General features: G+C 69.0%; 115 protein-coding genes and 3 tRNA genes (2 of these 118 running past the window's edge). 87 read left to right on the top strand and 31 right to left on the bottom strand.

The window, feature by feature from the left end:
* From DEU36_RS02400 to serA, 7 genes are all read left to right on the top strand, one after another.
* Positions 1-1,038: the 3' portion of an acetolactate synthase large subunit gene (locus DEU36_RS02400; protein ID WP_120262763.1), read on the top strand. The gene continues 765 nt to the left of window position 1, outside the view; 1,038 of the gene's 1,803 nt are visible here — the last part of the coding sequence; its start codon lies off the left edge, out of view; it ends in the stop codon at positions 1,036-1,038.
* A 1-nt stretch (position 1,039) separates the two neighbouring features.
* On the top strand, positions 1,040-1,549 hold the full coding sequence (ilvN, locus tag DEU36_RS02395) for an acetolactate synthase small subunit (RefSeq protein WP_071918201.1): 510 nt from the start codon (positions 1,040-1,042) through the stop codon (positions 1,547-1,549).
* Between the two features lie 36 nt (positions 1,550-1,585).
* Positions 1,586-2,611 (top strand): ketol-acid reductoisomerase, encoded by a 1,026-nt coding sequence (gene ilvC / locus DEU36_RS02390; protein ID WP_023951072.1) that lies wholly within the window; start codon positions 1,586-1,588, stop codon positions 2,609-2,611.
* A 142-nt stretch (positions 2,612-2,753) separates the two neighbouring features.
* Positions 2,754-3,479, top strand: coding sequence for a hypothetical protein (locus DEU36_RS02385; protein WP_120262762.1), 726 nt, complete (start codon positions 2,754-2,756; stop codon positions 3,477-3,479).
* Positions 3,480-3,536: 57 nt separating this feature from the next.
* Entirely contained in the window at positions 3,537-4,004 is a 468-nt protein-coding gene (locus tag DEU36_RS02380; RefSeq protein WP_120262761.1) for a hypothetical protein, read from the top strand.
* Between the two features lie 2 nt (positions 4,005-4,006).
* Positions 4,007-4,333 carry a bacitracin resistance protein gene (locus DEU36_RS02375; protein WP_120262760.1) on the top strand — a complete coding sequence of 109 codons (327 nt, stop codon included), beginning with the start codon at positions 4,007-4,009 and terminating at the stop codon, positions 4,331-4,333.
* 130 nt (positions 4,334-4,463) lie between these two features.
* Complete coding sequence (serA, locus tag DEU36_RS02370; protein ID WP_120262759.1) at positions 4,464-6,068, top strand: phosphoglycerate dehydrogenase; 1,605 nt, start codon at positions 4,464-4,466, stop codon at positions 6,066-6,068.
* A gap of 6 nt (positions 6,069-6,074) precedes the next feature.
* Here serA and DEU36_RS02365 read toward each other — a convergent pair whose 3' ends face one another.
* Positions 6,075-6,620 (bottom strand): TetR/AcrR family transcriptional regulator, encoded by a 546-nt coding sequence (locus tag DEU36_RS02365; RefSeq protein ID WP_183045268.1) that lies wholly within the window; start codon positions 6,618-6,620, stop codon positions 6,075-6,077.
* Between the two features lie 63 nt (positions 6,621-6,683).
* Between DEU36_RS02365 and DEU36_RS02360 the strand changes: the two genes are divergently transcribed.
* The 6 genes from DEU36_RS02360 (at position 6,684) to DEU36_RS16080 (ending at position 12,756) form a co-directional block, all read left to right on the top strand.
* Positions 6,684-8,231 (top strand): MFS transporter, encoded by a 1,548-nt coding sequence (locus DEU36_RS02360; RefSeq protein WP_120262757.1) that lies wholly within the window; start codon positions 6,684-6,686, stop codon positions 8,229-8,231.
* A 38-nt stretch (positions 8,232-8,269) separates the two neighbouring features.
* On the top strand, positions 8,270-9,322 hold the full coding sequence (locus tag DEU36_RS02355) for a 3-isopropylmalate dehydrogenase (protein ID WP_120262756.1): 1,053 nt from the start codon (positions 8,270-8,272) through the stop codon (positions 9,320-9,322).
* A gap of 41 nt (positions 9,323-9,363) precedes the next feature.
* The gene (locus DEU36_RS02350; RefSeq protein WP_120262755.1) at positions 9,364-10,470 is read left to right on the top strand and encodes a branched-chain amino acid aminotransferase; all 1,107 of its coding nucleotides are present in this window, start codon (positions 9,364-9,366) and stop codon (positions 10,468-10,470) included.
* Between the two features lies 1 nt (position 10,471).
* On the top strand, positions 10,472-11,236 hold the full coding sequence (locus DEU36_RS02345; protein ID WP_120262754.1) for a fumarylacetoacetate hydrolase family protein: 765 nt from the start codon (positions 10,472-10,474) through the stop codon (positions 11,234-11,236).
* Positions 11,229-12,518: an MFS transporter gene (locus DEU36_RS02340; RefSeq protein ID WP_120262753.1), complete on the top strand. Its 1,290-nt coding sequence runs from the start codon at positions 11,229-11,231 to the stop codon at positions 12,516-12,518. Before DEU36_RS02345 ends, DEU36_RS02340 begins: the two co-directional genes overlap by 8 nt.
* A 61-nt stretch (positions 12,519-12,579) precedes the next feature.
* Positions 12,580-12,756: a hypothetical protein gene (locus tag DEU36_RS16080; RefSeq protein ID WP_183045267.1), complete on the top strand. Its 177-nt coding sequence runs from the start codon at positions 12,580-12,582 to the stop codon at positions 12,754-12,756.
* Positions 12,757-12,785: 29 nt separating this feature from the next.
* Here DEU36_RS16080 and DEU36_RS02335 read toward each other — a convergent pair whose 3' ends face one another.
* A complete protein-coding gene (locus DEU36_RS02335) occupies positions 12,786-13,835 on the bottom strand; it encodes an aminotransferase class V-fold PLP-dependent enzyme (RefSeq protein ID WP_120262752.1) in 1,050 nt (349 codons plus the stop codon).
* An 80-nt stretch (positions 13,836-13,915) separates the two neighbouring features.
* Here DEU36_RS02335 and DEU36_RS02330 point away from each other — a divergent pair, with 80 nt between their 5' ends.
* From DEU36_RS02330 to DEU36_RS02320, 3 genes are all read left to right on the top strand, one after another.
* Positions 13,916-14,872 (top strand): LysR family transcriptional regulator, encoded by a 957-nt coding sequence (locus DEU36_RS02330; RefSeq protein WP_183045266.1) that lies wholly within the window; start codon positions 13,916-13,918, stop codon positions 14,870-14,872.
* A 10-nt stretch (positions 14,873-14,882) separates the two neighbouring features.
* Positions 14,883-16,397 (top strand): glutamate--tRNA ligase, encoded by a 1,515-nt coding sequence (gltX, locus tag DEU36_RS02325; RefSeq protein ID WP_120262750.1) that lies wholly within the window; start codon positions 14,883-14,885, stop codon positions 16,395-16,397.
* Positions 16,398-16,480: 83 nt separating this feature from the next.
* A tRNA-Gln gene (locus tag DEU36_RS02320) sits at positions 16,481-16,552 on the top strand.
* A 57-nt stretch (positions 16,553-16,609) separates the two neighbouring features.
* Here the strand turns inward: DEU36_RS02320 and DEU36_RS02315 are convergent.
* Complete coding sequence (locus DEU36_RS02315; protein WP_120262749.1) at positions 16,610-17,944, bottom strand: MFS transporter; 1,335 nt, start codon at positions 17,942-17,944, stop codon at positions 16,610-16,612.
* 56 nt (positions 17,945-18,000) lie between these two features.
* Between DEU36_RS02315 and DEU36_RS02310 the strand changes: the two genes are divergently transcribed.
* Genes DEU36_RS02310 through DEU36_RS02300 form a run of 3 tightly spaced genes read left to right on the top strand, consistent with a single transcriptional unit; the run spans position 18,001 to position 19,902 of the window.
* Entirely contained in the window at positions 18,001-18,252 is a 252-nt protein-coding gene (locus DEU36_RS02310) for a hypothetical protein (protein WP_120262748.1), read from the top strand.
* Between the two features lie 23 nt (positions 18,253-18,275).
* Complete coding sequence (locus tag DEU36_RS02305) at positions 18,276-18,824, top strand: TetR/AcrR family transcriptional regulator (protein ID WP_120262747.1); 549 nt, start codon at positions 18,276-18,278, stop codon at positions 18,822-18,824.
* A gap of 25 nt (positions 18,825-18,849) precedes the next feature.
* On the top strand, positions 18,850-19,902 hold the full coding sequence (locus DEU36_RS02300; protein WP_120262746.1) for an alcohol dehydrogenase catalytic domain-containing protein: 1,053 nt from the start codon (positions 18,850-18,852) through the stop codon (positions 19,900-19,902).
* 118 nt (positions 19,903-20,020) lie between these two features.
* Here the strand turns inward: DEU36_RS02300 and DEU36_RS02295 are convergent, their stop codons facing one another.
* The 3 genes from DEU36_RS02295 to DEU36_RS02285 form a co-directional block, all read right to left on the bottom strand.
* Entirely contained in the window at positions 20,021-20,233 is a 213-nt protein-coding gene (locus DEU36_RS02295; protein ID WP_120262745.1) for a hypothetical protein, read from the bottom strand.
* Complete coding sequence (locus tag DEU36_RS02290) at positions 20,227-21,708, bottom strand: SDR family NAD(P)-dependent oxidoreductase (protein WP_259455182.1); 1,482 nt, start codon at positions 21,706-21,708, stop codon at positions 20,227-20,229. Before DEU36_RS02290 ends, DEU36_RS02295 begins: the two co-directional genes overlap by 7 nt.
* Before the next feature lie 303 nt (positions 21,709-22,011).
* Positions 22,012-24,024 carry a DUF262 domain-containing protein gene (locus tag DEU36_RS02285; protein WP_120262743.1) on the bottom strand — a complete coding sequence of 671 codons (2,013 nt, stop codon included), beginning with the start codon at positions 24,022-24,024 and terminating at the stop codon, positions 22,012-22,014.
* Between the two features lie 126 nt (positions 24,025-24,150).
* On the opposite strand from DEU36_RS02285, the gene DEU36_RS02280 reads away from it, so the two are divergent.
* From DEU36_RS02280 to DEU36_RS02260, 5 genes are all read left to right on the top strand, one after another.
* The gene (locus DEU36_RS02280; RefSeq protein ID WP_120262742.1) at positions 24,151-24,924 is read left to right on the top strand and encodes a hypothetical protein; all 774 of its coding nucleotides are present in this window, start codon (positions 24,151-24,153) and stop codon (positions 24,922-24,924) included.
* A gap of 145 nt (positions 24,925-25,069) precedes the next feature.
* Positions 25,070-25,846 (top strand): DeoR/GlpR family DNA-binding transcription regulator, encoded by a 777-nt coding sequence (locus DEU36_RS02275; RefSeq protein WP_120262741.1) that lies wholly within the window; start codon positions 25,070-25,072, stop codon positions 25,844-25,846.
* Complete coding sequence (locus DEU36_RS02270; RefSeq protein ID WP_120264315.1) at positions 25,843-26,793, top strand: 1-phosphofructokinase family hexose kinase; 951 nt, start codon at positions 25,843-25,845, stop codon at positions 26,791-26,793. Before DEU36_RS02275 ends, DEU36_RS02270 begins: the two co-directional genes overlap by 4 nt.
* A 37-nt stretch (positions 26,794-26,830) precedes the next feature.
* Positions 26,831-28,915 carry a fructose-specific PTS transporter subunit EIIC gene (locus DEU36_RS02265; RefSeq protein WP_120262740.1) on the top strand — a complete coding sequence of 695 codons (2,085 nt, stop codon included), beginning with the start codon at positions 26,831-26,833 and terminating at the stop codon, positions 28,913-28,915.
* A gap of 12 nt (positions 28,916-28,927) precedes the next feature.
* Complete coding sequence (locus DEU36_RS02260) at positions 28,928-29,197, top strand: HPr family phosphocarrier protein (RefSeq protein WP_023951028.1); 270 nt, start codon at positions 28,928-28,930, stop codon at positions 29,195-29,197.
* 61 nt (positions 29,198-29,258) lie between these two features.
* On the opposite strand, the gene DEU36_RS02255 is transcribed toward DEU36_RS02260, so the two are convergent.
* Positions 29,259-29,897 (bottom strand): MBL fold metallo-hydrolase, encoded by a 639-nt coding sequence (locus DEU36_RS02255; RefSeq protein ID WP_120262739.1) that lies wholly within the window; start codon positions 29,895-29,897, stop codon positions 29,259-29,261.
* A 121-nt stretch (positions 29,898-30,018) separates the two neighbouring features.
* Between DEU36_RS02255 and DEU36_RS02250 the strand changes: the two genes are divergently transcribed.
* A tRNA-Glu gene (locus DEU36_RS02250) sits at positions 30,019-30,094 on the top strand.
* 68 nt (positions 30,095-30,162) lie between these two features.
* Here the strand turns inward: DEU36_RS02250 and DEU36_RS02245 are convergent.
* Positions 30,163-31,281 carry a DUF4349 domain-containing protein gene (locus DEU36_RS02245; RefSeq protein ID WP_120262738.1) on the bottom strand — a complete coding sequence of 373 codons (1,119 nt, stop codon included), beginning with the start codon at positions 31,279-31,281 and terminating at the stop codon, positions 30,163-30,165.
* Positions 31,278-31,838 carry an RNA polymerase sigma factor gene (locus DEU36_RS02240; protein WP_120262737.1) on the bottom strand — a complete coding sequence of 187 codons (561 nt, stop codon included), beginning with the start codon at positions 31,836-31,838 and terminating at the stop codon, positions 31,278-31,280. Before DEU36_RS02240 ends, DEU36_RS02245 begins: the two co-directional genes overlap by 4 nt.
* A gap of 116 nt (positions 31,839-31,954) precedes the next feature.
* Between DEU36_RS02240 and DEU36_RS02235 the strand changes: the two genes are divergently transcribed.
* The 7 genes from DEU36_RS02235 to DEU36_RS02205 all read left to right on the top strand — a co-directional run bounded on the left by DEU36_RS02235 (position 31,955) and on the right by DEU36_RS02205 (position 39,561).
* Positions 31,955-33,028, top strand: coding sequence for a TerC family protein (locus DEU36_RS02235; protein ID WP_120262736.1), 1,074 nt, complete (start codon positions 31,955-31,957; stop codon positions 33,026-33,028).
* A gap of 151 nt (positions 33,029-33,179) precedes the next feature.
* The gene (gene leuC / locus DEU36_RS02230; protein ID WP_120262735.1) at positions 33,180-34,628 is read left to right on the top strand and encodes a 3-isopropylmalate dehydratase large subunit; all 1,449 of its coding nucleotides are present in this window, start codon (positions 33,180-33,182) and stop codon (positions 34,626-34,628) included.
* A 2-nt stretch (positions 34,629-34,630) separates the two neighbouring features.
* A complete protein-coding gene (leuD, locus tag DEU36_RS02225; protein ID WP_120262734.1) occupies positions 34,631-35,227 on the top strand; it encodes a 3-isopropylmalate dehydratase small subunit in 597 nt (198 codons plus the stop codon).
* A 72-nt stretch (positions 35,228-35,299) separates the two neighbouring features.
* The gene (gene murA / locus DEU36_RS02220; RefSeq protein WP_120262733.1) at positions 35,300-36,667 is read left to right on the top strand and encodes a UDP-N-acetylglucosamine 1-carboxyvinyltransferase; all 1,368 of its coding nucleotides are present in this window, start codon (positions 35,300-35,302) and stop codon (positions 36,665-36,667) included.
* Positions 36,668-36,670: 3 nt separating this feature from the next.
* The gene (locus DEU36_RS02215) at positions 36,671-37,435 is read left to right on the top strand and encodes a 1-acyl-sn-glycerol-3-phosphate acyltransferase (protein WP_120262732.1); all 765 of its coding nucleotides are present in this window, start codon (positions 36,671-36,673) and stop codon (positions 37,433-37,435) included.
* Positions 37,425-38,561 (top strand): NAD(P)H-dependent glycerol-3-phosphate dehydrogenase, encoded by a 1,137-nt coding sequence (locus DEU36_RS02210; protein ID WP_120262731.1) that lies wholly within the window; start codon positions 37,425-37,427, stop codon positions 38,559-38,561. Before DEU36_RS02215 ends, DEU36_RS02210 begins: the two co-directional genes overlap by 11 nt.
* A complete protein-coding gene (locus DEU36_RS02205; RefSeq protein ID WP_120262730.1) occupies positions 38,461-39,561 on the top strand; it encodes a D-alanine--D-alanine ligase family protein in 1,101 nt (366 codons plus the stop codon). Before DEU36_RS02210 ends, DEU36_RS02205 begins: the two co-directional genes overlap by 101 nt.
* A gap of 33 nt (positions 39,562-39,594) precedes the next feature.
* Here DEU36_RS02205 and DEU36_RS02200 read toward each other — a convergent pair whose 3' ends face one another.
* Positions 39,595-40,107, bottom strand: coding sequence for a DUF3515 domain-containing protein (locus tag DEU36_RS02200; protein ID WP_259455181.1), 513 nt, complete (start codon positions 40,105-40,107; stop codon positions 39,595-39,597).
* A gap of 54 nt (positions 40,108-40,161) precedes the next feature.
* On the opposite strand from DEU36_RS02200, the gene thiL reads away from it, so the two are divergent.
* A complete protein-coding gene (gene thiL / locus DEU36_RS02195; protein WP_120262728.1) occupies positions 40,162-41,160 on the top strand; it encodes a thiamine-phosphate kinase in 999 nt (332 codons plus the stop codon).
* Here the strand turns inward: thiL and rsmD are convergent.
* Together rsmD and DEU36_RS02185 are read right to left on the bottom strand one after the other, a co-directional pair.
* A complete protein-coding gene (gene rsmD / locus DEU36_RS02190) occupies positions 41,130-41,726 on the bottom strand; it encodes a 16S rRNA (guanine(966)-N(2))-methyltransferase RsmD (protein WP_120262727.1) in 597 nt (198 codons plus the stop codon). The two genes, thiL and rsmD, sit on opposite strands and share 31 nt — an antisense overlap.
* Complete coding sequence (locus tag DEU36_RS02185) at positions 41,723-42,337, bottom strand: 1-acyl-sn-glycerol-3-phosphate acyltransferase (protein ID WP_120262726.1); 615 nt, start codon at positions 42,335-42,337, stop codon at positions 41,723-41,725. Before DEU36_RS02185 ends, rsmD begins: the two co-directional genes overlap by 4 nt.
* A gap of 57 nt (positions 42,338-42,394) precedes the next feature.
* Between DEU36_RS02185 and DEU36_RS02180 the strand changes: the two genes are divergently transcribed.
* From DEU36_RS02180 to DEU36_RS02145, 8 genes are all read left to right on the top strand, one after another.
* On the top strand, positions 42,395-44,554 hold the full coding sequence (locus tag DEU36_RS02180) for an ATP-dependent DNA helicase RecG (protein WP_120262725.1): 2,160 nt from the start codon (positions 42,395-42,397) through the stop codon (positions 44,552-44,554).
* A 9-nt stretch (positions 44,555-44,563) separates the two neighbouring features.
* Positions 44,564-45,061: a pantetheine-phosphate adenylyltransferase gene (gene coaD / locus DEU36_RS02175; protein ID WP_120262724.1), complete on the top strand. Its 498-nt coding sequence runs from the start codon at positions 44,564-44,566 to the stop codon at positions 45,059-45,061.
* 105 nt (positions 45,062-45,166) lie between these two features.
* The gene (locus DEU36_RS02170) at positions 45,167-45,664 is read left to right on the top strand and encodes a DUF177 domain-containing protein (protein WP_120264314.1); all 498 of its coding nucleotides are present in this window, start codon (positions 45,167-45,169) and stop codon (positions 45,662-45,664) included.
* 2 nt (positions 45,665-45,666) lie between these two features.
* On the top strand, positions 45,667-45,876 hold the full coding sequence (gene rpmF / locus DEU36_RS02165) for a 50S ribosomal protein L32 (protein ID WP_013586329.1): 210 nt from the start codon (positions 45,667-45,669) through the stop codon (positions 45,874-45,876).
* 11 nt (positions 45,877-45,887) lie between these two features.
* Complete coding sequence (gene rnc, locus DEU36_RS02160; RefSeq protein WP_120262723.1) at positions 45,888-46,580, top strand: ribonuclease III; 693 nt, start codon at positions 45,888-45,890, stop codon at positions 46,578-46,580.
* Positions 46,573-47,466: a bifunctional DNA-formamidopyrimidine glycosylase/DNA-(apurinic or apyrimidinic site) lyase gene (mutM, locus tag DEU36_RS02155; protein WP_120262722.1), complete on the top strand. Its 894-nt coding sequence runs from the start codon at positions 46,573-46,575 to the stop codon at positions 47,464-47,466. The genes rnc and mutM overlap by 8 nt, the downstream gene beginning before the upstream one ends.
* A 130-nt stretch (positions 47,467-47,596) precedes the next feature.
* Entirely contained in the window at positions 47,597-48,310 is a 714-nt protein-coding gene (locus DEU36_RS02150) for a FadR/GntR family transcriptional regulator (RefSeq protein WP_120262721.1), read from the top strand.
* Positions 48,311-48,498: 188 nt separating this feature from the next.
* Complete coding sequence (locus DEU36_RS02145; protein WP_120262720.1) at positions 48,499-50,049, top strand: amino acid permease; 1,551 nt, start codon at positions 48,499-48,501, stop codon at positions 50,047-50,049.
* Between the two features lie 72 nt (positions 50,050-50,121).
* Here the strand turns inward: DEU36_RS02145 and DEU36_RS02140 are convergent, their stop codons facing one another.
* The 3 genes from DEU36_RS02140 to DEU36_RS02130 form a co-directional block, all read right to left on the bottom strand.
* On the bottom strand, positions 50,122-51,126 hold the full coding sequence (locus DEU36_RS02140) for an asparaginase (protein ID WP_259455179.1): 1,005 nt from the start codon (positions 51,124-51,126) through the stop codon (positions 50,122-50,124).
* A gap of 66 nt (positions 51,127-51,192) precedes the next feature.
* Positions 51,193-52,311, bottom strand: coding sequence for a GNAT family N-acetyltransferase (locus tag DEU36_RS02135; RefSeq protein WP_120262718.1), 1,119 nt, complete (start codon positions 52,309-52,311; stop codon positions 51,193-51,195).
* A 48-nt stretch (positions 52,312-52,359) separates the two neighbouring features.
* A complete protein-coding gene (locus DEU36_RS02130) occupies positions 52,360-52,611 on the bottom strand; it encodes a hypothetical protein (protein WP_120262717.1) in 252 nt (83 codons plus the stop codon).
* A 367-nt stretch (positions 52,612-52,978) separates the two neighbouring features.
* On the opposite strand from DEU36_RS02130, the gene smc reads away from it, so the two are divergent.
* Genes smc through DEU36_RS02110 form a run of 4 tightly spaced genes read left to right on the top strand, consistent with a single transcriptional unit; the run spans position 52,979 to position 58,369 of the window.
* The gene (smc, locus tag DEU36_RS02125; RefSeq protein WP_120262716.1) at positions 52,979-56,485 is read left to right on the top strand and encodes a chromosome segregation protein SMC; all 3,507 of its coding nucleotides are present in this window, start codon (positions 52,979-52,981) and stop codon (positions 56,483-56,485) included.
* A gap of 5 nt (positions 56,486-56,490) precedes the next feature.
* Complete coding sequence (gene ftsY, locus DEU36_RS02120; RefSeq protein WP_120262715.1) at positions 56,491-57,363, top strand: signal recognition particle-docking protein FtsY; 873 nt, start codon at positions 56,491-56,493, stop codon at positions 57,361-57,363.
* A gap of 60 nt (positions 57,364-57,423) precedes the next feature.
* A complete protein-coding gene (locus DEU36_RS02115) occupies positions 57,424-57,924 on the top strand; it encodes a DUF2004 domain-containing protein (protein WP_120262714.1) in 501 nt (166 codons plus the stop codon).
* Position 57,925: 1 nt separating this feature from the next.
* Positions 57,926-58,369 carry an MSMEG_6728 family protein gene (locus DEU36_RS02110; RefSeq protein ID WP_120262713.1) on the top strand — a complete coding sequence of 148 codons (444 nt, stop codon included), beginning with the start codon at positions 57,926-57,928 and terminating at the stop codon, positions 58,367-58,369.
* Between the two features lie 29 nt (positions 58,370-58,398).
* Here DEU36_RS02110 and lipA read toward each other — a convergent pair whose 3' ends face one another.
* Positions 58,399-59,406, bottom strand: a complete 1,008-nt coding sequence (gene lipA, locus DEU36_RS02105) for a lipoyl synthase (RefSeq protein WP_120264313.1) — start codon at positions 59,404-59,406, stop codon at positions 58,399-58,401.
* Positions 59,407-59,420: 14 nt separating this feature from the next.
* Positions 59,421-60,059 carry a lipoyl(octanoyl) transferase LipB gene (lipB, locus tag DEU36_RS02100; protein WP_120262712.1) on the bottom strand — a complete coding sequence of 213 codons (639 nt, stop codon included), beginning with the start codon at positions 60,057-60,059 and terminating at the stop codon, positions 59,421-59,423.
* 58 nt (positions 60,060-60,117) lie between these two features.
* Between lipB and DEU36_RS02095 the strand changes: the two genes are divergently transcribed.
* Both DEU36_RS02095 and ffh read left to right on the top strand, forming a co-directional pair.
* Entirely contained in the window at positions 60,118-60,684 is a 567-nt protein-coding gene (locus DEU36_RS02095) for a TetR/AcrR family transcriptional regulator (protein WP_183045265.1), read from the top strand.
* 61 nt (positions 60,685-60,745) lie between these two features.
* Positions 60,746-62,299, top strand: a complete 1,554-nt coding sequence (gene ffh / locus DEU36_RS02090; protein ID WP_120262710.1) for a signal recognition particle protein — start codon at positions 60,746-60,748, stop codon at positions 62,297-62,299.
* Between the two features lie 29 nt (positions 62,300-62,328).
* Here ffh and DEU36_RS02085 read toward each other — a convergent pair whose 3' ends face one another.
* The gene (locus tag DEU36_RS02085) at positions 62,329-63,498 is read right to left on the bottom strand and encodes a glutamate--cysteine ligase (protein WP_120262709.1); all 1,170 of its coding nucleotides are present in this window, start codon (positions 63,496-63,498) and stop codon (positions 62,329-62,331) included.
* 183 nt (positions 63,499-63,681) lie between these two features.
* Between DEU36_RS02085 and rpsP the strand changes: the two genes are divergently transcribed.
* Genes rpsP through trmD form a run of 4 tightly spaced genes read left to right on the top strand, consistent with a single transcriptional unit; the run spans position 63,682 to position 65,661 of the window.
* Positions 63,682-64,104 carry a 30S ribosomal protein S16 gene (gene rpsP / locus DEU36_RS02080; protein ID WP_120262708.1) on the top strand — a complete coding sequence of 141 codons (423 nt, stop codon included), beginning with the start codon at positions 63,682-63,684 and terminating at the stop codon, positions 64,102-64,104.
* A gap of 4 nt (positions 64,105-64,108) precedes the next feature.
* Entirely contained in the window at positions 64,109-64,339 is a 231-nt protein-coding gene (locus DEU36_RS02075; RefSeq protein WP_023950977.1) for an RNA-binding protein, read from the top strand.
* A 1-nt stretch (position 64,340) separates the two neighbouring features.
* Positions 64,341-64,958, top strand: a complete 618-nt coding sequence (rimM, locus tag DEU36_RS02070; RefSeq protein WP_120262707.1) for a ribosome maturation factor RimM — start codon at positions 64,341-64,343, stop codon at positions 64,956-64,958.
* A gap of 1 nt (position 64,959) precedes the next feature.
* Complete coding sequence (gene trmD, locus DEU36_RS02065; protein WP_120262706.1) at positions 64,960-65,661, top strand: tRNA (guanosine(37)-N1)-methyltransferase TrmD; 702 nt, start codon at positions 64,960-64,962, stop codon at positions 65,659-65,661.
* 36 nt (positions 65,662-65,697) lie between these two features.
* On the opposite strand, the gene map is transcribed toward trmD, so the two are convergent.
* Positions 65,698-66,480 carry a type I methionyl aminopeptidase gene (gene map / locus DEU36_RS02060; RefSeq protein WP_120262705.1) on the bottom strand — a complete coding sequence of 261 codons (783 nt, stop codon included), beginning with the start codon at positions 66,478-66,480 and terminating at the stop codon, positions 65,698-65,700.
* 52 nt (positions 66,481-66,532) lie between these two features.
* Here map and DEU36_RS02055 point away from each other — a divergent pair, with 52 nt between their 5' ends.
* The 10 genes from DEU36_RS02055 (at position 66,533) to DEU36_RS02010 (ending at position 74,250) form a co-directional block, all read left to right on the top strand.
* Complete coding sequence (locus tag DEU36_RS02055) at positions 66,533-67,027, top strand: MFS transporter permease (RefSeq protein ID WP_120262704.1); 495 nt, start codon at positions 66,533-66,535, stop codon at positions 67,025-67,027.
* Between the two features lie 155 nt (positions 67,028-67,182).
* A complete protein-coding gene (rplS, locus tag DEU36_RS02050) occupies positions 67,183-67,530 on the top strand; it encodes a 50S ribosomal protein L19 (RefSeq protein ID WP_023950969.1) in 348 nt (115 codons plus the stop codon).
* 141 nt (positions 67,531-67,671) lie between these two features.
* Positions 67,672-68,415, top strand: a complete 744-nt coding sequence (gene lepB / locus DEU36_RS02045; protein WP_120262703.1) for a signal peptidase I — start codon at positions 67,672-67,674, stop codon at positions 68,413-68,415.
* Positions 68,412-69,071, top strand: coding sequence for a ribonuclease HII (locus DEU36_RS02040; RefSeq protein WP_120262702.1), 660 nt, complete (start codon positions 68,412-68,414; stop codon positions 69,069-69,071). The genes lepB and DEU36_RS02040 overlap by 4 nt, the downstream gene beginning before the upstream one ends.
* A 66-nt stretch (positions 69,072-69,137) precedes the next feature.
* Positions 69,138-69,461, top strand: a complete 324-nt coding sequence (locus DEU36_RS02035) for a DUF2469 family protein (protein WP_023950963.1) — start codon at positions 69,138-69,140, stop codon at positions 69,459-69,461.
* Between the two features lie 89 nt (positions 69,462-69,550).
* Positions 69,551-69,913 carry a YraN family protein gene (locus DEU36_RS02030; RefSeq protein ID WP_120262701.1) on the top strand — a complete coding sequence of 121 codons (363 nt, stop codon included), beginning with the start codon at positions 69,551-69,553 and terminating at the stop codon, positions 69,911-69,913.
* Positions 69,910-71,457 carry a YifB family Mg chelatase-like AAA ATPase gene (locus DEU36_RS02025; protein ID WP_120262700.1) on the top strand — a complete coding sequence of 516 codons (1,548 nt, stop codon included), beginning with the start codon at positions 69,910-69,912 and terminating at the stop codon, positions 71,455-71,457. The genes DEU36_RS02030 and DEU36_RS02025 overlap by 4 nt, the downstream gene beginning before the upstream one ends.
* The gene (gene dprA, locus DEU36_RS02020) at positions 71,454-72,635 is read left to right on the top strand and encodes a DNA-processing protein DprA (RefSeq protein ID WP_259455177.1); all 1,182 of its coding nucleotides are present in this window, start codon (positions 71,454-71,456) and stop codon (positions 72,633-72,635) included. Before DEU36_RS02025 ends, dprA begins: the two co-directional genes overlap by 4 nt.
* A 58-nt stretch (positions 72,636-72,693) precedes the next feature.
* Positions 72,694-73,605, top strand: a complete 912-nt coding sequence (locus DEU36_RS02015) for a tyrosine recombinase (protein WP_120262698.1) — start codon at positions 72,694-72,696, stop codon at positions 73,603-73,605.
* Between the two features lie 66 nt (positions 73,606-73,671).
* Positions 73,672-74,250, top strand: a complete 579-nt coding sequence (locus DEU36_RS02010) for a DUF3060 domain-containing protein (protein ID WP_120262697.1) — start codon at positions 73,672-73,674, stop codon at positions 74,248-74,250.
* A gap of 3 nt (positions 74,251-74,253) precedes the next feature.
* On the opposite strand, the gene DEU36_RS02005 is transcribed toward DEU36_RS02010, so the two are convergent.
* The gene (locus tag DEU36_RS02005) at positions 74,254-74,757 is read right to left on the bottom strand and encodes a murein hydrolase activator EnvC (RefSeq protein WP_120262696.1); all 504 of its coding nucleotides are present in this window, start codon (positions 74,755-74,757) and stop codon (positions 74,254-74,256) included.
* A 276-nt stretch (positions 74,758-75,033) separates the two neighbouring features.
* On the opposite strand from DEU36_RS02005, the gene rpsB reads away from it, so the two are divergent.
* The 9 genes from rpsB (at position 75,034) to DEU36_RS01955 (ending at position 81,632) form a co-directional block, all read left to right on the top strand.
* The gene (rpsB, locus tag DEU36_RS01995) at positions 75,034-75,966 is read left to right on the top strand and encodes a 30S ribosomal protein S2 (protein WP_120262694.1); all 933 of its coding nucleotides are present in this window, start codon (positions 75,034-75,036) and stop codon (positions 75,964-75,966) included.
* A gap of 105 nt (positions 75,967-76,071) precedes the next feature.
* A complete protein-coding gene (gene tsf / locus DEU36_RS01990) occupies positions 76,072-76,899 on the top strand; it encodes a translation elongation factor Ts (protein WP_023950948.1) in 828 nt (275 codons plus the stop codon).
* 87 nt (positions 76,900-76,986) lie between these two features.
* Positions 76,987-77,706, top strand: coding sequence for a UMP kinase (gene pyrH / locus DEU36_RS01985; RefSeq protein WP_120262693.1), 720 nt, complete (start codon positions 76,987-76,989; stop codon positions 77,704-77,706).
* Positions 77,707-77,760: 54 nt separating this feature from the next.
* Positions 77,761-78,315, top strand: coding sequence for a ribosome recycling factor (gene frr / locus DEU36_RS01980; protein ID WP_120262692.1), 555 nt, complete (start codon positions 77,761-77,763; stop codon positions 78,313-78,315).
* Positions 78,316-78,320: 5 nt separating this feature from the next.
* On the top strand, positions 78,321-79,331 hold the full coding sequence (locus DEU36_RS01975; protein WP_120262691.1) for a phosphatidate cytidylyltransferase: 1,011 nt from the start codon (positions 78,321-78,323) through the stop codon (positions 79,329-79,331).
* Complete coding sequence (locus DEU36_RS01970; protein ID WP_120262690.1) at positions 79,328-79,897, top strand: DivIVA domain-containing protein; 570 nt, start codon at positions 79,328-79,330, stop codon at positions 79,895-79,897. Before DEU36_RS01975 ends, DEU36_RS01970 begins: the two co-directional genes overlap by 4 nt.
* Before the next feature lie 141 nt (positions 79,898-80,038).
* Positions 80,039-80,623 (top strand): lytic transglycosylase domain-containing protein, encoded by a 585-nt coding sequence (locus DEU36_RS01965; protein ID WP_259455176.1) that lies wholly within the window; start codon positions 80,039-80,041, stop codon positions 80,621-80,623.
* A gap of 11 nt (positions 80,624-80,634) precedes the next feature.
* Entirely contained in the window at positions 80,635-80,916 is a 282-nt protein-coding gene (locus tag DEU36_RS16260; protein ID WP_120264311.1) for a hypothetical protein, read from the top strand.
* Complete coding sequence (locus tag DEU36_RS01955; protein ID WP_120262689.1) at positions 80,913-81,632, top strand: alpha/beta hydrolase; 720 nt, start codon at positions 80,913-80,915, stop codon at positions 81,630-81,632. Before DEU36_RS16260 ends, DEU36_RS01955 begins: the two co-directional genes overlap by 4 nt.
* A gap of 3 nt (positions 81,633-81,635) precedes the next feature.
* Here DEU36_RS01955 and DEU36_RS01950 read toward each other — a convergent pair whose 3' ends face one another.
* Entirely contained in the window at positions 81,636-82,706 is a 1,071-nt protein-coding gene (locus tag DEU36_RS01950; RefSeq protein WP_120262688.1) for an AI-2E family transporter, read from the bottom strand.
* Positions 82,707-82,861: 155 nt separating this feature from the next.
* On the opposite strand from DEU36_RS01950, the gene DEU36_RS01945 reads away from it, so the two are divergent.
* Together DEU36_RS01945 and DEU36_RS01940 are read left to right on the top strand one after the other, a co-directional pair.
* Positions 82,862-84,646 carry a glycosyl transferase gene (locus DEU36_RS01945; RefSeq protein WP_183045264.1) on the top strand — a complete coding sequence of 595 codons (1,785 nt, stop codon included), beginning with the start codon at positions 82,862-82,864 and terminating at the stop codon, positions 84,644-84,646.
* The gene (locus tag DEU36_RS01940; protein WP_120262686.1) at positions 84,647-85,594 is read left to right on the top strand and encodes a tetratricopeptide repeat protein; all 948 of its coding nucleotides are present in this window, start codon (positions 84,647-84,649) and stop codon (positions 85,592-85,594) included.
* Positions 85,595-85,656: 62 nt separating this feature from the next.
* On the opposite strand, the gene glgB is transcribed toward DEU36_RS01940, so the two are convergent.
* From glgB to glgX, 3 genes are read right to left on the bottom strand one after another with little or no spacing between them, the layout of a single operon-like run.
* Complete coding sequence (gene glgB, locus DEU36_RS01935) at positions 85,657-87,813, bottom strand: 1,4-alpha-glucan branching protein GlgB (protein ID WP_120262685.1); 2,157 nt, start codon at positions 87,811-87,813, stop codon at positions 85,657-85,659.
* A complete protein-coding gene (locus DEU36_RS01930) occupies positions 87,810-89,894 on the bottom strand; it encodes an alpha-1,4-glucan--maltose-1-phosphate maltosyltransferase (RefSeq protein WP_120262684.1) in 2,085 nt (694 codons plus the stop codon). The genes glgB and DEU36_RS01930 overlap by 4 nt, the downstream gene beginning before the upstream one ends.
* A gap of 47 nt (positions 89,895-89,941) precedes the next feature.
* Complete coding sequence (glgX, locus tag DEU36_RS01925; RefSeq protein WP_120262683.1) at positions 89,942-92,011, bottom strand: glycogen debranching protein GlgX; 2,070 nt, start codon at positions 92,009-92,011, stop codon at positions 89,942-89,944.
* A gap of 44 nt (positions 92,012-92,055) precedes the next feature.
* On the opposite strand from glgX, the gene DEU36_RS01920 reads away from it, so the two are divergent.
* Together DEU36_RS01920 and mnmA are read left to right on the top strand one after the other, a co-directional pair.
* Positions 92,056-93,243, top strand: a complete 1,188-nt coding sequence (locus DEU36_RS01920) for a cysteine desulfurase family protein (RefSeq protein ID WP_120262682.1) — start codon at positions 92,056-92,058, stop codon at positions 93,241-93,243.
* Positions 93,244-93,252: 9 nt separating this feature from the next.
* On the top strand, positions 93,253-94,350 hold the full coding sequence (gene mnmA, locus DEU36_RS01915) for a tRNA 2-thiouridine(34) synthase MnmA (protein ID WP_120262681.1): 1,098 nt from the start codon (positions 93,253-93,255) through the stop codon (positions 94,348-94,350).
* Here the strand turns inward: mnmA and DEU36_RS01910 are convergent.
* Positions 94,307-95,323, bottom strand: coding sequence for an epimerase (locus DEU36_RS01910; protein ID WP_120262680.1), 1,017 nt, complete (start codon positions 95,321-95,323; stop codon positions 94,307-94,309). The two genes, mnmA and DEU36_RS01910, sit on opposite strands and share 44 nt — an antisense overlap.
* Positions 95,324-95,348: 25 nt before the next feature.
* On the opposite strand from DEU36_RS01910, the gene DEU36_RS01905 reads away from it, so the two are divergent.
* Both DEU36_RS01905 and ligA read left to right on the top strand, forming a co-directional pair.
* Positions 95,349-96,023 (top strand): DUF4166 domain-containing protein, encoded by a 675-nt coding sequence (locus DEU36_RS01905; protein WP_120262679.1) that lies wholly within the window; start codon positions 95,349-95,351, stop codon positions 96,021-96,023.
* A 9-nt stretch (positions 96,024-96,032) separates the two neighbouring features.
* Positions 96,033-98,345, top strand: a complete 2,313-nt coding sequence (gene ligA / locus DEU36_RS01900; protein WP_120262678.1) for an NAD-dependent DNA ligase LigA — start codon at positions 96,033-96,035, stop codon at positions 98,343-98,345.
* Between the two features lie 34 nt (positions 98,346-98,379).
* Here ligA and DEU36_RS01895 read toward each other — a convergent pair whose 3' ends face one another.
* Positions 98,380-100,077, bottom strand: coding sequence for a long-chain-fatty-acid--CoA ligase (locus DEU36_RS01895; protein WP_120262677.1), 1,698 nt, complete (start codon positions 100,075-100,077; stop codon positions 98,380-98,382).
* 52 nt (positions 100,078-100,129) lie between these two features.
* On the opposite strand from DEU36_RS01895, the gene gatC reads away from it, so the two are divergent.
* The 6 genes from gatC to DEU36_RS01865 all read left to right on the top strand — a co-directional run bounded on the left by gatC (position 100,130) and on the right by DEU36_RS01865 (position 105,747).
* Positions 100,130-100,429, top strand: a complete 300-nt coding sequence (gene gatC / locus DEU36_RS01890) for an Asp-tRNA(Asn)/Glu-tRNA(Gln) amidotransferase subunit GatC (RefSeq protein ID WP_120262676.1) — start codon at positions 100,130-100,132, stop codon at positions 100,427-100,429.
* Complete coding sequence (gene gatA, locus DEU36_RS01885; RefSeq protein ID WP_120262675.1) at positions 100,426-101,937, top strand: Asp-tRNA(Asn)/Glu-tRNA(Gln) amidotransferase subunit GatA; 1,512 nt, start codon at positions 100,426-100,428, stop codon at positions 101,935-101,937. The genes gatC and gatA overlap by 4 nt, the downstream gene beginning before the upstream one ends.
* Positions 101,937-103,454 (top strand): Asp-tRNA(Asn)/Glu-tRNA(Gln) amidotransferase subunit GatB, encoded by a 1,518-nt coding sequence (gene gatB, locus DEU36_RS01880; protein ID WP_120262674.1) that lies wholly within the window; start codon positions 101,937-101,939, stop codon positions 103,452-103,454. Before gatA ends, gatB begins: the two co-directional genes overlap by 1 nt.
* A gap of 116 nt (positions 103,455-103,570) precedes the next feature.
* The gene (gene dinB / locus DEU36_RS01875) at positions 103,571-104,830 is read left to right on the top strand and encodes a DNA polymerase IV (protein WP_120262673.1); all 1,260 of its coding nucleotides are present in this window, start codon (positions 103,571-103,573) and stop codon (positions 104,828-104,830) included.
* A 40-nt stretch (positions 104,831-104,870) separates the two neighbouring features.
* The gene (locus DEU36_RS01870) at positions 104,871-105,191 is read left to right on the top strand and encodes a hypothetical protein (protein WP_120262672.1); all 321 of its coding nucleotides are present in this window, start codon (positions 104,871-104,873) and stop codon (positions 105,189-105,191) included.
* Positions 105,192-105,231: 40 nt separating this feature from the next.
* Entirely contained in the window at positions 105,232-105,747 is a 516-nt protein-coding gene (locus tag DEU36_RS01865; protein WP_259455175.1) for an AAA family ATPase, read from the top strand.
* Here DEU36_RS01865 and DEU36_RS01860 read toward each other — a convergent pair whose 3' ends face one another.
* The 5 genes from DEU36_RS01860 to orn form a co-directional block, all read right to left on the bottom strand.
* Positions 105,748-106,221, bottom strand: coding sequence for a DUF2017 family protein (locus tag DEU36_RS01860; protein ID WP_120262671.1), 474 nt, complete (start codon positions 106,219-106,221; stop codon positions 105,748-105,750). It abuts the gene before it with no gap.
* Positions 106,218-106,517, bottom strand: coding sequence for an ATP-dependent Clp protease adapter ClpS (gene clpS / locus DEU36_RS01855; RefSeq protein ID WP_120262670.1), 300 nt, complete (start codon positions 106,515-106,517; stop codon positions 106,218-106,220). The genes DEU36_RS01860 and clpS overlap by 4 nt, the downstream gene beginning before the upstream one ends.
* The gene (locus DEU36_RS01850) at positions 106,508-106,858 is read right to left on the bottom strand and encodes a metallopeptidase family protein (RefSeq protein WP_120262669.1); all 351 of its coding nucleotides are present in this window, start codon (positions 106,856-106,858) and stop codon (positions 106,508-106,510) included. The genes clpS and DEU36_RS01850 overlap by 10 nt, the downstream gene beginning before the upstream one ends.
* A gap of 26 nt (positions 106,859-106,884) precedes the next feature.
* A tRNA-His gene (locus DEU36_RS01845) sits at positions 106,885-106,960 on the bottom strand.
* A gap of 38 nt (positions 106,961-106,998) precedes the next feature.
* Entirely contained in the window at positions 106,999-107,622 is a 624-nt protein-coding gene (orn, locus tag DEU36_RS01840) for an oligoribonuclease (protein ID WP_120262668.1), read from the bottom strand.
* A gap of 194 nt (positions 107,623-107,816) precedes the next feature.
* Here orn and DEU36_RS01835 point away from each other — a divergent pair, with 194 nt between their 5' ends.
* The 5 genes in view from DEU36_RS01835 to DEU36_RS01815 are tightly spaced (at most 42 nt apart) and all read left to right on the top strand, a layout consistent with a single transcriptional unit that may run on beyond the window.
* On the top strand, positions 107,817-108,947 hold the full coding sequence (locus DEU36_RS01835) for a Gfo/Idh/MocA family protein (protein ID WP_120262667.1): 1,131 nt from the start codon (positions 107,817-107,819) through the stop codon (positions 108,945-108,947).
* A complete protein-coding gene (locus DEU36_RS01830; protein WP_220700890.1) occupies positions 108,944-109,672 on the top strand; it encodes a cupin domain-containing protein in 729 nt (242 codons plus the stop codon). The genes DEU36_RS01835 and DEU36_RS01830 overlap by 4 nt, the downstream gene beginning before the upstream one ends.
* The gene (locus tag DEU36_RS01825; RefSeq protein WP_120262666.1) at positions 109,669-110,757 is read left to right on the top strand and encodes a Gfo/Idh/MocA family protein; all 1,089 of its coding nucleotides are present in this window, start codon (positions 109,669-109,671) and stop codon (positions 110,755-110,757) included. Before DEU36_RS01830 ends, DEU36_RS01825 begins: the two co-directional genes overlap by 4 nt.
* Before the next feature lie 42 nt (positions 110,758-110,799).
* Entirely contained in the window at positions 110,800-111,828 is a 1,029-nt protein-coding gene (locus DEU36_RS01820) for a sugar ABC transporter permease (RefSeq protein ID WP_120262665.1), read from the top strand.
* Positions 111,825-112,048, top strand: the beginning of a protein-coding gene (locus DEU36_RS01815) for a carbohydrate ABC transporter permease (protein ID WP_259455174.1). It continues 703 nt past the right edge of the window; only the first 224 of its 927 coding nucleotides appear in the window; the start codon lies at positions 111,825-111,827; its stop codon lies beyond the right edge, outside the window. Before DEU36_RS01820 ends, DEU36_RS01815 begins: the two co-directional genes overlap by 4 nt.

The following is a 112,048-nucleotide window of genomic DNA, read 5'->3' as shown; positions in this document are numbered from 1 at the left end:
ACGCTCATGGCCCGCGGCGCTTTCCCCGACTCCCACCCGCAGCATCTGGGAATGCCCGGCATGCACGGCACGGTCCCGGCCGTGCTCGCACTGCAGGAGTCCGATCTGATCGTCGCCCTCGGTGCCCGCTTCGACGACCGGGTGACCGGCAAGGCATCGCTCTTCGCCCCGAACGCGAAGGTCGTGCACGTCGACATCGATCCCGCCGAGATCTCGAAGATCCGCTTCGCAGACGTGCCCATCGTGGGAGACGTGCGCGACGTGCTCGTCGACCTCGAATCGGCGTTCCGCGGCGTGATCGGCGACGGAAAGCCCGACACGACCGAGTGGTGGGCCTACCTCGACGGCCTCCGCGAGGAGTTCCCGCTCGGCTACGCGCCGACGACCGACGGCCTGCTGTCTCCGCAGCACGTGATCCAGCGGATCGGCGAGCTCACCGGACCCGAGGGCGTGTACGCATCGGGGGTGGGCCAGCACCAGATGTGGGCCGCGCAGTTCATCAAGTACGAGCGTCCCAACTCGTGGCTCAACTCCGGCGGCGCCGGCACCATGGGCTACGCGGTCCCGGCGGCCATGGGCGCGAAGGTGGCCCAGCCCGACCGTGTGGTCTGGGCGATCGACGGCGACGGCTGCTTCCAGATGACCAATCAGGAGCTGGCGACCTGCGTCATCAACCAGATCCCGATCAAGGTCGCGATCATCAACAACTCGTCGCTCGGCATGGTGCGCCAGTGGCAGACGCTGTTCTTCGACGGCCGCCACTCGAACACCGACCTGAACACAGGGCACGGGACGGCGCGCATCCCCGACTTCGTCAAGCTCGGCGAGGCGTACGGTTGCCTCGCCATCCGGGTCGAGACCGAAGACCAGATCGATGACGCGATCAAGCTGGCGCTCGAGACGAACGATCGCCCCGTCGTGATCGACTTCGTGGTGAGCGCCGACGCCATGGTGTGGCCGATGGTCCCGCAGGGGGTCAGCAACAGCTACATCCAGTACGCCCGCGAGCACGCGCCCGCATTCGACGAGGAGGCCTGAGATGTCGCGCCACGTGCTGAGCCTCCTGGTGGAGGACAAGCCGGGTCTGCTGACCCGTGTCGCCGGGCTGTTCGCCCGACGCGGCTTCAACATCGAGTCGCTCGCCGTCGGTGTGACGGAGGTGCCGGGCCTCTCGCGCATCACCGTCGTCGTCGACGTCGAGGAACTGCCGCTCGAGCAGGTGACGAAGCAGCTGAACAAGCTCGTCAACGTCATCAAGATCGTCGAGCTCGACTTCTCGTCGTCGGTGCAGCGCGAACACATCCTCATCAAGGTGCGTGCTGACAACCAGACCCGCTCGAATGTCATCGAGGTCGCGAACCTGTTCCGCGCGGCGATCGTCGATTACGCCCCCGACGCCCTGGTGGTCGAGGTGACCGGAGACCGCGGCAAGATCGACGCGATCCTCCGCGCTTTCGAGCCCTTCGGCATCAAGGAACTCGCACAGTCGGGTCTGCTCGCCATCGGGCGCGGCGGTAAGAGCATCACCGAGCGCGTTCTGCGCGGCTGACCTTCCGAACCACGAATCAAGGAGAAACACACGAACATGGCCGAGATCTTCTACGACGACCACGCCGACCTGTCGATCATCCAGGGCAAGAAGGTGGCGATCGTCGGCTACGGCTCGCAGGGCCACGCTCACGCGCAGAACCTCCGCGACTCCGGCGTCGAGGTCGTCATCGCGCTCAAGGACGGCTCGAAGTCGGCCGCGAAGGCGCAGGACGAGGGCTTCGAGGTCAAGAACGTCGCGGATGCCGCGGAGTGGGCCGACCTCATCATGATCCTCGCGCCCGACCAGCACCAGCGCTCGATCTACGCCGACTCGATCAAGGACAAGCTCACGGCGGGCAAGACGCTCGCGTTCGCCCACGGCTTCAACATCCGCTTCGGCTACATCGACGCTCCCGAGGGCGTCGACGTCATCCTCGTCGCCCCGAAGGCTCCGGGTCACACGGTGCGCCGCGAGTTCGTCGCGGGTCGCGGCATCCCCGACATCATCGCCGTCGAGCGCGACGCGTCGGGTTCGGCCTGGGACACCGCGCTGTCGTACGCGAAGGCGATCGGCGGCACCCGCGCGGGCGTCATCAAGACCACCTTCACCGAGGAGACCGAGACCGACCTCTTCGGCGAGCAGGCGGTTCTCTGCGGTGGCATGAGCCACCTCGTGCAGTACGGCTTCGAGACGCTGATCGAGGCCGGCTACCAGCCGCAGATCGCCTACTTCGAGGTGCTCCACGAGCTCAAGCTGATCGTCGACCTCATGTGGGAGGGCGGCATCGCCAAGCAGCGCTGGTCGATCTCCGACACCGCTGAGTACGGCGACTACGTCTCCGGCCCCCGCGTGATCTCGCCCGAGGTCAAGGAGAACATGAAGGCCGTGCTCGCCGACATCCAGTCGGGTGCGTTCGCACAGCGCTTCATCGCCGACCAGGACAACGGCGCCACCGAGTTCCTCGGCCTTCGCGAGAAGGAGCAGGGTCACCCGATCGAGGCGACCGGCAAGGAGCTGCGCGGTCTCTTCGCTTGGAAGCAGCAGGACAGCGACTACATCGAGGGCAGCGCCGCGCGCTGACCCGTGACGAGCGGCACCGCCCGCTCCGCGACCCTCGGCGGCACCCCGTCGAGCCCGGCCTCGTGCCACGGAAGCCCGGTCCCCATCAGGGGCCGGGCTTTCGGCGTGCGCCGATACCACCGAGACCTTTTACGATGGAGGCATGCCCGTCCCGAAGAAGCAGTTCGCTCGCGCGCGCCTGGGGGCGGTGTGCGTCGCAGCTTCTGTGGTCGCGGGGGCGATCACCGCACCGGCGGCCTGGTCCGTCACGACGGAGGCCGTCGACCCCGTTCCGCATTCGGATGCTCCGGTCGCACCGGTGATTCCGGACGACACCTTCTCCGACGAGGACGACATGGCCCCGGCACCGGGCGAGACGGTGACGCCGTCGCCCGTGCCGACGGACTCGCCGTCGCCGACAGACGGCGTACCGACGCCGACGCCGACGCCGACGCCGACCAGCCCGGCACCCACCGAGCCGCCGGTCGAGCCGTCGCCGGCCGCTCCGACCGAGCCGGCGCCCGCGCCCGTGCCGCCGCGGATCGACGCAGAACCCGATGGTCGTGTGCCCACGGCCGTGCGGCTCGGGGCGTTGCTGGGATACGCCTACCGCAACCCCGGGGTCGCCTCGCCGACACCGGCGCCGAGCGACGCCGTCGATCTGGACGGGAGCCCCGACGTGGGTGGATCCGCCGAACTCGGCGCGTCCGTTCCCGCGCAGGACCCGACGGGTCGCACCGACGCGGTGCGCGTCGGATCGTTGCACGATGGCTCGGGCACAGAGCTCGCGAAGCCGGCGGTGTGGGCGCCTTGGGGTGGGGCTTTGATCTTGGCTGGTGCCGCCGTCGCCGTCTTCGTGCTCCGCGGGGGTCGGCAGATCGGTCGTTGACGCGCCCGGCTTGTTCGCGCAGCTCGGCTGCCGGCTGCCGGGCGCTACTCTGAACATGTGACGAGCCGCGATGACGATGCCCTGAGCTGGGCCGGAGACGACGACCCGACTCTCGTCTCGGCTCCTGCCACGGAGCCCGCACCCGCGCCGTCGCAACGGCCGAGGGATGAGCCGGTCGAAGTCGCCGCCGACGAAGCGGCCGATGCCGGCGCGGACGGTTCCGCCGCGGGACTGAGCAACACGGCCCTGATCGCGCTCGGGGTGCTCGGCGGCGTTTACCTCCTGTACTCGATCGGATGGTTCGTGGGAGGGATGCGCGTCCACAACCTGAGCGGTCTGCTCGGGATCGAGGCCGCGGTCTCGGTTCCCGTGCTCGTGCTCGCGGTCGCCGCGCCCGCGATCTGGTTCGTCGCGACATATGCGCTCACACGCAGCTCGCGCGCGTGGGTGAGGTTCGTCTGGCTCGTCGCGGGGGCGTTGCTCCTCGTGCCGTGGCCGTTCGCGACCCTCGGGGCGGGGAGCTGATGATGGCGAGCGAAGCACGAGGAGTCGCGCAGACGCCTCCGGTCTGGCGGGTGGCGGTCGTCGCGGGAGCGTTCGGCCTGTTCTACGCATACGCGGTCTGGGCTGCCGTCCCGTTGTTGTTGACCCCGTCACCGGCACGGACCGCGGTCGGATGGGTGGCCGTCGTCGCTGCCGTGGTGCTGCCGATCGTCATCTTCGCGGGGGCCTTCGCGCTCGGGTGGCGCCGACGCTCGGGATCTTTCGCCCTGATCCTCCTGGCGGGGCTCGGGCTCTCAGCGGTGTTCTTCCTGAACGTCCTCTCGTTCGCCCTCACCTCCGGCGCCGTCTGAGTCGGCGGAACGTCACACGGTCATGGGAGCGGCCGACGCCGCGCTAGGCTGAGACGACCCGCCGCACCGCCGTCGGCTGTCGTGGCGACCACCCGTTCCGCGCTTCTGCGCATGCTCCAGAGGATCGTCCGTGCCCCAGCCCGTCGTGCTCATCGCCGAAGAACTCTCGCCCGCAACGATCGATGCTCTCGGTCCTGACTTCGAGATCCGATCGGTCGACGGCGCCGACCGCGCCGCGCTGCTTCCTGCTCTCGCCGACGCGCACGCCGTCCTGATCCGCTCCGCGACCAAGATGGATGCCGAGGCAATCGCCGCCGCCCCGTCGCTGAAGGTCATCGCTCGCGCGGGCGTCGGACTCGACAACGTCGACATCAAGGCCGCGACAGCCGCCGGCGTCATGGTCGTCAACGCCCCGACGTCAAACATCATCTCGGCGGCCGAGCTGACGGTCGGCCACATCCTGAGCCTCGCGCGTCACATTCCGGCCGCTCATGCCTCGCTCGCCGCAGGCGCCTGGAAGCGCTCGTCCTTCACCGGCACCGAGCTCTTCGAGAAGACCGTGGGCATCATCGGCCTCGGTCGTATCGGCGCGCTCATCGCCGCGCGCGTGCAGGCATTCGGCGTGAACGTCGTGGCATACGACCCCTACGTCACACCCACTCGCGCGCAGCAGCTCGGCGTGACCCTGCTGAGCCTCGACGACCTCCTCACGCAGAGCGATTTCGTCACGATCCACATGCCGAAGACTCCGGAGACGACGGGCATGATCGGCGCGGAGCAGTTCGCACGCATGAAGAAGTCGGCCTACGTGGTCAACGTGGCGCGCGGTGGCCTGATCGACGAAGAGGCACTGTACACCGCTCTCACGACGGGTGAGATCGCCGGGGCGGGGCTCGACGTCTTCACGAGCGAGCCTCCGAAGGAAGACGGCACCGCGTTCCCGCTCCTCTCGCTGCCTAACGTCGTCGTCACGCCTCACCTCGGGGCCTCGACCGACGAGGCGCAGGAGAAGGCGGGCGTCTCGGTGGCGAAGTCGGTCAAGCTCGCGCTCGAAGGTGATCTGGTGCCCGACGCCGTGAACGTCGCCGGTGGTGTGATCGACCCATTCGTGCGTCCCGGTATCGCGCTGGTCGAGCAGCTCGGGCAGATCTTCACGGGTCTCGCGCCCAGCGCGCTGACGAGCCTCGACATCGAGGTCCGCGGCGAGCTGGCCGACTACGACGTCAGCGTCTACCGCCTCGCGGCGCTGAAAGGGATCTTCACCAACATCGTCAGCGAGAACGTCTCGTACGTGAACGCGCCGCTCTTCGCCGAGCAGCGCGGCATCGAGACGCGTCTCATCGTCGAGTCCGAGAGCCCGCTGTACCGCAACATCACGATCCTGCGGGGCACCCTCTCCGACGGCTCGGTCCTCACCGTCGAAGGCACCCTCGCCGGAACGCGCATGGTCCCGAAGGTCGTCGGCATCAACGGCTACGAGGTCGAGGTGCCCATCGAACGGCACCACGTGGTGATGCGCTATGCCGACCGCCCGGGGATCGTGGCGATCTACGGCCAGAAGCTGGGGGAGGCGGGAATCAACATCGCCGGCCTTCAGGTCGCGCGTCCCGACGCTTCCGGTCGCGCTCTTTCGGTGCTGACGGTCGACTCGCCGGTGCCGGACCACCTTCTCGACGAGATGCGCGAGGCCGTGGCCGCCGACCTGTTCCGCCAGATCGAGCTGACCGGCTTCTGAGATCGGTCAGCGCTTCGTGACGCCGAGGACGAGGCCGATCAGCGCGTCGAAATCTTCGCCCTGCGGGACGGGCCCGACGACCGCGCCCGCGCCGAGTGCGTTGTTGAAGTAGAGGCCGTCGCCCACCAGGAGGACGAGCTGAAGCGCGGTCTCGTCACGGGTGTGGCCGCGCAGCGCGTCCTCCCACAGGGTGCGGACATCACGAAGCGCGGCGCTGGCCGCGGGATGACCGCTCTGGGCGAGCCGAGAGCCGGCGAGGAGCGCGCGATCGAGGGCGCTGTCCTCCATGACGGAGGTGCGGAGGTAGGCCGCGACGATGCCCTCGGGATGCTGCGCCATGTCGTCGACATCGAGGCGGGCGAGCTCCATCATCCGCTCGAGCAGCGCCGTCTCAAGCGCCTCCTTCGAGCCGTAGTGGTAGAGCAGGCCGCCCTTGGAGACGCCGGCGGCCGCAGCCACGGCATCCATCGTCGCGCCGCGCGCGCCGTCGGAGATCAGAAGGTTCTCGTACGCGTCGAGCACGCTTTCGCGGGCACGTGGGGGACGACTCATGTCTCCAATCCTCTCGCGTCTGAGCGTTCGCTCCTGTTACTATACCGGCTGGACGGTGAACTTATGACTTTGACTGAAGAGATCGCAATCGCTGACGGCCAGGGCCGGCGGGTCGGCTGGCGCGGGTGGGCAGCCCTCGGCGTGCTCATGCTGCCCGTACTGCTCGTGTCGGTCGACAACACGGTGCTGAGCTTCGCGCTGCCCGAGATCGCCCGCGCGCTGAGCCCGACCAGCGCCCAGCAGCTCTGGATCATCGACGTGTACCCCCTCATCCTCGCGGGACTGCTCGTGACGATGGGCTCCCTCGGCGACCGGTTCGGACGACGTCGGATGCTGCTGATCGGTGCGACCGGCTTCGCGGCCGTCTCCGCGCTTGCGGCCTTCGCTCCGAGCGCCGAGCTGCTGATCGTGGCGCGGGCGGCGATGGGCGTGTTCGGGGCGATGCTGATGCCGTCGACCCTCTCGCTGTTGCGGAGCATCTTCACCGACCGTGATCAGCGGCGCCTCGCGATCGCGGTCTGGGCCTCGATGTTCTCCGCTGGCGCAGCCCTCGGGCCGATCGTCGGCGGTCTCCTGCTCGAGCACTTCAGCTGGGGCTCGGTGTTCCTCATGGCGGTGCCGGTCCTCGTGCCCCTGCTCGTACTCGCGCCCTTCCTCGTGCCCGAGAGCCGCGATCCGCGACCGGGCCGCATCGACCCGATCAGCATCGCTCTGTCGATGCTGACGATGGTGCCGATCGTGTACGCGATCAAGGACTTCGCGGTGAAGGGGTGGGGCATCACCCCGCCGGTGCTGTTCGCGCTCGGCCTGGTGTTCGGCTGGCTCTTCGTGCGTCGACAGCTTCGTGTGAGCGAGCCGATGCTCGACATGCGACTTTTCTCCCGCGGCACTTTCAGTGGTGCCTTGCTGGTCAACCTCCTGAGCGTCGTGGCCCTCGTCGGCTTCCTGTACTTCGTGACGCAGCATCTGCAGCTGATCGTCGGTCTCTCGCCGCTCCAGGCCGGGCTCGCCCTCGTGCCCGGTCTCGCCATGATGATCATCGCCGGGCTGGGAGTCGTCCCGATCTCGCGCCGGGTCTCGCCGCGGATCGTGGTGCCCGCAGCCCTGACGTTGTCGGCAGCCGGGTACGTCATGATCGCGCTCCTGACCGACGCGGAGAGCATGATCGAGCTCGTCCTCGCGTTCGCTCTCCTCGGCATGGGCATCGGCGCGGCAGAGACCGTGTCGAATGAGCTGGTGCTCGCAAGCGCTCCGCCCGCGAAGGCCGGGGCGGCCAGCGCGGTGTCCGAGACCGCGTATGAAGTGGGCGCGGTTCTCGGCACCGCCGTGCTCGGCGGCATCCTCACGGCGATGTACCGCGTCGGCATGGCCGTGCCCGAGGGCGTGCCTGCGGAGGCCGCCGATGCGGCCCGCGAGACCCTCGCGGGAGCCGTCAACGTCGCGCAGGACCTGCCCGAGCCGATCGGGCGTCAGCTGATGGACGCGGCCGCTCACGCGTTCGACTCCGGTGTCGGCGTGACCGCGGCCATCGGTGCCGTGCTCGTCGTCTGCGCGGGGATCATCGCGGCCACTACGCTGAAGGGATCCCACTCGCGGCGTGCCGAGCACTGAGCTCGCGACGCGCCGCGTCGCCGAGAACGAGGAGAGCGATGTCGCGTGTCGTGAAGCTGGCCGTGATTCCGGGCGACGGAATCGGTCCCGAGGTCGTCGCCGAGGCCGAGAAGGTCCTCGACGCGGCGGTGGCGGGAACGGATGTCGTCATCGACAAGACGCGGTTCTCGCTCGGTGCCGCCCGGTACCTCGAGACCGGCGACACGCTGACAGACGACGACCTCGCGGCCATCGCGGGGCACGACGCGATCCTCCTCGGCGCGGTGGGGGGAGTGCCCGGTGATCCGCGGCTGCGCGACGCGAACATCGAGCGGGGACTCCTGCTGAAACTGCGATTCGAACTCGACCACTACGTCAACCTGCGGCCGTCGAAGCTCTATCCGAGCGTTCCGGGTCCGCTCGCCGAGCCGGGGGAGATCGACTTCGTCGTGGTGCGGGAGGGGACCGAGGGCCCGTACGTCGGCAACGGCGGGAGCATCCGGCGAGGCACCCCCCACGAGGTCGCCAACGAGACGTCCGTGAACACCGCATTCGGGGTCGAGCGGGTCGTGCGCTACGCCTTCGATCTCGCTGAGCGGCGGCGCCGCAAGCTGACGCTCGTGCACAAGACCAACGTGCTCGTGCATGCCGGCGGCATCTGGAAGCGCATCGTGGACGAGGTGGCGGCGGAGCACCCCGACGTCGCCGTAGACTATCTGCACGTCGACGCGGCGACGATCTTCCTGGTCACGAACCCGGGCCGCTTCGATGTGATCGTCACCGACAACCTCTTCGGCGACATCCTGACCGACTTGGCCGGCGCCGTCACCGGAGGCATCGGCCTCGCCGCATCGGGGAACATCAATCCCGACGGCGCGTTCCCTTCGATGTTCGAACCCGTCCACGGATCGGCGCCCGACATCGCAGGTCAGCAGAAGGCCGATCCCACGGCCGCGATCCTCTCCGTTTCGTTGCTGCTCGATCACCTCGGGCTCACGGAGGCCGCTCGACGCGTCACCCACGCCGTCGAGGCCGACATCGCCGACCGTAGCTCGGACCCCCGTACGACGACGCAGATCGGCGACGCGATCGCGGCTCGGCTCCAGGCGTAGCCTGGAAATCGCCCGCCGCCCGACATCCGCTTGGAAGACAGATGACTCTCCTCGAAAACGACCCCGACGCCGGACTCGAACCCCTCGATTTCGCCGTCACCCGAAACCTCACCGCGGCCCCCGCCGCCCGTCGCGAGGAGATCCTCGCGAATCCCGGGTTCGGCACCCACTTCACCGACCACATGGTCGACATCTGTTGGTCGGTCCGCGGCGGCTGGCACCGTCCGCGCGTCCAGCCCTACGGTCCGATCACTCTCGACCCCGCCGCGGCGGTGCTGCACTACGGGCAGGAGATCTTCGAGGGCATCAAGGCGTACCGGCACGCGGACGGCTCGGTGCACACCTTCCGTCCCGACCAGAACGGCCGGCGACTTCAGCGGTCGGCTCGTCGCCTCGCGCTGCCGGAGCTTCCGGTGGAATGGTTCGTCCAGTCGCTTCGCGAGCTCATCGCGGTCGACGGCGACTGGGTGCCCTCCGGTGCCGACCAGTCGCTCTACCTGCGCCCGTTCATGTTCGCGAAGGAGGCTTTCCTCGGAGTGCGCCCCGCGAACAAGGTCGCGTACTACGTGATCGCCAGCCCCGCGGGCGCCTACTTCACCGGCGGCGTGAAGCCGGTGTCGATCTGGCTCAGCGAGGACTATGCCCGCGCAGGCAAGGGCGGCACGGGCGCGGCCAAGACCGGTGGCAACTACGCGTCGAGCCTGCTGCCGCAGGCGGAGGCGTACGAGAACGAGTGCGACCAGGTCGTGTTCCTCGATCAGGACCGCAACGTCGAGGAGCTCGGCGGCATGAACGTCGTGTTCGTCTACAAGGACGGCACGATCGTCACGCCGCAGTCCGACTCGATCCTCGAGGGCATCACCCGCGACTCGATCCTGCAGCTCGCGCGCGACCGCGGGCACAAGGTCGAGGGGCGCGCCGTCTCGCTCGACGAATGGCGCCGGGGTGTGGCATCCGGCGACATCGTCGAGGTCTTCGCCTGCGGCACCGCTGCCGTCGTCACCCCGATCGGCGTGCTCAAGGGTCGCGACTTCTTCGACGAGCAGCCCGTCGGTCAGCTCGCCCTTTCGCTGCGCGAAGAGCTCACCGACATCCAGTACGGACGACGCGAAGACAAGCACGGCTGGCTCGTGCGATTGGACGGCTGAGATGAAGATCGTACGTTTCTCGCACAACGAGACCATTCGTTACGGCATCCTCGACGGCACCGATCTGGTGACCCTCGCGGGTGATCCGATGTACGCCGGCTACGACACGACGGGCGATCGCGTGGCGCTGAGCGACGCTGTGCTCCTGGCACCCGTCATCCCGCGATCGAAGATCATCGCGGTCGGCCGCAACTACCGGGAGCACGCCGCCGAGTTCGGGAACGAGGTTCCCGCCGAACCGCTGCTGTTCTTCAAGCCGAACACCTCCGTCATCGGCCCGGGCGACGCGATCGTCCGCCCGACGCAGTCGCAGCAGGTGGACTTCGAGGGGGAGCTCGCCGTCGTCATCGGCAAGGTCACCCGCAATGTCTCGGTCGACGACGCGCTGAGCCATGTGTTCGGCTATTCGATCGCCAACGACGTCACAGCGCGCGATCTGCAGCGCAGCGACGGTCAGTGGACCCGGGCGAAGGGCTTCGACACGTTCTGCCCGCTCGGGCCGGCGATCGAGACCGACTTCGACCCGTCGCAGGCCCAGCTCGTGGCCCGCGTGAACGGGGAGGAGAAGCAGCGTGCACCGCTGACGGACATGGTGCACGGCATCGCCGACCTCATCGCCTACGCCTCGGCGGCGTTCACGCTGCTGCCGGGCGACGTCATCCTGACGGGAACACCTGCCGGGGTCGGCCCGCTCGTCGCGGGCGACGTCGTGGAGGTCGAGATCGATGGTCTCGGCATCCTGCGCAACATCGTCCGGGATGCCTGACACGGTCGACACCCCTGCTCCGAGCGCGGCGTCCGCCGGCGTCCCACGGGAGGTCGTGCGGCGCCGCGCGCTCGTCGTGCTCTCGCTGGGCCAGGTGCTCGGCGGCATCGGTTTCGGGTCGACCATCTCACTCGGAGCTGTCATCACCGAGCGACTCACGGGCGACGAGGCTCTGGCAGGTCTCCCGACCGCCGCGGTGACGCTCGGTGCCGCCCTGCTCGCGGTGCCGCTGGCCTCCCTCGCGTCGCGTTCGGGGAGGCGCCCGGCGCTTGCTCTCGGGATGCTTCTCGCGCTCGTCGGCGTGGCACTCGTCGTCGTGGGTACGGCGGCGGGGCTGTTTCCGGTCCTGCTCGTCGCCTTCGCCTTGATCGGCGCGGGCCAGGCCGCCAATCTGCAGTCGCGGTTCGCCGCCACCGACCTGGCAACCGATCGAACACGCGGGCGCGACCTGTCGATCGTTGTCTGGGCGACCACGATCGGTGCGGTGCTCGGTCCGAACCTGATCGGTGCCGGCGAAGCGCTCGGCGGCGCCGTGGGGATGCCCCCGCTGACAGGTCCGTATCTGTTCACGGCGGTCGCGCAGGTGCTGGCCATCGTCCTCTACCTGTTGGCTCTCCGGCCCGACCCGCTGCTCCTCGCGCGCGAGTCGAGCGCCGGGAGATCGGGCGCCTCGACCACGGCGCTGTCTCGACCTGACCGGCCTCGCGCGGCGCGCTACGCCATTCTCGCGATAGCCGGCTCTCACGGGGTCATGGTGTCGGTGATGGCGATGACGCCGCTTCATCTGGTCCATCACGGCGCCGAGCTGTCAGTCGTCGGGCTGACCATCAGCCTGCATATCGCCGGGATGTACGCGCTCTCGCCCGTCTTCGGCATCCTCGCCGACAGGCTCGGGCGCGTGCCCACGGTGCTGCTCGGGCAGGCTCTGCTCGCCGCGTCACTCGTCGTAGCCGCTTTGGGTGCGGAATCGTCCGCCGCCGTCACGGTCTCGCTCATTCTGCTCGGGCTCGGCTGGAGCGCGGCCACCGTGGCGGGATCGGCGCTGCTGACCGAGGCGTCGTCACCGGAGCGCCGGACGACCCGGCAAGGACGCAGCGACGCGGTCATGAACGTCGTGGGAGCAGCGGGCGCTGCCGCAGCCGGGGGCGTGCTCGGGCTGATCGGCTACGCGGGACTGGCGACGTGGGCTCTCGTCATCGTCGCGCTGGTCGCGATCGGTGGCGTCATCGTGGGGCGGTCGATGCGCTCCGCTGACGGCGCGAACGATTCGGCGGGCGTCTAGTCGTCGCGCCTGTCGACGGCAAGCATTTTGCTGCGGGCCGGAAGGCTGGCACCGTGGAGTCATGAGCCACCGCGCACAGTTGATCATCGCCCTCGTCGCGAGTGCGATCCTCTTCCTCTCCATCGCGCTGATGTTCGCGCTGGTGATCATCAGCTTCTTCACCGACGGCATCGAGTTCGCCGGTGATCCTCACATCGCCGACGCGATCGCCGTGACCGGCTGGGCGCGGACGGCGTGACGCTCGCGCGCGCCGTCGTCTCCGGCTGATCAGCCGAGGAGAGCGGCCACGGCGAGCTCGACGTCGCTCTCGTCATTGAAGACGTGGAACGCGAGGCGGGCATTGCCACGGCGACCGGATGCGGTGACCCCGGCGGCCGTCAGTCGCGCGAGGTCCGCGCCGGCGGGGTCGGGCCAGGTGACGATGGGCGTGGCTCGCAGGGGCTCGGGAAGTCCGAGTCGCTCGCGGAAGGCGGAAGCGAGGCCGGTCACTCGCGTGTGGAGGGCGGAGGCGTCGGCGCCGGCGAACATCGCCAGCGCGGGCTCTGCTCCCACCATCGCCTGCCAGGCCGGTGACACATCGAAGCGCCGCGCGGAGCGCGCGAGCGACGCGTCTACGCCGTAGCACGCGGCCCAGGGATCCTCGCCGGCGTACCAGCCGGCATGGAGCGGCGTGAGTGTCGCTGCGAAGTCATCGCCGACGACGAGGAACGCGACGCCGCGAGGCGCGCACAGCCACTTGTAGGTGTGGCAGACAAGGGCATCGAACATCTCTGCATCGACGGGGAGCCACCCCGCCGCCTGCGTGGCGTCGCACAGTGTACGAGCGTTGTTCCGCCGGGCCGCGTCGACGATCGCCGTCGCGTCGGCGACCTCTCCGGTGGCCGACTGCACGATCGAGAACGCGACGAGGTCGACATCCGCTGTGATCGCCCTGGCGAGATCTGCCAGGGGAACCGCGCGCACTCGGATGTCGCGACCGGCGTGCGCGAACGGGAGCACGAGCGACGAGAACTCGCCCTCGGGGCAGAGCACGGTCGCGCCATCGGGGAGGGACGCCGCGATCATGCCGACCATGACCGAGGTCTGCGATCCGATGGCGATGCGCTCGGGCGCGGTGTTCACCAGGCGTGCGAAATGACTGCGGCACCGCTCGGTGACGGCGGCGTAATGAACGAGGTCGGGACGGGCGTCGAGATCGGCGACGACCGCCGCTCGCGTCGCATGCGTCGGCAGGCCCGTGCTGCATGCGGCGAGGTAGCCACGTGCCCCCGAGAATGCGGCGTGAAGCTCCTCGGGTAGGAGGGTCGTCGTCTGCATGCATCCAGACTGCGCCCCGCTGATCTATTGGTCTACGGCAGGATTTGCATGTAAAGCATCATGGGGAGTTATCTTTGCGCATGAGCATCCCGGACTATCGTCTCGATGTCGCCGAGCTGCGCATCGTGCGGGCCATCGCCGACGGCGGGTCGATCACCGCGGCTGCGTCGGCCCTGGGCTACAGCCAGCCAGCCGTGAGCCAGCAGGTCAAGCGACTCGAACAGCGTCTCGGGGTGCCCGTCGTCGAGCGTGTCGGCCGGCGGATGCGGCTCACTGAAGCCGGTCGCGTGATCGCCCGGCACGCGGCGGCGGTGGCGACGGCCATCGAGGCCGCCTCCGGCGAGCTCGCCGAACTCGCCGGGTTGCGTTCGGGAACGGTGCGCATGGTCGGCTTTCCCTCTGCTTCGCCGACGGTGTTGCCGCGGCTCATGGATCGGCTGGCCCAGGCGGAGCCCGGGCTGACGCTGACGTACGTCGAGGCGGAGCCCCCCGAGGCGATCGCAGATGTCCGCGCCGACCGCGCCGACATCGCCCTCACCTTCGGCTATCCCGGCGATCGGAGCGACCCGCACGGCGAGAACGCACGCGGTCTCGACGCCGCGCTCATCGGCTACGACGATCTGCTGGCGGTGCTGCCGGCCGACCACCCTGCCGCTCACGGATCCGGCGCCATCGAGATCGCGCTGCTGGCGCACGAGGCGTGGATCGCCGGGTGCCCCCGCTGCCGAGGGCACCTGCTCGAGGTGTGCGGGCGAGCGGGGTTCGTCCCCGCGATCCGATTCGAGACCGACAACTTCGTCGCGGTCGAGCAGCTCGTCGCGCAGGGGATCGGTGTCGCGACCCTCCCGGGGCTCGCGGTCGCATCATTCCCGGTCCTTCCGGGTGTGGTCACACGTCCGCTGCCGGCGAGTGAACGCCGCGCCATCCACGCGGTGTCGGCGGGTGGCGCGGGCCGCGTGCCGGCGGTGGCCTCCGTGCTCGGCCACCTCCGGGCCGTCGTCGCGGAGCTCACCGACACGGATGCGCACGCGAACTAAGCTGGAGGGGATGTCCAACGCACCTCACCCCGCCACCACGACCGCTTCCGGAACCGACGTCCGCGTGCGGTTCTGCCCCTCGCCGACCGGCTTGCCGCACGTCGGCCTGATCCGCACGGCCCTGTTCAACTGGGCATACGCGCGCCACAACGGCGGCAAGATGGTCTTCCGCATCGAAGACACCGACGCGGCGCGCGATAGCGAGGAGAGCTACCAGCAGCTTCTCGAGGCCCTGCGGTGGCTCGAGATCGACTGGGACGAGGGTGTCGAGAAGGGCGGCCCGCATGCCCCGTACCGCCAGTCGCAGCGTCACGAGATCTATCGCGAGGTGCTCGACAAGCTCATCGCTGCCGGTGTCGTGTACGAGTCGTACTCGACGGCAGAGGAGATCGACGCCCGCAACGAGGCGAACGGACGCGCGAAGCAGCTCGGCTACGACAACTACGACCGCGGTCTCACCGACGAGCAGAAGGCGGCGTTCCGCGCCGAGGGGCGAGAGCCCGCGTGGCGTCTGCGGGTGCCGGACCACGACCTGACCTTCGTCGACCTCATCCGAGGCGAGGTCACGTTCCCCGCCGGATCGTTCCCCGACTTCGTGATCGTTCGGGCCGGCGGCATCCCGCTCTACACGTTCGTGAACCCCGTCGACGACGCGCTCATGGGCATCACGCACGTCCTCCGCGGCGAGGACCTCATGCCGTCGACGGCGCGTCAGCTCGCGCTGTACGCGGCGCTGATCGAGGCGGGCGTCACCGATTTCGTCCCGCGCTTCGGGCACATGCCCCTCGTCCTCGGCGACACCGGCAACAAGAAGCTGTCGAAGCGTGACCCGAAGGCCGACCTCTTCCTGCAGCGAGAGAGGGGCTTCATCCACGAGGGGCTCCTGAACTACCTGTCGCTCCTCGGCTGGTCGATCGCGCCCGACCGCGACGTCTTCACGCGTGACGAGCTCATCGCCGCGTTCGACATCGCCGATGTGAACCCGAACCCGGCCCGCTTCGATCAGAAGAAGGCCGAGTCGATCAACGGCGACCACGTGCGGATGCTCGCACCCGACGACTTCGCCGAGCGCCTCGTGCCCTACCTCGCCGGCGCCGGGCTGATCCAGAACCCGCCCACGGCGGGGGAGCGCGAGATCCTCGAAGCGGCGGCGCCGCTCGTGCAGGAGCGGATGCAGCTGCTGGGCGATGCGCCCGGCCTGCTCGGCTTCCTCTTCCGGTCCGAGGTCGCATACGAGGACGACGCGCTGTCGGGTCTTCCCGCCAACGCGGGCGAGGTGCTCGTCGCGTCTGTCGGCGCCCTCGAGCTGGTTCCCGAGCAGGGCTTCACCGCGGCGGCGGTGCAGGAGGCGCTCGCGCCCGCGCTGATCGAGGGACTGGGTCTCAAGCCGCGTGTCGCTTACGGCCCGCTTCGCGTCGCCCTCAGTGGACGTCGCGTGTCGCCGCCTTTGTTCGAGTCGATGGAGCTGCTCGGCAAGGCTGAGACCATCCGCCGGCTCGACGCGCTGGTGCAGCGCGTCGGCTGACGCGCCCGGGCGGCACTCGGTTTGGCCGCATCCTCTCCGTCAGGTAGAGTTATTCCTCGGTGCGACTGAGGTCAAACCGACCATGGGGTATGGTGTAATTGGCAACACGGCGGTTTCTGGTACCGTTGTTCTTGGTTCGAGTCCAGGTACCCCAGCTTTGAGAAAAGCCCCGCTTCGGCGGGGCTTTTCTGTTGGTTCCGCGGCGGCCGCGATCAGCGACGCGGGTTCGACTGTGCCAGCCGGGGCGCCACGATTGCGGCGGCGATCAGCGGGGTGGCCAGGAAGAGCCACGCCGTGACCGGAAGCCCCGGCATCGCGAGCAGGGCTCCGACGATGAGGTTGCCGATCAACACCGCGACGCCCCCACAGGTGGCGAGCAAACCGAAGAACGACCCTGTCGGGTGGTCGTCCGCGAAGCGGGGGACGAGTGAGAGTGCGGTCGGGTTGGTCGTCATGTGGCCGGCCACGACGAGGGACGCCGCCGCGACGACGATCGTGACGCGTACAGCATCCGCGGCGGGTGCCAGTGCTCCCAGCGCCACGACAGCGAAGCCGGCGGCAGACAGGACATAGCCGATGCGGAGGGCGACAGAAGCCCCGACGCGCGCCGACCAGCGCGCGACGGGGATCTGCAGCGTCAGCGTCAGGATCGATACCCACGCGAACATCCCGGCGGTCGCGGTCGCCGGGTGTTCCGTCGTCGCGAGCTGCAACGGCAGCGCGAGATAGAGCTGGTTGTAGGCGAGCAGGTCCGCGGCGTGCGCGGCCGAGAAGCCGACGAAGCGCCGATCGCGCAGCGACCACCAGTGGCCCGTGGGTGTCGTGGTGGCCTCCGACGTGGGTTCGCGTCGGACGACGGGCAGCGAGACGGCGAGGAACAACCCGATCAGGACGAAGAAGGCGGCCCCGAACAGGGCGACCGTCTCGAACCCCCAGCCGAGGAGGGCGGCGCCGACGACAGGACCCGTGACGGCGCCGAGCTCGCCGGTGATGCTGAGCCAGGCGAAGAGCGACGCGCGTGTGGCAGCGCCCGAGGCGGGGCGCCGACGCTCGGCATCCGCGAGGAGCACGTTGAGCCCCGGAGAGAAGAGAGCCCCGCCGAGGCCGGTGAGGACGGTCCCGGTGACGAAGAGCACGAGCTGGGGCGACTCCAGGGTCAGGGACGCCGCGAGCGTCGTGAACCCGGCGACCCGGACGCCGCAGCCGAGGAGGATGACTCGACGCGCGCCCATCCTGTCGGCGAGCACGCCGCCGACGAGGAACATCCCCTGCTGGGCGAACGTGCGGACCCCGAGGATGAGTCCGACGGTGGTGGCCGCGACACCGAAGTCTTCGGTGAGGACGAGGGCGAGGAATGGCACGACGGCGTAGAAGCCGGTGTTGAACAGGAACTGCGTCGCGAGCAGCACCGGGGTGCGCGCGGCGCGCGGCGAGGCGCCACCGGGGCGGGGGATCTGCACGTCGGGTTCTCTCGGGCTTCGGATGTCGTTGGGGGCGCCGCCGAGTTCGGCTGAGCGGCGGGCGGCGCGACGGGCCGGAACGATCATCGCAAGACGACGGCCGTGCGGCCGCGAGCGGCATGCGGTGGAGTGACAATGGGCGTATGGGACTCTTCATGCAGCGACCGGAGGAACCGAGCGAGTGGGCAGGTCTGCCGTCTGAGCCTGTACGCCGCACGTCGAACGCGGAGTTGCTGCCCGACGAGCCGCCACCCGCCGATCCCGCGGGCGATCTCCTCGGCGGGGGCGGCATCGCGTCGATCACGATTCCGCTTCCGGTCCCGTCGGAGCCGGCGGGCGAGGGGGCCGATGGCGACAGCGAGGCGGAGTCAGGTACGGAGCCGCCCGCTGTCTGACAGGTGTCGGATAAGCTGAGGTCATGGACCCGCGGTCGATGCGCAGCCGAGAGGCGCTGCGTCGCGCCGCGCTCGATCTGGCCGCTGTGCGCCCGCTCACCGACCTGTCGGTGTCGGAGATCTGCCGTACCGCAGGTGTCACCCGCGACACCTTCTACCGCCATGCCGACGCGCCCGTCTCGCTCGTCGCCGACGCGTTGAGTGTCGAGCTGGCGGACGTGCTCTCGGATGTCGGCGAGCTCGATTCGCTGTCGACCGCCGAAGGACTTCTGCTCCAGCACGTGAAGCAGCGCGCCGACGTCTATCGCGGGGCTCTGCATCCCTCGCTCGCTGCTCCGATCCGTGCCGTGCTCGAACGGGTCATCGCCGCAGGCCTCGAGGAATGGCTCGCACGGCATCCCGAAATCGAGCCGCCTGCGATCGATGATCTGCCGTCGCGAGAGATCGCTGTGGCGTACGCGGCGGGTGGGACGGTCGCGGCGATCGAGGCTTGGCTGCGCTCGGGTGCCGATGACGTGGCGTGGGCGACGAGGGCGATCCTCGCCGCATCGCCGGAATGGTGGCTGCGGTGACGCAGCCGAACGAGAGGAGATCACGATGAAGGCAGCAGTGTTCCACGCGAAGGAAGACCTCCGCGTGGAGAACGTCGAAGAACCGACCGTGGAGGCTGGGCAGGTGAAGCTCAAGAACGCCTTCGCGGGGATCTGCGGGTCGGACCTGCACGTGTACTACGCGCCTGAGGCCGCGGGCCTCACCCTGGACGAGCCGCACCCGGTGACGGGCGCTCAGCTTCCGCAGATCCTCGGACACGAGTTCGCGGGAACCGTCGTCGAGGTCGGTGAGGGCGTCGAGGGAGTCTCCGTCGGCGACCGCGCCGCCGTCTGGCCGGTCTACTACTGCGGCGAGTGCCCCGCGTGCGAGAAGGGCATGTTCAACGCCTGCCAGAAGATCGGCTTCCACGGGCTCAGCTCGCACGGCGGCGGGATGGCGGAGTACACGACGGTTCCGGCCTTGATGCTGCACAAGCTCCCCGAGAACGTCGACCTCCGCATGGGCGCGCTCGTCGAGCCGATGGCGGTCGCCTGGCATGCTGTCGAGCGATCGCATGTGACGTCCGGACAGACGGCGATCGTCGCGGGGGCCGGCCCGATCGGTATCGGTGTCTGGTTCGCTCTCAAGGCCCACGGTGTCGAGAAGGTCCTCGTTTCGGAGCCCAGCGCCGCGCGGCGTGAGACGATCGCCGCCCTCGGCGCGACCGTGGTCGACCCGGTCTCGGGTGACTTGGCCGCCGCGGTCGCCGAGCTCACCGGCGGTCGCGGAGCCGACGTCGCGTTCGACGCCGCGGGAGCGGGACCCGCCATCACGTCGGGCCTGGCGAGCCTGGTACCCGGCGGACGCTTGGTCGTCGTCGCCATTCACGAGCGCGCCATGGAGTTCTCGCCGACGCAGCTCGTGATGGCCGAGACTGAGATCGCCGGTGCGCTGGCCTACCTTCCGGCTGACTTCGATGCCGTCATCGACGCGATGTCGCGCGGCGTGTACGACACGACCGGTTGGGTCGAGGAGGTGCCGATCGACGGCGTCGTGGGAGCCATCGAGAAGCTCCGCGGCGGTGCCGGCGCAAAGATCCTGGTGCGGTCTGACGCCTGACGCCTGACGCCTGACGCCTGACGTCTGACGCCCGACGCGAAAGCCCGCGATTCCGAATGTCGGATCGCGGGCTTTCGCACGCTCGCTGTGCTGCCGAGCGCGTCAGCCGCGACGAACGTCAGGTGCGGCGCGGCCTCGGCGCCGGAGGCGGGGGAACGGGCTTCGCCGCGATGATGTCCGAGCGACGGATACGTTCGACCCCGCGTTTGCCGTCGACGACGACAAGCTCGTCGTCCGCGCTCAGCAGCTCGCCGAGCGCATCCGTGGCTTGTCCCGTGGGCAGCAGGTAGCGGACGACCACTCGGTTGCCCGGCACGGGAAGTCTCACCATGCGCCGGGGGAGTAGTCCTTGAGGAAGACGCCGAAGAGGTCTTCGCCGGCCTCGCCGCGGACGATGGGGTCGTAGACGCGCGCGGCGCCGTCGACGAGGTCGAGCGGGGCGTGGAAGCCCTCTTCCGCGAGCCGCACCTTGGTCGGGTGCGGGCGCTCGTCGGTGATCCAGCCGGTGTCGACGCTGGTCATGAGGATGCCGTCGGTCTCGAACATCTCGCGCGCGCTCGTGCGCGTGAGCATGTTCACGGCGGCTTTGGCCATGTTCGTGTGCGGGTGTCCCGGTCCCTTGTAGCCGCGGTTGAACACGCCCTCCATCGCGCTCACGTTCACGACGTAGGTGCGGCGGGCCGGGCTGGCCGCGAGCGACGCGCGCAGTTTCGACACGAGCAGGAAGGGTGCCGTCGTGTTGGCGAGCTGCACCTCGAGCATCTCGAGCGGGTCGACGTCGCCGACGCGCTGCGTCCACGAGTTGACGCTGTCGAGGTCGGGGATGAGGCCCCCGGCGTCGATCGCCGTGCCCGCGGCGAGCCGGTCGAGCGAGCTCGATCCCGCGGCCATCGCCTGCTCGGTCAGCTCGTCGGCACGGGAGGCCGCGGCGGCGAGGATCGGGTGCGCGTTGACCGACCGCTCGAGCGCCTGCGGATGCATGTCGTTGGTGTGTCCGAAAGTGATGAGCTCGGGCAACGGCCCGTCCGGCAGGGGCGAGAGCTCGGCGTCGACGAGGGGCTGGTAGGCACCGGGCGAGCGCCGCACCGTCTGGGTCGCGTTGTTGATCAGGATGTCGAGCGGGCCGGCCGCGGCGACGTCATCCGCGAGTCCGACGACCTGGGCGGGGTCGCGCAGGTCGATCCCGACGACCTTGAGCCGGTGGATCCAGTCCGACGAGTCGGGCAGGCTCGTGAACCGGCGCACCGCGTCGCGCGGAAAGCGGGTCGTGATGGTCGTGTGCGCGCCGTCGCGCAGCAGTCTCAGCGCGATGTACATCCCGATCTTCGCGCGGCCGCCCGTGAGCAGCGCTCGGCGCCCGGTGAGATCGGTGCGAGCATCGCGCTTCGCGTGGCTGAGGGCCGCGCAGTCCGGGCAGAGCTGGTGGTAGAAGGCGTCCACGAGCGTGTACGGCTGCTTGCAGATGTAGCAGGCGCGCGCCTTGATGAGCGTGCCCGCGACCGGAGCGGTCGTCGACGACGAGATCGGGATGCCGCGGGTCTCGTCGTCGATGCGGTCGGGAGCACCCGTCGCGGTGGCGTGCACCACGGCGCGGTCGGCGGAGGCGACGGCATCCCGGATCTCGCGGCGCCGCACCTTCTTCGCCGCCTTGAACATCGCGGCGGTCGCGCGGCGCACCGTGACGTAATCCGGGTGGGCATGATCGATGTCGGCGAGCTGCTCCAGGACGCGGAGCGTCGCGGCGAGGTCGGCCGGGTCGATGCCGCTGGGCGCGACGGAAGCGGGGGAGATCGTGTCGGGAAGCACACGGAATTCTACGACACCGGGCCTGAGCGACTCCGGTGGAGGTTGTGGCGCACCTTCGTCCGTCGGGCGCAGCTTGAACAGCAGCGGATGCCGCGAAGTGCGCGCCATCCGCTGCCGATGCCTCGGTGAAAAGGGGACGACCCCGCCGGAGATGAAATCTCACGGCGGGGCCGTCAGTGAGCCCTGGGAGAAAGTGACCCGAACACCGTCTCTACCGAACCGCTCACGTACAAGAGTGAAGCTACGCGGTCGGAGGCCGCCTGTCGGGGTTGTTGACGTCGCACCTCGGGCTCTGGTAGGCGATCAGCGCATCGCGTCGCCGATATAGGAGTACTTCAGGAAGACCTCCGACGCCCAGCCGGCCTCCTCGAGGACACCCTGGACCGCGGTGAGCATGTAGCGCGAGTCCCATCCCATGTAGAGGTAGCTGCCTTCGCCGAGCTCGTCCCACTGGCCGTTCCAGGCCATCGCCGGGTACACGGGGCCGCCCCGGCGGGCGCTGAAGTCGATCACGCTCTGCCGGGAATCCACCCACAGGCGCTTGAAGACGCGGTTGAACAGGTAGCGGACGTCGGGGACCTCCCAGTGCTCGCCGCGGAACTCGACGTAGTCGAACTCTCGCTGCCAGCCGCGCGGCCAGCCCCGGCGCAGCTTCGCGTCGAGGATCGGCGTGAGGTTGTCGTCGTCGATTCCCGTCACCGGCGGGCGTCGCCAGAGGTCGACGAAGCGCGCAGCGAGCTCTTCCGTGCGTGCTCCGATCGCCGCGGTGTCCCAGCGCGGGTGCTCGGCGATCTCGCGCGACATCTCCACCGCGCTACCCGCCAGGACCGGGCGCAGCTGCGGGAAGGTGGCGTCGAGCGCGCGCTCGGACCGATCCTGCTCGAGCAGCGTCAGATTGCCGATGGTGTGAGCCAGCGCGCGGTGGCTGTTCTGCTCGTCCTCGCTGTAGTCGGTGAAGCGCCGCGTGCCATCTCCCGACCAGTCGTCACCGGCGCCGGCAGGGAAGACGGGCGACACGTCGAGGAGGTCGGCGGGATCGACGCCGGCGAGCCGGCCCAGCACGTAACGCGGGTGGGGGAGGTCGCTGTACTTGAGGCCCACGCGCACGCGCTCGTCTGAGGGGGTGATGCGCGCGATCGCTCGGGTGAGGGCATCAGGGCCCTCGGCGTAGGCGCGGCAGAGGCGTGCGACGAGCCGCTCGGTCGCGATGCCGACGACGACACGGCGCAGCAGGAGCGACTGGATGTCTTCGAGGCGGGCGATCAGCTCGTCGCGGGGCAGGATGCCGGCGCGCTGGTCGTGGACGAGCCGCATCGCGAGGGGGAACATCTGGCGGCCGAGAACCGCGAGGTAGCCGAGCTGACGGCCGACGTCCGGGTCGTCGCTCGTGGCCGGGTCGAGGAGCTCGCGATAGATCTCCGAGAAGGTGCGCCAGCTCGTCGCGTGCTCGCGCAGGCTGTCGATGTCGAGCCGCGGGAACTGCTGACGGAACACGTCGTAGACGCCGCGTCCGCCGGTGATGAGCACCTCGCGACCGGTGAGCATGACCAGGTAGTGATTCCAGAACGACCCGATCGCGTCGCCGGTGTTCCGCTCGATCGGAAGCCAGTACTCCTGCTCGATCTCGTTCTGCTCGGTGTGGGTGAGTCCCATGAGCACGTAGTTGTGGATCAGCTCGTGGTCGCGCAGCGGCTCACCGGTGGAGTTCAGGCTCTCGAAGATCTGCTGCGCGTTGGCCTGCGCGCCCAGGGTGATCGAGACGTGTTCGAGCTTCTGCAGGCCACGCCACAGCGTGGCGGCCTCGCCTGGGCGGATCTGGCTGCGGAAGAACGCGTAGTTGTCGTCGAAACGCGAGGCGCGCTGCTCGTCCTCGGGCCCGCGCCGATCGAGGACGACACTCTCGAAGACGTCGGCCCACGCACGGTGGGGTCGGAGCTTGGTGCGCGACGGGTCGTCCGCTCGCACGAGCACGGCCTCCAGCTCTCGCGCGAGGCCGGGATCGTCGTCGCGCAGCGTGTGATGCAGGGCTGCCACCAGCAGCATCAGCGTCGTGATCCGCTGCTGCCCGTCGATGAGCACGAGCTGGGCATCGTCGTCGGTCGAGGTGCTCGCGGTGGAGAGGATCGATCCGATGAAGTGGGTGTGAGCGTCATCCGAGGCCGAGACCGATCGGATGTCGCCGAGCAGCTGCTCGCAACCGCCGATGTCCCAGCGGTACTGACGCTGATAGACCGGCACGACGATGGTGGTCTCGGATGCCGAGAGCCAGCCGATCGTGTTGACGGCGGTCGCTTCGACATTCGTGGCAGTGCTCATGTTCTCCGAAATCGCTCCTCGAAAACCCCGGACGAGTCTACCGGCGCGCTCAGGAGCCCTAGGTAGGCTGACCTAAGTCGGGCCTGTAAAAACTTCGCTTGTCCGACAGAAAGGTCATGATCCGTCATGGGTTACATCAAGTCCGCTGCCCTCGAGGAGACCGGCTACGTCGTCCTCGACCGCTACAACAAGGAGATCGATCCGAAGGAATGGCTCGACGTCGAGTACGTCGACTGGAAGTCCTCCGGAGACACCCGCTTCGCCCCGCTGGCCTCGGCCAAGGGTGAGATCGAGTGCAACGGTTTCTGGAACCACAAGCCGCCGCGCACCGACAAGGACGGTGTCTGGATCGATTCGCAGACCGCGATCGCGCCGACGCTGACCGCGCGTGCGCAGGAGCCCGGCGCGAACGTCGGCCGCTGCCGCATCATCGAGCTGCAGCCGAACACGTATGCCGACTGCCTCTACAACCTGCACCAGGACGACAACAACCGCCTCAACCCCGATGGCACGGGTTGGGTCGTCCGCGGCTTCTTCAACCTGACGGACGACAAGACGAGCTACTTCGTGCTGCGTGAGAACCGCACCGACCCCAGCGAGGAGACGCGCATCGCTCTCCCCGCCGGCGCACAGCTCATCGTCGACACCCAGCGCCTGTGGCACGCCGCCGCTCACTACGGTGACGAGCCGCGCTACTGCCTCATCACGTCGTGGGAGTCCGGCCCCGAGCTCGACGCCTACATCGCCAAGTACAACGGCGTGAACAAGGTGGAGAGCTACCCGGTCGACCAGGAGATCCTCGATGCCGGTCAGATCGAGCAGGAGCGCCGTATCGCCGCTCGCGCCGCCGCCCTCGCGGCACGCGGTCAGCAGGAGGTCATCGCGATGAGCGAGGCCTGAGTCTCGGGCTCGCGGTAGGGGAGGCGTCGGCTACGGCCGGCGCCTCCCTTTTCATCGGTACAGATGCGGGACCAAAGACCGTGTTGCTTTTTGTTGCTTTGGGTTTGATTGCGTTGTAACGTGTGGGCATCCGAAGGAGGATGTCGTGTACGCAATGGAGCGCCAACAGCTCATCGAACGAATGCTCGTCGCGAACGGTCGCGTGGCCGTGGTCGACCTCGCATCGCGCTTCGACGTCACGACCGAGACCGTTCGCCGAGACCTCGCGGCCCTCGAAGAAGCGGGGGTTCTGCGTCGCGTGCACGGAGGCGCGGTCTCCGCTGAGCGCGTCAGCACCGCCGAGCCCTCGGTCGCCGAACGCTCGCAGCGCCATTCGGCTGCGAAAGAACGAATCGCCCGCCGCGCTCTGTCAGCGCTTCCGGCCGGGGCCGGGTCGATCTACATCGATGCCGGCACCACCACGGCGTCGTTCGCCGCGGCACTGGTCGACGGCAGCGCACCGAGGGGGCTCGAGGTCGTCACCCATTCGATGACGATCGCGCATTCGCTCGCCGGCGCGAGCGGCATCGGCCTCACCGCGATCGGCGGGCGTGTCCGGGGCCTCACCGCGGCCGCCGTCGGGTCGGACGCTGTCTCCGCGATCACGCGGCTGCGCCCCGACGTGGCCCTGATCGGCACCAACGGCATCGCCCGAGGTGCGGGGCTGACGACGCCCGACCCCGACGAAGCCGCCGTGAAGCGAGCGATCGTGGCGGGTGCGCGCCGCGTGATCGTGCTCGCCGACGCCGACAAGTTCGACGCCGAGCTGCTCGTGTCGTTCGCCGACCTGTCGGAGCTCGACGTCATCGTGACCGACCGTGAGCCCGAGGACGATCTCGCTCTCGCCCTGCGCGAGGCCGACGTGGAGGTATGGACCGCATGATCGTGACCCTGACGGTGCATCCGTCGCTCGACCGGACGATCTCGATCGACGCTGCGCTCCGCGTCGGAGAGGTGCAGACCGCGTCGGCCGTGCGCGAAGACGCCGGTGGCAAGGGCATCAACGTGGCCCGTGTCCTCCGGGCATCGGGAGCCGAAAGTCTGGCGGTGCTGCCGCTCGACCCGGCCGACCCGTTCGCCGCCGCGCTCGCGGCCGCCGATGTCGATGTCCGCACCGTGCCCGTGCGGGGACGCACCCGCGCGAACATCGCGGTCACGGATCCCACCGGCGAGACGACGAAGATCAACCTTCCCGGTGTGGCCTTGAGCGAGGGCGATCTCGATCACGTGATCGAGGTGGTCGCCGAGTCCGCGCGAGGCGCGCAATGGCTCGTCCTCGCCGGCTCTCTCGCGCCGGGGCTGCCTGACGACACCTATGTTCGGGTCATCCGCGCGGTGCGGGACCGGCTCGGCGAGCACGCACCCCGGGTGGCGGTGGACACCTCGGGTGCCGCGCTGCGCGCGGTCGTCGCGGACGGGCGTCCCGATCTCATCAAGCCCAACGACGAGGAGCTCGCCGACCTGCTCGGTGCGGCACTGCCAGCCGCCGAGCACCTCGCCGATGCCGTCCACATCGCATCGCGCGAGCTCGTGCCCGCGACGGTGGGGGCGGCCCTCATCACGCTCGGCGGCGACGGAGCTGTCTTCGTCTCCGAGCACGGCGCGTGGGCGGCCTCGCCGCCTCCCACTCGTGTGCGCAGCACGGTCGGAGCCGGCGACAGCTCGCTCGCGGGCTTCCTTCTCGCCGACTCGCGTGGCGCCGATGCCGCCGCGGCTCTCGTGTCCGGCATCCGTTACGGCTCCGCTGCCGCGGCGCTCGACGGCACGCAGGCGCCGACTCCCGCCGATCTCCCCACCGCGGACATCCCCGTCCGCGTGCTCCATCACTGATCCGAACGACCCGCACCACTCGAACCAGGAGGACACCGTGTCCGACACCATCACCCCGGAGCTCGTCAGCCTCGACGCGCCCCTCGGGACCGACAAGAAGGACGTGATCCGCGCTCTCGCTCGCCTCGTCGCAGCGCAGGGCCGCGCCACGGACGCCGACGCCCTCGCGAACGATGCGATCGCTCGCGAGGATAAGGACGAGACCGGGCTCCCCGGCGGCATCGCGATCCCGCACGCCAAGAGCGCCGCCGTCACGCAGGCCTCGCTCGCGTTCGCCCGCCTGAAGCCCGGCGTCGCTTTCGGGGCGCCTGACGGTCCCGCTGATCTCGTGTTCCTCATCGCGGCGCCCGCGGATGCCGCCGAGGAGCACCTCGCGGTGCTGTCGCGCCTCGCACGCAGCCTGATGCAGGACGCGTTCACGAGCGATCTTCGTGCGGCAGCGACCGCGGACGACGTCGTGCGCACGGTCCGCGCCGCGATCGGCGAAGGCGACGCTCCCGCGTCGGCTGCCACGGCGACGGCGTCGTCTGCGGCGTCGACTCCGGCCGCCGCGCCCGGCGCGCCCGCAGACGACCTCACGATCGACGGTCGCCCCGCGCGCATCGTCGCGGTCACGTCCTGCGCCACGGGCATCGCGCACACGTTCATGGCCGCCGACGCCCTCACGGCGGCGGGCAAGGAGGCCGGGGTCGACCTCGTCGTCGAGCCGCAGGGATCGAGCGGGTACCAGGCACTGCCAGCCTCGGTCATCGACAACGCCGACGCGGTGATCTTCGCCACCGACGTCGACGTCCGCGAGATCTCGCGGTTCGCCGGCAAGCCGGTCATCCGCTCGGGCGTGAAGCGCGGCATCGAGCAGCCCGCCCAGATGATCCGCGAGGCCGTCGCCGCGGCATCGAACCCGAACGCCGCCCGCGTCAGCGGGGCCGCAGCGGATGCCGGCTCCGGCACGAGCGCGGCTGCGACGCAGAACCTGTCGTGGGGCGCGAAGATCCAGCGCATCCTGCTCACGGGCGTCAGCTACATGATCCCCTTCGTCGCCGGCGGCGGCCTGCTGATCGCCCTCGGGTTCGCGCTCGGCGGCTACGAGGTCACGGCAAACGCGTCGAAGGTCATCATCGACAACGCGCTGTGGAACCTGCCCACGACCGACATCACCTCGCCGTTCGGCCCGCTCGGCCAATACCTCGGGTCGGTGGCGTTCATGATCGGCTCGACATCCATGGGCTTCCTGGTGGCCGCACTGGCGGGTTACATCGCCTACGCGATCGCCGACCGCCCGGGCATCGCTCCCGGGTTCGTCGCGGGTGCGATCGCCGTCACGATGAACGCCGGCTTCATCGGCGGCATCATCGGCGGTTTCCTGGCGGGCTTCGTGGCCTGGTGGCTGGGACGTCTCCCCGCGCCGCGCTGGCTGCGGGGTCTCATGCCCGTGGTCATCATCCCGCTGCTCGGTTCGATCGTCGCCTCGGGGCTGATGGTCCTGTTCCTCGGTCGTCCCATCGCGGCTCTGATGGCGCTGCTCACCGACGGTCTCACCTCGCTCACGCAGAGCGGTGCGGGCCTCATCGTCGTGGGCGTGATCCTCGGACTGATGATGTGCTTCGACCTCGGCGGTCCGATCAACAAGGTCGCGTACGTCTTCGCGACGACCGGTCTCGCGGCCGCGTCCACGGAGAACACCGCGCCGTACCTCATCATGGCCGCCGTCATGACGGCCGGCATGGTGCCGCCGCTGGCTCTGGCGCTCGCGTCGACCGTGCTCGCCCGTCCGCTCTTCACCCCGGTGGAGCGCGAGAACGGCAAGGCGGCGTGGCTGCTGGGCGCCTCTTTCATCAGTGAGGGTGCGATTCCCTTCGCGGCGGCCGACCCGCTGCGTGTCATCCCGGCCTCCCTCGTCGGCGGCGCGATCACCGGCGCGCTCAGCATGTGGTTCGGCGTCCAGAGCTTCGCGCCGCACGGCGGCGTGTTCGTGCTGTTCGCGATCTCCCCGGTGTGGGGTTTCTTCGTCGCGCTTCTGGCGGGTACCGTCGTTTCTGCGCTGTTGCTCGTCGTACTCAAGAAGTACGTCCGCAAGAGCTCCACCGCCCCGGCCCCGGCCGTGGCGACCGCGACAGTCTGAGGAGACACCACCATGGCAGAACGCACCGCCACCATCGCGAGCAGCTCCGGACTGCACGCCCGCCCCGCGAAGCTCTTCGTGCAGGAGGTGCAGTCGAAGGGCGTCCCCGTCACGATCGCCGTCGAGGGCGGCCCCGACCTGAACGCGGGCAGCATCCTGAGCATCATGGGTCTGGGCGCCTCGCAGGGCTCGGTCGTGACGCTCAAGGCCGAGGGTGAGGGTGCCGAGAAGGCGCTCGACGAGCTCGTCGCCTTCCTCGAGATCGACCACGACGCGGCCTGATCCGCTCAGAACACACGGATGCCGTGGACCTTCTGGTCCACGGCATCCGTCGTCTCACCGGTCAGATGTCGATGGAGTCGCCCGGGTCGAGCGCGACGAACTCGCCGCCGTCCTGCTGTGCCGCCCACGTCAGCCGCTCGCGGCCCATCGACAGGCCCGCCGGCGACAGCGTCATGTCGTGGGTTGCGAACACCCGCCGGGGCTTGACCTCGAGCACGAAGTCCATCGCATCGCCGATCTTCAGCCACGGGGCGCCGACGGGTGCCGCCAGGAGCTTCACCTTCGCCCCCTTGGGCACGGCGTACGAATCGCCCGGATAGTAGAACTCGTCGTCGACGAGGACGCCGACGTTGTCGATCACGGGGATCGACTCGTGGATCACCGCGTGGTGCCCGCCGAAGAACTCGAGACTGAACGGACCCGCCTCGAGCTTGTCGCCGGGGGAGACCTCGCGGATGTCGAATCCGGCCGCAGCCCGCACGACGCCCTCCGGGCCGTAGACCGGGATGTTCGGGAACTGCTCGAGGATGCTCGACAGGTGCTGCGACGTCCAGTGGTCGGGGTGCTCGTGCGTGATGACGACGGCCACGACATCATTCAGACCGTCGAGGGGTGACGTGAAGGTGCCGGGGTCGATGATCAGGGTCTTGCCGTCACGCTCGAGGCGCAGGCAGGCGTGTTCGTGCTTGGTGACATGCATGCTCTCAGTCAACGCCCGACACGCCCGAGAGGGCAATGGGGGCCCCGATTTTGCCGGATGCGCGGGGCCGTGGCATACTTTAACGGTTGCCTCCGGAGCCCCGGAGAAGACGAAAAAGTACGGCCCCATCGTATAGCGGCCTAGTACGCCGCCCTCTCACGGCGGTAACGCGGGTTCGAATCCCGCTGGGGTCACCAACACGAAACGCCCGTCCACTCGGATGGGCGTTTCGCATTTTCGGGAAGTAGCGCCCGGGCCCGCGAGGTCAGTCGGCGGTCGAGTTACGTCGCGCGCGGCGCCGACGCGTGGTCGAGACGACGAGCCAGATCAGCGCGGCGGTGAGTCCGATCACGACGAGCCACGGCAGCAGGAATCCGAGCGCCACGATGATTCCGTTGAACGTCGCGATGAGGCCGTTCCACCCCGTCGCAAGCCCGTCGCCGAAGCCCGCGGGATCGGCATCCACCTTCTCGGCGGGCGCCTGCAGCTGAACGGTGAGCGACGAGAGGGCGACCTGCGACTCGAGCGCGGTGAGCTGCTGCTGCAGCGAATCGAGATCGGCCTGTCGCTCCGCGAGTGCGGACTCCGCCGCGATGAGGTCGGCGACCGATCCGGCTTCGCCCATCAGCTCCGTCAGCCTCTCGACCGACGCCTGCCCCGCAGCCACTCGAGCACGCAGGTCGGTGGTCTGGGTCGTGACGTCATCGCGTGAGACCTGAGAGGTCTCGACCTCACCCACGTCCGAGAGTCCGGCGACGGCGTCTTCGAGGCTCGCGGCGGGCACACGCACCGACACCCAGGCCGACCCGGAGGCAGCCGGCCACACCGCGCGGTCATCCGCGTACGGCAACGCCCCCGTCGGCGTGCCGCCGAGGCTCATGGACTCGACGTAGCCGCCCGTCGCGACGGCGGCCGCGCCGATCGACTCCGCCGCGGCGCGGGGGTCGGCGACGACCACGGTCGCGGATGCGGTGGCGACGACGTCGCGCCCGGCGGGGGAGTCCGACACCGTTCCGGAGGTCACGCCTTCGTCGGCCGGCCCGTCCAGCGCGAAGGGTTCCGCCTGCGGCGCCGAACCGCCGGCGTCTCGCGACATGTCACCGTTCTCCGGTGCGCCGAACATCGTGTCGGGCGCGGTGGCCGGAGCGACGGAGGACGCCCCGCCGCTGCTGCTCGTCAGCTGCGGAGCGATCGCGGCGGCTACGACGATGACGGCCGCTGCCGCTCCTGACGCTCCCCACCAGGTGCGGCGGCGACGCCGACGCCGGGCCGCGGACACGTCGTCGCGGGCGCGCCCCTCGGCACGTTCGCGAGCGATGTCCGCGAACAGGGCTGCCTCGATCTCATCGATACGGCGGTCGTCGAGGGCGGGAAGATCGTTCATGACTGCTCCGGTTCAACGCTCGAGCGGACGAATGTGCGAATGCGGGAGAGGCGGTTCCGGACCGTCCCGTGGCTGACGCCGAGCTGGTCGGCGGCCGCTTGATAGGCGAATCCCTCTGCGGCGCAGAGCCGGAAGATGTCCTGATCGAGCGGGCTGAGAGATCCGACGGCGGTGAGGATGCGTTCGACCAGATCGCTCTGCGCGACCTGTCGCTCGACGTCGACCGTGTCCGCGACGTCAGCGGCATCCGTGTCGGTCGTGTGGCGGCGTTCACGTTGCCGTCGACGGATGCGGTTCGCGCTCTGGAATCGGCAGATGGTGACGAGCCACGGCAGAAGGGACTCGCCCGCCAGCTCGAGATCGGGAAGCTTCCGCCAGGCCACGAGGAACGTCTCTTGAGTCGCGTCCTCCGCCTCCGCGGGATCGCCGAGCAGGCCGTGTGCGAGCCAGTACACCGGCCGCACGTAGGCGCGGTAGAGCGTCCGGAAGGCGTGCTCGCTTCCGGATGCCGCCGCCTCGACGAGTTCGGCATCACCGCGTGTGATCGTGTCGACCATGCGTCCGAGTCCCTTCCCTCACCCCATCAGTGTCACGTCGTCGCAGACCGTCTCACACCCGGGCCACGGGGGAGCCGGGGTGTAGTCTCGGGAGGCTTCCTCCCCGAAAGGCTCGCATGGACCTCCCCGTGCCGTTCCAGATCATCGCGCTCGTCATTCTGGTTCTCGTGCTCGTCGCCGACCTGCTCATCATCGTCAAGCGGCCCCACATCCCGTCGCCGAAGGAATCGACGCTGTGGGTGCTGTTCTACGTCGCCCTCGCGCTGGTGTTCGCCGGCATCCTCTGGGCGGTCGCCGACGTCGAGCATGCCGGACAGTTCGTCGCAGGATGGCTGACGGAGTACAGCCTGTCGATCGACAACCTGTTCGTCTTCGTGCTGATCATGAGCCAGTTCTCGGTTCCGCGGCGGTACCAGCAAAAGGTGCTGATGGTGGGCATCATCATCGCTCTGGTGCTGCGGGGGCTCTTCATCCTCGCGGGCGCGGCGATCATCGAGCAGTTCAGCTGGGTGTTCTACATCTTCGGCGCCTTCCTCATCTACACCGCGATCAAGCAGGCGCTGCCCGAGGGCGATCACGACGACGACGTGAAGAAGGAGAGCTTCCTCGTCCGCATCATCCGGCGCACGGTCGACATCTCCGACGAGTACGACGGGCCCAAGGTCCGCACGGTCGTCAACGGCAAGCGGATGTTCACCCCGATGATCATCGTGTTCGTGGCCATCGGCGTCACCGACCTGCTGTTCGCCCTCGACTCGATCCCCGCGATCTTCGGCATCACGCAGGATCCGTTCCTCGTGTTCACGGCGAACATCTTCGCGCTCATGGGCTTGCGCCAGCTCTACTTCCTGCTCGGCGATCTGCTCGACCGGCTCAAGTATCTGCACTACGGCATCGCGTTCATCCTCGCCTTCATCGGCGTGAAGCTCATCCTCCACGCCATGCACGAGAACGAGCTCGCGTTCATCAACGGCGGCGAGGGGATCGCCTGGGCGCCGGAGATCTCGACCTGGGTGTCGCTCGGGGTCATCGTCGGCGCCATGCTCGTCGCAACCGTCGCGAGCCTCATCGCCGCCCGTCGCGATGCCCGCGCCGCCGGCCCCACCGAAGCAGCTGCCGCGGTGGCCGGCGAGCAGGGCACGCCCCCGACGGTCGAGCAGCCCGATGCGCGCGAGGACGAGCGCCCGTGACCGGACGTCGCCGCCGCACCCGGTGGTATTCTGACCGCATGCGGATCGCTCGCCTTCTCCTTAGCGGCCGCGGCGAGGTCTCGTTCTGAGCCCCTCCTCGCCGCGGAGTCCGTCGTGGGCTTGATCCCGGTTCGCAAGGAGAACGAAACCCATGAGCATTCCCACCCCTCCCGAGCGCCCGCGCACCCTGGCCGAGAAGGTCTGGGACGACCACCTCGTCGTCAAGGGTGAAGACGGTCAGCCCGACCTGATCTACATCGACCTGCACCTCGTGCACGAGGTCACCAGCCCGCAGGCCTTCGACGGCCTGCGTGCGGAAGGGCGTCCGCTGCGGCGGCTCGATCTCACGATCGCCACCGAGGACCACAACACCCCGACCCTCGACATCGACACGCCGATCGCCGACCTCACGAGCCGGACGCAGATCGAGACCTTGCGCCGCAACGCCGAGGAGTTCGGCGTGCGCCTGCACTCGCTCGGCGACGCCGAGCAGGGGATCGTGCACGTCGTCGGCCCCCAGCTCGGGCTCACGATGCCCGGCATCACGGTGGTGTGCGGCGACAGCCACACGTCGACCCACGGCGCATTCGGCGCGATGGCCTTCGGCATCGGCACCAGCGAGGTCGAACACGTCATGGCGACGCAGACCCTGCCGCTGAAGCCGTTCAAGACCATGGCCATCACGGTCGAGGGCGAGCTGAAGGAAGGCGTGACGGCGAAGGACATCATCCTCGCCGTCATCGCGAAGATCGGCACCAACGGCGGGCAGGGCTACGTGCTCGAGTACCGCGGCAGCGCCATTCGCGCGCTCTCGATGGAGGGCCGCATGACGATGTGCAACATGTCGATCGAGGCGGGTGCCCGCGCGGGGATGGTGGCGCCCGACGACATCACCTTCGAGTACGTCAAGGGCCGGCCGCACGCACCCACCGGACAGGACTGGGACGACGCCGTGGCCTACTGGCGCACGCTCCCGAGCGATGAAGGCGCCGTCTACGACGCCGAGATCTTCATCGACGCGGCCGAGCTCGAGCCGTTCGTCACGTGGGGCACGAACCCCGGCCAGGGGGTCTCGCTCAGTGCGACGGTGCCGTCGCCGGACGATTTCAGCGACCCGAACGAGAAAGCCGCCGCTGAGCGTGCGCTCGAGTACATGGACCTGCGCCCGGGGACTCCGCTCAAGGAGATCCCGGTCGACGCGGTCTTCATGGGGTCGTGCACCAACAGTCGGATCGAGGATCTGCGCGCATTCGCGTCGATCATCGAGGGCCGGACGAAGGCGGAGGGCGTCCGCGTCATGGTCGTTCCGGGCTCGGCCCGCGTCCGGCTCGAGGCCGAGGCGGAAGGTCTCGACCGGGTCTTCACCGAGTTCGGTGCCGAATGGCGCTTCGCCGGCTGCTCGATGTGTCTGGGCATGAACCCCGATCAGCTCGCCCCGGGAGAGCGCTGCGCGTCGACCAGCAACCGCAACTTCGAAGGACGCCAGGGCAAGGGCGGTCGCACCCACCTGGTGTCGCCGCTCGTGGCGGCCGCCACCGCCGTGCTCGGGCGCCTCGCGTCACCGAGTGATCTGCCCGCACGCGAGAAGGTCGAGGCCTGAACATGGAGAAGTTCGAGACCCACACCGGTGTCGTCGCGCCCCTCAAGCGTTCCGCGGTCGACACCGACCAGATCATCCCCGCCGTATACCTGAAGCGTGTCACGAAGACCGGTTTCGAGGACGCGCTCTTCGCCAACTGGCGGCAGGACCCCGAGTTCGTGCTGAACCAGCCGGTCTTCTCCGGCGCCTCGATCCTCGTGGCCGGACCCGACTTCGGCACCGGATCGAGCCGCGAGCACGCCGTGTGGGCGTTGCGCGACTACGGCTTCCGCGTCGTGCTCGCACCGAAGTTCGCCGACATCTTCCGCGGCAATGCGGGCAAGCAGGGGCTCCTCGCGGGCGTCATCTCCGAGAGCGACCGCGAGGCGATCTGGGCTGCCGTCGACGCGCAGCCCGGCGTGCAGATGACCGTCGACCTCGAGGCGCGCATCGCCTCTCTCGGCGACCTCCGAGTCGCCTTCGAGATCGACGATTACACTCGTTGGAGGCTCCTCGAGGGACTCGATGACATCGGGCTCACGCTGCGCAATGAAGAGGCGATCGCGCAGTTCGAGGCGCGCCGCGAGGCGTGGCGACCTCGCACACTCCCCGTCGCGTAGCCCCGGATCACGCCCCTGAACCGTGGGGCGAGAATCCGCCCCGCCCTCGATCACCAAGTGAGGAAGTCCTGCATGAGCACTCCGTCGAGTGAGCCGAACGCATCGGAGAACGGCAGCCGCCGCGAAGACGGCGAGATCCTCGAGATCCGGGGCGGACGGCCCCTCGTCGGACGTGTCGACGTCAAGGGTGCGAAGAACTTCGCGACGAAGGCGATGGTGGCCTCGCTGCTCGGTGGGACCGAGAGCGTGTTGCGGGACGTGCCCGATATCAGCGATGTCGCCGTCGTGCGCTCGCTGCTCGAGGTGCATGGTGTGACGGTGGCCGACGACGGCGAAGGCACGTACCGGCTCGACCCGAGCGGAGCGGAGTCGGCGGGCTTCGAGGAGATCGATGCGCACGCGGGTGCCTCGCGCATCCCGATCCTGTTCTGCGGGCCGCTCCTGCACCTGCTCGGTCAGGCCTTCATCCCCGACCTCGGTGGATGCCGCATCGGCGACCGACCGATCGACTTCCACCTCGACGCGCTGCGCAAGTTCGGAGCGATCGTCGACAAGCAGCCCAGCGGCATCCGCCTCTCGGCACCCGACGGCCTCCACGGGGCCGACATCGAGCTGCCCTACCCGAGCGTCGGCGCGACGGAGCAGGTTCTGCTGACCGCGGTGCGTGCCAAGGGCACGACCGAGCTTCGCAACGCCGCCATCGAGCCCGAGATCATGGACCTCATCGCCGTCCTGCAGAAGATGGGCGCGATCATCTCCTATGAGCCGAACCGCGTCATCTTCATCGAAGGTGTCGACAAGCTCCGCGGCTACGACCACCGATCGATCTTCGACCGCAACGAAGCGGCGTCGTGGGCGTGCGCCGCTCTGGCGACCGACGGCGACATCTTCGTCGGCGGTGCGAAGCAGCAGGAGATGCTGACGTTCCTCAACGTCTTCCGCAAGGCCGGAGGCGACTTCGACATCCGGGAGGACGGCATCCGCTTCCGTCGTGACGGCGCGCTGCGCCCCGTCTCGGTCGAGACCGACGTCCACCCCGGGTTCATGACCGACTGGCAGCAGCCGCTCATCGTCGCCCTGACGCAGGCCGAAGGCGTCTCGACCGTCCACGAGACGGTGTACGAGAACCGACTCGGGTTCACTCAGGCGCTGAACAAGATGGGCGCGCAGATCGTCGTGCACCCCGAGGGCATCGCGAGCCCGGAGCGTCGTGTCCCGCGCCGGGCCCTCGAGCAGGCGGCCGTGATCACCGGCCCCACGCCGTTGCACGGCGCGGACGTGGTCGTGCCCGACCTCCGCGGCGGCTACAGCTACGTCATCGCGGCTCTCGCAGCCGAGGGGACGTCGGTCGTTCGCAACGTCGGGATCATCCGCCGGGGCTACGAGAAGTTCTTCGACAAGCTCGAGGCGCTCGGCGCCGACTTCGACATCATCGGCTGACGCATGTCCCACAACCGCCGTCGCGCGTCCCCCGAGAAGACGAAGCCGACTCCGTTCTGGTTGGCGGCAGCCGTCGTCCTGCCTGCGGTCGGTCTGCTCGCCAAGATCGAGATCGAGGGTGGGGAGCATCTGCCTGAAGAGGGTCCGTACGTCCTCGCGCCGAACCACTACAGCGAGTTCGATCCGATCGTGATCGCCGTCGCGACCTGGCGGCTCGGACGGGCGCCGCGATTCATGGCGAAGGAGAGCCTCTTCCGGGTTCCGGTCGTCGGCGCGGTGCTCAAGGGCCTCGGCATGATCCCCGTCTCGCGGACGACGTCGGCATCCGCTGCGGGGCAGGCGATCGCCCAGGCCGCCGAGCTGGTGGCCGACGGTCGTGGCGTGATCGTCTACCCGGAAGGGTCCCTCACGCGGGAGCCCGATCTGTGGCCGATGCGCGGCAAGTCCGGCGCGGTTCGCGTCGCGGTGGCGGGCGACATCCCGATCATCCCCGTCGCGACGTGGGGAGTGCAGGCAATCATGCCGCGCTACGGCAAGTTCAGCGTGTGGCCGCTCCGCAAGCGCATCCGGGTGCGGTTCGGCCCGCGCGTCGAGCTGCCCCTCGAGTCCGGCGTCACACCGTCGCCCAGTCAGCTCGTCGCGGCGACGGATGCGGTGATGGGACGCATCGCGGGTCTGCTCGGAGAGCTACGCGGCGAAGAGCCGCCCGCCCAGCGCTGGAACCCGGGGCAGCACGGTCAGAAGGAGACGGGTCGCCTTGAGCCGTAAGACCGAGACCATTGGCCCCCGCGTCACCGTCATCGGCTCGGGAAGCTGGGGTACGACGTTCGGGAAGGTCCTCGCGGACGGCGGCGCGCAGGTCACGATGTGGGCGAGGCGCGCGGAACTCGCGCATGAGATCCGCGAGGGCAAGCGCAACAGCCGGTATCTCCCCGGCATCAATCTTCCGCGTTCGATGACGGCCACCCATCATCTCTCGGAGGCGCTGGAGGGGGCCGAACAGGTCTACCTCGCCGTCTCGAGCCAGGCGCTGCGCGAGAACCTCACGGCCATCCGTCCACTGATCGCCGGCGGCTCCATGCCGGTGGTCTCCCTCATGAAGGGGGTGGAGAAGCGCACGGGACTGCGGATGAGTCAGGTGATCGAGCAGGGTCTCGACTGCGACCCGAATCGCATCGCCGTGGCCTCCGGCCCGAACCTGGCGCTCGAGATCGCGCGGGAGCAGCCGACGGCTGCGGTCATCGCCTCGACCAGCCAGGAGACCGCCGAAGCCGTCGCGCTGCGGTCTCGCAACACCTACTTCCGCTCGTTCGTGAACACCGACGTGGTCGGCACCGAGTTCGGCGGTGTGCTCAAGAATCTCATCGCCGTCGCGATCGGCATCGTCGACGGTGTCGGGTACGGCGAGAACACGAAGGCCTCGATCATCACGCGCGGTCTCGTCGAGATGACGGACTTCGCGGTGGCACAGGGCGCGCAACCCGAGACGCTCCAGGGTCTCGCCGGGCTCGGCGACCTGATCGCGACGTGCCAATCGCCCCTCAGTCGCAACAACACCGCCGGACGCCTGCTCGGACAGGGGTTCTCGTTCCAGGACGTCGTGAAGCAGATGGACCAGACCGCCGAGGGACTCGCTTCGGTGGCGCCCGTTCTGACGCTGGCGCGCGCGGCGGGGGTGCAGATGCCCATCGTCGAGCAGGTCAAGATGGTCTTGGACGGCACGATGAACCCGCGCGACATCGCGCCCCACCTGACCACCGACGACGACAAGCCGACCGGCGAGAGGACCCCCCATGGCGACGACAACAGTAGCGGTGCTCTTCGGCGGGCGTTCCAGCGAGCATTCGATCAGTTCCGCCACGGCGGCCGGGGTGCTGCGCGCGATCGATCGTGAGCGCTATCGCGTGATCCCGGTCGGGATCACGCGGGAAGGCGCGTTCGTCCTCGAGGACGACGACGCCGACAAGTTCGCCCTGAACCCGGAACGGATGCCCGAGGTCGCCGACAACGGCACACGGGTGCTGTGGCCGGAGCCCGGCGGCCGTCGCGAGCTGCGCGTGCGCCGCGCCGACGGAACGGTCGACGCGCTCGGCGAAGTCGATGTCGTGCTGCCGATCCTGCACGGTCCCCACGGCGAGGACGGCACGATTCAGGGCTTCTTCGACACGCTGCAGCTGCCCTACGCCGGAGGCGGGGTCTTCGATTCCGCGCTGTGCATGGACAAGCACTTCATGAAGATCGTGCTGCAGGCAGCCGGCATCCCGGTCGCTCCGTGGGTGACCGTGGACGAGGCGCGATGGCGTCGTGATCCCGAGGGCGTTCGAGCGGATGCCGCAGCCCTCGGCATCCCGAGCTTCGTCAAGCCGGCGCGCGCCGGATCGAGCGTCGGCGTCTCGAAGGTCCACGAGGCTGCTGAACTCGACGCCGCTCTCGAGCTGGCGTTCGCGGAAGACGGCAAGGTGCTCATCGAGCCTGCGATCGTCGGCCGCGAGGTCGAGGTGGCGGTCCTGGAAGGTCGCGGCGGTGAGCCGGCCCGCGCGTCGTTGCCGGGCGAGATCGTGCTGACGACCCGCGAGTTCTACGACTTCGAAGGCAAGTACCTCGGTGGTGACGGCGCGGAGGTCGTCTGCCCCGCCGACGTCACGGCCGACGAGATCGATGCGCTCCAGCGCATGGCGGTCGCCGCTTTCACCGCCGTCGACGGTCGCGGTCTGGCGCGCGTCGACTTCTTCCAGACGGCGGACGGCCTGTACGTCAACGAGCTGAACACGATGCCGGGGTTCACGCCGATCTCGATGTTCCCCAAGTGCTGGATCGCCTCGGGCCTCAGCTACGGCGATCTCATCTCCGAACTGATCGAGGTCGCGCTCTCGCGAGTGTCCGAGCGCGTCTGAGCGCACGCGGACGACGCGGCCTGTGGCACTGCCTCAGGGGCTGACCGGCATCGGCACCGGCGTCGCCTCCGCGCGGTCGACGCATTCGCCGCCGTCGCGGGGGAGGCGGGAGACGACCCGCGAGAGCTCGTCGAGCACCTGGCGGCTCGAGACGCCTTGCACGTCGTCGGAGGTCTCGGTGTCGAAGTAGAGCTCGACGGCGGGGGTGCGGCCGAATGTGACGACCCGGAACCTGGGTGCTTCGGACTCGTCGATCACCCAGTCGACGCCCGCCACCGACTCGCACCGCAGCGTCGTCGGACCGGGCGACGCGACGCCGCACGAGAAGATGACGGTCGTGGGGTCGCCCCATGCCGCGGTGGCCTGACTGTCGGTCCAGCGTCGCTCCGCACCGGCAACGGTCTGGGGAAGGCGGACCATGACGTCCGCGCACTCGGGGGAGTTCGCCTGCGGCGCCGATGGAACGTTGACGGTACCGGCGCAGCCGGCGAGGACGAGGGCCACCGAGGCCAGGACGAGAGTGGGGATCATTCGGCGGCGGGACACCTCTCCAGGGTACTGCGCGGCGAGCAGAGCCGACCGCGGCGGTAGCGTGGACGCATGCCCGAGCCCGCATCCGCCACCCCCGTCGGCTCGCTCTCGGAAGAGGCGGTGCTCGCGCACATTCTCGAATGCCTCGGTCCCTCGGATGCCCTCGTCGGGCCGGGCGACGATGCGGCGGTCCTCCGTCTCAGCGACGCGCGCGTCGTCGTGACCACAGACACGCTCATCCACGGTCCCGACTTCCGTCTCGCGTGGTCGTCGGGTCGAGACCTCGGCGCGAAGGCAGCGGCGGTCAACCTCGCCGACGTCGCCGCGATGGGTGCACGCCCCGTCGCGCTGTTCGTCGCGCTGGCGATGCCTCCCGAGACGACCATCGGGTTCGTGGGCGAGCTCGCGGCCGGCCTCCGTGAGGCCTGCGAGGAGCTCGCACCGGGATGCCGGGTCGCCGGGGGCGATCTCACCAGTTCTGACACGCTCACGGTCGCCGTCACCGCGATCGGCGAGCTGGAACCCGGTCGCGCTCCGGTGCTGCGCTCGGGTGCGCGTCCCGGCGACGTCGTGGCGATCTGCGGAGATGTCGGGCTCGCGGCGGCGGGTCTCGACATCCTGTTCGAACGGTTCCGCGATGAGCGAGGCGCCGCCATCACTGTCGACGCCGGGTCGCTGTCCGACTCAGAGCGCGCGGCGGTGGCGGGCCAGCTCCGCCCGCGCCCGCCGATCGCCTCTGGGGTGGTCGCGGCGCGCTCTGGGGCCACCGCGATGATGGACGTCTCCGACGGACTCGTGCGGGATGCCCGTCGGCTCGCCCGGTCGTCCGGCGTGACGGTCGACCTCGAACGGAGTGCGCTCGGCGCGGACAGCGATCGTGCTCTCCGCGGCGGGGAGGATCACGCCCTCCTCGCGACCTTCCCCGAGGGGACGGTCCTGCCGGCGGGCTTCCGTGCGATCGGTTCGGTGGGTGAGGCCGGGTCCGTCCCGCTCACCGTCGACGGTCGGGCCGAGCGGTCAGCAGGCGGATGGGATCCCTATCGCGACTGGGATGGTGCCGGCGGCTGATCGCCGTCGATCGCGCGTTCGAACCACCACAGCGCAGTGTCGCCGTAGCGCTTGCTGCGCAGCGGTTCGAGCAGCGCCGGAACACGGGGCTCGGGGGAGCGGCTGGCGCGTTCGACGATGACGATCGCACCCGGCGCGGCGACCTCGCCCAGCAGCGCGAGAGTGACCGCGAGGGCTTCGTCGTCGAGGTCGTATGGCGGGTCGACGAAGACGAGGTCGAAGGGCCCGGATGCCGACTGGAGGAATGCGTCGGCGCTGCTGCGATGGACTCGGACGGCCGATGAGCCGACGGCACGGGCGACAGTGCGCGCATTCCGCTCGGTCACCGCTGCTGCCGCGGTCGACTTCTCGACGAGGTCGACGGACGCCGCTCCACGGCTGACAGCCTCGAGTCCGAGGGCGCCCGAGCCGGCATAGAGGTCGAGCACGCGGGCGCCGTCGAGGATGCCCGACGCGTCGAGCCCGCCGAAGAGCGATTCGCGCACCCGGTCGCTCGTCGGGCGGGTGCCCCGGTCGGGCACCCGCAGGACGAGCGATCCCGCGGAGCCGGCGATGATCCGTGTCATGACGGCCCCGCAGCGCGCGTGACAGTGTCGTCACCGGCGCTGCCGCGTTCCTCGTCGCGCAGGCGCGGCTCGCTGCGCAGCTCGGGACGGAACCCGGCCTTATCGGCGTAGAACTCGCGGATGACGTCCATGTCGGCGGCGACGTCGCCCGTGAGCTCGATCGTCGGGCCGAGGCCGGTGGTCATGGTGGTGCGATCGACGTACCCGAGGGTCACGGGCAGGCCCGAGGCGCGGGCGATGCGATAGAAGCCCGACTTCCACCCGTTACGGGAGGTGCGCGTCCCATCAGGGGTGATGACGAGACCGAACACCTCGCCCGCGGCGATCTGCGCGAGCACATCGTCGACGACGCGCGAGGGGTCGTCGCGATCGACGGGGATGCCGCCCAGACGACGCATCGGGCCGCGCCGCCAGCCGCGGAATAGGCTCTTCTTGCCGAGCCAACGGATGGGTATCTGCAGGCGCCACGCGATCGCGAGCATCAGCACGAAGTCCCAGTTGGAGGTGTGCGGCGCCCCGATGAGGATGGTCGGCCCTGTGGGGGCGGGGGTGCTGACGAGGCGCCAGCGGCTGAACGTCCAGAAGAGGCGGGCGATCGCGCGTCGGAGCATGCTCTTACCGTAGAGCCTGGCGGCAGCGTGTCCGACCTCCTGCCTAGACTCGACTCCATGCCGCAGGTCGACCTGGATACCCCGCTGGTGCAGGCCGTGGGTGAGAAGGTCGCCGCGACTCTGTCGCGCGCGTTCTCGATGTCGACGGTCGGCGACCTGCTCGCGCACTACCCGCGTCGCTACGCCCGTCGGGGTGAGCTGACCCCCATCTCGTCCCTTCCCGTGGGCGAGATGGCGACGATCGTCGCCGAGGTGAAATCGGTGTCCGAGCGTCCCATGCGTCAGCGTCGCGGGTCGCTGATCGAGGTCGTCATCAGCGACGGTGTCGGCGAGGCGACACTGACCTTCTTCGGACAGAAATGGCGGCTGCAAGAGCTCCGTGTCGGGCGGCAGGGCATCTTCTCCGGCAAGGTCGGCGTGTTCAAGGGGAAGCAGCAGTTCGCCCACCCCGACTACGAGCTCTTCGACGACGAGGTCGAGGCGCGCGTGACGGCCGTGGCACGAAGCCTCGAACCGATCCCCATCTACTCCGCCACGAGCACCATCACGAGCTGGCAGCTGCGCAAGATCATCGCCGACGTGATCGGCCGGCTCGGCGACGTGCCCGATCCGCTGCCCGACGAACTGCGCGAACGCCGTCAGCTCCTCGATGCACGGACGGCGCTCGTCCAGGTGCACACACCGACTGTCCCCGAGCAGGTGCGTCCGGGGTTCGAGACGCTCCGCATGCACGAGGCCTTCGTCCTCCAGGCGGCGCTGCTGCAACATCGCATCCAGGTGCGGCAGCTCGCCGCCACCGCGCGGCCCGCGGGCGACCTGCTCGAGCAGTTCGACGCCGCCCTCCCGTTCGAGCGCACGCCCGATCAGATCGCTGTCGGCGACGCGATCGCCGACGATCTCGTCAACGAATGGCCGATGAACAGATTGGTGCAGGGCGAGGTCGGATCGGGCAAGACGCTCGTGGCCCTGCGGGCGATGCTGCAGGTCGCGCAGTCCGGAGGCCAGGCGGCGCTCATCGCGCCGACCGAGGTTCTCGCCGCGCAGCACGTGCGATCGATTGCGAAGATGCTCGGCCCGCGACTGGCGCCCGAGCTCATGCCCACGCTGCTCACCGGGGCGCAGCCCGCGGCCGAACGGCGAAAGGCCGCCCTGCGCGCGGCATCCGGGCAAGCGCGGATCGTCGTGGGCACCCACGCGCTGCTGAGCGCCTCGACGACATTCGCCGATCTCGGTCTGGTCGTCGTCGACGAGCAGCACCGGTTCGGCGTCGAGCAGCGCGAGGCGCTTCGCGCGAAAGGCACCTCCCCGCACGTGCTCGTCCTGACCGCGACGCCGATTCCGCGGACGGTGGCGATGACGGTCTTCGGAGACCTCGACGTCTCCACGATCCGCACGATGCCGACCGGGCGCGCGGGCATCTCCACGTTCGTCGCGCCCCTCGCCGAGAAGCCGGGATGGTTCGGCCGTGTGTGGGAGCGCGTGGCGGAAGAGGTCGCGGCCGGCAGGCAGGCCTTCGTCGTGTGTGCGGCGATCGACGCCGAGAAGGCCGTCGTCGACGACACCGACGACGCGGGCATGCTCGAAGACGGAACGCGAACGCGCACACGCTGGGGAGTCGTGCAGGCCACCGCGATGCTCGCACAGCATCCGTCGTTCGCAGACCTCACCGTGGCGACGTTGCACGGCAAGATGCCAGCCGACGAGAAGGATGCCGTCATGCAGGCCTTCGCCCGCGGTGAAATCGACGTACTCGTGGCCACGACCGTGGTGGAGGTCGGCGTCGACGTGCCCAACGCCTCGACGATGGTGATCCTCGAGGCCGAGCGCTTCGGTGTGTCGCAGCTGCACCAGCTCCGCGGACGCGTCGGCCGAGGGAGCGTGCCCGGGCTGTGTCTCCTCGTCACCGAGGCCGACCCCGACACGGCTGCGCGGTCGCGCGTAGAGGCAGTAGCGGCCACGACCGACGGCTTCTCCCTCGCCGAGGTCGACCTCGAGCTCCGAGGCGAGGGAGACGTCCTGGGCGACGCTCAGTCGGGCGCGCGGTCATCGCTGCGTCTCCTGCGCGTCGTCGCTGATGCCGATCTGATCGCGCAGGCGCGCGACGAGGCCGCGTCGGTGCTGCAGCACGACCCCGATCTGTCGGGGCATCCCGGGCTCGCCGCCGCCATCGCGCGGCGCCTGGGCGAAGAGGAGCGCGGCGCGCTCCACAGGAACTAGGCTCAGACCATGAGCAACCGGATCGCGGTCGTGCCCGGCTCCTTCGATCCGCCGACCCTCGGCCATCTCGATGTGATCCGTCGGGCTGCGGCTCTGTACGACCAGCTCCACGTCCTGGTGGTCCACAACCCCGGCAAAGAGGCGATGCTCCCCATCGCGCAGCGGCAGGCGCTTCTCGAGCAGTCGATCGACGAGGCCGGCATCGAGGGCGAGATCGTGGTTGCGGCGTGGAGCATGGGTCTGCTCGTCGACTATGCCACCGACGTCGGCGCCGGCATCCTCGTCAAGGGCATCCGCTCGCAGGTCGACGTGGCCTACGAGACGCCGATGGCGATCGTGAACCGACACCTCGCCCGGATCGAGACCGTGTTCCTGCTTCCCGACCCGGCGCACGCGCTCGTGTCGAGCTCGCTCGTGCGACAGGTCGCCTCGCTCGGCGGAGACGTCGCGCCGTTCGTACCGGGGCCCGTCGCCCGCTTCCTCGACACGGGATCGCGCGGCATCTGAGTCCGGACGCCCTCGCGGCGACTACCATGGTCGATCGTGGGTAGAAAGCACGTCACCGGACCATTCGTCATCCCCGTGCACGACATCGTGCGCCAGCCGGGGGAGATGCGGGAGTTCGCGTTCAGCGTGCCCGCGCCCGACAAGTGGGGCGAGGGTCTCGTCTCCGTCGCTGCGGGCCAGCCGATCGATCTCGAAGTACGCCTCGAGTCGGTGCACGAGGGCATCCTGGCGACCGCTGAGGCCGACACCGTCTACGACGGTGTGTGCGGTCGGTGCCTCACGGAGCTGACACGCCCCCTCCGAATCGAGTTTCAGGAGCTCTTCGGGTATTCTGGGGACGAAGCGTCCGACTTCGAGGTTCAAGACGACCACGTGGATCTTGAAACTCCGGTCAGGGACTCGATCGTCCTGGCGCTTCCGTTCCAGCCGGTGTGTCAGCCGGATTGCCCCGGGCTCGACCCGGTCACGGGTGAGAAGCTGACGCCGGGAACGGAACCTGCCGAGCAGGTGCAGATCGACCCGCGCTGGGCCGCGCTGACGGCCTACACCCCAGACCACGACGACGCAGACCACCGCGTCGCGCCCGACACAGAGAAGAGCTAGCCATGGCAGGTAACCCCCCGAAGCGGAAGGTCTCCCGCTCCAACACGCGTTCGCGTCGCGCGCAGTGGAAGGCCGAGGCTCCCGCCCTCGTCAAGACCATCGAGAACGGCAAGGTCGTCTACAGCCGCCCCCACCAGGCGAAGGTCGTCACCGACTCGCAGGGCACCGAGCTGTTCCTCGAGTACAAGGGTCGCAAGGTCGCTGACGTCTGACGACGAGCGGCGTGACTGAGAACATCACCGAGCGCTCGGCGCTCACCGACAAGCTCGGGGTCGACATCGACCCCGAGCTTCTGTCGCTCGCCCTCACTCATCGGTCGTATGCCTATGAGAACGGCGGGACGCCCCACAACGAGCGCCTGGAATTCCTCGGCGACTCGATCCTGGGCCAAGCCGTCACCGTGCACCTCTTCCGCACCCATCCCGACCTCGATGAGGGGGCGTTGGCCAAGCGGCGTGCGAGTGTCGTCTCGACGGTCGCTCTCGCCGAGGTCGCTCGGACGATCGGGCTCGGCGACCACATCATGCTCGGCCGCGGCGAGACGCAAACCGGCGGGCGCGACAAGGACTCGATCCTCGCCGACGCGATGGAGGCCGTGATCGGCGCGGCGTTCCTGTCGGCGGGGGCCGAGAAGGCGCAAGACCTCGTGCTGCGATTGGTCGCCCCCCTGCTAGCGGATCCGGCGCGGTACGGCGCTGCCATGGACCCGAAGACTTCGCTGCAGGAGCTGGCGGCCCATCTGGGGGTCGCGCCGCCCGTATACGCTATCGAGGCGTCGGGACCGGACCACAACCGCGTGTTCACCGCGACCGTCACGGTTGGCGACGTGTCACGCCAAGGCGTGGGGAGCAGCAAGAAACAGGCGGAGATGGCTGCGGCCCTGTCTGTGTGGCACGAGCTGTCAGCCCGTGCCTGAACTGCCCGAGGTCGAGGTCGTTCGTGCCGGGCTCGAGCCTGCCGTCGTCGGTGCGCGTATCGAGGCGTGCACGGTCCTGGACCCTCGCGCGCTCACCCGACACGTCGGGACGCCGGAGTCGTTCGAGCGCGAGCTGACCGGCCGCTCGTTGAAGGCGGTAGCGCGCCGCGGCAAGTTCCTGTGGTTCCCGGTGCAGGGCACGGGTCGCGCTGTGATCGCGCACCTCGGGATGAGCGGGCAGATGCTGCTCCGCGAGCCGGGTGCGCCCACCGAGCGTCACGAACGCATTCGCTGGGACATCGTTCATCCCGAGCACGGCGAGCTCGCCGTGCTCTTCGTCGACCAGCGGACCTTCGGCTCCCTCGCAGTGGACGATCTCGAGGCCACCGCCGACGGAGCCGCAGGCGGGCGGGGAACCGATGCTGCACTGGTTCCGGGTCAGGTGCGACACATCGCCCGCGACCCCCTCGACCCGGCCTTCGACGCGCCGCGCTTTCATCGGGAGCTGGCCCGCCGCTCGTCGGGCATCAAGCGCGTCCTGCTCGACCAGGGTGTGGTCAGCGGCATCGGCAACATCTACGCCGACGAGGCGCTGTGGGCTGCCTGCATTCACCCGGAGACCGCGGCATCCCTCCTCTCGCGGCCTGCGCGCGAACGCCTCCTCGAGGCCGTCGTCGCGGTCATGACGAAGGCTCTTGCAGAGGGCGGTACGAGTTTCGACGCCCAGTACGTCAACGTCAACGGGCAGGCCGGCTACTTCGCTCACTCGCTCGAGGCCTACGGGCGCACCGGAGCGGAATGTTCGCGGTGCGGGTCCGCGATCATCCGGGTCGCGTTCACGAATCGCTCATCGCACTACTGCCCGCGCTGCCAGCGGCGGAGGTGACGGGGCAGGCGGGCTCCGCGCCCGCCGTACGTGGCACGAGCGGGGCGCAACCCTTGCGCGTGGGCGAGTCGCCGTGCTTTCATAAGCTGTCAGGCAGCTAATCATGTTGCCGCTCCGGGAGGTTGAGTCGATGGCTGAAGACGCGAAACCGGGCGTGCTCGCACCCATCCGCCGGGTACCAGCAGCCGAAGCCGTGCTTCGAGCGCTCCGCAAGGCGATCCGTGACGGGACCTTCCCCGTCGGTTCGAAGCTGCCGTCCGAGGCCAAGCTCGCCGCCGAATTCGGTGTCAGCCGGCCGGTCGTTCGCGAAGCGCTCCTCGGGTGCGCGACCCTGGGCCTGACCGTCACCCGGACGGGGAGTGGGACTCGCGTCGTCTCGCAGACCGAGGACGAGGGCCTGAAGCTCGGCCGCTACTCGGCTCGCGAACTGTCCGAGGCTCGACCCCATATCGAGATGCCCGCTGTCGCCCTCGCCGCTGCACATCGGAGCGACGACGACGTCGCGACGTTGAGGCAGCTGATCGACGAAATGGAAGCCATCACGCGCGGCGAGCTCGACGGCGGCATCATCCGGTGGGTCGAGCTCGACGCCCGATTCCACACGACCATTGCGCGACTGAGCCGCAACGGCATCTTCGAGCGCATGGTCGGAGAGATACGGGAGGCCATGGTTCGGCAATCCGGATTCCTGACCCTCGTCGCAGCCCGCGCGGAAGAATCCGACGTCGAGCACCGCCGCATCCTCGAAGCCATCGCGGCTGGAGCGCCGGGCGAGGCTTCGGCTGCCATGAGCCACCATCTGCGCGCCGTGGATGCGGCCGTGGATCGTATCGACAGGCTGTGATCTGAAACGCCGACGCCGATGATCCTCGGCTTCTGACGCAGGGCGGCCCTCCGGCGGCCGCCCCCGAGTCCATTGTCAGGCGGTGTTCCCGAGGGCACCGCGTTGTTTCCCCATCCGCAGCATGCCGTCTATCGGCGTGCCCGGAACACGTCCGTTCAGCAACCGGCTGAACCTTCTGAGAGGAAGAGATGTCCAGCAGTGAAGCCCCTCGCAACGAGGCGAGGGAAGGCGCGGCGGCTACCGTGCTCGTGAACGAGGAGAAGGGCTACAGCAAGAACCTGTCTGCCCGTCAGATCAACATGATCGCGATCGGCGGTTCGATCGGGACCGGGCTCTTCCTCGGCGCCGGTGGCCGGCTCGAGACCGCGGGGCCGTCTCTCGTGCTGTCCTACGCCCTCTGCGGTCTTTTCGCGTTCTTCATCCTCCGTGCACTCGGGGAGCTGGTGCTCCACCGGCCGTCGTCGGGCTCGTTCGTGTCTTACGCCCGAGAGTTCTTCGGAGAGAAAGCCGCCTTCGTGTCCGGATGGTTCTACTGGGTGTCGTGGGCGACGACGGCGATCGTCGACATCACCGCCGCTGCCCTGTACATGAACTTCTTCGGAAAGTACGTCCCGTGGATCGGTGCGGTGCCCCAATGGGTCTGGGCTCTGACTGCTCTCGTCCTGGTGCTCACCCTCAACCTGCTCTCCGTCAAGGTGTTCGGTGAGCTCGAGTTCTGGTTCGCATTCATCAAAGTCGGTGCCCTCGTCAGCTTCCTCGCGGTCGGTGCGTACTTCGTGTTCTTCGGTACGCCGAGCGACGGTCGGGACGTCGGCTTCGCGCTGCTCACGGACAACGGCGGCTTCTTCCCCAACGGGCTGCTGCCCATGATCCTGGTGATGCAGGGCGTCATCTTCGCATACGCGTCGATCGAGTTGATCGGGACCGCCGCCGGTGAGACCAAGAGCCCTGAGAAGGTGATGCCGCGCGCCATCAACGCCGTGATCGTCCGCATCGTGGTGTTCTACGTCGGTTCCGTGCTGTTGCTCGCCCTCCTTCTGCCGTACACCGCGTACACAGCGGGGGAGAGCCCGTTCGTCACCTTCTTCGCGTCCATCGGCGTGCAGGGAGTGGACACGCTGATGAACTTCGTGGTCCTCACGGCGGCGCTGTCCTCGCTGAACGCCGGCCTCTACTCCACCGGCCGCATCCTCCGTTCCATGTCGTCAGCAGGGTCGGCGCCGAGATTCGCGAACCGGATGAGCCGTGCGGGTGTGCCGTACGGCGGTATCCTGCTCACCGCTGTGGTCGCGCTCGTCGGGGTCTTCCTGAACTACATCGCGCCGTCGGAGGCGTTCGAGACGGTGCTCAATGTGTCTGCCGTGTGCATCGTCGTCACCTGGGCGACCATCATCGTCTGTCAGCTGCGCTTGAAGCACATGAGCGACCGGGGAGCGATGATGCGCCCGTCCTTCCGCATGATCGGCGCCCCGTACACGGGGTACCTGACGCTGCTCTTCCTGCTGTTCGTGCTCGTCATGACCTTCGTGTCGTCGCCGCAGACGATGGTCGTGACGGCCGTCATGTCAGCGTGCATGGTGGCGGGATGGTTCGCGTGTCGTCGGCGCATCGCTCAGATCGCGGCCGCACGGCAGGGGTACACCGGGGTCTACCCGGTCGTGCCGAGTCCATTCGGTGAGGATGAGGCACCGTCGACGCGGCCGGTAGCGAGTAACGAGGAAGGGACGCGCGGGCGCTAGTTTCTCCTGACGCGGTTGCCCGACGGAACGCCGCACCCGAACACCGGGTACGTCGCACTCCGCGGGCACGCACTAGGGGTTCAGGCGGGGAACGACGCCGGCGACCGTGCGCAGCTCGCCGACCGGCTCACCGCCGCCGAGGACGGGCGCGCTCCGGAGCCGAGTGAGCGCGTCCCGATCGACTCCAAGCGCTTCGAGGATGCCGGCGGTGATGGTCGATCGTGCGCGATCGCCGCCGTCCGAGACCTTGACGGCGATGCCGACCGCGGGAGACGCGAGCCCGCCCAGCTGCACGCCCTCCGCACCGTCCTTGGCGACGAAGCCCGGCACGACGCGCATCATCGTCGTGACGTCGCGTTCTTCCCCGGCCACCATCTGCGGGAACGCGCGCATCGCGGCCGCGACGCGCGCCTCTGCCGTCCCGTCGGACGCGGTGGCGATCCGGGCATAAGCGCGTGCCATCCCCCGGAGCGAGTGCGCGAACAACGGGGTTCCGCATCCATCGACGGTGACCGCGGCCGCGCGTTCGCCGGTGAGCTCCGCGACCGTCGCCTCGACGAGTCGTTGCAACGGGTGCTCCGCCCCCAGGTAGTCGTCTGTCGACCACCCGTTGACCAGGCACGTGGCGACCATGGCCGCGTGCTTGCCCGAGCAGTTCTGGGCAAGCCGTGAGGGTTCGCCGCCGTCACCGACGAAGACGAGGCGCTCCTCGGTGCCGTATGGCAGGTCGCGCACGTTGCGCAGCGCGTCGGCATCCGTGCCGTGCATCTCGAGGATCTCCTGCGCTCCGACACGGTGCATCGGGGCGCCAGAGTGGCTGGCGGCGCTCAAAGCGAGCAGGTGATCGGGTAGGTCGAGACCGGCGCGGACCATCGCCACGGCCTGCAGCGGCTTCAACGCGGAGCGCGGGTACATCGGCGCTGCGCCGTCTCCGCCCTCGGCGAGCACACTCCCGTCGGGGGAGACGACGGCGAACGAGCCGTAGTGAACCCCCTCGACGAGCGGGCCACGAGTGACCTCGACCAGCGGGACATGGTGGGCGGGGCGGACGGCTGCGGGTGTGGTGGTCATCGTCATGGGCCCCATTTTCTGTCTCGACGTCAGGCAGCTATGCCGGGGAAACCAGCATAGCTGCCTGACAGATCAAGATACGGTGGGGTGAACGCCACCGCCTGCGTCATCGGGGAGCCGCTTCTTCCATGCCCCTTCGTACGACACCGGTCGAAAGCCGAGGGCTTCGTTGATATCGAGCATCGGACGGTTCTCCTCGGCGTTGTAGGTGATGACCCGGGGCGACGCCGGCGCGATGTCGCGCCACGCGACGAGCCCTGCGCATTTCACGAGCATCCCGAGGCGGTGCCCGCGGTGACCGGACGCCACGAGAGTGTCGTGCTGGTGCGTGGCCCCGGTGCGGTCGGAGCTGATCATGAGCTCGTTGAAGGCAGCGAGCTCGCCCGTCTCGATGTGCTGCGCAGCGGTCACCAGCAGCGTCTGGTCAGCGTCGATGTAGCGGGCGTCATGGCGCTCGACGCGTGCGGCGTCCCACATCTCCTCATCGACGTCGAGTCCGGCCGCAGGAGCATCCGTCGACATGCGCGACTTCAGCCAGGCGTATCCCTCGACGAACTCCGGCGGGGTCGGCGCCGTCCACCTCACGACCCGATAGCCGACGGCCGCAGCCGTTGCGCGAGTGAGGTGCTCGTCGACGACGGCGGCGGACTCCGTCACCTCGAGCACGCTCTTCCGGTTGATCTGCTCCAACGTGTAGCCGTGCCGTAGCAGGAAGCGCGCCGCGTGGTCGCGCGGGATGTCGCCGTAACCGGTCGGTGCCGCGAGCCGGTCGCCCGGCGCATCGGGATGCTCGGCGTACGTCTGCAGGACGTGGCGTCCGTGCTCGCGGGCAGTCCGCTCGATGAGCGCGTGGGCTTGCGAACCGATGCCGAGCCCATGGACCTCCCGTAGGAGTTCGATGAGCCAATACGCGGCGTCGGAGCCGGTCTCGTGGGGGATGTCGAGCCCGACGCGGCCGACGATGCGGCCCTCCCAGACCGCGACCCAGCTGTACCTCGTCTCGTCCGGGCTCGGACGATAGTGGGGGAGGAGTTCGCCCGGACGCGCAGCGTCGTCGTCGCCGCCGGTGATCTCTCGGTACACGAGATTGCGCACGCGCACCATCTCGCAGAAGTCCGCGGCGTCCGGTGCGTCGATGCGCTCGGGGATGCGGAGGGGGCGCAGCTCGAGCCGCGCAGTGATGTCGTTCATGATTCTCTTTCGACGGCGTGGGGTCTCGTCGCCGAGACCCCACGCGATTCAACGGTAGGCAGTGAGCAGGTACGCGCGCTCCCAGTGGCGCTCGCGCGCCTCGCGGGCTGCGAGCTGTTCCCGGCGATATGCGATCTCGGGCGCGGAACTGGCGCCGCGGTTCGCGCTCCACACGATGAGACGCAGCGCGATCCGCAGCGCGAGACGCTGGGCGAGGGTCGGACGGCCGAGAGCCGTCTGCTCGGGGATGGTGGGCCGCGCAGGCGCGACCTCGGGACGTCGTTGTACGACGGTGTTCATGGTGTCCTCGTTCGAAGAGGGCGGACGTGCGATGGCGACGATGTGTGTCGCAGGTGCAGCCGTCGGCTGCGGCCGACGCGAACGATCGCGCGGGCAGAGAGGCAGAACGGGGCGAGGGACTCGCAGACTCAGACGTTCAGCGGAGCACCCGTGACGGCGGCTCCACCGATCGCGCAGGAGAAACGGTCGCGGTGCTCGGAACGAACAGCAACAGCGTTAAACGCGGTGACAGAAATCAACATCGGGGAACCTCCTTTCGTCAGGGATGCGGGAAGTGACGCTAGCGGTCCTTGCGGTGCGGCGTCAAGTCGAGCCCGCCATCCTCCGGTAGCGTGTGGTCGTTCACCGAGCGCCGGGAGGGCCCGACATGCACCTGAAGAGCGTGACGCTCAAGGGCTTCAAGTCGTTCGCCCAGCCGACGACGTTCGTGCTCGAACCGGGCGTCACCTGCATCGTCGGCCCCAACGGTTCGGGCAAGTCGAACGTCGTCGACGCACTCGCCTGGGTCATGGGTGAGCAGGGCGCCAAGACCCTCCGCGGCGGAAAGATGGACGATGTCATCTTCGCCGGCACCGCGACGCGCGGCCCGCTCGGGCGCGCCGAGGTGCAGCTGACGATCGACAACCACGACGGCGTGCTCCCGATCGAGTACAGCGAGGTGACCATCAGCCGCACCCTGTTCCGCAACGGCTCGAGCGAGTATGCGATCAACGGCGAGACATGCCGGCTGCTCGACGTTCAGGAACTGTTGAGCGACTCCGGTCTCGGCCGCGAGATGCACGTGATCGTCGGGCAGGGACGGCTGGACACGGTACTGCAGGCGAGCGCCGAGGACCGGCGCGGTTTCATCGAGGAGGCGGCGGGCATCCTCAAGCACCGCCGTCGCAAAGAGAAGACGGTCCGCAAGCTCGAGGCGATGGAGGCGAACCTCACGCGGCTGAGCGATCTGGCCGGCGAGCTGCGGAGGCAGCTGAAGCCCCTGGGCAAACAGGCGGAGATCGCACGCGAAGCAGCGACGATCGCCGCTGTCGTCCGAGATGCGAAGGCACGCCTGTTCGCCGACGACCTCGTCGCGCTTCGCGCGCAGCTCGCCGATCATGCCCGCGACGAACACGAGCGCCACTCCGAAAGGCTCGTGCTGCAGGACCGGCTCGACGGTGTGAAACGACGCATCGACGAGCTCGAGGCCGAGCAGCGGTCCGAGGCGGTCGACCGGGCACGAGCCACCGCGTTCGCGCTCGAGCAGGTGCAGGAACGGGTGCGGGGATTGCACACGCTCGCAGCGCAGCGTCGCGCGCTCCTCGAAGACGACGGCCAGCTCTCCACCGAGGTCGTCACGGTCGGGCAGTCCGCCATCGACGAGGCGCGGCAGGAGGTCGACGACATCGCGTCGGGCGTCGGCGATGCGCAGGATGCGGCTGCTGCGGCATCGCGCGATGTCATCCGGGCGCGCGCTGAACTCGATGCGCTCGACGCCGACATCGCGGCGCAGAGCGCTCTCGTCTCGGAGCACGACATGCGCCTCACCAAGCTCCGCGGGCGCGCCGAGGCCGCAGCGTCCCGGCTGGATGCCCTTCGTGCGGCGGCGGAGCGGCAGCAGCGGGGTCTCGATGCCGCTCGGGCGCGCCGCGCCGAGGCAGAGGCAGCCCTCGAACAGGTCCAGGCCGACGCGGCTCCCGAGGTCAGCTCCGCCGAGCACGCCGCCGCCTACGAGCGGGCTCAGCGCGACGCGACGGACGCCGAGACCGCGCTGGCCGGGATCCGCGAGAGACTGCACGCGGCCGAGCGCGAGGTCGAGTCGCTGACGGCGCAGACGGCCGCACTCGGGCGTGCGCTCGAGGTCCGAAACGCCGCTGCCGACCTCCTGTCGCGCGGCGACGACGGGCTCCGGTCGCTCGTCGCCGACGCCCTGAGGGTCGAGCCGGGCTACGAGGCGCCCGTGGCTGCGGCTCTGGGGGCGCTCGCTGAAGGCGTGCTCGCGGTCGATGTGGCGGCAGCGCTGCGTGCTGCGGCCACCGCTTCCACGGAAGACCTGGGCGTGGTCGACATCGTCCTAGCGGACGCTGCGCGGGGAGCGGCTGTCGCCGCCCCACCGGGTGCTGTTCGCGCGACCGACGTCGTCAGTGGTCCCGACGGCGTCGTCGGGCAACTGGAGAACGTACTCATCGCGGACGACCTCGACGCCGCTGTGCGCATCCGCGATGGTTGGAGCGCGAACGATCGCGGGCGTGCCGTAGCCGTGACCAAGCAGGGCGAGCTCGTGTCGTGGCGCACGGTGCGGGCCGGCTCGGGCGAAGGTCGCTCGCGCCTCGAGCTCGCCGCGGAGCGAGACGCGGCGGCAGATCGATTGAGCGAGATGAGCGTCGTCGCTGACGCGCTTCGCGAGTCGTTGACCGACGCCCAGGCGGCATGGACCGACGCTCGTGCCCGTACCGGAACCGCCCTCGAGACTCTCCGTGCCCACGATGCTGCGCTCGCGGCGGACGCCGAGAAGCTCAACAGGGTCACCGTGCGCTACGAGGCGGCGGTGGCGGAATGCGATCGGCTCGAGGCGGGCATCGCGCCGGCGGTCCATGCGGCGGCGGAAGCCGAGTCGGCAGCCCGGGAAGCGGAAGAGGCTCTGGCGGCAGCGGCCGCCGCTCCGCGCCCGATCCTCGATGCATCGGCGCGCGACGGGCTTCTCGACGCCCTCGAGCAGGCCCGGGAACGCGAGATGCGCGCGCGCCTCGACATCGAGACCTTGCGTGAGCGGGTGCGGGCCGGCGAGGCACGGGTCGTCCAGCTCGAGCGGCAGCGCGAGCGGGAGCGGGCGGCGGCGGCAGAAGCGGCCCGGCGCGCCGTCATCCGCCGGCAGCAGCGCGCGATCGCGGATGCCGTCGCCGCCCAGTTGCCGCCTCTGATCGCGTCCATCGATCGGTCAGTGGCCGCGGCCCGTGTCGAGCTCGGACGTGCCGAACAGGCACGGAGCGAGATCACCGCCGAACTCGCCGAGCTCCGGAAGCAGGACCAGGCGGCCCGCAGCCGGCTCGCGGCCCTGACGGAGTCCGTGCACGGACTCGAGATGCAGATGCACGAGAAGAAGCTCCACGTGACGAGCCTGCTCGAACGCGTCGGCTCCGAGCTGGGCTTCGACGAAGACATTCTCGTTTCGGAATATGGCCCGGACCAGCCCGTCCTCGACGATGGCGGTGAGGCGGTGCCATTCGACCGGGCGTCTCAGCGCCGCCGTCTGACGGACGCGGAGCGGAAGCTCGGGCAGCTCGGCCGCGTGAATCCGCTGGCGCTGGAGGAGTACGCGGCGCTCGAGCAGCGACACGCGTTCCTCACCGAGCAGCTCGCCGATCTCACGCAGACGCGCGCGGATCTCCTGACGATCATCGGTGAGCTCGACGAGCGCATGCAGACGATCTTCCTGGCTGCATTCGAAGACACGAAGGTCGCGTTCGGTGAGGTGTTCCCGATCCTGTTCCCGGGCGGCACGGGCAGCATCTCGCTCACCGACCCCGACAATCCGCTGACGACCGGCATCGAGGTCTCGGTGCGACCGGTGGGAAAGAAGATCGAGCGGCTGTCGCTGCTCTCGGGAGGCGAGCGCTCGCTCGCGGCGGTGGCTCTGCTGACGGCGATCTTCAAGGCGCGCCCGAGCCCGTTCTACATCCTCGACGAGGTCGAGGCGGCGCTCGATGATGCGAACCTCGGGCGGCTGCTCGGCGTCTTCGAGCAGCTCCGAGAGTCGAGTCAGCTCATCGTGATCACGCATCAAAAGCGCACGATGGAGATCGCGGATGCCCTCTACGGCGTGTCCATGCGTCAGGACGGTGTGTCGGCGGTCGTGGGCCAGCGCGTACGTGAGCGTGCAGGCGCCGTAGGCTGAGGGGTATGGCCGAGAATCCCTGGTCGCTCTCGCGCGCGTTGCGCGGGCTCTTCGTCAAGCCGACCATCGACGAGAACACGTGGGACGACCTCGAGACGGCGCTCCTGACCGCCGACTTCGGGCCCGACATCACCGAGCGCCTGGTGGACGACCTGCGCGGCAAGGTCGAGCGCTACCGCACGACCGACCCTCGCGACCTCCAGCGGATGCTGAAGGAGACGCTCGAGGAGCGGTTCGCCGCCTTCGACTCGACTCTGCGCTTGACCGAACGTCCCGCGGTGGTCCTGGTCGTCGGGGTCAACGGCGTGGGCAAGACCACGACGATCGGCAAGTTCGCCAAGTTCCTGCAGCGCTACGGCCGCTCGGTCGTCGTCGGCGCTGCCGACACCTTCCGCGCCGCTGCCGTCGATCAGCTCGCGACGTGGGCCGAGCGCGGCGGTGCTCAGATCGTCCGCCCGCAACAGGAAGGGCAGGATCCGGCTTCGGTCGCTTTCCAGACGATCGACTACGCCAAGCAGACGGGCACCGAGATCGTGCTCGTCGACACGGCCGGCCGCCTTCACACCAAGGGCGGGCTCATGGACGAACTCACCAAGATCCGCCGCGTCATCGAGAAGCAAGCACCCATCAGCGAGGTGCTGCTGGTTCTCGACGCGACGACCGGTCAGAACGGCGTCATGCAGGCCGAGGCGTTCCTCGAGCACGCGGGAGTGACCGGCCTGGTGCTCACGAAACTCGACGGTTCCGCCCGCGGCGGATTCGTCCTCGCGGTGCAGGAGCGCACCGGCATCCCCGTCAAGCTGCTCGGTCAAGGAGAGGGCATCAACGACCTCACCGGCTTCACCCCGCACGTCTTCGCGTCGGCGCTCGTCGATTGACTCCCGCGCCGCGCCGCATCAGGACTTCCCCCGCACCCTCACGGCTGGTTTCATAAACACATGGCGATCGAGCACGACTACTTCGGACTCCTCGAGTCGGGGCCGGACGGATCGATCTTCTGGTCGGATCACGTCGAGATCGGTGACCAGACGGTCACCGTCGACCTGACGGCTCCGGATCAGGATGACGTGTCCGCCGCCGCCCTCGATGTCGCTGCCGCGATGATCTCGGCGATCGAATCGATCGACCTGTCTGCCCGCAATGCCATGGTCTCCGAGCTGAACGATCGCACGAGCGAGGTGATCGAGTTCATCCTCCAGCAGCAGGAGGAGCTCGGCGAAGACATCGAGTCGTACCTGGTCGACATCTCAGGCGACGTTCATATGGACGTCATCCGATCGCTTCAGCTGATCAGCATGACGATCCTGGCCGACGAGCATGGGGGATCCGACCCGTTCGCCGTGCTCGAATATGCCCTCGACCCCGACTCGACCGAAGAGGTCCTTCTGGTCAATCTCACCAGCGACGGCAGCATCCAGTCGGTCACCAGCGCGGACTGACGTGCAGACCTTCCTGCCGTACCCCTCGTTTTCAGAATCGGCGGCAGTACTCGACATGGCGAGGCTCGGCAAGCAGCGGGTCGAGACGTTGCAACTCCTGCGCGCCAATACTGTGGCGGGCTATGGCTGGCGGAACCACCCGGCCGCAAAGATGTGGCGAGGCTATCTGCCGGCGCTGACGGCGTACGGCCTTGCGATGACCGACGCGTGGATCGCGGCCGGTCGCGCCGACACGGTCCGGCCGCAACTGCGGGAGTTCGCGCCCGATGTCGACGGAATCTCTGAGAGTGATCTCGAGATGCCACCGTGGCTCGGCGACGAGGCGTTCCATCTGTCTCACCGCTCGAACCTCTTGCGCAAGGATGCCGCCTACTACCGGCCGCGCTTCGGTGACGTCCCCGACGACCTTCCCTATGTCTGGCCGCCGGACCCGACCGCGACCTGAGCGGGGCGTGGCCAGGCCCCCCGGGGTCGTCAGACGGCCTGCGCGAATCCTGACTGCGCCGAGTCGGCGAGATGTGCCAGGTGCGGCGGGATGTCGCGGCCCTTCGCGGCCATCGACTGCGCCCACAAGCGTCCGGCGCGGTAAGAGGATCTCACGAGCGGGCCGGCAAGCACCCCCAGGAAGCCGATGCGCTCGGCCTCCTCTCGGAAACCGACGAACTCCTCGGGCTTCACCCACCGGTCCACGGGCAGGTGGCGCGGTGTGGGGCGGAGGTACTGCGTGATCGTGATGATGTCGGTCCCGGCGTCGTGGAGATCCTGCAGAGCCTGGACGACCTCGTCGGGTGTCTCGCCCATGCCGAGGATGAGGTTCGACTTCGTGATGAGCCCGGCGTCACGGGCACGTGTGATCACTCCGAGCGAGCGCTCGTAGCGGAACGCTGGTCGGATCCGCTTGAAGATACGGGGGACCGTCTCGACGTTGTGGGCGAAGACCTCTGGCCGCGACGCGAACACCTCGTCGAGCTGTGCGGCATCCCCGTTGAAGTCCGTCGCGAGGATCTCGACGCCCGTACCCGGGTTGTCGGCGTGGATACGACGGACCGTCTCTGCGTGCAGCCACGCCCCGCCGTCGGCGAGGTCATCGCGTGCCACGCCCGTCACCGTCGCGTAGCGCAGTTGCATCCGGTGGACGCTCTCGGCGACGCGACGCGGCTCGTCGGTGTCGTACTCGGCGGGCTTCCCCGTGTCGATCTGACAGAAGTCGCAGCGCCGTGTGCACTGCGACCCGCCGATGAGGAAGGTCGCTTCTCGGTCTTCCCAGCATTCGTAGATGTTCGGGCATCCTGCTTCCTGGCAGACCGTGTGCAGGCCCTCATCCCGGACCAGGTCGTGAAGCGCGCGGTACTCCTCGCCCATCCGGGCCTTCGTCTTGATCCACTCGGGCTTGCGCTCGATCGGGGTCTGGGCATTGCGCACCTCGAGGCGCAGGAGCTTGCGTCCCTCCGGCCCGCCCGCTGCCGGGGCGCCGGCGGGCACGGCGCAGCCGCCGCTCACGCTGCGACCGCCGTGTCGAACTCGGCGCGGAAGTGGCGGGTGACGGTGTCGAGCGCCGATGCGGGCGAGATGTCATCGCCCAACACCGTCGACAGCGTGGCCACCCCGGCATCGGTGATGCCGCAGGGGATGATCTGGTCGAAGGGCGCGAGGTCGTTGTCGCAATTGAGGGCGAAGCCGTGCATCGTCACGCCGCGCTGGACGCGGACGCCGATCGCCGCGATCTTCGCGTCGTGGCCGCCGTCACGTACCCACACCCCGCTACGACCCGTCACCTGACGGGCCGAGATGCCGAGCTCGGCGACAGCGTCGATGAGGACACGTTCGAGTCTCCGCACGTGCGAGACGACGTCGACCGGCTCGGGGAGGCGGAGGATCGGATAGCCCACCAGCTGCCCGGGCCCGTGCCAGGTGATCTTGCCGCCGCGGTCGACATCGACCACGGCGGTCCCGTCGGTCGGTCGTTCGCCGGGGGAGGTGCGTGCTCCCGCGGTGAACACCGCCTCGTGCTCCAGCAGAAGGAGTGTGTCCGGACCGCCGGCGACCACAGCGTCGTGAACACGACGCTGCAGCTCCCAGCCTTGTGCATATGGGACGACGGCGGGGGCGAGCCCCACGACGCGGATGTCGAGCACGGATCCTCCTCGAGATACTGGACTGCGTCCAAGAATACGACACGCCTAGGCTGTCATGGTGACGTCCCGATCCCGCGCCGGCCGGCCCCGCGTGTCGTCCCGCGAGACGCTGGCCGAGGCTGCGTGCGAGTTGTTCCTCGAGCAGGGCTACGACGCGACGACCGTCGCTGACATCACACGGCGCGCCGGCGTCAGTCGATCGAGCTTCTTCAATTACTTCTCGTCGAAGTCCGCCGTCCTGTGGTCGGGGCTCGACGAGCGGCTCGACGCAATCGAGCGCGCTCTGCGCTCCGCCTCCGACGTCGAGGACGTCGCGGCGGCCGCGGCCGACCTCGCCCAGGGCTTCGCTCCCGATGCGCTGGCGCTGGCGATCGTCAACGATGCAGCGATGGGGTTGTCGGACGAGCTCGCACGCGACGCGGCTCTGCGCTCCGCTCGGGTCGCTGCCGCCGTGGCGGAGACGCTCCATCGCGCGGGGACGGGCCGGCTCGAATCCGACATCCTCGGTGGCGCGTGGGGCGGTGCGGTGCTGGGTGCCGTCCGGTCGTGGGCGCGTGGGGGAGCGGGCCGTAGCGACCTGGCGCAGGAGATGGCCCGGGCGATCGCTCTCGTCCGCCGGCGCTGAGCGGCCGAAGCCGCGGTCGGTGCCCGCGGGCGGCCACCCGCTCGCATAGAATCGAGGGATCATGGCAACTTTCGGCACGCTCTCCGACCGTCTCACCGAGACCTTCCGGAACCTCCGCACCAAAGGAAAGCTCTCGGCGGCTGACGTCGACCAGACCGTCCGTGAGATCCGCCGTGCGCTGCTCGACGCCGACGTCGCCCTCGTGGTCGTCAAGGAGTTCACCGCCAAGGTGCGCGAGCGCGCGCTCGGCGACGAGGTCAACCGCGCGCTGAACCCGGCGCAGCAGGTCGTCCAGATCGTCAACGAGGAGCTCGTGGGCATCCTCGGCGGCGAACAGCGGCGGCTGCAGTTCGCTAAGAACCCGCCGACCGTCATCATGCTCGCGGGTCTGCAGGGTTCGGGTAAGACCACGTTCGCAGGCAAGCTCGCCAAGCAGCTCGAGAAGGACGGCCACACGCCGCTCCTCGTCGCGTGCGACCTCCAGCGCCCGAACGCCGTGAACCAGCTCCAGGTCGTCGCCGAGCGCGCCGGGGCGGCCATCTACGCGCCCGAGCCGGGCAACGGGGTCGGCGACCCCGTGCGGGTTGCGCGCGACGGCGTCGAGCACGCCCGCCGTCACCAGCACGACGTGGTCATCATCGACACGGCGGGACGCCTCGGCGTCGACGCCGAGCTGATGAAGCAGGCGGCGTCGATCCGGAAGGCGACCGATCCCGACGAGGTGCTGTTCGTCATCGACGCGATGATCGGTCAGGACGCGGTCAACACCGCGAAGGCGTTCCAGGAGGGTGTCGACTTCACCGGCGTCGTCCTCTCGAAGCTCGACGGAGACGCCCGCGGTGGCGCCGCGCTGTCGGTCGCCTCCGTCACGCAGCGGCCCATCATCTTCGCGTCCACGGGTGAGGGCCTCGACGACCTCGAACCCTTCCACCCCGACCGGATGGCCAGCCGCATCCTCGACCTGGGTGACATCCTCACCCTGATCGAACAGGCTCAGCAGGCGTTCGATGAGCAGGAGGCCCTCGCGGTCGCCGAGAAGCTCGCCAAGGAGCAGTTCACGCTCGAGGACTTCCTCGACCAGCTTCAGCAGATGAAGAAGATGGGCTCGATGAAGAAGATGCTCGGCATGCTGCCGGGCATGGGGCAGATGAAACAGCAGCTCGAGCAGTTCGACGAGCGCGAGATCGACCGCACCGAGGCGATCATCCGGTCGATGACGCCGTCTGAGCGACGCAACCCCAAGGTGCTCAACGGCTCGCGCCGCCTGCGCATCGCCCGCGGCTCGGGCATGACGGTGACCGACGTCAACCAGCTCGTGCAGCGCTTCGAGCAGGCCGCGAAGATGATGAAGACGGTGGCCCGAGGCGGCGTGCCCAACATCCCTGGTATGGGACCCATGGGTGGGAAGCCCGGCGCGTCGAGCAAGCGCGGCAAGCAGGCCAAGAGCAAGAGCGGTTCGCGTTCGGGAAACCCGGCCAAGCGCGCCGCCGAGAATGCGGGCCTCGCGACTGCCACAGCGCCGACCGGCTCGGGCTTCGGCCTCGGAACCGGCGGTCAGGCTCAGCCGAGCGAGGCCGACCTCGCCGAAATCCAGAAGCTTTTCGGCAAGGGCTGAGTCAGCGGGGCCGGCTCAGCGGCCCTGACTCAGCGGCCGACGTCCGGCTGCGCCAGGTGCTGGCGCAGCGTCGGGCCGTCGCGGAACTCGCGGATGAGGTGCTGCACGACCTCGCGGAGGTCGCCGTCGGCCGCATCCGCGACACGCGTCTGCCGGAGATAGCTGGCCCCTTGATCGAGGATCGTGTTCAGCCCTCGGAACTCGCGGGCGCAGTGCAGCTCCTCGGCGATCGGCTCGAGCTCCGCCATCGTGTCGCGGAGGTGGTCTGCGACGTGCCGCTGAGTGCCGTCCGCATCGACGATGAGACGTGCGTCGAGTCCGTACCGCGCTGCGCGCCACTTGTTCTCCCGGACGAACCACGGCGGGATCGTGGGAAGTTCACGCCCCTCGTCGAGCTGGCGGGAGAGGTGCTCGGTGAGCACCTGAACGAGGGATGCCACGGCGGCGAGCTCGGGAAGGGTCGACATCCCGTCGCACGCCCGGATCTCGAGCGTTCCCCACTTCGGCGCCGGGCGGATGTCCCAGCGCACCTCGGATGCGTCCTCCATGACACCCGTGCGCACCATGCCGTCGAGGTAGTTCTCGAAGTCGCTCCACTTCGTGAAGCTCCAGGGCAGGCCGGCGGTGGGCAGCTGCTGGAAGACGAGGGCGCGGTTGGATGCATAGCCGGTGCGGTCGCCCGCCCAGAACGGGCTCGACGCCGAGAGCGCCTGGAGATGGGGGAGGTAGACCGAGAGGGCGTTGATCAGCGGGAACACCTTGTTGACGTCCTCGACGCCGACGTGGATGTGGATTCCCCAGATCATCATGTTGCGGCCCCACCACTGCGTCCGCTCGATGAGCTTGTGGTAGCGGGTCTTGTCCGTGATCTCCTGCTCGTACCACCGTGCGAAGGGGTGGCTGCCGGCGCACAGCATCTCGAGAGCGCGCGGTGCGGCGAACTCTCGCACCCGCTGGATGGCGTCATCGATGTCATCGACCGCGGCTGCGACGGTGTCGCCGACTCCGCTGGTGACCTCGATGGTGTTCGTCAGCAGCTCGCCGGTGATGGTGTAGCGCTCGAGCGCCGAAGATTCCTCCACTTCGGCGAGCACTTCGGGCGCTCGGGGCGCGAGATCTCCGGTGTCGCGGTCGGCGAGCATCAACTCCCACTCGATGCCCACGGAGGAGCGGGCAGACGTGGCGAAGGGGACCGTCATGCGCTCAGTCTGACACGCGCTACGGCGCGGTTCGCGACGACCGTCATCATCTGGCAAAATAGACGGTTGGACCGCTCGCTCGACCCTCTATCCGGCGAGAAGGTCCACCCTCAGAGCTCCCGCCGGGTGTGCACCCCACGCTCCAGGCGACGTTCACTTCACATCACACCACTCAGGAGAATTGTGGCTGTCAAGATTCGTCTCAAGCGCCTCGGCAAGATCCGCGCACCCTACTACCGCATCGTCGTCGCCGACTCGCGCACCAAGCGCGACGGCCGAGTGATCGAGGAGATCGGTCAGTACCACCCGACCGAAGAGCCCTCGGTCATCAAGGTCGACTCCGAGCGTGCCCAGTACTGGCTCTCGGTCGGCGCGCAGCCGACGGAGCAGGTCACCGCGCTGCTCAAGCTCACGGGCGACTGGGGCAAGTTCAAGGGCGACAAGAACGCCGTCTCGACCGTTCGCACGGCCGAGGCCAAGGGCGACTTCGTCGCCGACGCGTCGAAGAAGTCGGTCATCAAGCCGCAGGCCGCGAAGAAGGCTGAGGAGCCCGCCGCCGAGGCTCCCGCCGACGAGGCCGCCGCCGACGCGACCGACGCGGAGTAATCCGTTGCTGTCCGCCGCGCTCGAGCACGTCGTCAAGGGGATCGTCGATCACCCCGACGACGTCGTCATCCGTTCCTCCTCGTCGCCCCGCGGCGAAGTACTCGAGGTGCGCGTGCACCCCGACGACCGGGGACGGGTGATCGGGCGCGGCGGGCGCACCGCCAAGGCGCTGCGAGCATTGATTTCCGCGCTGGCCGACGGCACGCGCGTTCGCGTCGACGTCGCGGACGACTGAGATGGCCGCCGAACCCGCTCGCACTCAGCTGCGCGTCGGGCGCCTCGTCAAGGCGCACGGGCTCAAGGGCGCGCTCAAGCTCGAGCTCTACACCGACGATCCCGACGGTCGCTTCGTGACGGGCGCAACGTTCACGTTGCAAGTCCCCGAAGCATCACCGTGGCACGGCAAGACCGTGACCGTCCGCGAGTTCCGGTGGATGAACTCGCACCCCGTCCTGTTCCTCGAGGACGTCAACGACCGCGACGCCGCCGAGAGCCTCGTGAAGGCCATCCTGTGGGTCGACCAGGACGGCGACGCCACTGCTGAGGACGACGCATGGTTCGACCACCAGCTCGTCGGCCTCGACGTCGTCCGCGACGGGCAGAAGGTCGGACGCATCGCACGCGTCGACCACTTCCCCGCGCAGGACCTTCTGATCGTCCAGCGCGACGGTGATGACACCGAGGTCCTCGTCCCGTTCGTCAAGGCGATCGTGCCCGAAGTGGATGTCGCGGCGGGCCGCGTGATCGTCACGCCGCCGGCCGGACTGTTCGAAGAGTTGCCAGCCGAACAGTCGGATGACGCGGTGGAAGCCGCTTCCGACCCTGAGGGCGGCGACGCCCCCACCGAGGGCTGACGTGCGCGTCGACGTCGTCACGATCTTCCCCGCGTTCTTCGACGTCCTCGAGGTTTCGCTCCTCGGCAAGGCCCGCGGTGCGGGTCTCCTCGACGTCCGCGTTCACGACCTGCGCGACTACGCCACCGATCGTCATCGGACCGTCGACGACACCCCCTACGGCGGCGGCGCCGGCATGGTGATGAAGCCCGAGCCCTGGGGGCTCGCGCTCGATGCGATCGTGGCGGATGCGGCCGACCGGCCGACGTTCATCTTCCCCTCGCCCGCCGGGGAGCGGTTCTCGCAGGCGTCGGCGCGTGAGCTCAGCGGAGCCTCGCACCTGGTGTTCGGCTGCGGACGCTACGAGGGCATCGACGAGCGCGTGTTCACCTACGCGGCGACCCTCGGCGATGTCCGCCTCATGAGCCTCGGCGACTACGTCCTCAACGGGGGAGAGGTCGCCTCGATGGCGATGATCGAAGCGATCGGTCGCCTCATCCCCGGTGTCGTCGGCAACCCCGAGAGCCTCGTCGAGGAGTCTCACGAGGACGGGCTGCTCGAGTACCCCTCGTACACCAAGCCGGCATCGTGGCGTGGCCACGATGTCCCGGACGTCCTGCTCAGCGGACATCATGGCCGCGTCGCGGAGTGGCGGCACGCCCAGCGGGTCGAGCGGACGCGCGAGCGCCGTCCCGACCTGCTCCCCGGCGGCCTCGGGGACTGAGCGCTCGTCGGGATCGGACGAGCCCGCCGCGGCCCCTCAGTCGACGCCGAGGAAAGAGCGGTCGGTGAGGATCGCGGGGCCCTCGGCCGTGATCGCGACGGTGTGCTCCGAATGTGCCCCACGCGATCCGTCGGCGCTGCGCAACGTCCATCCGTCCGCGTCGGTGATGAGCTTGTCCGTGGTCTGCAGGAACCACGGCTCGAGCGCCACGACGAGGCCGGCGCGAAGCGGATAGCCCCGGCCGGGCTTGCCGTCGTTGGGGACATGGGGATCGCCGTGCATCTCGCGGCCGACGCCGTGTCCGCCGAAGTCGGTGTTGATCGACAGTCCGTCGGCACGGGCGACCGTCGCGACGGCGTGCGAGATGTCGCCGATCTTGTTGCCCACGACGGCGGCGCTGATCGCCGCGTCAAGCGCGCGCTCGGTCGTGTCGATGAGCGCGAGGTCTTCGTCACGAGCGGTGCCGACCACGAACGACACCGCCGAGTCGGCGACCCAGCCGTCGACGGAGACGGCGAAGTCGAGCGTGACGAGGTCGCCGTCGCGCAGCGCATAGTCGTGGGGGAGGCCGTGGAGGACCGCATCGTTGATCGAGGTGCAGATGACCTTGCCGAACGGACTCGCCCCGAAGGACGGGTGGTAGTCGATGTAGCACGACTCAGCGCCGGCACGTCGGATGAGCTCGTGCGCGCGCCGGTCGATCGCCAGGAGGTTCGTCCCGACCTTCGTCTCGTCGCGAAGGGTCGCCAGCGTCTCGGCGACGAAGCGTCCAGCCGGACGCATCGCTTCGATCTCGGCAGGTGTGCGCAGCTCGATCATCGTGATCCTCTCTTCAGGTTCTATCCTGCCGGACCGGCGTAGCATCAGGAGCATGTGGCTGCGACGCGCACTCTTCTCCTGGCTCCTCCCGGCAGCTGTCGTGCTGCCGCTCTGGCTCGTCGTCGGCTGGGCGATCTCGGGAGCGGGTGGCTGGGTCTTCCTGTGGGTGCTGTTCATCGCAGTGCCTGCCGTGTTGATCGGCCAGCTGGTGACCACGTTGCTCGTGCGGGCTCGGGGCACCGTCCGGCACTCCCGGATGCTGTCGTGGTGGGACGTCCTGGTCTTCGCCGTGTGGCACGGGCTCATCGTCGCGATCGGGTTCTACCCCGCTGGCGCCTTCTGGCCGCTGCTGTTCGCAGCGGTCGCCGCATTCCTCGCCGTCTTCTGGGTTTCGCTGTGGCAACTCTTCCGCGAAGCGCGCCCCGTCTCGCTGTTCTCGGTGGCGACCGATCCGAGCTACCTCCGTGAGGCGATGCGGCCGAGTTCCGAGCGTCTCCCCGACGAGAAGGTCGTGATCATCGAAGAGGTCCGGCGCCGCGACAGCTGACGTTTTGGTGCGCGGGGCGCGGCGTGGCAGAATGGACGCTTGTGCCCTGACAGTTCTCTGCCTCAGGGGAGCGGCGCCCGGCGGGCGCCCGGGGCACCGCATCCTTATTCAACTTTTTCGTGGTCGACCTGAGGCGGTCGCAGGAAGAACAGATCATGCAGATCCTCGACTCCGTCGACGCAGCATCGCTGCGTAGCGACATCCCCGCATTCGCCCCCGGAGACACCGTCAAGGTGCACGTCAACATCACCGAGGGCAACCGCTCGCGTATCCAGGTCTTCCAGGGCGTCGTCATCGGCCGCTCGGGCGACGGCGTGCGCGAGACCTTCACCGTCCGGAAGATCAGCTTCCAGGTCGGCGTCGAGCGCACCTTCCCCGTCCACAGCCCCGTGATCGACCACATCGAGGTCGTCACGCGCGGTGACGTCCGTCGCGCGAAGCTGTACTACCTGCGCAACCTGCGCGGCAAGAAGGCGAAGATCAAGGAGAAGCGCGACCGCTGATAGCAGCGACGCATTCTCTGGATGCCCCGGGCTCAGGCTCGGGGCGTCCGTCGTCTCCGCTGCGCGGTGACCGGCGTTGGCCGCGGAATGTGCGACCCTGGGTAGGGCTCCCCGGCGGGTGAGTCGGATGAGAGGCGATGAATGACCACCGATGACCTTGCCGCGCAGGCGCCGAAGCCCGCGCGTTCACGATCACGTCGCCTCGGCCTGCTGCTCCGCGACATCCTGGTGATCGTCGCCATCGCTCTCGCGGTGTCGTTCCTGGTCAAGACGTTCCTCGTCCGGTCGTTCTACATCCCCTCCGGGTCGATGGAACGGACGCTGCTGAAGGACGACCGGATCCTCGTAGACCAGCTCACGCCTCGGTTCGGAGGCTACTCGCGCGGCGACGTCGTCGTCTTCCGCGATCCGGGCGGTTGGCTGCCGGCGACGGTCGAGCCGGCGCGGCCCCCGCTCGTGGAGGGGATGGACTGGGTGCTTTCGGTCGTCGGACTTTCCGCACCCGACAGCAAGGATCACCTCATCAAGCGGATCATCGGGATGCCGGGCGACCACGTCGTCTGCTGCAACGCCGTCGGGCAGATCACCGTGAACGACGTACCCATCGACGAGTCGTCGTACGTGTCGCTCGCCGAGGGCCAGTCGGCACCGCAGGAGGTGCCGTTCGACGTGACGGTGCCGGAGAACTCGCTATGGGTGCTCGGCGACAACCGCGATCACTCGCGGGACTCGCGCTACAACCGCGACCAGCCGTCGCAAGGCTTCGTTCCGCTCGACAACGTCGTCGGCCGAGCCTTCCTCATCACGTGGCCGCTCGACCGCTTCGGACTCATCGACTTCCACCACGACTCCTTCGCGGGTGTTCCCGCGCCCGTGACGCCATGACGGTCGTCGCGCCCCGGCTGACCGTCGAACGGCGGCTGCTGCGCGAGTACGGTCTCGTCGTCGCTCTGGACGAGGTGGGACGCGGTGCGCTCGCGGGTCCGGTCTCGGTGGGCGCCGCCGTCCTCGACGCGCGCTGCGCACGTCGGCGCATCCCCGAGGGCCTGCGCGATTCCAAGCTCGTGACGGAGCTCCGCCGGCCCGAGCTGGCGGTCAGGGCCGCCGACTGGGTCGTGACCTCGGCAGTCGGGTCTGCGACCCCGGGCGAGATCGACGAGATGGGGATCATGCGGGCGCTGGGACTCGCCGCCGTCCGTGCGATCCAGGGTCTCGACGGCGTCGACCCCTTCGCCGCGGAGACCGTCGTGATCCTGGACGGCAATCACGACTACGTCAGCCCGATGGCCGGGCCGGGCATGACCGTTCAGACGATCATCAAGGCCGACCGTGACTGCGCCAGTGCCGCGGCGGCCTCGGTCATCGCGAAGGTGGCGCGCGATGCGCACATGACCGAGCTGCACGATGAGACGCCGATGTACGAGTGGGCACGCAATAAGGGATACGCCAGCGCGCTCCACCGCGCTGCCATCCGCGAGCACGGGCTGTCGCGTCATCATCGGGCGTCGTGGGCGATCGCCGACGCGCCGACGCTGTTCTGAACCGGTTCTGCCGGCGGTGGCCGGGGACGATCACGTCATGCTGCCGCCGCCTAGGATGGAAGCACCATGGATGACGAAGTCTTCGAAGACTATGACCGCGAGCTGGAGCTGGCGCTCTACAAGGAGTACCGCGACGTCGTGTCGCAGTTCCAGTACGTGATCGAGACCGAGCGTCGCTTCTACCTCGCGAACGACGTCAACGTCGTTCGCCGCGACACCGAGCACGACTTCTACTTCGAGCTCACGATGAACGACGTGTGGGTCTGGGACATCTACCGGGCCGACCGTTTCGTGAAGTCCGTGCGCGTGCTCACCTTCAAGGACGTCAACGTCGAAGAGCTCCAGCGTCGCGACTTCGAGCTTCCCGACGAGCTCTCACTCGACAGCTGAGCTCCTCCCCAAGACCGGCGCCCCGTCGCTTATGCACCGTCTGGGAGCCCTGACTCCTGGGCAGCACGTCGCCAGGCGAGAGTTCTCGTATGGCAGCGAAAGACGACCGGGGCCGAGCCGGTGAAGAGCGGGCCGCGCGGTATCTGATCCGCCGCGGGTACGAGATCCTCGACCGTAACTGGCGTGACCGTCAGGGCGAGATCGACATCGTCGCGGTGTCGCGCGACGAACTCGTCGTCGTCGAGGTGAAGACCCGTCGCAGCGCAGCGTACGGGCACCCGTTCGAGGCGGTGGACGAGCGCAAGAAGGATCGGCTGTGGCGCCTCGCGTGCGCCTGGATCGCGGCGCATCCTGGCGCGGTGCGAGGTAGGCGGATCCGCCTCGACGTCATCGGGATCACGGGTGACGACGTCGACTCGGCGGTGATAGAGCATGTCGAGGATCTGCGGTGAGCCTCGGTCGCACGTGGGCGGTTTCGCTCACGGGACTCGCGGGCGACCTCGTGGAGGTCGAGGCCGACCTGTCGAACCAGACGCCGGCGTTCCGCATCGTCGGCCTCGCGGATCGGGCCCTCGCCGAGGCGCAGCAGCGTGTGCACAACGCCTGTCAGAACAGCGGGCTGCCGCTGTCGCGGCGCAGGGTCACGGTGAACCTCTCGCCCGCGAGCTTGCCGAAGCAGGGATCGGGTTTCGATGTCGCCATCGCCGTCGCGGCGCTCGCGACGGAACTGCCGATGGATCCGGCGTCACTGGTCGACACCGTCCACATCGGCGAGCTGGGGCTCGACGGGCGGCTTCGTCCCGTGCCGGGCGTCCTGCCCGCCGTCATCGCCGCTGCCCGGGCGGGACGCCGTGCGGTCATCGTGCCCGAGGCGTGTCGTGCGGAGGCCGCTCTCGTCGACGGGATCCGCGTCGTCGGGTGCCGCACCCTCGCCGGTGTGGCGCGTTGGCATGGGCTCGACGTCGACGGCGACGATGAGGCGGTGCCCGAAGTCGCGCTTCCCGTCAACGAGGGCAGACACGGGGACGGTGAGTCGCCCGTCGACGACCTGTCGGACATCCGTGGACAGGAGGAGGCGATCGACGCGCTCGTCGTCGCGGCAGCCGGCGGCCATCATCTGCTTATGAGTGGTCCGCCCGGCGCCGGAAAGACGATGCTCGCGCGCCGCCTACCGGGAATCCTGCCACCGCTCGACGACGAGACGGCCCTGCAGGTGGCGTCGATCCGATCCCTCTCGGGCGCGGTCGTCGAGAATCTGAGCAGGATCCCTCCGTTCGAGGCGCCGCATCACAGCGTCAGCGTCGCAGCGCTCGTGGGCGGCGGCAGCAGGTCGCTCCGCCCGGGGGCGATCGCTCGGGCGAGCGGGGGAGTGCTGTTCCTCGATGAGGCCGGGGAGTACAGCGCTCACGCGCTGGACTCGCTGCGTCAGCCGCTCGAGGCGGGGTCGATCGACATCCACCGGGCGGGATTCCGGGCGACTCTGCCGGCGAGGTTCCAGCTGGTGCTTGCCACGAACCCCTGCCCGTGCGGACAGTACGGCGTCCGTGGCGGCAGTTGCTCGTGCCCGTCCCTCGCGATCCGCCGCTATCTGGGGCGGCTCTCGGGCCCGCTGCTGGACCGCATCGACATCGAGCTCTCGCTTTCGCGGGTCTCGCTCGCCGACCTGGCGTCACGAGGTCCCGCGCAGACCACGACCGATGCCGCCAGGCAGCGCGTGGCGGCTGCACGCTCGCGTGCCGCCGAGCGGTTGGGGGCGACACCGTGGCGGAGCAACGCCGCCGTGTCCGGAGCATGGCTGCGAGACGGGCCTTTGGCTCCCGAACCGCGTGTCCGCGCGCCGCTCGACGCCGCACTTCACCGCGGTGCGCTCACGCTGCGTGGCTATGACCGGGTGCTGCGAGTGGCATGGTCGGTCGCCGACCTCGCGGGCCGCGAGCGGCTCACCGCGAGCGACGTCGGGCATGCGCTGTTCCTGAAGAAGGGGCTTCAGCAGTGACCGACGAGGAAGCCCGCGTCGCGCTGACGGGGCTCGTGCCCGCCAGCGACCTCGACGATCCCGAGAGCTGTCGCGAGCGCTGGGCGCGAGCGCGATGGTCCGTGCTGGCTGAGCCCGGCGACGGTATCGCAGGGCTCACGATCCAGCGTCTGGGTGCGTTCGCTGCGCTCCGGGTGGCCCTGCGGGACGACGCCCCTCCCGAAGAACTCGACCTCAGCGTGCGCGATTGGCGCCGTGCCTGTGCCCGCTGGCGCCCGCGGCAGGACGACCACGCGTACGCGATCGAGCGTGCGAAGCGCGTCGGGGTGCGGCTCATCGTGCCGGGTGATGCGGCCTGGCCGGAGAGGGTCGACGAACTCGGCATTCATGCCCCCGCCGCACTCTGGGTCAGAGGATCGGCCGATGCTCTCGCCGCGCCCGGGGCAGCGATCGCGCTCGTCGGCGCTCGCGCGGCGACGGCGTACGGCGTGCAGGTGGCGGGCGAGATCGCGGGCGAGCTCGCCGTCGCCGGCGTGACGATCGTTTCGGGTGCGGCCGTCGGAATCGATGCGGCGGCACATCGCGCCTGTCTCGCCGTCGACGGCAGCACGATCGCCGTGCTGGCGGGGGGCGTTGACAAGGCATATCCGTCCGGGCACGCCGGACTGCTGACGAACGTGTCGCGCCGCGGCGCGGTGATGAGCGAGGTGCCGTGCGGCACGGCCCCGACGAAGTGGCGCTTCCTGCAGCGCAACAGGCTGATCGCCGCCCTCTCCGATGCCACTGTGGTGATCGAGGCAGGCTGGCGGTCGGGCTCGTTGAACACCGCCGGGCACGCGGCTGCGCTCGGGAGGGCGCTGGGCGCCGTGCCGGGACCGATCACCTCTGCGGCGTCGGCGGGTTGCCACCGGATCCTCCGTGAGTACGACGGGCGGTGCATCACGAGCGCGGATGACGTTCGGGAGATGATCGGATGGTCAGACGGGCCTCGACGTGACGCGGAGTCCGCCGCCGACGGACGCACGGACGATGCGACGAGGGTGCTCGACGCACTGAGCACGCGAACGCCGCGGGATGTCGCGGAGATCGCGAGGCGCTCCGGCGTCGCCGGTGAGGAAGTGAGCGCCTGGCTGGGACTGATGACGCTCGACGGGTGGGTCGTGTCAGACGAACGCGGGTGGCGGCGGCAGGGAGCCTGACGACCGGGTCTCCGCGAGCCTGGCCCCGCGGTGCCTGAGGATCGGTCATGCTGACTGCATGCTCATCTCGGAGGCGGCGGAGGCGTACGCGGACCATCTGCTGCGCGTGCGCAGGCTCTCGGAGAACACGGTGCGCGCGTACCGCAACGACCTCGCAGACCTCGCGGGTGCCGCCGGCGACATCGAGCTCACGGACGTGGACATCGAGGTGCTGCGTGACTGGGTCTGGCGCGCGAGTGAACGGGGCGACGCGCGCTCGACACTGGCCCGCCGAACCGCGACCGCGCGCGGCTTCTTCGCGTGGGCTGCCGAGCGTGGTGCGATCGCCAGCGATCCCGCGCTGCGCCTCGCTTCGCCGAAACGAGCGCGTACCCTGCCCAAAGTCGCGACCGCGCAGACGATGGCGTCGGTCCTCGACGAGCTGCAGACGCGTGCGGCTGACGGTGATCCGTTGCTGCTGCGCGACCACGCGATCCTCGAGCTCCTGTATGCGACGGGCATCCGCGTGTCCGAGCTGTGCGGACTCGACGTCGACGACGTCGACGGTGATCGCCGCACGGCGCGCGTCACAGGCAAGGGCGACAAGGACCGGGTCGTCCCCGTGGGAGGCCCGGCCTTCGAAGCGTTGCAGGCGTATCTCGTTCGTGGGCGCCCCGTGCTCACCGCACGCGCCGCTGGCCGGAGAGGTGGGGGTCGAGCGGTGTTTCTCGGCTCGCGCGGCGGCCGGCTAACGGCGCGAGCCGTCTACGCGACGGTCTCGGAGAAGCTCGGGCCCGCGCTCGGTGTCGACACCGTCGGTCCGCATACCCTGCGGCATTCCGCCGCCACCCATCTGCTCGACGGCGGTGCCGATCTACGCGCTGTCCAGGAGATCCTCGGGCATGCGAGCCTGGGCACGACGCAGATCTACACGCACGTCTCGGGGGAGCGGCTCGCCGCCGCTTACCGACAGGCACATCCGCGCGCATGATGGTTGGGTGGTCTCCGCCGTCGTAGCGTGGGGGAGCACGCGGAGGCACATGACGAGGAGACGCGCATGAAAAGACTTGCTGCAGCGATCGGCGCGACAGTGCTTGTCGCGATGCTCGCGTCGTGCACGCCAGTGCCGTCGGATGAACCCGACCGTGTCGTCCGGCCGACGGCGCCGCGGACCTCGGCGGCTCCCTCGACTCCGCCCGCCGCGACACCGCAAGCAACGTCCGAAGCAACGGTTCCGGCGGAGCCGGGTGCGGACGATCTCGCGTGCGTCGACGGCGTCGTCGCGATTCGCGGAACCGATCTCCACGTCGCCTTCGCCGGAGAGTGCGACGTGGTCCGCATCGAGGGCGCTTCGCTCGACGTCGACCTCGACCGAGCGCGCGTCGGAAACGTGGTCGCGAGCGGTGATCGCATCGAGATCGACCTCGGATCGGTCGACTCGCTGGAGATCACGGGGCAGTCCGCGGATGTGGATGCCACCAGGGTCGGCGCCCTCACCATCGCCGGGGACCGGAACTCCGTCGATGCCGATGAGATCGGAGCCGTCTCGGTGTCGGGCAACGACAACCGCATCGACGCGGATCTTCTCGGGTCCGTCATGCAGAGCGGTGACCGCAACGCGATCGGCAACGGCTGACCCTCAACAGCATGGCAGCAGGACCGGACGCGCGAGCCCGCTGATCAGCAGCAGGGGATTGATGTACTCGCCGTGGCGGCGGACGCCGAAGTGGATGCTGCCATCCCCACCATGACCGCCGAGGGCCGCAGAACCCACCGGCTGGCCCTGGACGACGGGCGTGCCGGGTATCAGCGACGTCTCGACCGGCTCGAGGCTGGTCACCAGGCCGTCGCCGTGATCGATCGTGATGACCGCGCGCCCGGCGACGGGGCCCGCGAAGGCGATCACTCCCTCAGCCGGAGAGACGACCTCGCGGCCCGGACCGGAGATGTCCACTCCGCGGTGGCCCGGCGCGTAAGCGTGCGCGGGGGCCTCGAACGGGCGTATGACGGTCGCTTCCCGCAGTGGCATCGTCCAGGGTGATCCCGTCGGAGGAGCGGCGCCCGACTCTGCGACGTCGGGAAGGAAGAGGCGGGCCGCCACGATGAATAACGCGACGATGACGAGGGACGGGCTGCGGCTCACATGGTCAGTCTCGATAGCTCGCCGTTCCGGGGCCTCGGCTGGCCCTCGACGCGTGGACACGCGGGCTGCGGAAGGCCTCGGGGAGGAGTGGCCGACTGCTACACTGATGTCCGCACCTCGCTCGTCGAGGTGACTACGCGTGCCCTGAGCGATCGGTTCCGATCGTGGCGCACCTTCCCCAGGTCTCCCGCTCCGGCGGCGAGCGGAAGTGCGCCGGGCACCAGGAACACCGGACCGTCGGTCCGGCGAATCAACCGAAACAGAAGGAGAACGGCCATGGCCGTCGTCACCATTCGCCAGCTGCTCGACAGCGGCGTCCACTTCGGGCACCAGACCCGCCGCTGGAACCCGAAAGTCAAGCGCTTCATCCTGACCGAGCGCTCGGGCATCCACATCATCGACCTGCAGCAGTCGCTGTCGTACATCGACCGCGCCTACGAGTACGTCAAGGAGACCGTCGCCCACGGCGGCACCGTCCTCTTCGTCGGCACGAAGAAGCAGGCGCAGGAAGTCATCGCAGAGCAGGCGACCCGCGTGGGCCAGCCCTACGTGAACCAGCGCTGGCTCGGTGGCCTGCTGACCAACTTCCAGACGGTCTCGAAGCGCCTCGCCCGTATGAAGGAGCTCGAGGAGCTCGACTTCGACAACCCCGCGGCCAGCGGCTTCACGAAGAAGGAGCTGCTGCTCAAGAAGCGCGAGCTCGACAAGCTGCACAAGTCGCTCGGTGGTATCCGCAACCTGCAGAAGACCCCCTCGGCGATCTGGGTCGTCGACGCCAAGCGCGAGCACCTCGCCATCGACGAGGCCAAGAAGCTCGGCATCCCCGTGATCGGCATCCTCGACACGAACGCCGACCCCGACGAGTTCCAGTACCCGATCCCCGGTAACGACGACGCGATCCGCTCGGTGAGCCTGCTCACGCGTATCATCGCCGACGCTGCCGCCGAGGGCCTGATCCAGCGTCACCAGCCGACCGACGAGTCGGCCGAGGCCGAGCCGCTCGCCGACTGGGAGCGCGAGCTGCTCGAGAGCGCTCCGGCAGAGGCCGCTCCGGCCGAGGCTGCTGCGTCGACCGAAGACGCTGCTTCGACCGAGGACGCCGCCGTCGAGGGCGCTGCCGCCGAGGTCGCTGCGACCGAGACGCCGGCCGACGAGGCGGGCGCCGAGGCTCAGGCCGAGACCGTCGCCGCCGAGGCGACCGAGAAGTAATCAGCGCGTCTTCCTGACCCGCTACGATCGGCGCGGCCGCGGCTGAGCCCGGCCGCGCCGATCGGCATCCACGAGATTTCCCACAGACAGAAGGAGCCGCCACTCATGGCAAACTTCACCATCGCCGACATCAAGGCTCTGCGCGAGCAGCTCGGCACCGGAATGGTCGACACCAAGAAGGCCCTCGAAGAGGCTGACGGCGACGTCGAGAAGGCCGTCGAGATCCTCCGCCTCAAGGGCGCCAAGGGCAACGCGAAGCGTGCCGACCGCTCCACGAGCGAAGGTCTGGTCGTCGCACGCGAACAGGACGGCAAGGTCACTCTGGTCGAGCTCGCCTGCGAGACCGACTTCGTCGCGAAGAACGACCGCTTCATCGCGCTGGCCGACAAGGTCGCGGATGCTGCCGCTGCAGCATCCGCCGATTCCGTCGAGGCTGCTCTCGCCGCCGACGCGTCGGGCCAGACCATCGAGCAGCTCATCAACGATGAGGCCGCGATCATCGGCGAGAAGGTCGAGCTCCGCCGCGTTCGCACGCTGACCGGTGACGCCTTCGAGATCTACCTGCACAAGACGAGCAAGGACCTGCCCCCGCAGATCGGCGTCGTCGTGGCGTACTCGGGCTCGGACGCCGAGACCGCCCGCTCGATCGCGCAGCACATCTCGTTCGCCAACCCGAGCTACCTCTCGCGTGAGGACGTTCCCGAGGCGGATGTCGAGAAGGAGCGGGAGATCGTCACCGAGATCTCCCGCAATGAGGGCAAGCCCGAGGCTGCTCTCCCGAAGATCGTCGAAGGCCGCGTCGGCGCGTTCTTCAAGCAGGTCGCCCTCCTCGACCAGGACTACGCGAAGGACAACAAGCTGTCCGTCGCACAGGTCGCGAAGGACGCCGGCATCACGATCACCGACTTCGCACGGTTCAAGGTCGGCGCGTAATTGCCCGAAAGGCCCGCATCCTCGGATGCGGGCCTTTTCCATGCCCGTCCGGGCGATACTCTGCAACACAGCGACGAGAGGGACACGATGAACGATGAGAAGACCGGGCGCCGGCGCGTCCTGCTGAAGCTGTCGGGCGAGGCATTCGGTGCCGGCCAGCTGGGCGTCAACCCCGATGTCGTCGGGCAGATCGCTCGGGAGATCGCCGAAGCGGTCGACCGTGTCGAGGTCGCGATCGTCGTGGGCGGCGGCAACTTCTTCCGTGGCGCCGAGCTGAGCCAGCGCGGCATGGACCGTGGGCGCGCCGACTACATGGGCATGCTCGGCACCGTGATGAACGCACTCGCGCTGCAGGACTTCTTGGAGCAGGCCGGCGCGGCCACGCGTGTGCAGTCGGCTATCTCGATGACGCAGGTCGCCGAGCCCTACATCCCGCGCCGCGCAGAACGGCACATGGAGAAGGGGCGCGTCGTGATCTTCGGCGCCGGTGCCGGCCTGCCCTACTTCTCCACAGACACGGTCGCCGCTCAGCGTGCGCTCGAGATCAAGGCCGACGAGGTCCTCGTCGCGAAGAACGGCGTCGACGCGGTCTACACCGCCGATCCCAAGAAGGATCCGACCGCGCAGAAGATCGAGAGCATCACCTATGGCGAAGCACTGCAGCGCGGCTTGAAGGTCGTGGATTCGACGGCATTCAGCCTGTGCATGGACAACCGCATCGACATGCGCGTGTTCGGCATGGAGCCGGCTGGCAATGTGACCCGGGCACTGCTGGGCGAGCGCATCGGCACGCTCGTCACCGTGTGAGCGGCCGCTGCCCGCAGACTAGACTTGACCGGACGTACCGACGAATGGAGTGACGTGATCCCCGAGATCCTCGCTGACACGAAAGCCCGCATGGAACGCGCCGTCGAGGCGGCGAAGGAGGACTTCTCCACCGTGCGAACGGGGCGTGCCAACACGGCGCTGTTCCAGAAGATCCTCGTCGACTACTACGGGTCGCCGACGCCGCTCGCGCAGCTCGCGTCGCTTAACACACCCGAAGCCCGGACGATCATCGTGACGCCGTACGACAAGTCGGCGCTCAAGGCCATCGAGCAGGCCATTCGCGACACCCCGAACCTCGGCGTGAACCCGACGAACGACGGCAACATCGTCCGTGTCACGATGCCCGAGCTCACGGAGGAGCGCCGCAAGGAGTACGTCAAGCTCGTGCGCTCGAAGGGTGAAGACCACAAGGTCCACCTGCGCGGCATCCGCCGCAAGTCGAAGGACGAACTCGACGGCCTCAAGAGCGAGGTCGGCGAGGACGAGCTGGTGCGCGCCGAGAAGGAGCTCGACGGGCTCACCCGCTCCCACGTCGACCTCATCGACGACGCGCTCAAGCGCAAAGAGGCCGAGCTCCTCGAGGTCTGAGACCGATGAGCGCACCCGGCGACGACGCCCCGTCTCGATCCGAGCGGGAGCGCTCCCGTTCGCGCGAGCACGGCGATTCGACGTTCCAGAATCAGGTGCGTGCTGCGCGGACGGAGTTCGAGCACCAGATCGGCAAGGCTCGGGCTGACTTCGAGCAGGCCAACGAGCGCATCAACGCGCGCACCGGACGCAATCTGTTCGTGGCGACGCTGATCGGCATCGCGATCGGCGTCGTGGTGATCGGCTCGCTCATCTTCGTTAAGTGGGTGTTCGTCCTCTTCGCGATCCCCGTCGCTCTTCTCGGCGTGTTCGAGCTGGTCCGTGCGCTCCAGGCCGCGGGTCGGCGCGTCGACGTCGTGCCGCAGCTCGTCGCCGGTGCCGCGGTGCTGGCGGCGGGCTTCTTCCTGGATGCCGGCACCCATTGGGTCGTGGTGTTCGCGGCCGTCGTGTCGGTCATCGTCTGGCGGCTGATGGCCCAGATGGTGAGTGTCGAGGCGCGCCGCTACGGTCAGGTGCTCAGCGATGTGCTCATCAGCGGCTTCGTGCAGCTCTACGTGCCGTTCCTCGGCAGCCTGCTGCTGATCCTCCTCCGTGAGGACGGCGGCGAGTTCTGGGTGCTGGCGATGATCGCGGTCGTGGTCGGAGCCGACACCGGCGCCTACGCCGCCGGCCTCGCCTTCGGCAAGCATGCGATGGCTCCGCGCATCAGCCCGAAGAAGACCTGGGAGGGCTTCGCGGGGGCGGGCATCGTCGCGATGCTGGTGGCTGTCGGATTCGCCTGGCTGCTGCTGGACCTGCCCGCATGGACCGGCCCGATCATCGGCCTCGTGATCCTCGGATCCGCCACCGTGGGCGACCTGGCCGAATCGATGATCAAACGCGATCTCGGGATCAAGGACATGAGCTCCTGGTTGCCGGGCCACGGTGGAGTGCTCGACCGTCTGGATTCGATCCTCCCGTCCACCGTGGTCGCACTCGTCCTCTTCCACGTTCTTTCTCCCCTGGTGATGTCATGACCTCGACCGAGAGTTCCCTGTCCACGAGCCCGTTCCCCGGGACGCAGGGTCGCGCGAGGGGATACGACCGCGCCGCTGTCGATGCATTCCTGCAGCGCGCCCGCGAAGCGTTCGAATCATCAGAGGACGATGACCTCGACTCCGCCACGATCCGAGCAACGGCTTTCCCCCTCGTGCGGGGCGGGTACGCCGTCGCCCCCGTCGATGCGGCGATCGGGCGGATCGAAGACGCCTTCGCCGCGCGAGAGCGCGAGCGCGCCCTGTCGCGTGCGGGGGCCCGTGCGTGGGTCGGCCGCTCGCGGAACCTCGCGCAGGAGATCCTCGACCGGCTCTCGCGTCCCGAGCGACGGCGATTCGATCGCGTCGGTGTGCTGTCCTATGGCTACCGCATCGACGAGGTCGACCTCGTCGCTGATCGCATCGCGCGCTACCTGGAGTCGGGCGAACCCCTGACCGTGGAGCAGGTGCGTTCCGTCGCTTTCCGGATGCAGCGCGGCGGCTACCGCGAAGCTCAGGTCGACGCCGTGCTCGACGGCGTCGTGTCGGTCATTCTCGCGATCGGGTGAGTCTGATGGAGACATGCGCCTCGTCTCGCTAAACTCGAGGGCATTGTGACTTCCCGCTCGACTGTGACCCGGCGCACGACGCGCACCCCGGTTGCACACGTTCCGGCTCCGGCGCGCGCGCGCTGGTCGCGCAGGCGCGGTGTGTCCGCCGCGTTCGCCGCCGTCGCGGCTCTCGGCATGGCAGGTGGCGCTCTCGCTCCGCTGGGGACGGCGCTCGCGGCCGCGCAGGAGAAGCCGGTCGAGGTCGTCTCGCTCTGGGCTGACTCTCGGGGCGACGCTCAGGCTCTCGCCTCCGACGGGCAGACCCTCGCTCCGGCTCAGCTCGATCGCAGCGGGTTCACCGTCTACGTCACCCCCAAGCCCACGCCGACGCCGACACCGACACCGACCCCCGTCGACGGCGAGAGCGCGGGTGCCTCGCGCTCGGCGCCCGTCATGTACAGCGGCGGCGGATCGTCGACGGACTGGCTGAGTGCGGCCGGCATCCCCGAGAGCGATTGGGGCTACGTCGACTACATCGTCTCGCGGGAGAGCAGCTGGAACCCCAATGCGACCAACGCCTCGTCGGGTGCGTGCGGGCTGGTCCAGGCGTACCCCTGCAGCAAGGTACCCGGAAGCGGATACGACCCCGTCGACAACCTGAGGTGGGCCAACGGGTACGCCGTCGGTCGCTACGGCAGCTGGGGCGAGGCGTACGCGTTCTGGTCCAGCAACCACTGGTGGTGACAGCGGCCGTCATGCCCCGTTCCAACAGGAGACGGCCGGATCCTCGAGACGACTCGCTCGATCGGCTGCTGAGCGGCTGGAAACGCTCCGAGACGCGGCGCGGCGTCGAGTGGACCGTGCAGCCGGTGTCTGCGGCGCAGGCGCAGAAGACGTACACGTGCCCCGGGTGTGGACGGGACATCGTGCCGGCGACGGCTCACCTGGTCGCGTGGCGTGCGGATGGTGTCCTGGGTGACGCCGCAGACCTGGCCGCGCGTCGGCACTGGCATTCGGCATGTTGGAGGATCGCATGAGCTTCGAAATCCGGGGGCCGGTACAGCTCCCCGCACGGCGCGAGGACATCGAGCTCCACACCCTCGACGACCTGACACTCGTCGGCGAGCTGGCGCTGCCCGAGGAGCGTGAGCCGGTCGCGACGCTCGTCACGCTGCATCCCCTTCCGACCGCGGGCGGCTTCATGGACTCGCACATCCTGCGCAAGGCCGCAGGCCGGCTGCCGGCTCTGGCTGATCTCGCGGTGCTGCGTTTCAACACCCGCGGCACCACGTCGCCACGTGGTACCAGCGAGGGCGCGTTCGACGGCGGTGTCGGCGAGGTCTTCGACGTCGCCGCTGCCATGTCGTTCGTTCATGAGCGGGGGCTTCCCCGCCCGTGGCTCATCGGCTGGTCCTTCGGAACGGAGCTCGCCCTCAAGTACGGGCGTGACCACGACATCGAAGGCGTGATCCTCCTCTCGCCGCCGCTGCATCGGGCGACCTCCGAAGAGGTCGCCGCCTGGGCCGGCGACGATCGCCGCGTCGTCATCGTCGTGCCCGAGTTCGACGATTACCTCCGCCCCGATGAAGCGCGTGAACGGTTCGCGGCGATCCCGCAGGCGACCCTCGTCGCCGTCGAAGGCGGCAAGCACCTGTGGGTGGGAGAGAACCAGACCCGCCGGGTGCTCACCGAGATCGTCGCGGCCGTGAACCCCGACGCTCTCCCACTCGCCGAAGAGTGGGACGACGACTGAGTCTCAGCGTTCGTTCTGGCGCGGGATCACGACCTGGCGGTAGATGATCAGGATGCTGGCCGCGACGGGGATGGCCACGAGCGCTCCCAGCAGCTGCCCCAGCGCCGCACCCGCGAGAGCGGCGATGACCACGACCGCGCCGGGGATCGACACCGCCCGGTTCATGATCCGCGGCGAGATGAAGTACGCCTCGACCTGCATGTAGACCAGGTACCAGATGGCTGCCCAGAGCGCGGTCTGTGGCTCCGCCAGGCCGGGGATGAGGCAGGTGAGCACGATGATCGCCGAACCTGTGAGGGTTCCGACGAGCGGGATCAGCGAGAAGAAGAACGCGATGACCGCGAGCACGGCGGGGAAGGGGGCCCCGATCACACTCAGGAAGATCGCGCTGAGCACGCCGTTGATCACACCGAGCGACACCTGCCCCATGACGTAGAAGCCGACGGACGCGGTGATCTGCTCGGCGAGATCGATGAAGCGCGGGCGCCGGGATGCCGGGACGAGCTGGTAGACGGCGGCTTTGAGGCTGGGGGTGGACGCGGTGAAGTAGATCGTCAGGATCAGCACGATGACGGCGCCGGTGAAGCCGGTGATGATGCCACCGCCGATGAGGATGATCGAGCCGGTGATGGACCCCCCGATGGCCCCGATGTCGAGCGAGTTGTACCAGTCCGAGAGGTACTGGAACAGCTCATCGACGTTGAGCTGCGGGAAGGTGACGGTCAGCCAGTCCTTGACGGCGTTGACGGGGTCCCAGTTGCCGTTGGTGACGAGATCCTGAATCGCTGCCACGAGCTGGGAGATCTGCGACACGATGATCGGCACGACCATGAGGATGATGCCGGCGAACGCAGCCAGGAGTGCCGCGAACGTGATCAGGAGCGCCGCCCAGCGGGGCAGGCGACGACGTTCGAGCCAGGAGACCACCGGATCGAGGCCGAGCGCGAGGAACAGCGCCGTGCCCACGTAGAGGAGGATCGTCGAGAGGGTTTGGATACCCCCGATGATCACGATGCCGACGCCGACGCCGAGCGTGGCGATCAGCGCGGTGCGAAACGGGTTCTGGATCTTCACGAACGCCTCCGGGGTCGAATCACCTCACTTTACGATCCGAGCGGGCTTTCGGCGGGAGGCGCCCCTTTCACGACCTTTTCAGGTCGTTTTGGATACTCTGGAACGTCGATCAAGCGTTCGGTGGTCCCGTTCCGGATGTGGAGAGGTGTTTCTTCGTGCGTTTCGTGTGGGCTGTTGTCGCGTTCGTCCTGGCGACCGTCATGATCGGGGCGGGCATCGCGCAGCGTACGATCCTGCGCGGACCCGAGAGCGTCACCGAGTCCGTGACGGTGTCGGGCGACGCGCCGTTCACCCTCATCGACGGCTCCGTCCTCACGTCCCACCCGGGTGCGCAGTCGCTCAGCGTGCAGGGCACCGGAACGGTGTTCGCCGCGTACGGCCGGTCATCCGACGTGACGGCGTGGCTCGCACGCACCGACTACACCCGGCTCGGCGTCGATGAGGAGGGTGCGATCACGACGACCGAGGTCGCCGCGGCATCCGCTCCCGCCCCGGGCGCCGACGGGGTGGTTCCCGCTATGCCGTCGCCCGTCGGGTCGGACCTCTGGCTCGAGGAGTTCCAGCGCGACGGAGCCTTGACCACGTCGCTGCAACTGCCGCAGGAGATGAGCGTTCTCGTCGCCTCCGACGGTTCCAGCCCCGCGCCGGCAGACATCCAGGTGACATGGCCGATCGAGTCCAACACACCGTGGGCTGGTCCGCTGATCGTCGGCGGCGGGATTCTCCTCGCCTTCGGCATCGTCATGTATGCCCTCGGCTGGCGGCATCTCCGCCGGTCGCGCGGCCCGCGACGGAAGGGCCTTCCCATGACCGCCACCCAGCCCATCGACCTCACCGTGGACGACGAGGCGAAGGGCGTCATCTCGTCGACACCGCCGCGTCGACGGCTGACCCGCGGCCGTCAGGCGTTGCTCGCCGTTCCGCTCGTGTCGATCGTTGCGCTGTCGGGGTGCTCGGCCGATGCCTGGCCGCAGCTCGCACCCAGTCCGACGCCGTCGCCGACGGCGACAGTCGTCGCGGACCCCGACCAGGCACCTCCGGCTGTCACGCAGCAGCAGGCAGAGCGCATTCTGACGCGCATCGCCGAGGATGTCTCGACGGCGGACGCGAGCGCCGACGCCGCGCTTGCGGCTACGCGTCTCGCGGGCCCGGCCCTCGCCGAGCGCGAGACGAACTACACGCTTCGCTCCAAGATCGCCGACCGCGCGCCGCTGCCTCCCGTGCCCGCCGAGCCCCTCGAGATCCTGCTGCCCGAGACTTTCGAGAAGTGGCCCCGGACGTTCCTCGCCGTCGTAGAGGGAGGCGAGGGCGCGGCTGACACGATCATGACCGTCAGCCAGCAGGATCCCTGGTCCAATTACAAGCTCGGGTACATCGCCGAGCTCGCCACGGACTCCTTCCCCGAGCTCGCCCCCGCCTATCTCGGCGCGGCCCAGGTCGCTCCCGATTCGCCGTTCCTGGTGCTGCCGCCACAGGATCTCGCGGCGGCGTACGCCGACCTCCTCACGAACGGCGACGCGAGCCCCTACGCGCGGCTGTTCGAAGCGGAGGGCGACGCCTTCCGTGCGGGTGTCGCGTCCAATCGCGAGCAGATCCTCAACGACTTCAACCAGACCGGTGCCGAGACCGGGACCGTGTCGTTCACGACCCAGGCCGGCACCCAGACGCCGATCGCGCTCCAGACCCTCGAGAGCGGAGCGGTCGTCGCGGTGACGATCACGGAGGACCACACGTTCACCCCGAGCAACCCGGACGCCGTGATCAACGTGCCGGACACCAACCCTGTCGCAAGCGCTCTGACGGGCGTCTCGCAGTCGTCGACCGGATTCACCACGACGTACGCCGACCAGCTCTTCTTCTTCGTGCCCGGTGCGGGCTCCTCCGAGCCGATCCAGTTCCTCGGCTACCGTTCCAATGTCCTCTCAGCGAAGGTTGTCTGAATGAGCGATCCGTCCCCCAGCGCCGTGCTCCGCGGAGCCCTCGACCTGTCGTCGTTGCGAAACCGCCCCTCGGCCGCTGCGCCGACCGGCCCCGCAGCCGCCGCCGAACCGCCGTCGGGCGGCGCGTCTCGTCTGATCTTCGACGTGACCGACCAGACCTTCGGCGACGTGCTCGAGCTCTCGCGCACCGTTCCGGTCGTCGTCGATCTGTGGGCCGAGTGGTGCGGTCCCTGCAAGCAGCTGAGCCCGGTTCTGGAGAAGGTCGTCACCGAGCTCGCCGGCCGGGTCGTGCTGGCGAAGGTCGACGTCGACGCGAACCCGCAGCTGGCGCAGGGATTCCGGGCGCAGTCGATCCCGATGGTGGTCGCGCTCGTCGCCGGACAGCCGGTGCCTCTGTTCACCGGCGCCGTGCCCGAGCAGCAGGTGCGCGAGGTGTTCGCGCAGCTGCTCCAGCTCGCCGGCCAGCACGGGGTCACCGGGACCGTTCCGATGGACGACGCGACGGAGGCCTCGGAGGAGGCCGTCGAGCCGCCCCTGCTGCCGCTGCACGCCGAGGCCTTCGCCGCGATCGAGGCTGGTGACTATCCGCGCGCCATCAGCGCCTACGAGCGCGCGTTGGCGGAGAACCCGCGCGACGCAGACGCGCAGGCCGGCCTCGGGCAGGTCAAGCTGCTCGACCGGGTGCAGGGCGTGGACCTCGGCGAGGCGCGCGCTGCGGCGGCGGCCGCTCCGCATGACGTCCAGGCTCAGCTGCGCGTGGCCGACCTCGACGTCGCCGGCGGCCACGTCGACGACGCGTTCGCACGCCTGCTCGATCTCTTCGCCGCGGTCGACGGCGACGCGCGCACGACCGTGCGCGACCGGCTGCTCGAGCTCTTCGGCCTCGTCGGCGACGCCGACCCGCGTGTTCTCGCGGCGCGGCGGCGCCTCACCTCGCTGATGTTCTGACACGAACGAGACGGGGCCCGGGGCTCTCACCGTGGGTGAGTGGCCCCGGGCCCCGTCTCGTCTCAGTCGCGTGGGTCTTCGGCCACGCCGGGTTCGTGGTGCAGCCAGAGCACACCCAGCGGCGGGATCACCATGGTCGCGCGGCCATCGCGCGCGTGGACGGCGCCGAAGTTGCCGACGCCGGAACCGCCGTACTGCTCTGCATCGCTGTTGAGGACCTCCCGCCATGCACCGTCTGCGGGCAGTTCCAGCGTGTAGTCGTGCAGCGGCACACCCGAGAAGTTGCAGATGACCGCGACCGTGTTGCCGTGGTGATCGCGACGGGTGAACGCCATCACGTTCGGGTTCCAGTTCGGCGCGCCGAGTCGGGAGAAGGCCGCGCCGTCGGAATCGCGAGCCCACAGGGCCGACTGCTCCCGGTAGGCGCGGTTCATGTCGGCGACGAACGTGTGGAGTCCGCGGTGAGCGGGCTGATCCAGCATCCACCAGTCGAGCTCGCGCGACTCGGACCATTCCGACATCTGGCCGAACTCCTGGCCCATGAAGAGCAGCTGCTTGCCCGGGTGGCCCCACATGTATGCGAGGTAAGCGCGCATGTTGGCCAGCTTCTGCCAGTGATCGCCGGGCATGCGCGTGAATAGGCTGCCTTTGCCGTGCACGACCTCGTCGTGGCTGATGGGCAGGACGAAGTTCTCACTGAAGGCGTAGACGAACGAGAACGACAGCTCACCCTCGTGGTGGCCGCGGTACATCGGGTCGCGCTTGATGTACTGCAGGGAGTCGTTCATCCAGCCCATGTTCCACTTGAACCCGAAACCGAGGCCGCCGTGCTCGGTGGGCGCGGTCACACCGGGGAAGCTCGTCGACTCCTCGGCGATCATCGCGATGCCCGGATAGCGCTTGTAGGAGGTCGCGTTGACTTCCTGGAGGAACGAGATCGCTTCGAGGTTCTCGCGTCCGCCGTGGATGTTCGGCTCCCACTGTCCTTCCTCGCGCGAGTAATCGAGGTAGAGCATCGAAGCCACGGCGTCGACCCGGAGGCCATCGACGTGGAACTCCTCGAACCAGTAGAGCGCGTTCGCGACGAGGAAGTTCCGCACTTCGTTGCGGCCGTAGTCGAAGATCAGCGTTCCCCAGTCGCGGTGCTCGCCGCGGCGGGGATCCGGGTGCTCGTAGAGCGGCTGCCCGTCGAAGCGGGCGAGCGCGAACGCGTCCTTCGGGAAGTGTCCGGGCACCCAGTCCATGATGACCCCGATGTCCGCCTGGTGCAGCCGGTCGATGAGGTAGCGCAGGTCGTCGGGGGAGCCGAAACGGCTCGTGGGGGAGTAGTACCCCGACACCTGGTATCCCCACGACCCGCCGAACGGATGCTCGGCCAGCGGCAGGAACTCCACATGCGTGAAGCCCTGCTCTCGGACATAGTCGATGAGCTGGTCGGCCGCATCGCGGTAGCCGAGGCCAGCGCGCCACGAGCCGAGGTGCACCTCGTACACCGACATCGGCTGCGAGACGGGCGTCGAGGTGCCGCGACGCTCGAGCCACGCGGCATCCTCCCACTCGTACATGCTCTCGGCGACGATCGACGCCGTCGCGGGAGGAACCTCCGACTGGCGGGCCATGGGGTCGGCCTTATCGATCCAGGCGCCGTCCGCGGTGAGGATCTGGAACTTGTACACGGTGCCGGCCGTCAGGCCCGGAACGAAGAGCTCCCAGACACCGGAATCGCCCATCGAGCGCAGCGCGTGTCCCTGCCCGTCCCACCCGTTGAAGTCTCCGATGACCCGAACCGCTCGCGCGTTGGGCGCCCAGACGGTGAACGAGACCCCCGGCACGCCGTTGTGGATGCGGACGTGGGCGCCGAGGACGCGCCAGAGCTCTTCGTGACGACCCTCACGGATGAGATGCAGATCGAGTTCGCCGATCGTCGGCAGATGACGGTAGGGGTCGTCCGCCACCCAGGCCGGCGCGTCGTCGTAGGTCGCGACGACGCGGTAGGCCTCGGGGCGTTCGTCGAGCGTCGCTTCCCACACCCCGCCGCGAAGGTGGCGGAACGACGACTCCGGCTGCTTCGCGAACACCGCGGTCACCGTGCGGGCCAGCGGTCGCCGAACGCGGATCAGCCAGCCGTCCGCCGTCTGATGGACACCGAGCACGTCGTGGGGTGCGTGGTACGAACCGGTGGCGACCGAATCGAGAACGTGGTCTGCGGGGGCGTTCATCGGCGTTCCTTCACGTGGAGGATGTGCACCGGCTCGACGAAAGCATCGAGGCGCACATAGTTGTGGTCGGTCCAGGTCCAGACCGATCCGCTGAGCAGGTCTTCGACCTCGTATTCGTCGCCCGGTGCCACGCCCCACACGGAGGTGTCGAGGTGGACCGTCGTCTCGCGTGCCGAATGGGGATCGACGTTGACGACGACCAGGACGGTGTCGGCCCGTCCATCAGTGGTCAGCGCGGCGGGCAGATGCTTCGAGAAGACGACGATCGCATCGTCGTCGGACCAGTGGAACGACAGGTTGCGCAGCTGCCGGAGCGCGGGGTGCGCACGCCGGATCTCGTTGAGCCGGGTCAGGAAGGGAGCGAGTGATTCGCCCCGCGCCTCGGCGCCTGCCCAATCGCGGAGCTTGTACTCGTACTTCTCGTTGTCGATGTTCTCTTCCGAGCCGGGACGGGCGACGTTCTCGACGAGCTCGTATCCCGCGTAGACGCCATACGAGGCGCCCGCCGTCGCCGCGACAGCGGCGCGGATCTTGTAGGCCGGACGCCCCCCGTACTGCAGGTACTCGGTGAGGATGTCGGGAGTGTTCACGAAGAGGTTCGGCCGCATGAAGTCGGCCGTGTCGTGGGCGACGGAGGTGAGGAACTCCTCGAGCTCCTCCTTCGTGTTGCGCCAGGTGAAGTACGAATAGCTCTGCTGGAACCCGGCCATCGCCAGCCCCTGCATCGGCGCGGGGCGAGTGAACGCCTCGGCCAGGAAGACGACGCCGGGGGTCTCGTCGGCGACGGTCGCGATGAGCCACTCCCAGAACTGCAGGGGCTTGGTGTGCGGATTGTCGACGCGGAAGATGCGCACGCCCTGTGCGATCCAGTGCCGGACGACGCGCAAGACCTCGGCGCGGATGCCGTCCGGGTCGTTGTCGAAGTTGATCGGGTAGATGTCCTGGTACTTCTTCGGGGGGTTCTCGGCGTAGGCGATGGAACCGTCGGGGAGAGTGGTGAACCACTCGGGGTGCTCGGAGACCCACGGGTGGTCGGGCGACGCCTGCAGCGCGAGGTCGAGCGCGACCTCGAGGCCGGCGTCGGAGGCGGCGGCGACGAAGCCGCGGAAGTCATCGAGGGTCCCGAGATCGGGGTGCACCGTGTCGTGGCCGCCCTCCGGGCCGCCGATCGCCCAGGGGGACCCGGGATCGTTCGGTCCCGCGGTGAGCGTGTTGTTGGGACCCTTGCGGTGGGTGCGCCCGATCGGATGGATCGGCGGCAGGTAGAGCACATCGAACCCCATCGCAGCGACCGCGGGCAGACGGTCCCGCGCAGTGACGAAGCTGCCGCTGCGGACGGAGCCGTCGGCGAGGCGTTCGGCGCCCTCGGACCGGGGGAAGAACTCGTACCAGGCACCGACGCCCGCGCGCTCACGCTCGACGAGGAGCTCGTGCTCGTCGCCGACCGTCACCAGCGACTGCAGCGGACGGTCGGCGAAGACGCGGGCGATCTCGGCGTCGCGGACCACCGTGAGCGCGTCGACGGCGTCGGCCGCGGCATCCCGAAGCCTCGACGCGGCTTTCTCGAGAAGCTTGCGCTCGGCGGCGGGACGTGACTTCTCAGCGGCGGCGCGGCTCATCAGCTGGGCTCCCGCCTCGCGCATGAGGTCGACGTCGACGCCGGCCGCGATCTTGATCGCCGCGGCGTGCTGCCACGTGGCGAAGTCGTCGCCGAACGCTTCGAACCGGAATCGCCACACGCCCTCGGTCAAAGGGGCGATGAGGACGGACCACCGGTCGAACCCGTCGTTGAGCGGCGTCAGACGGTGCAGTGACTCGCGGCCATCCGGCGCGGTGAGCCTCAGATGCACGCCGATCGCGTCGTGGCCCTCGCGGAACGCCGTGACCCGGAACGGCACGGCCTCGCCTGCGAAGGCGGACGGACGGAACCGATCGCCGGGGACCGCGGGGGCGGGTCGCTGGAGCGGAATGCGTCCGGTGACGGTGTCGCCGATCGAGGGAACGGGTGCTGCGGGCCGGCCGGGGATCTCGCCGGTGCTGCGGAACGGGACGGGTGAGGTCGTGCGCGTCGTTGATGCCACGGCTCGAACCTATCGCGGTGGGCGAGATCGAAGAACGGGCTTGCGCCTTACTCGGCTCTGAGCAAATGCAACGTCGGCCCGGAGAGGGCGAGACGCTCGCCCGGGGCGAACCGTTCGTGGCGGGCGCGGGGGTGTTCGTCGGCGCTGGACCACAGCGAGACGAACGAGGTCGCCGTCCCGACCGACGGCAGCACGACCTCTGAGTCTGCTTCACGGCCGTGGATCACCAGGAGTATGCAGTTGTGCGGTTCGTGCGCCGGCGTGGAGGTCGCGACGTACTGAAGCGTGCGCTGTTCGGGGTCGGTCCAGGTGCTCTGCGTCATGGGCTGGCCCTCGGCGTCGAACCAGTGCATGACGGAGGCTTCGGGAATCTCGTCCTCGGGGTCGGCGTAGCGCACCGGCCGCAACGCCGGGTTCTCCGCCCGCAGCCGCGTGAGCGTACGCACATGCGCGAGCAGGTCGACCTGCCAGTCCGCCAGCTGCCAATCGACCCAGGTGAGGGCGCTGTCGTGGCAGTACGCGTTGTTGTTGCCCAGCTGCGTACGCCCCATCTCGTCTCCCGCCGTCAGCATCGGCACACCGGCAGAGAGCAGGAGGGTCCCAACGAGGTTGCGCATCGTGCGGCGGCGCGCGGTCAGGATGTTCTCGAGTGAGGTCTCGCCCTCCGCGCCGTGGTTGAACGAGCGGTTCGTGTCGGCGCCGTCGCGGCCCTGCTCACCGTTGGCGTCGTTGTGCTTGACGTCGTACGAGACGAGGTCGCGCAGGGTGAAGCCGTCGTGGGCGGTGATGAAGTTCACGCCGGCGAGGGGTCCTCGTTCCGCGCCGAAGAGCGGTGCGGAACCGGCGAGGTGGGTGGCGAGGCCTCCGACACCGGCGGGCGAGGTGCCGGCGCGCCGCAGATAGTCGATGTCACTGAGCCAGAAGTTGCGGATGCCGTCGCGGTAGCGGTCGTTCCACTCCTGCCACCCGTCGCCGAACCCACCGGTGTGCCACCCGCCGAGTCCGATGTCCCAGGGCTCGGCGATGATCTTGTCGTCGCGGAGCACCGGGTCTTCGGCGACGGCGCGCAACAAGGGGTGTTCCGGATCGAACACGTGCTCGCCGTCGCGACCGAGCGTGACGGCGAGGTCGAAGCGGAACCCGTCGATCTGCACGTCCTCGCTCCAGTACCGCAGCGAGTCGAGGATCAGACGTGCGGCGGCATCGGTCGAGGTGTCGACGGCGTTGCCGCATCCGGTCACATCGATGTACGCCCCATCGTCTCGCTGGCGGTAGTAGGCGCGGTTGTCGATTCCCCGGAAGCTCGAGCGCGGGCCCCCGAGCTCCAGCTCGGCGGTGTGGTTGTAGACCACGTCGAGGATGACCTCGATACCGGCCGCGTGCAGTGCCCGCACCGTGCGCTTGAGCTCTTTCAGGACGGCCGTCGGCCCGCCGCGGCGGGCATCCTGCGTGGCGTAGGCCGCGTGGGGAGCGAAGAAGCCGAGCGTGTTGTAGCCCCAGTAGTTGGCCAGTCCGAGCGCGAGCAGACGGGGCTCGCTCTCGAACGCGTGGATGGGGAGCAGCTCGACGCTCGTGACTCCGAGCGCCTGCAGGTGATCGATCATGGCCGGGTGACCGAGGCCCGCGTACGTGCCGTGCAGCGCCGGCGGGATGTCGGGATGCCGTTTCGTCAGTCCTTTGACGTGCGCCTCGTAGATGACCGTGCGATCGCGGGGAATCCGCGGTTTGCGGATGCCGCCCCAGTCGAACGCCGGGTCGACCACGACCGAGCGATGATCGCCGGGGGCGCCCGAGACGACGCCTCGGCCGTACGGATCGAGCAGGAGCGTCTCGGGGTTGAACACGTCTCCCGGACCGTGGGGTCCGTCCACGCGCAGCGCATAGCGCACTCCGGGGCGCAGTGTCTCGACGTGCGCCTCCCAGATACCGCCTCCGACGGGCGACAGCGGGCGCTCGTCGACCGCCCAATCGAGATCGTGATCGTCGAACAGCACCACATCGATCGTCGTCGCCCGCTCCGACCACACGCGGATCGTGCCGCCGTCGTCGCGGATGGTGACGCCGAGGTCGGCGAATCGGGAATCGTGCAGTCCGGCCGGGCTGATGCTGTCGGGCATGCGATCTACAGTAATGAGCGACGGTGAACGCTCGGGGAGGTGCAATGGTCGTCTATCTCGATCACGCTGCGACGACCGCGCTCCGACCCGAGGCGCGCGACGCGTGGTTGGCGGCGCACGAGACGCTGGGCAACGCTTCGTCGGTACACGGCGCCGGGCAGGCCGCGCGCCGTCTCCTCGAGGATGCCCGCGACGCGGTCGCGGCGGCGCTCGGCTGCGAGCCGATCGAGGTCGTTCTCACATCCGGCGGCACGGAGGCCGTCAATCTGGCGGTCAAGGGTCTCTGGCTCGCGGGCGAGGGCGTGCCGGCGGGCCCGATCGTGCTGCCCGACGGCGAGCATCACGCGACCATCGACGCCGTCGCATGGCTCGCAGCCCGCTGGGGCGCTACCGTGCGGTCCGTCGGGCTCGACGACGTCGGCCGGATCGATCCGCGGCGGTTCGCGGCGGCACTGCCCGGAGCCGTCCTCGCGACCGCCCTCGTCGCCAACAACGAGGTCGGGACGCGCAATGACCCGGCGGCACTCGCCGCTGCGGCGCGGGACGCGGGGGTCCCTCTGCATCTCGATGCGGTCGCGGCCCTCGGCGCTGTCCACCTCGACTTCGCCTCCTGGCGGGGCGCGGGCTCGGGTCCTGGCGGGCTGGTGGCGATGTCGGTGTCCGGACACAAGGTCGGTGCCCCCGTGGGCACGGGCGCGCTCGTCGTCTCGCGTCACGCGCAGCTCACGCCTCTGGCCCACGGCGGCGGTCAGCAGCGCGGGCTGAGAGCGGGTACGCCCGATGTCGCCGGCGCCGCGGCGTTCGCCGCGGCGCTGGGAGCCGCCGAAGCCGACCGCACACGTGAGACGCGCAGGCTCACGATGCTTCGCGACCGTCTCATCGACGGCATCCGTTCGCTCGTACCCTCCGCCGAGATCCTCGGTGACCTCGGCGATCGTCTTCCGGGCAACGTGCACGTGCTCTTCCCGGGCACGATCGGCGAGACGCTCCTCTTCCTGTTCGACACCGTCGGAGTCGCCGTGTCGACCGGATCGGCCTGTCAGGCCGGGGTCACGGAACCCTCCCACGTGGTTCTCGCGTTGGGACGTGACGCTGACGACGCACGTGCGGTACTGCGTCTCACGCTGGGGCGAACCAGTACGGACGCGGATGTCGACGCTTTCCTCGCGGCGCTTCCCGAGGTGCACCGACGTGCGGTCGCCGCCCGCGCCGGTCGCGCAGCCCGTACGTAGACTGGACAGATGCGAGTACTGGCTGCCATGAGTGGAGGCGTCGACTCGGCGGTGGCCGCTGCCCGAGCCGTCGACGCCGGCCACGACGTCGTGGGCGTGCATCTCGCCCTGTCTCGCGCGGGCGGCACTCTCCGCGCCGGAAGTCGCGGCTGCTGCACGATCGAAGACGCGATGGATGCGCGCCGTGCTGCTGATCTGCTCGGCATCCCGTTCTACGTCTGGGACTTCTCGGAGCGCTTCCGCGACGATGTCATCGACGATTTCGTCTCGGAGTATCGCGCGGGTCGCACGCCGAATCCGTGCATGCGCTGCAACGAGAAGATCAAGTTCGCGGCGCTGCTCGAGCGCGCGATCGAGCTCGGCTTCGACGCTGTGTGCACCGGTCACTATGCGCTGCTGGTCGATGGTCCCGACGGGCGCGAGCTGCACCGCGCGTCGGATGCCGCGAAGGACCAGTCGTACGTCCTCGGCGTGCTCACCGCCGATCAGCTCGCTCACACGTACTTCCCCCTCGGTGCGACGCCGTCGAAGGCCCAGGTGCGTGCGGAGGCTGCGGAGCGCGGGCTGACAGTGGCGCAGAAGCCGGACAGCCACGACATCTGCTTCATTCCCGACGGCGACACCCGGGGGTGGCTCGCCGAGAAGGTCGGGGCCGAGGTCGGGGAGATCGTCGATCGCACGGGCACGGTGATCGGGCGTCACGAAGGCGCCCATGCGTTCACCGTGGGTCAGCGCCGCGGCCTGCAGCTGGGAGTGCCGGCGCCTGACGGCAAGCCCCGCTTCGTGCTCGAGGTGCGTCCGGTCGACAACCGTGTCGTGGTGGGTCCGAAGGAGGCGCTGGCGACCGCCGAGATCGCGGGCGCCCGCTTCACGTGGGCCGGTCGCGCACCGAGCCAGCGGACCTTGTCGTGTGAAGTGCAGATCCGCGCTCATGCCGAGCCGGTGCCGGCGCGGGCCGAGATCACGGCGAGCGAGATCGTCGTGGTGCCGGAGACGCCCTTCGACGGTGTGGCGCCGGGTCAGACGGCCGTCATCTACGACGGCACCCGCGTGCTCGGACAGTTCACGATCGACCGGACCGTCTCGGCCGTTCGGGTCGACGCCTGATCGATCCGGCGGCTGCGCGGAGCGCTTCGTCGAGTTCGGTGTAGCGGAACCGGTATCCCGAATCCAAGAGCCGTTCCGGCGTCACCCAGCGGCTCTTCAGGATGAGTTCCGGCTCGGTGCGCAGCACCCACATGGCGGGTTCGAGCATCCACCGCCAGGAGGGGATCCCGATCGGCATGCCCACGATCGACCGCAGCTGGCGCATGAGAGTGCGGTTGTCCGACACGTGCGGGCTCACGACGTTCAGGACCCCGGTGATGTCGTCGTGCGCGTCGACCCAGCGCAGGGCGCCTACGACGTCATCGATGTGCACCCAGCTGAAGCGTTGGCGTCCACGGGTCCGGTGCCACGGCGCCGGGCCGCCGGTGGGATCCTCACCGATTCCGCGGTAGCGGCGATGCGGGATGATCGGGCCGTCGATCTGCGGCCCGCCGAGGCCGAGGCGTGCCAACGTCAGCAGCATCGCGGTCGCCGGCCCCGGGCCGAGGACGATGGCCATCCGCAGGGCGACGCGGCGCGTCGCGGGCAGCTCGCCGTGGAAGAACGCCGCTTCCCATGCTCGCGCGACATCGACGGAGAAGCCGGTGCCCAGCTCTCCGTCGGACTCGGAGTTCGGGCGGTCGACGGCGTGGCGGTAGATGGTGGCCGTGGAGGCGTTCACCCACAGTCGCGGAGGCCGCTCGGCGCGTCCGACGGCCTCGGAGAGTGCCCGCGTGGTCGCCACGCGCGATCGCAGGATCTCGTCGCGGTTGCCATCGGTGTAGCGGCAGTCGACCGACTTGCCCGCGAGGTTGACCAGCAGATCCGCGCCGTTCACGAGGCGGTCGATACCGGTGGAGTCGGCCCACGTCGTGCCCGAGGTGCGACCGATCATGTCGACGGTGTACCCGTCGGCAGTGAGCGCGTCGACGACGGCTGCGCCGATGAATCCGGAGGCGCCGGCGACGACGGCGCGGGGTCGGGTGTCGTTCATGACGCCATCGTAGTAGTTTCTGAACATGTTCAGTGAAGCTGCGACCCCCCGTCCCGGCCGGCCCTCCGTGTATGAGCGAGCGGTCGGCGACGAGCTGAAGCGGATGCCGCCCGTGCTCCAGCTGTACTTCGGCCCGATCGCCGACGGGTGCGCGGGCGTCGGGCACGGCGTCTATGACGAGGCGGGGTACTGCGGCCCGCGGTGGCTGCACCCCGTGATGCGCCTGATCGCGGGGAGAGGTGTGATGTTCCCGGAGGACGGCACCGATGTCCCGTTCGTCATCACCAACACGCCCCGACCCGACGGGTCGTTGCGCGGCGAGCGCGACTTCCTCTTCGCCACCGCGCGGCGGCGGATGGTCGACGCGATGACGAGCGCACGACCGGGCGAGATCGTCGACCGATTGGGGCGCCGGGGCGCACTGGAGATACGCCTGCGCGCCGAGGCCGATACGACCGGGATGCGCCTGCGGTCGACCGGGATCGCCGCGCGGCTCGGGGCTCTGCGTCTGCCCCTCCCGCCGGTAGCCCGGGTGATGGTGACGGAGACGTCGGACCCCGCGGATGCCGCGGCGCAACGTGTCGACGTGAGGGTGCGGGCCTGGCTCGTGGGGGAGCTCTTCCGTTACCACGGCTCGTTCACGTACCGCATCCGGCAACTCGACGGGAAGCCCGGCTGGAGCGTCGTGCCCCCTGCCTAGACTGACCACGTGGCAGACGGAGAACTCCCCGAGATCACTCTCGACGAAGCGCGCGCGGAAGCGCGTGACCTGATCGAACGGATCACCGCGGCGCGCGATGCCTACTACGGCCGCGACGCCGAGGTCGTCGATGACGCGACGTACGACGGCTGGATGCGCCGGCTCGACGCACTCGAGAGGTGGCATCCCGAACTGCAGTCCCAAGACTCGCCGACCCAGACCGTCGGCGCCGCCGAGTCGACCCTCTTCGCCCCGGTCACGCACGCCGAACGCATGCTGAGTCTCGACAACGTCTTCTCGCCCGAAGAACTGACCGACTGGTGCATGAAGGCATCAGCCTCTGCCGGACGCCCGGTGCGCTGGCTCTCCGAGCTCAAGATCGATGGGCTCGCGATCAGCCTGCGCTATGAGAACGGCGTGCTGACGTCTGCTGCGACCCGCGGCGACGGGCGCGTCGGCGAGGACGTGACCGTCAACGCGCTGCGCGTCGCCGGCATCCCGCAACGACTCGCGGGCTCGGGACACCCTTCCCTCGTCGAGGTCCGCGGCGAGATCTTCATCCCCGTCGCCGAGTTCGCTCAGCTCAACGCGCTCCAGGCGGCCATGCGCGACCGGGTGGTCGATGAGGCCCGCTCCCGTTCCCGGGCGTTCGACGAGGAGCGCGCGCGTACCAGCGCCGAGCGACGCTTCCCGGCTTTCGCGAACCCCCGCAACGCGGCCAGCGGTGGCCTGCGGCAGCAGCTCGACAAGAAGACCGGGCTCGAACTGGAGGCCTCGGAGGCCCGTGTCCGCTCGCTCCGCCTGTACGTCCACGGGATCGGCGCGTGGCAGAACCCGCCGGTGTCGTCGCAGAGCGAGATCTACACGCTCCTCGCCGAGTGGGGGCTTCCGATCAGTCCCCACTCGCAGACCCACGAGAGCATCCAGGGGGTGCTCGACTACGTCGAACACTTCGGCGAGAACCGGCACAGCGTCGAGCACGAGCTCGACGGCGTCGTCGTGAAGATCGATGAGTTGGCGCTGCACGACGAGCTCGGTGCGACGAGCCGGGCGCCGCGGTGGGCGATCGCATACAAGTACCCGCCCGAACAGGTCAACACCAAGCTGCTCGACATCGTCGTCTCGGTCGGCCGCACGGGGCGAGCCACTCCCTTCGCGGTGATGGCACCGGCTCGCGTCGCGGGGAGCGTGGTGCGCCAGGCGACGCTGCACAACCAAGACGTCGTCCGCGCGAAGGGCGTCCTCATCGGCGACACGGTCGTGTTGCGGAAGGCGGGCGATGTGATCCCCGAGGTGCTCGGACCGGTGATCGAGCTGCGCAACGGCACCGAACGTGCGTTCGTGATGCCCGCCGACTGCCCCGAGTGCGGGTCGCCGCTGCGCCCCGCCAAGGAGGGCGACATCGACCTCCGGTGTCCCAACGCACGCTCGTGCCCCGCACAGGTGCGGGGCCGCGTCGAGCACGTCGGCTCGCGGGGTGCGCTCGACATCGAGGCGCTGGGCGAGGTGACGGCGGCGGCGCTGACGCAGCCGCTGGGGGAGGCCGAGCCTCCGCTCGTGACCGAAGCGGCTCTCTTCGAGCTCACTCTCGACCAGCTGGTGCCGATCGAGGTCATCGTGCGCGACTCCGAGACCGGCGAACCGCGCGTCGACGACACGACGGGCGAACCGGTGCGGCGAGCTCCCTTCCGGCGCAACCCCTCGGCTGCGGAGAAGAAGGAGGGGCTGACCGGTCCGCAGCCGTCGGCTCAGGCGCTCAAGCTCCTCGACGAGCTCGAGAAGGCGAAAACGAAGGAGCTCTGGCGGTTCCTCGTCGCGCTCAGCATCCGCCATGTCGGTCCGGTCGCGGCTCGTGCGCTCGCGCAGTGGTTCGGCTCGATCGCGGCGATCCGAGCGGCGACGCGCGACGAGCTCGCGGCGGTCGAGGGTGTGGGCGGCATCATCGCGGACTCGCTGATCGATTGGTTCGGGGTCGACTGGCACCGCGAGATCGTCGAACGGTGGGAGGCAGCCGGAGCCCGTCTCGAAGTGCCGGGGCACCCGGGTCCGGGCGCCGCTGTCGTCGAGGGAGGAGTGCTCGAAGGAATCACGGTCGTGGCGACCGGATCCCTCGAGGGCTATACCCGCGAGGGCGCGCAGGAGGCGATCCTCGCTGCCGGCGGTAAGGCTGGCTCGTCCGTCTCGAAGAAGACCGACTTCGTCGCCGCCGGGCCGGGGGCGGGCTCGAAGCTGGCGAAGGCCGAACAGCTGGGCGTGCGAATCATCGACGCCGCGCAGTTCCGCGTCCTCGTCGAGCAGGGGCCGGCCGCTCTCGGGTCCTGACTCGCGGTCGACTCCGCACCCCGCCCGGGCTGCGTCAGCCCGCGAGCAGTCGATCCCTGACCTGGCGGCGGAGGACCTTGCCGATCATCGATTTCGGGAGTTCGTCCACCACGACGACCCTGCGCGGCACCTTGTACGGGGTGAGGATGCCGCGGCAGAAGTCGCGGACGTCGCCCTCGTCGATCGTCGCCCCGGGCACCGCGACGACGGCGGCGACGACGTCCTCGCCCGAATGCTCGCTGGGGAGGCCCACCACCGCGGCATCGGCGATCTGCGGATGCTGGCGCAGCGCGATCTCGACCTCGGTCGGGGCGACGTTGAACCCGCCGGTGATGATGAGCTCCTTGATCCGATCGACGATGCGCACGAAGCCCGCCTCGTCGATCGTGACGATGTCGCCGGTGCGGAACCAACCGTCGACGAAGACCTTCTCGGTTTCCTCGGGCTTTCCGTAGTAGCCCGAGAACACCTGCGGGCCCCGCACCAGAAGCTCACCGCGACCGCCGGGCTCGACGTCTCGTGTCGGTTCGTCAGGATCCACCACGCGGCACTCGGTGCCGGGAAGCGGCAATCCGACCGTCCCGGGCACACGGTTGTCCGCGACCGGATTGGCCATGAGAACCGGCGAACATTCCGAGAGGCCGTATCCCTCGACGAGGTATCCACCGGTCGATGCCTCGAACGGGACGACGAGTTCGTGGGGGAGCGCCATAGCGCCCGAGATGGCGACCTGCGTTCCCGCGAGGGAGATACCGGCCTCGTCCGCCGCCGCGAGCAGACGCTCGGCGATCGGAGGCACCAGGGGCAGGAGTGTGGCCGGATGCCGCTTGTGGACGGCGAGCACGAGGGCTGGATCGAACTTCGGGAAGAGCACGAGCCGGGCGCCCATCGACATGGCGAAGGTGAGACAGAGCGTGAGGCCGTACGCGTGGAACATCGGTAGCACGGCGTAGACCACGCAACCCTCGCCGCGCTCGATCGTCGGCGTCCACGCCTGCGCCTGCGCGGCGTTGGCCAAGAGGTTGCGATGGGTGAGGGCGGCGCCCTTGGGGTTTCCGGTCGTTCCGCTGGTGTACTGGATGAGCGCGAGATCTCCCGTCGTCGGGCCCACGTGGCTCACCGGCAGGGGGTCGTGTCGTTCGGCATCCGACCAGAAGCCGTAAACGCGGTTTCGGGGCACCGGAGAGGTGAGCGCCTCGCGCGACTCCCGCGCTTTCGCGATGGGAAGCCGGAGCGCCGCCCGCATGCCGAGCGGCATCGCCGTGGTGATGTCCACGGAGATCACGGCGTTGAGCGCGAGATCGTCGGGGAAGTCCAGGAGCATCGAGACGAGCTTGTTCCAGACGATCGCGACCTTCGCGCCGTGGTCCTCGAACTGCTTGCGCATCTCACGCGGCGTGTAGAGCGGGTTGTGCTCGATGACGACGGCTCCGAGCCGCAGCACGGCGTAGAACGCGACGATGTGCTGGGGGCAGTTGGGCAGCACGATCGCCACCCGGTCGCCGCGGCGCACGCCGGCGTCCCTCAGATAGGCGGCCGCACGTTCGATGCGGTCCTGCAGCTGCCGGTATGACACGGTGCGCCCGAAGAACTCCAGGGCAGGAGCGTCGGGATGCTCCCGCGCCGACGTCGCGACGATGTCGACGAGTGAGCCCTCCATGGGCGGGAGATCGTCCGGCACCCCGTCGGCGTAGCTGGCGATCCAGGGACGTGGCGGGTCGTAGGTCGTCACGCTGACACCCTACGGGTCTCGTGCACGATCGGGCCCGAACTAGAATCGACGGGTGTCTGAAATCACCCCCGATCTCGTGCGCCACCTCGGCGTGCTCGCCCGGATCCAGCTGAACGACGAGGAGGTCGAGCGTCTCACCGGACAGCTCGACGCGATCGTCGACAACATCGCGAAGGTGTCGGAGGTGGCGACCCCGGATGTCCCGGCGACCAGCCACCCCATCGCCCTCGAGAACGTCTTCCGCGAGGATGTGCCCGGCGACATGCTCACGCTCGAACAGGTGCTCCAGAATGCACCCGAACGTGCGGACGACCGTTTCCGCGTGACGGCGATCCTGGGGGAGGAGCAGTGAGCGACATCATCCGTTCGAGCGCCGCCGAGCTGGCGGCGCGCCTGGCCGACGGAAGCGTCAGCAGCGTCGAGGTGACCCAGGCGCACCTCGACCGCATCGCCGCCGTCGACGGCGACGTGCATGCGTTCCTGCACGTCTCCGACCACGCGCTCCAGGTCGCAGGCGAGATCGATGCGCGCCGCGCCGCGGGAGATCCATTGGGCGAGCTGGCCGGCGTGCCCCTCGCGATCAAGGACGTTCTCGTCACGACCGACATGCCCTCGACCAGCGGATCGAGAATCCTCGAAGGCTTCATGTCGCCGTACGACGCGACGGTTGTCGCCCGCGCTCGCGCCGCCGGCCTCGTGCCCCTCGGCAAGACCAACATGGACGAGTTCGCGATGGGCTCGTCGACGGAGCACTCAGCGTACGGACCCACCCGCAACCCATGGGACCTCGAGCGCATCCCCGGCGGCTCGGGAGGCGGCTCCGCCGCGGCCGTCGCCGCTTTCGAGGCGCCCCTCGCTCTCGGGTCCGACACGGGAGGCTCGATCCGTCAGCCCGCGCACGTCACGGGCACGGTGGGAGTCAAGCCGACCTACGGCGGCGTCAGCCGATACGGCTCGATCGCCCTCGCCTCGAGCCTCGATCAGGTGGGTCCGGTCTCGCGCACCGTGCTCGACTCGGCGCTCCTGCACGACGTCATCGGCGGGCACGACCCGCACGACTCGACCTCGCTCGCCGACCGGTGGCCGTCCTTCGCCGCAGCGGCGCGAGAGGGCGCCCGCGGCGATGTGCTGCGCGGGCTCAGAATCGGTGTCATCCGCGAGCTGGCCGACGTGGGCTTCCAGCCCGGCGTGAGCGCGTCGTTCCGCGCTTCGCTCGCGGCTATGGAGGCGCAGGGGGCCGAGATCGTCGAGATCAGCGCACCCCACTTCGAGTACGGGGTGGCGGCCTACTACCTGATCCTCCCGGCCGAGGCATCCAGCAACCTCGCCAAGTTCGACTCCGTCCGCTTCGGGCTGCGCGTCGACGTGCCGGGCGGCACTGTCGAGGACGTCATGTCGGCGACGCGCGAAGCGGGGTTCGGCGACGAGGTCAAGCGACGGATCATCCTCGGTACGTATGCGCTGTCGGCGGGCTACTACGACGCCTACTACGGCAGTGCGCAGAAGGTGCGCACCCTCATCCAGCGCGACTTCGACGACGCGTTCGCGCAGGTCGACGTCATCGCGACCCCGTCCGCACCCACGACCGCCTTCCGCCTCGGCGAGCAGATCGACGATCCGCTGCAGATGTATCTCAACGACGTCACGACCATCCCGGTGAACCTCGCCGGCGTCCCGGGGATCTCGATCCCCTCGGGGCTGTCCGAAGACGACGGCCTGCCGGTCGGCATCCAGTTCATCGCGCCTGCGCGCCAGGATGCGCAGCTCTACCGTGTGGGCGCCGCGCTCGAGACTCTGCTCGTCGACAGCTGGGGTGGCCCGCTGCTCGACCGCGCACCGATCCTGGGAGGGGCACGCTGATGGCTGCCAAGGTCGCACTGATGGACTTCGACAAGGCGCTGGAGCTGTTCGAGCCGGTGCTCGGCTTCGAGGTGCACGTCGAGCTGAACACGCGCACGAAGATGTTCTCGCCGGCGGCGAACCCGGCTCACCCCGACAATCACGACGCGGCTCCGAACACCCTCGTCGCGCCGGTCGACATGGGCCTGCCCGGGGCACTCCCGGTCGTGAACGAGACGGCGATCCGGTCGTCGATCAGTCTGGGCCTGGCGCTCGGCTGCTCGATCGCTCCGTCGAGCCGGTTCGCGAGGAAGAACTACTTCTACCCGGACCTCGGCAAGAACTACCAGATCTCGCAGTACGACGAGCCGATCGCGTTCGAGGGCGCGGTCGAGGTGGAGCTGTCGGACGGAACGACCGTCACCGTCGACATCGAGCGGGCGCACATGGAAGAGGACGCGGGCAAGCTCACCCACATGGGAGGCGCCGCCGGCCGCATCCAGGGCGCGGAGTTCTCGCTCGTCGACTACAACCGTGCCGGCGTGCCTCTCGTCGAGATCGTGACGAAGCCGATCTTCGGCGCCGAGCACCGCGCGCCGGAGATCGCCAAGGCGTACGTGCGCACGATCCGCGACATCGTCATCGGCCTGGGCATCTCGGAGGCGCGCCTCGAGCGCGGCAACCTGCGATGCGATGCGAATGTCTCGCTGCGGCCACGGGGCCAGGAGAAGCTGGGCACCCGTACCGAGACGAAGAACGTCAACTCGATGCGCTCCGTCGAACGGGCGGTGCGCTACGAGATCCAGCGCCAGGCCGCCATCCTCGCCGAGGGCGGCACCATCACGCAGGAGACCCGGCACTGGCACGAAGACACCGGCACGACCTCGCCGGGGCGGCCGAAGTCGGATGCCGACGACTACCGGTACTTCCCGGAGCCCGATCTCCTGCCGGTAGCTCCTTCGCCGGAGTTGATCGAAGAGCTCCGTGCCGCCCTTCCCGAGCCGCCCGCGGCCCGGCGTCGCCGGCTTCAGGGCGAGTGGGGCTTCACCGATCTCGAGTTCCAGGACGTCGTCAACGGCGGTCTGCTCGCCGAGGTCGACGCCACGGTCGCGGCCGGCGCGTCGCCAGCCTCTGCACGGAAGTGGTGGACCGGTGAGATCACGCGCGTCGCGAATGCGCGTGGCGCGGAGCCGCAGTCTCTGGTCGCGCCCACCGACGTGGCGGCGCTCCAGAAGCTGGTGGATGCCGGCACGCTGACGGACAAGCTGGCTCGCCAGGTGCTCGAGGGGGTCATCGACGGCGAGGGATCTCCTCAGGATGTCGTCGACGCGCGCGGACTGGCCGTGGTCTCCGACGACGGCGCGCTGATCGCCGCGATCGACGAGGCCCTCGCCGCGCAGCCCGACGTCCTCGCGAAGATCAAGGACGGCAAGGTGCAGGCCGCGGGTGCGGTGATCGGTGCTGTCATGAAGGCGATGAAGGGTCAGGCCGACGCGGCGCGGGTGCGCGAACTGATCCTCGAGCGGGCGGCTCAGTAGCAGAGCGATCCGCACGACCCCGGCGGCGTCGTCGACTCCCTCCTCGTGAGGGGCGGCGGCGCCGCTTCGTCGCCCGAGCAGCGCCCGGTGTCGGTGGCACGGGCGAGAATGGAACCATGGGACGCGGAGACGGTTCGGGGCGCATCGTTTCGCCGCCCGACGCCGACGACACCGGCACGCGCATCCTCCACGTCGACATGGATGCGTTCTACGCGGCGGTGGCGGTGCTCGACGATCCGTCGCTCGCCGGCAAGCCCATCATCGTGGGCGGCGTCGAACGGCGCGGGGTTGTGTCGAGCGCCTCGTACGAGGCTCGTCGCTTCGGCGTGCGCTCGGCAATGCCGGTCGCACGTGCCCTGCAGCTCTGCCCGCAGGCCATCGTCGTGCCGACGACCTTCGAACGGTACGCCGAGCTCTCACGCGGCGTGATGGAGATCTTCCGATCGATCACACCTCTGGTCGAGCCGCTGTCGATCGACGAAGCCTTCCTCGACGTGAGCGGTGCTCGTCGGCTCTGGGGGAGCCCGCGCGACATCGCTCAGCTCATCCGCGCACGTGTCTTGGACGAGACGGGCCTCACCTGCAGCGTCGGGGTCGCGGCGACCAAGCATGTCGCGAAGATGGCGTCGACGATCTCCAAGCCCGACGGTCTCCTCGTCGTCGCCGAGCACCAGACGCTCAGATTCCTGGCCGGACGGCCGGTCGGCGCTCTGTGGGGCGTCGGGCCGAAAGCAGTAGAGGCCCTTCTCACACGCGGCATCCGCACTGTCGCCGACGTTTGGGACACCCCCAGATCGGTGCTCGACCGCGCCCTCGGGCCCGCGATGGGCGAGCGTGTGTGGCATCTGTCGCGCGGGCACGATGCGCGGCAGGTCCAGACCGAACGGGCTGAGAAGAGCATCTCGCACGAGGAGACGTTCTCTCACGATGTCACCGATCTCACGGTGCTCCGTTCCGAGCTCCGACGCCTGGCTGATCGGGTCGGCGCGCGGCTGCGCGCGGGTGGGTGGGAGGCCGGCACGGTGTCGATCAAGGTCCGTCTGAGCGACTTCTCGACATACTCACGCTCGCAGACCCTGCCGCTCGCGACGAACGTCGGCCAACGGATCGGTTCGGCCGCCATTGATCTCCTCTCGACGGTCGAGCTGTCGCAACCGGTGCGACTCATCGGGGTGCGCGCCGAAAAGCTCCGACCCGACGGAACCGGCGGGCTGACGCTCTGGGACGACGACGAGGAGTGGCGCCGCGTCGACGACGCGCTCGACGGAGCCCGCGCTCGCTTCGGTCGCGGCGCGGTCACGCGGGCGAGCGTGCTCGGGCCTCGACGCGACGTCGGCGCCATGCCCACCAACCCACGGCCCGACCACGATCACTGACACCTGTACCGCGAGCGCCGGAGGAGGGTACGGTGGGTCCATGCCCAACCTCGCACTCGAACTCGGCAAGCAGTCCGCGACCATCGGCGTCACCAGCGCTTACGGTGAGCAGCAGGATGTCGGTGGCATCACGCTCATCCCTGTCGCGTTGACGTGCAGTGGGTTCGGCGCGGGCGAGGACACCGAGGGCAACAGCGGCGGCGGTGGCGGCGGTTACGCCATTCCTGTCGGCGCGTACGTACGCAAGGGTGACGATCTGCGCTTCGAGCCGAACCTCGTCTCGCTGGTCGCCGTCGGCATTCCCTTCGTCTGGGTCGTGGGCCGCGCTCTCAGCCGTGTCATCCGCGCCCTCAAGAAGTAGGGCTGCCGCGCGCCTGACACCGGGCGCGCTCATCGAAAGCGTGCTGGGCGAATTGTCGCCGGGCGATGTCGTGATCATCGACGGACGCAGCGGCGCCGGCAAGTCGACGCTGGCCCGTGAGCTCCAGCGGCGGTGGGCCACCCTGAGCACGACGCCCCAGCTTGTCGCGCTCGATGAGCTCTATCCCGGATGGGACGGTCTCGCGGCGGGCGCCGAGTACGCCGTCGCGCGCGTGCTCGCCCCCCGCCGTCACGGTGAGGCAGCGCGATGGCAGCAGTGGGACTGGGCTGAGGACGTTTACGGCGCTGAGCGTGTCGCGAACGCGGCCGACGCGATCATCCTCGAGGGGAGCGGCGCGTTGACGCCCGCGGCGGCGTCCTTCGCGGCGGTCACGATATGGCTGGACGCCCCGGCGGATGTGCGCAAGCAGCGCGCTCTGGCGCGTGACGGCGAAACCTACCGGCCGCACTGGGAACGCTGGGCGGCCCAGGAGCAGGACCACATATCCCGCAATGACCCTCGGAGTCTCGCGACGCATGTCGTCGAGCTCGCCTGATCACGCGTCGAGCGATTGCAGCAGCATCTCCTGCCGATAGCCGAGCCACTCGTAGACGTCGAAGCGCGGATCGCCGACAGGCATGATGCTCTCGTCACTGATTCCGATGCGCTCCGCGAGTACGAGACGAAGTCCCGCCAGGGTGCGCAGCCATGCGGTCTGCTCTCGCGCGTCGAGTGCGAGTGTCAGTATCGCCGCGGGCTCCGTGTCGCCCTCATGATCATGAGGGCTCGAGAGGGCCGCCAGCATCAGCCGGGCGTCCGCGGCCCGTGTGGCCGCCAGATCGTCGCGGGTGAGTTCACGGAACTCCGCCGCGGCATCCGGGTCGTCCGGATAGGCGTCAGGCGAGAGCCGTCGCGCCGCCGGGTCACGCGGGTCATCGGGCGTGGTGACGAGTTCGAGGTACTGCTCGACGAGCTCGCGGAGGTAGTCCGCCTCAGGGCGGGGCAGTCCGAAGACGACGGAAGGGGTCATTCGTTCCCCCGCCGCACGGTCGCCCAGAGGCCGAACTCATGCATCGCTCGCGTGTGGGCCTCCATCGCTTCACGCGGACCTTCCGCGACGATTGCGTGGCCATCGTGATGAACGGCGAGCATGAGCTGTGTCGCGCGGTCGCGCGAGTACCCGAAGTAGGTGCGGAACACATGGACGACGTATGACATCAGGTTCACGGGGTCGTTCCACACGACGGTCTGCCACGGTTCGTCTGGCGCGGCGCGAAGGTCGGTCTCGCGGTCCAGGTCGGGGAGCGCGGTGCTCATCATGCCCATCCCAGCTCGTGCAGGCGGTCGTCGTCGATTCCGTAGAAATGAGCGATCTCGTGGACGAGGGTGGTGTGGATCTCGTCGCGAAGGCCCGGAAGATCGTCGCAGGCGGCCAGGTGGGGTTCGCGGTAGACGATGATGCGATCCGGCAGTTCGCCCTGACCGTAGCGGTCACGCTCGGTGAGGGCGTAGCCGTCGTAGAGGCCCAGCAGGTCGAGGCTGCCGTCTTCGGGGCGGTCTTCGACGACGAAGATGACGTTGTCGAGCCCGTCGATCATGTCATCGGGCAATCGGTCGAGCTCGTCGGTGACGAGGAGTTCGAACTCTTCGACATCCATCTCGATCATCTGCACTCCCGGACCGGGGTGTTACGTGGGGTGGCTAACGGGACTTGAACCCGCGACCCCCGCGACCACAACGCGGTGCTCTACCAACTGAGCTATAGCCACCATGTCTCCCGGTGAAACCGGGCAACCCTACGATTGTATTACACGGATGGAGCGTACGACGACACGGCTGCCTCAGCGGCTGCCCGGGCCTCGTCGCTGGTGGGTCCGGGCTCGGCCACGAACACGGCGGAGCGGTAGTAAGCGAGTTCACGGATCGACTCTCGGATGTCGGCCAGCGCCCGGTGTCCGCCGTCCTTGGCCGGCGCCTGGAAGTAGGCGCGAGGGAACCAGCGTCGCGAGAGTTCTTTGATGCTCGAGACGTCGACGTTGCGGTAGTGCAGCCAGGAGTCGACACGCGGCATGTACTTCGCGAGGAACATGCGGTCGGTGCCGATGGTGTTGCCCGCCAGCGCGGCCTTCCCCTCGGGAACGAAACGCTGGATGTACTCGAGCACGGCGGTCTCGGCATCAGCGAGCGCCACGCCCGAGTCGAGTTCGGACAGCAGCCCCGAGGTCTCGTGCATCGCGGTGACGAAGTCGCCCATGTTCGCCCGTGCGGCCTCGCTCGGACGGATGACGAGCTGGAAACCCGGGTCGAGCGGTCGGAGCTCGTAGTCCGTGACGATGACGGCGACCTCGACGAGCTCGTCAACGCTGAGATCCAGCCCCGTCATCTCGCAATCGATCCATACGAGACGGTCGTTCTCGGCTGTTCCCACCATGTCGCCCATCCTAGTGATCGGCTGCGACACGGCGGCCCGCCCCGTGGGTGTTGATGCCCGACGCAGGTGATCTGGAAGGCGTTTTCCGATGCGGCGGAGAAAATCCTTGACCACGCGCGTCGTTGTGTCCATCATGACTACTACGTCGTAGTAATACGTAGTAGAAGCGCAACGCTCAGGAAGTGCGAGGAAGCATGTTCAGGATCGGCATCATCGGCACCGGCGGCATCGCCAGCGCGCACATCGGTGGGTACCTCGCCTTCCCCGGCGAATGCGAGATCGTCGCACTCGCCGACGTCTCGCCTGGGAAAGCCGCGCAGAAGGCCTCCGAGTTCGGCCTCGTCGACGCCGTCGGGTACGACGACCCCCTTCGGATGATCGCAGAGGCTGATCTGGACCTCGTCAGCATCGCGACACCCCCTTCGACCCACGCGGCACTGTCGATCGCGGCCCTGGACGGGGGAGTGAACGTGCTGGTGGAGAAGCCGATGGCGCCGTCTCTGGAGGAGTGCGACGCGATGCTCGCGGCTCAGGAACGCTCGGGCAAGGTGCTCTCGGTGGTGGCGCAGAACCGGTTCCGCGACGACCTCGCGACGCTCAAAGCCGTCGTCCAGTCCGGCCTGCTCGGATCGATCTCGTCAGTGCGTGTGGACTCGGCTTGGTGGCGTGGGCTGCCCTACTACGACCTCTGGTGGCGCGGAACCTGGGAGAAGGAGGGCGGCGGCTGCACCCTCAACCATGCGATCCACCACATCGACCTGCTGCTGTGGCTGCTGGGTCGCCCGACGGAGATCACCGCGATGCTCGCGAACGCGCAGCACGACAATAGCGAGGTGGAGGACCTCTCGGTCGCCGTGTTGCGATACGAGCGCGGCCTCGCTCAGCTCACCAGCTCCGTGGTGCATCACGGCGAAGAGCAGGAGATCGTCATCCAGGGGGAGAAGGCCCGGGTATCCCAACCCTGGCGGGTGATCGCCGAGCGCACAGACAGCGGGGGGTTCCCCGCGAAAGGCGGCGCCCCCGACGTGGTGGCCGCCATCGAAAGCGTCGTCTCCGCGCGGAAACCCCTCGCTCACTCCGGACACGCCGGGCAGATCGGCGATCTGCTCGGCGCGATCCGGGACGGCCGCGCGCCGATTGCGGACGGGTGGGACGGCCGCAACGCGATCGAGGTCGTCACCGCCATCTACAAAGCGGGTATCGAACGCGCGTTCGTGGAGCTGCCGATCGGGGCCGACGACCCCTACTACCGTGCCGGTCGACTGGTCGAGCGGGCACCGCACTTCTTCGAGAAGCAGAAGTCGCTCGCAGAGGCGGCATCGTGACCGTGTCATCGTTCCCCGGCGGCACCTCGCTGTCGCACCTCGACATCTACGATGACCCCGCTTCGGACGGCATCCGCGGCGGCAGCCCGCACATGCATCTCGTCTCGACCGAGGCGTACCTCGTCGTCGGTGGGCGGGGAGCGCTGCAGACCATCGACAGCGACGGATTCCGCGAGGCGGTCCTGGAGTCCGGGTCGGTCGTCTGGTTCACGCCCGGAACGATCCACCGGGCGGTCAACCAGGGCGGGCTCGAGGTGCTGGTGCTGATGAGCAATGCGGGCCTGCCCGAGGCGGGCGACGCCGTGATGACGTTTCCGTCCGAGATCGTCGGCGACCCGGCCGCCTACGCAGACGCCGCGTCATTGGGCGAGGGCGACGAGCGCGCCGCCCGTGCCGCACGTCGGCGTGATCTCGCCGTGTCGGGGTTCGAGACACTCCGCGACGCCGTCATCGACGGCGATCGGACGCCTCTCGAGGAGTTCTACCGGCAGGCCGGGGCCATCGTCCGGCACCGCGCAGCCGCCTGGGGACGACTCGTGCGCGAACGCGCGCTCGCGCAGGCGGAGCAGTCGCTGACGCTCACCGACGCCGTCGCGCGTGGCGACGTGACTCACCTGCACGATGCGCGAATCCATGAAGCTCCCACGGCGTCCGGCGATCGCGCATTCGGCATGTGCGGACGGATCCGCGCCTACGACCTCACAGACCAGGAGAACCCCCGATGAGCCATTCATACACTTTCGACGCCCTCCCGCGTCCGGTCGTCGAGCCGGGCGAGTTCGCCTTCGCGGCTGTGGGCCTCGACCACGGGCACATCTTCGGGATGACCGACGGGCTCGTCGGTGCCGGTGCGACCGTGACCTGGGTGTTCGACGATGACCCCGCTCGTGCTGCCGCGTTCGCGAAGCAGTACCCGACGGCACGTGTCGCGTCGAGCGAGCAGGAGGTGCTGGACGATCCCGAGGTGCGCTTGATCGCGACGGCGGCCATCCCCTCGCAGCGTGCTTCGATCGGACTCCGCGCGATCGAAGCGGGCAAGCACGCGTTCGTCGACAAGGCCCCGCTCACGACGTTCGCGCAGCTGGATGCCGTGCGCGAGGCGACCGCGCGGACCGGGCTGCTCTACGCCGTCTACTACGGCGAGCGCGTCCATTCGGAGGCGGCGATCCTCGCCGACCAGCTCGTCGAGCGCGGAGCGATCGGCCGGGTGCTCCAAGTCGTCTGCTTCGGGCCGCACCGCGTCGGGAGCGGACGACCCGACTGGTTCTACGACCCAGCGCAGTACGGCGGCATCCTGTGCGACATCGGAAGCCACAACTTCGATCAGATCCTGCATTACACGCGCGCGGCGGGCGGTCGCGTGTCGATGTCGACGATCGCGAACTACGCGCATCCTGAGACGCCCGGCCTGCAGGACTTCGGCGACGCGCACGTGATCCTCGACAACGGGGCGACGGGCTACGTCCGGGTCGACTGGTTCACACCGGACGGGCTGGGCGTGTTCGGAGACGGCAGGACACTGCTGCTCGGCACCGACGGGTACATCGAGCTGCGCAAGTACATCGATATCACCACCGACAACGGCGGTGGCCAGCTGTTCCTCGTCAACCAGAACACGCAGCAGCGCTTCGATGCGAACGGGATGACGGGCTTCCCGTACTTCGGGCGGCTCATCCGCGACTGCCTGGACGGCACCGAGACCGCCATGAGTCAGGCGCACGCGCTGATGGCCGCAGAACTGAGCCTGCACGCGCAGGCGGGTGCGACGCTCGTCGGCTCGTCCTCGCATGCGTCGGTGCTCACGCCCTAGACGCAACCCGCTCACGAGAACCACGACGATGTGGAGTTCCCTATGACGCAATCCGTTCACCCGCCCGTGCGGCTCGGCGATGCCCCGCCCGCCGGCACTGCGACGCGCGCGATCACGACTGCGCCGGCGAAACGGCGACGGTTCCGGCGAGATCGCACGCCCCGTGCCAAGCAGACCTGGCGCCGCGCCCTCGCCCGGGACTGGCGGCTGTACACGTTCCTGCTCGCGCCGGTCGTCTTCCTGCTCGTCTTCAGGTACATCCCGATGCTCGGGAACGTGATCGCGTTCCGGCGGTTCCGCCCCGGCGGCTCGATATTCGGCGACGAGTGGGTGGGCTTCTACTACTTCGAGGCGTTCATCTCGAACCAGCAGTTCTGGACGGTGTTCTGGAACACGGTGGTTCTCGGCGGTCTCACCTTGCTCATCACCTTCCCGTTGCCGATCATCCTCGCCCTCATGCTCAACGAGCTGCGATCGCGACGCTTCAAGCGGATCGTGCAGACGATCTCGTACCTGCCCCACTTCATGTCGGTCGTGATCGTGGCGGGCCTCGTGCTGCAGCTCACCGCGCTGAACGGCACGGTGAACCAGGTGGTCGAGGCGATCGGGGGCGACCCCGTCCCGTTCATGCAGCGGCCCGAGTGGTTCCGCTCCATCTACGTGTCGTCGGAGGTGTGGCAGACCGTCGGCTGGGGAACGATCCTGTACCTCGCGGCGCTCACCACGATCGACGACCAGCTGTACGAGGCTTCCCGCATCGACGGGGCGAACCGCTGGCAGCAGACCTGGCACATCACTCTGCCCGGAATCCGCCCGACCATGATGGTCCTCCTCATCCTCAACATCGGCTCCTTCATGGCCGTCGGATTCGAGAAGGTCCTGCTGCTGCAGAACCCGCTCATCTATTCGACGGCGGACGTCATCTCGACCTACCTCTATCGCGTCGGCATCCAGTCGGCCCAGTTCTCGTACGGAACGGCCATCGGCTTGTTCGAGGCGATCATCGGCCTCGTGCTCGTGCTCGGCGCCAACGCCCTCTCACGTCGATTGGTTGGTACCTCGCTGTGGTGACCGAAGCCCTGCCCCCCAAGCCCGACGCCGCACGCGTGCGGCGGGAGACCGGCGTCATCCGGGAATCGCCGGGATACCGCGCCTTCCGTGTCGTGAACGCCGTCGCTCTCGTCCTCGTCTGCGTCGTCACGCTCTACCCCTTCATCAACCTCGTCGCCAAGGCGTTCTCGTCTGAGGGGTACATCGCCGCCGGCGAGGTCAACCTCATCCCGCGGGGATT

The sequence above is a fragment of the Microbacterium sp. AG238 genome, assembly GCF_003610405.1.
Lineage (GTDB): Bacteria > Actinomycetota > Actinomycetes > Actinomycetales > Microbacteriaceae > Microbacterium.
This window is presented reverse-complemented; position numbering and strand designations above follow the sequence as displayed.

Coding starts and splice junctions, on each gene's coding strand:
- ilvN (WP_071918201.1), top strand. CDS start 1,040: ATGTCGCGCCACGTGCTGAGCCTCCTGGTGGAGGACAAGCCGGGTCTG.
- ilvC (WP_023951072.1), top strand. CDS start 1,586: ATGGCCGAGATCTTCTACGACGACCACGCCGACCTGTCGATCATCCAG.
- DEU36_RS02385 (WP_120262762.1), top strand. CDS start 2,754: ATGCCCGTCCCGAAGAAGCAGTTCGCTCGCGCGCGCCTGGGGGCGGTG.
- DEU36_RS02375 (WP_120262760.1), top strand. CDS start 4,007: ATGGCGAGCGAAGCACGAGGAGTCGCGCAGACGCCTCCGGTCTGGCGG.
- DEU36_RS02365 (WP_183045268.1), bottom strand. CDS start 6,620: ATGAGTCGTCCCCCACGTGCCCGCGAAAGCGTGCTCGACGCGTACGAG.
- DEU36_RS02360 (WP_120262757.1), top strand. CDS start 6,684: ATGACTTTGACTGAAGAGATCGCAATCGCTGACGGCCAGGGCCGGCGG.
- DEU36_RS02355 (WP_120262756.1), top strand. CDS start 8,270: ATGTCGCGTGTCGTGAAGCTGGCCGTGATTCCGGGCGACGGAATCGGT.
- DEU36_RS02350 (WP_120262755.1), top strand. CDS start 9,364: ATGACTCTCCTCGAAAACGACCCCGACGCCGGACTCGAACCCCTCGAT.
- DEU36_RS02345 (WP_120262754.1), top strand. CDS start 10,472: ATGAAGATCGTACGTTTCTCGCACAACGAGACCATTCGTTACGGCATC.
- DEU36_RS02340 (WP_120262753.1), top strand. CDS start 11,229: ATGCCTGACACGGTCGACACCCCTGCTCCGAGCGCGGCGTCCGCCGGC.
- DEU36_RS16080 (WP_183045267.1), top strand. CDS start 12,580: ATGAGCCACCGCGCACAGTTGATCATCGCCCTCGTCGCGAGTGCGATC.
- DEU36_RS02335 (WP_120262752.1), bottom strand. CDS start 13,835: ATGCAGACGACGACCCTCCTACCCGAGGAGCTTCACGCCGCATTCTCG.
- DEU36_RS02330 (WP_183045266.1), top strand. CDS start 13,916: ATGAGCATCCCGGACTATCGTCTCGATGTCGCCGAGCTGCGCATCGTG.
- gltX (WP_120262750.1), top strand. CDS start 14,883: ATGTCCAACGCACCTCACCCCGCCACCACGACCGCTTCCGGAACCGAC.
- DEU36_RS02315 (WP_120262749.1), bottom strand. CDS start 17,944: ATGATCGTTCCGGCCCGTCGCGCCGCCCGCCGCTCAGCCGAACTCGGC.
- DEU36_RS02310 (WP_120262748.1), top strand. CDS start 18,001: ATGGGACTCTTCATGCAGCGACCGGAGGAACCGAGCGAGTGGGCAGGT.
- DEU36_RS02305 (WP_120262747.1), top strand. CDS start 18,276: ATGGACCCGCGGTCGATGCGCAGCCGAGAGGCGCTGCGTCGCGCCGCG.
- DEU36_RS02300 (WP_120262746.1), top strand. CDS start 18,850: ATGAAGGCAGCAGTGTTCCACGCGAAGGAAGACCTCCGCGTGGAGAAC.
- DEU36_RS02295 (WP_120262745.1), bottom strand. CDS start 20,233: ATGGTGAGACTTCCCGTGCCGGGCAACCGAGTGGTCGTCCGCTACCTG.
- DEU36_RS02285 (WP_120262743.1), bottom strand. CDS start 24,024: ATGAGCACTGCCACGAATGTCGAAGCGACCGCCGTCAACACGATCGGC.
- DEU36_RS02280 (WP_120262742.1), top strand. CDS start 24,151: ATGGGTTACATCAAGTCCGCTGCCCTCGAGGAGACCGGCTACGTCGTC.
- DEU36_RS02270 (WP_120264315.1), top strand. CDS start 25,843: ATGATCGTGACCCTGACGGTGCATCCGTCGCTCGACCGGACGATCTCG.
- DEU36_RS02260 (WP_023951028.1), top strand. CDS start 28,928: ATGGCAGAACGCACCGCCACCATCGCGAGCAGCTCCGGACTGCACGCC.
- DEU36_RS02255 (WP_120262739.1), bottom strand. CDS start 29,897: ATGCATGTCACCAAGCACGAACACGCCTGCCTGCGCCTCGAGCGTGAC.
- DEU36_RS02245 (WP_120262738.1), bottom strand. CDS start 31,281: ATGAACGATCTTCCCGCCCTCGACGACCGCCGTATCGATGAGATCGAG.
- DEU36_RS02240 (WP_120262737.1), bottom strand. CDS start 31,838: ATGGTCGACACGATCACACGCGGTGATGCCGAACTCGTCGAGGCGGCG.
- DEU36_RS02235 (WP_120262736.1), top strand. CDS start 31,955: ATGGACCTCCCCGTGCCGTTCCAGATCATCGCGCTCGTCATTCTGGTT.
- leuC (WP_120262735.1), top strand. CDS start 33,180: ATGAGCATTCCCACCCCTCCCGAGCGCCCGCGCACCCTGGCCGAGAAG.
- leuD (WP_120262734.1), top strand. CDS start 34,631: ATGGAGAAGTTCGAGACCCACACCGGTGTCGTCGCGCCCCTCAAGCGT.
- murA (WP_120262733.1), top strand. CDS start 35,300: ATGAGCACTCCGTCGAGTGAGCCGAACGCATCGGAGAACGGCAGCCGC.
- DEU36_RS02215 (WP_120262732.1), top strand. CDS start 36,671: ATGTCCCACAACCGCCGTCGCGCGTCCCCCGAGAAGACGAAGCCGACT.
- DEU36_RS02205 (WP_120262730.1), top strand. CDS start 38,461: ATGGCGACGACAACAGTAGCGGTGCTCTTCGGCGGGCGTTCCAGCGAG.
- thiL (WP_120262728.1), top strand. CDS start 40,162: ATGCCCGAGCCCGCATCCGCCACCCCCGTCGGCTCGCTCTCGGAAGAG.
- rsmD (WP_120262727.1), bottom strand. CDS start 41,726: ATGACACGGATCATCGCCGGCTCCGCGGGATCGCTCGTCCTGCGGGTG.
- DEU36_RS02185 (WP_120262726.1), bottom strand. CDS start 42,337: ATGCTCCGACGCGCGATCGCCCGCCTCTTCTGGACGTTCAGCCGCTGG.
- DEU36_RS02180 (WP_120262725.1), top strand. CDS start 42,395: ATGCCGCAGGTCGACCTGGATACCCCGCTGGTGCAGGCCGTGGGTGAG.
- coaD (WP_120262724.1), top strand. CDS start 44,564: ATGAGCAACCGGATCGCGGTCGTGCCCGGCTCCTTCGATCCGCCGACC.
- DEU36_RS02170 (WP_120264314.1), top strand. CDS start 45,167: ATGCGGGAGTTCGCGTTCAGCGTGCCCGCGCCCGACAAGTGGGGCGAG.
- rpmF (WP_013586329.1), top strand. CDS start 45,667: ATGGCAGGTAACCCCCCGAAGCGGAAGGTCTCCCGCTCCAACACGCGT.
- DEU36_RS02150 (WP_120262721.1), top strand. CDS start 47,597: ATGGCTGAAGACGCGAAACCGGGCGTGCTCGCACCCATCCGCCGGGTA.
- DEU36_RS02145 (WP_120262720.1), top strand. CDS start 48,499: ATGTCCAGCAGTGAAGCCCCTCGCAACGAGGCGAGGGAAGGCGCGGCG.
- DEU36_RS02140 (WP_259455179.1), bottom strand. CDS start 51,126: ATGACGATGACCACCACACCCGCAGCCGTCCGCCCCGCCCACCATGTC.
- DEU36_RS02135 (WP_120262718.1), bottom strand. CDS start 52,311: ATGAACGACATCACTGCGCGGCTCGAGCTGCGCCCCCTCCGCATCCCC.
- DEU36_RS02130 (WP_120262717.1), bottom strand. CDS start 52,611: ATGAACACCGTCGTACAACGACGTCCCGAGGTCGCGCCTGCGCGGCCC.
- smc (WP_120262716.1), top strand. CDS start 52,979: ATGCACCTGAAGAGCGTGACGCTCAAGGGCTTCAAGTCGTTCGCCCAG.
- ftsY (WP_120262715.1), top strand. CDS start 56,491: ATGGCCGAGAATCCCTGGTCGCTCTCGCGCGCGTTGCGCGGGCTCTTC.
- DEU36_RS02115 (WP_120262714.1), top strand. CDS start 57,424: ATGGCGATCGAGCACGACTACTTCGGACTCCTCGAGTCGGGGCCGGAC.
- ffh (WP_120262710.1), top strand. CDS start 60,746: ATGGCAACTTTCGGCACGCTCTCCGACCGTCTCACCGAGACCTTCCGG.
- DEU36_RS02085 (WP_120262709.1), bottom strand. CDS start 63,498: ATGACGGTCCCCTTCGCCACGTCTGCCCGCTCCTCCGTGGGCATCGAG.
- rimM (WP_120262707.1), top strand. CDS start 64,341: ATGGCCGCCGAACCCGCTCGCACTCAGCTGCGCGTCGGGCGCCTCGTC.
- map (WP_120262705.1), bottom strand. CDS start 66,480: ATGATCGAGCTGCGCACACCTGCCGAGATCGAAGCGATGCGTCCGGCT.
- DEU36_RS02055 (WP_120262704.1), top strand. CDS start 66,533: ATGTGGCTGCGACGCGCACTCTTCTCCTGGCTCCTCCCGGCAGCTGTC.
- rplS (WP_023950969.1), top strand. CDS start 67,183: ATGCAGATCCTCGACTCCGTCGACGCAGCATCGCTGCGTAGCGACATC.
- lepB (WP_120262703.1), top strand. CDS start 67,672: ATGACCACCGATGACCTTGCCGCGCAGGCGCCGAAGCCCGCGCGTTCA.
- DEU36_RS02040 (WP_120262702.1), top strand. CDS start 68,412: ATGACGGTCGTCGCGCCCCGGCTGACCGTCGAACGGCGGCTGCTGCGC.
- DEU36_RS02035 (WP_023950963.1), top strand. CDS start 69,138: ATGGATGACGAAGTCTTCGAAGACTATGACCGCGAGCTGGAGCTGGCG.
- DEU36_RS02030 (WP_120262701.1), top strand. CDS start 69,551: ATGGCAGCGAAAGACGACCGGGGCCGAGCCGGTGAAGAGCGGGCCGCG.
- DEU36_RS02015 (WP_120262698.1), top strand. CDS start 72,694: ATGCTCATCTCGGAGGCGGCGGAGGCGTACGCGGACCATCTGCTGCGC.
- DEU36_RS02010 (WP_120262697.1), top strand. CDS start 73,672: ATGAAAAGACTTGCTGCAGCGATCGGCGCGACAGTGCTTGTCGCGATG.
- rpsB (WP_120262694.1), top strand. CDS start 75,034: ATGGCCGTCGTCACCATTCGCCAGCTGCTCGACAGCGGCGTCCACTTC.
- tsf (WP_023950948.1), top strand. CDS start 76,072: ATGGCAAACTTCACCATCGCCGACATCAAGGCTCTGCGCGAGCAGCTC.
- pyrH (WP_120262693.1), top strand. CDS start 76,987: ATGAACGATGAGAAGACCGGGCGCCGGCGCGTCCTGCTGAAGCTGTCG.
- DEU36_RS01975 (WP_120262691.1), top strand. CDS start 78,321: ATGAGCGCACCCGGCGACGACGCCCCGTCTCGATCCGAGCGGGAGCGC.
- DEU36_RS01970 (WP_120262690.1), top strand. CDS start 79,328: ATGACCTCGACCGAGAGTTCCCTGTCCACGAGCCCGTTCCCCGGGACG.
- DEU36_RS16260 (WP_120264311.1), top strand. CDS start 80,635: ATGCCCCGTTCCAACAGGAGACGGCCGGATCCTCGAGACGACTCGCTC.
- DEU36_RS01955 (WP_120262689.1), top strand. CDS start 80,913: ATGAGCTTCGAAATCCGGGGGCCGGTACAGCTCCCCGCACGGCGCGAG.
- DEU36_RS01940 (WP_120262686.1), top strand. CDS start 84,647: ATGAGCGATCCGTCCCCCAGCGCCGTGCTCCGCGGAGCCCTCGACCTG.
- glgB (WP_120262685.1), bottom strand. CDS start 87,813: ATGAACGCCCCCGCAGACCACGTTCTCGATTCGGTCGCCACCGGTTCG.
- glgX (WP_120262683.1), bottom strand. CDS start 92,011: ATGCCCGACAGCATCAGCCCGGCCGGACTGCACGATTCCCGATTCGCC.
- DEU36_RS01920 (WP_120262682.1), top strand. CDS start 92,056: ATGGTCGTCTATCTCGATCACGCTGCGACGACCGCGCTCCGACCCGAG.
- mnmA (WP_120262681.1), top strand. CDS start 93,253: ATGCGAGTACTGGCTGCCATGAGTGGAGGCGTCGACTCGGCGGTGGCC.
- DEU36_RS01910 (WP_120262680.1), bottom strand. CDS start 95,323: ATGAACGACACCCGACCCCGCGCCGTCGTCGCCGGCGCCTCCGGATTC.
- DEU36_RS01905 (WP_120262679.1), top strand. CDS start 95,349: ATGTTCAGTGAAGCTGCGACCCCCCGTCCCGGCCGGCCCTCCGTGTAT.
- gatB (WP_120262674.1), top strand. CDS start 101,937: ATGGCTGCCAAGGTCGCACTGATGGACTTCGACAAGGCGCTGGAGCTG.
- dinB (WP_120262673.1), top strand. CDS start 103,571: ATGGGACGCGGAGACGGTTCGGGGCGCATCGTTTCGCCGCCCGACGCC.
- DEU36_RS01870 (WP_120262672.1), top strand. CDS start 104,871: ATGCCCAACCTCGCACTCGAACTCGGCAAGCAGTCCGCGACCATCGGC.
- DEU36_RS01860 (WP_120262671.1), bottom strand. CDS start 106,221: ATGACCCCTTCCGTCGTCTTCGGACTGCCCCGCCCTGAGGCGGACTAC.
- clpS (WP_120262670.1), bottom strand. CDS start 106,517: ATGGGCATGATGAGCACCGCGCTCCCCGACCTGGACCGCGAGACCGAC.
- DEU36_RS01850 (WP_120262669.1), bottom strand. CDS start 106,858: ATGATCGAGATGGATGTCGAAGAGTTCGAACTCCTCGTCACCGACGAG.
- orn (WP_120262668.1), bottom strand. CDS start 107,622: ATGGTGGGAACAGCCGAGAACGACCGTCTCGTATGGATCGATTGCGAG.
- DEU36_RS01835 (WP_120262667.1), top strand. CDS start 107,817: ATGTTCAGGATCGGCATCATCGGCACCGGCGGCATCGCCAGCGCGCAC.
- DEU36_RS01825 (WP_120262666.1), top strand. CDS start 109,669: ATGAGCCATTCATACACTTTCGACGCCCTCCCGCGTCCGGTCGTCGAG.
- DEU36_RS01820 (WP_120262665.1), top strand. CDS start 110,800: ATGACGCAATCCGTTCACCCGCCCGTGCGGCTCGGCGATGCCCCGCCC.